Origin of the sequence: Pseudomonas sp. TE3-3-F2023 (assembly GCF_036784815.1) — a bacterium.
GTDB lineage: Bacteria > Pseudomonadota > Gammaproteobacteria > Pseudomonadales > Pseudomonadaceae > Aquipseudomonas > Aquipseudomonas pudica.
Window position 1 is genome coordinate 3,019,514 of the sequence record NZ_CP145113.1, and the last position, 115,343, is coordinate 3,134,856.

89 protein-coding genes and 1 pseudogene (1 of these 90 cut by a window edge) are annotated in these 115,343 nt (G+C 64.5%); 48 read left to right on the forward strand and 42 right to left on the reverse strand.

The window, feature by feature from the left end:
* Positions 1 to 13: 13 nt before the first annotated feature.
* Positions 14 to 289, forward strand: coding sequence for a hypothetical protein (locus V3314_RS13750; protein ID WP_135002437.1), 276 nt, complete (start codon positions 14 to 16; stop codon positions 287 to 289).
* Positions 289 to 1,698 (forward strand): amino acid permease, encoded by a 1,410-nt coding sequence (locus V3314_RS13755; RefSeq protein ID WP_046614012.1) that lies wholly within the window; start codon positions 289 to 291, stop codon positions 1,696 to 1,698. The genes V3314_RS13750 and V3314_RS13755 overlap by 1 nt, the downstream gene beginning before the upstream one ends.
* A 3-nt stretch (positions 1,699 to 1,701) precedes the next feature.
* Here V3314_RS13755 and V3314_RS13760 read toward each other — a convergent pair whose 3' ends face one another.
* The gene (locus V3314_RS13760; RefSeq protein ID WP_085601319.1) at positions 1,702 to 1,881 is read right to left on the reverse strand and encodes a hypothetical protein; all 180 of its coding nucleotides are present in this window, start codon (positions 1,879 to 1,881) and stop codon (positions 1,702 to 1,704) included.
* A gap of 184 nt (positions 1,882 to 2,065) precedes the next feature.
* Between V3314_RS13760 and tam the strand changes: the two genes are divergently transcribed.
* Positions 2,066 to 2,842 carry a trans-aconitate 2-methyltransferase gene (gene tam, locus V3314_RS13765; protein WP_338459110.1) on the forward strand — a complete coding sequence of 259 codons (777 nt, stop codon included), beginning with the start codon at positions 2,066 to 2,068 and terminating at the stop codon, positions 2,840 to 2,842.
* Here the strand turns inward: tam and V3314_RS13770 are convergent.
* Together V3314_RS13770 and V3314_RS13775 are read right to left on the reverse strand one after the other, a co-directional pair.
* Positions 2,832 to 3,203 carry a DUF2784 domain-containing protein gene (locus tag V3314_RS13770; protein WP_075044802.1) on the reverse strand — a complete coding sequence of 124 codons (372 nt, stop codon included), beginning with the start codon at positions 3,201 to 3,203 and terminating at the stop codon, positions 2,832 to 2,834. The genes tam and V3314_RS13770 overlap by 11 nt on opposite strands.
* 73 nt (positions 3,204 to 3,276) lie before the next feature.
* Positions 3,277 to 4,146: a LysR substrate-binding domain-containing protein gene (locus V3314_RS13775; protein ID WP_013972053.1), complete on the reverse strand. Its 870-nt coding sequence runs from the start codon at positions 4,144 to 4,146 to the stop codon at positions 3,277 to 3,279.
* A gap of 243 nt (positions 4,147 to 4,389) precedes the next feature.
* Here V3314_RS13775 and V3314_RS13780 point away from each other — a divergent pair.
* The 5 genes and pseudogenes from V3314_RS13780 to V3314_RS13800 form a co-directional block, all read left to right on the forward strand.
* Positions 4,390 to 5,637 (forward strand): annotated as a pseudogene (locus tag V3314_RS13780) (MFS transporter); the annotation flags it as partial.
* Positions 5,638 to 5,721: 84 nt separating this feature from the next.
* Positions 5,722 to 7,113: an FAD-dependent oxidoreductase gene (locus V3314_RS13785; RefSeq protein WP_338459111.1), complete on the forward strand. Its 1,392-nt coding sequence runs from the start codon at positions 5,722 to 5,724 to the stop codon at positions 7,111 to 7,113.
* A gap of 97 nt (positions 7,114 to 7,210) precedes the next feature.
* A complete protein-coding gene (locus tag V3314_RS13790; RefSeq protein ID WP_013972055.1) occupies positions 7,211 to 7,921 on the forward strand; it encodes a YebC/PmpR family DNA-binding transcriptional regulator in 711 nt (236 codons plus the stop codon).
* A gap of 148 nt (positions 7,922 to 8,069) precedes the next feature.
* Complete coding sequence (locus V3314_RS13795) at positions 8,070 to 9,014, forward strand: LysR family transcriptional regulator (RefSeq protein ID WP_046614006.1); 945 nt, start codon at positions 8,070 to 8,072, stop codon at positions 9,012 to 9,014.
* Between the two features lie 183 nt (positions 9,015 to 9,197).
* Positions 9,198 to 10,610: a DOPA decarboxylase gene (locus tag V3314_RS13800; protein WP_108481370.1), complete on the forward strand. Its 1,413-nt coding sequence runs from the start codon at positions 9,198 to 9,200 to the stop codon at positions 10,608 to 10,610.
* Between the two features lie 37 nt (positions 10,611 to 10,647).
* Here the strand turns inward: V3314_RS13800 and V3314_RS13805 are convergent, their stop codons facing one another.
* The gene (locus V3314_RS13805; RefSeq protein WP_046614004.1) at positions 10,648 to 12,021 is read right to left on the reverse strand and encodes an MFS transporter; all 1,374 of its coding nucleotides are present in this window, start codon (positions 12,019 to 12,021) and stop codon (positions 10,648 to 10,650) included.
* Between the two features lie 375 nt (positions 12,022 to 12,396).
* Here V3314_RS13805 and quiC point away from each other — a divergent pair, with 375 nt between their 5' ends.
* Entirely contained in the window at positions 12,397 to 14,304 is a 1,908-nt protein-coding gene (gene quiC / locus V3314_RS13810; protein WP_046614003.1) for a 3-dehydroshikimate dehydratase QuiC, read from the forward strand.
* Between the two features lie 126 nt (positions 14,305 to 14,430).
* Here the strand turns inward: quiC and V3314_RS13815 are convergent, their stop codons facing one another.
* The 5 genes from V3314_RS13815 to V3314_RS13835 all read right to left on the reverse strand — a co-directional run bounded on the left by V3314_RS13815 (position 14,431) and on the right by V3314_RS13835 (position 20,537).
* Positions 14,431 to 15,099: a class I SAM-dependent methyltransferase gene (locus tag V3314_RS13815; protein ID WP_046614002.1), complete on the reverse strand. Its 669-nt coding sequence runs from the start codon at positions 15,097 to 15,099 to the stop codon at positions 14,431 to 14,433.
* A gap of 45 nt (positions 15,100 to 15,144) precedes the next feature.
* Positions 15,145 to 16,008 carry a sensor domain-containing diguanylate cyclase gene (locus V3314_RS13820; RefSeq protein ID WP_046614001.1) on the reverse strand — a complete coding sequence of 288 codons (864 nt, stop codon included), beginning with the start codon at positions 16,006 to 16,008 and terminating at the stop codon, positions 15,145 to 15,147.
* A 114-nt stretch (positions 16,009 to 16,122) separates the two neighbouring features.
* The gene (locus V3314_RS13825; RefSeq protein ID WP_046614000.1) at positions 16,123 to 17,451 is read right to left on the reverse strand and encodes a TolC family outer membrane protein; all 1,329 of its coding nucleotides are present in this window, start codon (positions 17,449 to 17,451) and stop codon (positions 16,123 to 16,125) included.
* 1 nt (position 17,452) lies between these two features.
* Positions 17,453 to 18,793, reverse strand: coding sequence for an HlyD family type I secretion periplasmic adaptor subunit (locus tag V3314_RS13830; RefSeq protein ID WP_338459114.1), 1,341 nt, complete (start codon positions 18,791 to 18,793; stop codon positions 17,453 to 17,455).
* A 7-nt stretch (positions 18,794 to 18,800) separates the two neighbouring features.
* Entirely contained in the window at positions 18,801 to 20,537 is a 1,737-nt protein-coding gene (locus V3314_RS13835; RefSeq protein WP_085601330.1) for a type I secretion system permease/ATPase, read from the reverse strand.
* Between the two features lie 544 nt (positions 20,538 to 21,081).
* Between V3314_RS13835 and V3314_RS13840 the strand changes: the two genes are divergently transcribed.
* The gene (locus V3314_RS13840) at positions 21,082 to 32,715 is read left to right on the forward strand and encodes a peroxidase family protein (protein WP_338459115.1); all 11,634 of its coding nucleotides are present in this window, start codon (positions 21,082 to 21,084) and stop codon (positions 32,713 to 32,715) included.
* Between the two features lie 119 nt (positions 32,716 to 32,834).
* On the opposite strand, the gene ttdB is transcribed toward V3314_RS13840, so the two are convergent.
* Genes ttdB through V3314_RS13855 form a run of 3 tightly spaced genes read right to left on the reverse strand, consistent with a single transcriptional unit; the run spans position 32,835 to position 35,731 of the window.
* Entirely contained in the window at positions 32,835 to 33,443 is a 609-nt protein-coding gene (gene ttdB / locus V3314_RS13845) for a L(+)-tartrate dehydratase subunit beta (RefSeq protein ID WP_338459116.1), read from the reverse strand.
* On the reverse strand, positions 33,440 to 34,339 hold the full coding sequence (gene ttdA / locus V3314_RS13850) for a L(+)-tartrate dehydratase subunit alpha (RefSeq protein ID WP_080958421.1): 900 nt from the start codon (positions 34,337 to 34,339) through the stop codon (positions 33,440 to 33,442). Before ttdA ends, ttdB begins: the two co-directional genes overlap by 4 nt.
* Before the next feature lie 54 nt (positions 34,340 to 34,393).
* A complete protein-coding gene (locus V3314_RS13855) occupies positions 34,394 to 35,731 on the reverse strand; it encodes a dicarboxylate/amino acid:cation symporter (protein WP_135002155.1) in 1,338 nt (445 codons plus the stop codon).
* 195 nt (positions 35,732 to 35,926) lie between these two features.
* Here V3314_RS13855 and V3314_RS13860 point away from each other — a divergent pair, with 195 nt between their 5' ends.
* Positions 35,927 to 36,838, forward strand: coding sequence for a LysR substrate-binding domain-containing protein (locus tag V3314_RS13860; protein WP_046613996.1), 912 nt, complete (start codon positions 35,927 to 35,929; stop codon positions 36,836 to 36,838).
* Positions 36,839 to 36,899: 61 nt separating this feature from the next.
* Here the strand turns inward: V3314_RS13860 and V3314_RS13865 are convergent, their stop codons facing one another.
* The 6 genes from V3314_RS13865 to V3314_RS13890 form a co-directional block, all read right to left on the reverse strand.
* A complete protein-coding gene (locus tag V3314_RS13865) occupies positions 36,900 to 37,805 on the reverse strand; it encodes a MurR/RpiR family transcriptional regulator (RefSeq protein ID WP_046613995.1) in 906 nt (301 codons plus the stop codon).
* A gap of 79 nt (positions 37,806 to 37,884) precedes the next feature.
* The gene (locus tag V3314_RS13870) at positions 37,885 to 38,649 is read right to left on the reverse strand and encodes an ATP-binding cassette domain-containing protein (RefSeq protein ID WP_046613994.1); all 765 of its coding nucleotides are present in this window, start codon (positions 38,647 to 38,649) and stop codon (positions 37,885 to 37,887) included.
* A gap of 19 nt (positions 38,650 to 38,668) precedes the next feature.
* Complete coding sequence (locus V3314_RS13875; RefSeq protein ID WP_046613993.1) at positions 38,669 to 39,781, reverse strand: succinylglutamate desuccinylase/aspartoacylase family protein; 1,113 nt, start codon at positions 39,779 to 39,781, stop codon at positions 38,669 to 38,671.
* A 9-nt stretch (positions 39,782 to 39,790) separates the two neighbouring features.
* Complete coding sequence (locus tag V3314_RS13880) at positions 39,791 to 40,489, reverse strand: ABC transporter permease (RefSeq protein WP_046613992.1); 699 nt, start codon at positions 40,487 to 40,489, stop codon at positions 39,791 to 39,793.
* A gap of 13 nt (positions 40,490 to 40,502) precedes the next feature.
* A complete protein-coding gene (locus V3314_RS13885) occupies positions 40,503 to 41,192 on the reverse strand; it encodes an ABC transporter permease subunit (RefSeq protein ID WP_046613991.1) in 690 nt (229 codons plus the stop codon).
* 24 nt (positions 41,193 to 41,216) lie between these two features.
* Complete coding sequence (locus tag V3314_RS13890; RefSeq protein ID WP_046613990.1) at positions 41,217 to 41,993, reverse strand: ABC transporter substrate-binding protein; 777 nt, start codon at positions 41,991 to 41,993, stop codon at positions 41,217 to 41,219.
* A gap of 280 nt (positions 41,994 to 42,273) precedes the next feature.
* Between V3314_RS13890 and V3314_RS13895 the strand changes: the two genes are divergently transcribed.
* Positions 42,274 to 42,759: an isochorismatase family protein gene (locus tag V3314_RS13895; RefSeq protein ID WP_046613989.1), complete on the forward strand. Its 486-nt coding sequence runs from the start codon at positions 42,274 to 42,276 to the stop codon at positions 42,757 to 42,759.
* A 144-nt stretch (positions 42,760 to 42,903) separates the two neighbouring features.
* Here the strand turns inward: V3314_RS13895 and V3314_RS13900 are convergent, their stop codons facing one another.
* The gene (locus V3314_RS13900) at positions 42,904 to 43,602 is read right to left on the reverse strand and encodes a pirin family protein (protein ID WP_338459121.1); all 699 of its coding nucleotides are present in this window, start codon (positions 43,600 to 43,602) and stop codon (positions 42,904 to 42,906) included.
* 175 nt (positions 43,603 to 43,777) lie between these two features.
* Here V3314_RS13900 and V3314_RS13905 point away from each other — a divergent pair, with 175 nt between their 5' ends.
* Positions 43,778 to 46,294: a UvrD-helicase domain-containing protein gene (locus tag V3314_RS13905; RefSeq protein WP_046613987.1), complete on the forward strand. Its 2,517-nt coding sequence runs from the start codon at positions 43,778 to 43,780 to the stop codon at positions 46,292 to 46,294.
* Positions 46,295 to 46,301: 7 nt separating this feature from the next.
* Here V3314_RS13905 and V3314_RS13910 read toward each other — a convergent pair whose 3' ends face one another.
* Entirely contained in the window at positions 46,302 to 51,173 is a 4,872-nt protein-coding gene (locus tag V3314_RS13910) for an NEL-type E3 ubiquitin ligase domain-containing protein (RefSeq protein ID WP_338459122.1), read from the reverse strand.
* Positions 51,174 to 51,427: 254 nt separating this feature from the next.
* On the opposite strand from V3314_RS13910, the gene V3314_RS13915 reads away from it, so the two are divergent.
* The 3 genes from V3314_RS13915 to V3314_RS13925 all read left to right on the forward strand — a co-directional run bounded on the left by V3314_RS13915 (position 51,428) and on the right by V3314_RS13925 (position 54,933).
* Positions 51,428 to 52,354: an alpha/beta fold hydrolase gene (locus V3314_RS13915; protein ID WP_046613985.1), complete on the forward strand. Its 927-nt coding sequence runs from the start codon at positions 51,428 to 51,430 to the stop codon at positions 52,352 to 52,354.
* Positions 52,355 to 52,565: 211 nt separating this feature from the next.
* Complete coding sequence (locus tag V3314_RS13920; protein ID WP_046613984.1) at positions 52,566 to 52,991, forward strand: VOC family protein; 426 nt, start codon at positions 52,566 to 52,568, stop codon at positions 52,989 to 52,991.
* A gap of 265 nt (positions 52,992 to 53,256) precedes the next feature.
* Positions 53,257 to 54,933, forward strand: coding sequence for an MFS transporter (locus V3314_RS13925; RefSeq protein ID WP_046613983.1), 1,677 nt, complete (start codon positions 53,257 to 53,259; stop codon positions 54,931 to 54,933).
* 129 nt (positions 54,934 to 55,062) lie between these two features.
* On the opposite strand, the gene V3314_RS13930 is transcribed toward V3314_RS13925, so the two are convergent.
* Positions 55,063 to 55,632, reverse strand: coding sequence for a hypothetical protein (locus tag V3314_RS13930; RefSeq protein ID WP_023662794.1), 570 nt, complete (start codon positions 55,630 to 55,632; stop codon positions 55,063 to 55,065).
* Positions 55,633 to 55,743: 111 nt separating this feature from the next.
* Between V3314_RS13930 and V3314_RS13935 the strand changes: the two genes are divergently transcribed.
* The 7 genes from V3314_RS13935 to V3314_RS13965 are packed head-to-tail and all read left to right on the forward strand — an operon-like array spanning position 55,744 to position 62,027.
* Complete coding sequence (locus tag V3314_RS13935) at positions 55,744 to 56,421, forward strand: thermostable hemolysin (RefSeq protein ID WP_153670570.1); 678 nt, start codon at positions 55,744 to 55,746, stop codon at positions 56,419 to 56,421.
* Positions 56,411 to 57,871, forward strand: coding sequence for an AMP-binding protein (locus tag V3314_RS13940; RefSeq protein WP_135002164.1), 1,461 nt, complete (start codon positions 56,411 to 56,413; stop codon positions 57,869 to 57,871). The genes V3314_RS13935 and V3314_RS13940 overlap by 11 nt, the downstream gene beginning before the upstream one ends.
* 15 nt (positions 57,872 to 57,886) lie before the next feature.
* A complete protein-coding gene (locus V3314_RS13945) occupies positions 57,887 to 58,567 on the forward strand; it encodes an iron-containing redox enzyme family protein (RefSeq protein WP_135002165.1) in 681 nt (226 codons plus the stop codon).
* The gene (locus V3314_RS13950; protein WP_046613979.1) at positions 58,554 to 59,360 is read left to right on the forward strand and encodes an SDR family oxidoreductase; all 807 of its coding nucleotides are present in this window, start codon (positions 58,554 to 58,556) and stop codon (positions 59,358 to 59,360) included. The genes V3314_RS13945 and V3314_RS13950 overlap by 14 nt, the downstream gene beginning before the upstream one ends.
* The gene (locus tag V3314_RS13955) at positions 59,357 to 59,998 is read left to right on the forward strand and encodes a tetratricopeptide repeat protein (RefSeq protein ID WP_046613978.1); all 642 of its coding nucleotides are present in this window, start codon (positions 59,357 to 59,359) and stop codon (positions 59,996 to 59,998) included. Before V3314_RS13950 ends, V3314_RS13955 begins: the two co-directional genes overlap by 4 nt.
* A 2-nt stretch (positions 59,999 to 60,000) precedes the next feature.
* Positions 60,001 to 60,663, forward strand: coding sequence for a response regulator (locus V3314_RS13960; RefSeq protein ID WP_046613977.1), 663 nt, complete (start codon positions 60,001 to 60,003; stop codon positions 60,661 to 60,663).
* Positions 60,660 to 62,027 (forward strand): ATP-binding protein, encoded by a 1,368-nt coding sequence (locus tag V3314_RS13965; protein WP_046613976.1) that lies wholly within the window; start codon positions 60,660 to 60,662, stop codon positions 62,025 to 62,027. The genes V3314_RS13960 and V3314_RS13965 overlap by 4 nt, the downstream gene beginning before the upstream one ends.
* Before the next feature lie 6 nt (positions 62,028 to 62,033).
* On the opposite strand, the gene V3314_RS13970 is transcribed toward V3314_RS13965, so the two are convergent.
* Complete coding sequence (locus V3314_RS13970; protein WP_046613975.1) at positions 62,034 to 62,420, reverse strand: VOC family protein; 387 nt, start codon at positions 62,418 to 62,420, stop codon at positions 62,034 to 62,036.
* 202 nt (positions 62,421 to 62,622) lie between these two features.
* Between V3314_RS13970 and V3314_RS13975 the strand changes: the two genes are divergently transcribed.
* Together V3314_RS13975 and V3314_RS13980 are read left to right on the forward strand one after the other, a co-directional pair.
* Complete coding sequence (locus tag V3314_RS13975; RefSeq protein ID WP_046613974.1) at positions 62,623 to 62,808, forward strand: hypothetical protein; 186 nt, start codon at positions 62,623 to 62,625, stop codon at positions 62,806 to 62,808.
* Positions 62,809 to 62,957: 149 nt separating this feature from the next.
* On the forward strand, positions 62,958 to 63,863 hold the full coding sequence (locus V3314_RS13980) for a LysR family transcriptional regulator (RefSeq protein ID WP_338459124.1): 906 nt from the start codon (positions 62,958 to 62,960) through the stop codon (positions 63,861 to 63,863).
* Positions 63,864 to 63,901: 38 nt separating this feature from the next.
* Here V3314_RS13980 and V3314_RS13985 read toward each other — a convergent pair whose 3' ends face one another.
* Positions 63,902 to 64,375: a hypothetical protein gene (locus V3314_RS13985; RefSeq protein ID WP_338459125.1), complete on the reverse strand. Its 474-nt coding sequence runs from the start codon at positions 64,373 to 64,375 to the stop codon at positions 63,902 to 63,904.
* Between the two features lie 151 nt (positions 64,376 to 64,526).
* Here V3314_RS13985 and V3314_RS13990 point away from each other — a divergent pair, with 151 nt between their 5' ends.
* The 4 genes from V3314_RS13990 to V3314_RS14005 are packed head-to-tail and all read left to right on the forward strand — an operon-like array spanning position 64,527 to position 67,933.
* Positions 64,527 to 65,123 (forward strand): paraquat-inducible protein A, encoded by a 597-nt coding sequence (locus tag V3314_RS13990; protein ID WP_085601355.1) that lies wholly within the window; start codon positions 64,527 to 64,529, stop codon positions 65,121 to 65,123.
* Complete coding sequence (locus V3314_RS13995) at positions 65,120 to 65,764, forward strand: paraquat-inducible protein A (protein ID WP_046613970.1); 645 nt, start codon at positions 65,120 to 65,122, stop codon at positions 65,762 to 65,764. Before V3314_RS13990 ends, V3314_RS13995 begins: the two co-directional genes overlap by 4 nt.
* A complete protein-coding gene (locus V3314_RS14000; RefSeq protein WP_046613969.1) occupies positions 65,748 to 67,388 on the forward strand; it encodes an MlaD family protein in 1,641 nt (546 codons plus the stop codon). The genes V3314_RS13995 and V3314_RS14000 overlap by 17 nt, the downstream gene beginning before the upstream one ends.
* A gap of 11 nt (positions 67,389 to 67,399) precedes the next feature.
* Positions 67,400 to 67,933 carry a PqiC family protein gene (locus V3314_RS14005; protein ID WP_046613968.1) on the forward strand — a complete coding sequence of 178 codons (534 nt, stop codon included), beginning with the start codon at positions 67,400 to 67,402 and terminating at the stop codon, positions 67,931 to 67,933.
* Between the two features lie 8 nt (positions 67,934 to 67,941).
* Here the strand turns inward: V3314_RS14005 and V3314_RS14010 are convergent, their stop codons facing one another.
* Positions 67,942 to 69,720 carry a phosphoethanolamine transferase CptA gene (locus V3314_RS14010; protein WP_338459127.1) on the reverse strand — a complete coding sequence of 593 codons (1,779 nt, stop codon included), beginning with the start codon at positions 69,718 to 69,720 and terminating at the stop codon, positions 67,942 to 67,944.
* Positions 69,721 to 69,874: 154 nt separating this feature from the next.
* On the opposite strand from V3314_RS14010, the gene V3314_RS14015 reads away from it, so the two are divergent.
* Positions 69,875 to 70,021 carry a DUF2986 domain-containing protein gene (locus tag V3314_RS14015; RefSeq protein WP_023662626.1) on the forward strand — a complete coding sequence of 49 codons (147 nt, stop codon included), beginning with the start codon at positions 69,875 to 69,877 and terminating at the stop codon, positions 70,019 to 70,021.
* A gap of 88 nt (positions 70,022 to 70,109) precedes the next feature.
* On the opposite strand, the gene V3314_RS14020 is transcribed toward V3314_RS14015, so the two are convergent.
* Positions 70,110 to 70,478: a hypothetical protein gene (locus tag V3314_RS14020; RefSeq protein ID WP_046613966.1), complete on the reverse strand. Its 369-nt coding sequence runs from the start codon at positions 70,476 to 70,478 to the stop codon at positions 70,110 to 70,112.
* Positions 70,479 to 70,736: 258 nt separating this feature from the next.
* On the opposite strand from V3314_RS14020, the gene V3314_RS14025 reads away from it, so the two are divergent.
* Entirely contained in the window at positions 70,737 to 71,228 is a 492-nt protein-coding gene (locus V3314_RS14025) for a GNAT family N-acetyltransferase (protein ID WP_046613965.1), read from the forward strand.
* A 35-nt stretch (positions 71,229 to 71,263) separates the two neighbouring features.
* Here V3314_RS14025 and V3314_RS14030 read toward each other — a convergent pair whose 3' ends face one another.
* From V3314_RS14030 to V3314_RS14040, 3 genes are all read right to left on the reverse strand, one after another.
* Positions 71,264 to 72,637: an 8-oxoguanine deaminase gene (locus V3314_RS14030; protein WP_338459130.1), complete on the reverse strand. Its 1,374-nt coding sequence runs from the start codon at positions 72,635 to 72,637 to the stop codon at positions 71,264 to 71,266.
* 224 nt (positions 72,638 to 72,861) lie between these two features.
* Positions 72,862 to 74,442, reverse strand: a complete 1,581-nt coding sequence (locus tag V3314_RS14035) for an aldehyde dehydrogenase (NADP(+)) (protein ID WP_338459131.1) — start codon at positions 74,440 to 74,442, stop codon at positions 72,862 to 72,864.
* 262 nt (positions 74,443 to 74,704) lie between these two features.
* Positions 74,705 to 76,084, reverse strand: coding sequence for an APC family permease (locus V3314_RS14040; RefSeq protein WP_085601363.1), 1,380 nt, complete (start codon positions 76,082 to 76,084; stop codon positions 74,705 to 74,707).
* Between the two features lie 281 nt (positions 76,085 to 76,365).
* On the opposite strand from V3314_RS14040, the gene V3314_RS14045 reads away from it, so the two are divergent.
* The 4 genes from V3314_RS14045 to V3314_RS14060 all read left to right on the forward strand — a co-directional run bounded on the left by V3314_RS14045 (position 76,366) and on the right by V3314_RS14060 (position 83,456).
* Positions 76,366 to 77,208, forward strand: coding sequence for a helix-turn-helix transcriptional regulator (locus V3314_RS14045; RefSeq protein WP_108480525.1), 843 nt, complete (start codon positions 76,366 to 76,368; stop codon positions 77,206 to 77,208).
* A gap of 41 nt (positions 77,209 to 77,249) precedes the next feature.
* Entirely contained in the window at positions 77,250 to 78,632 is a 1,383-nt protein-coding gene (locus tag V3314_RS14050; RefSeq protein WP_153670578.1) for an aspartate aminotransferase family protein, read from the forward strand.
* Positions 78,633 to 78,809: 177 nt separating this feature from the next.
* Complete coding sequence (locus V3314_RS14055) at positions 78,810 to 80,303, forward strand: aldehyde dehydrogenase (RefSeq protein ID WP_338459132.1); 1,494 nt, start codon at positions 78,810 to 78,812, stop codon at positions 80,301 to 80,303.
* Positions 80,304 to 80,570: 267 nt separating this feature from the next.
* The gene (locus V3314_RS14060; protein ID WP_338459133.1) at positions 80,571 to 83,456 is read left to right on the forward strand and encodes an HD domain-containing phosphohydrolase; all 2,886 of its coding nucleotides are present in this window, start codon (positions 80,571 to 80,573) and stop codon (positions 83,454 to 83,456) included.
* A gap of 352 nt (positions 83,457 to 83,808) precedes the next feature.
* Here V3314_RS14060 and V3314_RS14065 read toward each other — a convergent pair whose 3' ends face one another.
* The gene (locus V3314_RS14065; protein WP_046613957.1) at positions 83,809 to 85,521 is read right to left on the reverse strand and encodes an FAD-dependent oxidoreductase; all 1,713 of its coding nucleotides are present in this window, start codon (positions 85,519 to 85,521) and stop codon (positions 83,809 to 83,811) included.
* A gap of 194 nt (positions 85,522 to 85,715) precedes the next feature.
* On the opposite strand from V3314_RS14065, the gene V3314_RS14070 reads away from it, so the two are divergent.
* The 3 genes from V3314_RS14070 (at position 85,716) to V3314_RS14080 (ending at position 88,517) form a co-directional block, all read left to right on the forward strand.
* A complete protein-coding gene (locus V3314_RS14070; protein WP_046613956.1) occupies positions 85,716 to 86,492 on the forward strand; it encodes an IclR family transcriptional regulator in 777 nt (258 codons plus the stop codon).
* Positions 86,493 to 86,631: 139 nt separating this feature from the next.
* Positions 86,632 to 87,684 (forward strand): Gfo/Idh/MocA family oxidoreductase, encoded by a 1,053-nt coding sequence (locus V3314_RS14075; RefSeq protein ID WP_135003012.1) that lies wholly within the window; start codon positions 86,632 to 86,634, stop codon positions 87,682 to 87,684.
* A gap of 17 nt (positions 87,685 to 87,701) precedes the next feature.
* A complete protein-coding gene (locus tag V3314_RS14080; RefSeq protein ID WP_108480518.1) occupies positions 87,702 to 88,517 on the forward strand; it encodes a sugar phosphate isomerase/epimerase in 816 nt (271 codons plus the stop codon).
* Between the two features lie 302 nt (positions 88,518 to 88,819).
* On the opposite strand, the gene V3314_RS14085 is transcribed toward V3314_RS14080, so the two are convergent.
* The 5 genes from V3314_RS14085 to V3314_RS14105 form a co-directional block, all read right to left on the reverse strand.
* A complete protein-coding gene (locus V3314_RS14085; RefSeq protein WP_338459134.1) occupies positions 88,820 to 90,145 on the reverse strand; it encodes an MFS transporter in 1,326 nt (441 codons plus the stop codon).
* 190 nt (positions 90,146 to 90,335) lie between these two features.
* Positions 90,336 to 92,015, reverse strand: coding sequence for an FAD-dependent oxidoreductase (locus V3314_RS14090; RefSeq protein ID WP_338459135.1), 1,680 nt, complete (start codon positions 92,013 to 92,015; stop codon positions 90,336 to 90,338).
* Positions 92,016 to 92,049: 34 nt separating this feature from the next.
* Complete coding sequence (locus V3314_RS14095; protein ID WP_046613952.1) at positions 92,050 to 92,370, reverse strand: NIPSNAP family protein; 321 nt, start codon at positions 92,368 to 92,370, stop codon at positions 92,050 to 92,052.
* Complete coding sequence (locus tag V3314_RS14100; protein ID WP_153670583.1) at positions 92,355 to 94,088, reverse strand: FAD-dependent oxidoreductase; 1,734 nt, start codon at positions 94,086 to 94,088, stop codon at positions 92,355 to 92,357. Before V3314_RS14100 ends, V3314_RS14095 begins: the two co-directional genes overlap by 16 nt.
* Before the next feature lie 4 nt (positions 94,089 to 94,092).
* Positions 94,093 to 94,902, reverse strand: a complete 810-nt coding sequence (locus V3314_RS14105) for a shikimate dehydrogenase (protein WP_046613950.1) — start codon at positions 94,900 to 94,902, stop codon at positions 94,093 to 94,095.
* 155 nt (positions 94,903 to 95,057) lie between these two features.
* On the opposite strand from V3314_RS14105, the gene V3314_RS14110 reads away from it, so the two are divergent.
* A complete protein-coding gene (locus tag V3314_RS14110; protein ID WP_085601375.1) occupies positions 95,058 to 95,828 on the forward strand; it encodes an IclR family transcriptional regulator in 771 nt (256 codons plus the stop codon).
* A 211-nt stretch (positions 95,829 to 96,039) separates the two neighbouring features.
* On the opposite strand, the gene V3314_RS14115 is transcribed toward V3314_RS14110, so the two are convergent.
* Genes V3314_RS14115 through V3314_RS14145 form a run of 7 tightly spaced genes read right to left on the reverse strand, consistent with a single transcriptional unit; the run spans position 96,040 to position 102,554 of the window.
* Positions 96,040 to 97,083 carry an ABC transporter substrate-binding protein gene (locus tag V3314_RS14115; protein WP_015269996.1) on the reverse strand — a complete coding sequence of 348 codons (1,044 nt, stop codon included), beginning with the start codon at positions 97,081 to 97,083 and terminating at the stop codon, positions 96,040 to 96,042.
* Positions 97,080 to 98,213, reverse strand: coding sequence for an FAD-dependent oxidoreductase (locus V3314_RS14120; protein ID WP_085601376.1), 1,134 nt, complete (start codon positions 98,211 to 98,213; stop codon positions 97,080 to 97,082). The genes V3314_RS14115 and V3314_RS14120 overlap by 4 nt, the downstream gene beginning before the upstream one ends.
* Complete coding sequence (locus tag V3314_RS14125; protein ID WP_153670585.1) at positions 98,210 to 99,568, reverse strand: FAD/NAD(P)-binding oxidoreductase; 1,359 nt, start codon at positions 99,566 to 99,568, stop codon at positions 98,210 to 98,212. Before V3314_RS14125 ends, V3314_RS14120 begins: the two co-directional genes overlap by 4 nt.
* Positions 99,565 to 99,855, reverse strand: coding sequence for a (2Fe-2S)-binding protein (locus V3314_RS14130; RefSeq protein ID WP_024086802.1), 291 nt, complete (start codon positions 99,853 to 99,855; stop codon positions 99,565 to 99,567). The genes V3314_RS14125 and V3314_RS14130 overlap by 4 nt, the downstream gene beginning before the upstream one ends.
* Before the next feature lie 14 nt (positions 99,856 to 99,869).
* A complete protein-coding gene (locus tag V3314_RS14135; protein WP_025339622.1) occupies positions 99,870 to 100,664 on the reverse strand; it encodes an ABC transporter permease in 795 nt (264 codons plus the stop codon).
* 4 nt (positions 100,665 to 100,668) lie between these two features.
* Positions 100,669 to 101,538, reverse strand: coding sequence for an ABC transporter permease (locus V3314_RS14140; RefSeq protein WP_338459138.1), 870 nt, complete (start codon positions 101,536 to 101,538; stop codon positions 100,669 to 100,671).
* On the reverse strand, positions 101,535 to 102,554 hold the full coding sequence (locus tag V3314_RS14145; RefSeq protein WP_085601379.1) for an ABC transporter ATP-binding protein: 1,020 nt from the start codon (positions 102,552 to 102,554) through the stop codon (positions 101,535 to 101,537). Before V3314_RS14145 ends, V3314_RS14140 begins: the two co-directional genes overlap by 4 nt.
* 249 nt (positions 102,555 to 102,803) lie before the next feature.
* Here V3314_RS14145 and V3314_RS14150 point away from each other — a divergent pair, with 249 nt between their 5' ends.
* Positions 102,804 to 103,631 carry an IclR family transcriptional regulator gene (locus V3314_RS14150; protein WP_039613319.1) on the forward strand — a complete coding sequence of 276 codons (828 nt, stop codon included), beginning with the start codon at positions 102,804 to 102,806 and terminating at the stop codon, positions 103,629 to 103,631.
* A gap of 103 nt (positions 103,632 to 103,734) precedes the next feature.
* Here V3314_RS14150 and V3314_RS14155 read toward each other — a convergent pair whose 3' ends face one another.
* Positions 103,735 to 105,588 (reverse strand): ABC transporter ATP-binding protein, encoded by a 1,854-nt coding sequence (locus V3314_RS14155; protein WP_046613943.1) that lies wholly within the window; start codon positions 105,586 to 105,588, stop codon positions 103,735 to 103,737.
* A gap of 354 nt (positions 105,589 to 105,942) precedes the next feature.
* On the opposite strand from V3314_RS14155, the gene V3314_RS14160 reads away from it, so the two are divergent.
* The 8 genes in view from V3314_RS14160 to bcsZ are tightly spaced (each overlapping or abutting the next) and all read left to right on the forward strand, a layout consistent with a single transcriptional unit that may run on beyond the window.
* Positions 105,943 to 107,424 carry a BcsE family c-di-GMP-binding protein gene (locus V3314_RS14160; RefSeq protein WP_338459141.1) on the forward strand — a complete coding sequence of 494 codons (1,482 nt, stop codon included), beginning with the start codon at positions 105,943 to 105,945 and terminating at the stop codon, positions 107,422 to 107,424.
* Positions 107,421 to 107,606 carry a cellulose biosynthesis protein BcsF gene (gene bcsF, locus V3314_RS14165; protein ID WP_085601381.1) on the forward strand — a complete coding sequence of 62 codons (186 nt, stop codon included), beginning with the start codon at positions 107,421 to 107,423 and terminating at the stop codon, positions 107,604 to 107,606. The genes V3314_RS14160 and bcsF overlap by 4 nt, the downstream gene beginning before the upstream one ends.
* Entirely contained in the window at positions 107,599 to 109,218 is a 1,620-nt protein-coding gene (gene bcsG, locus V3314_RS14170; protein ID WP_153670587.1) for a cellulose biosynthesis protein BcsG, read from the forward strand. The genes bcsF and bcsG overlap by 8 nt, the downstream gene beginning before the upstream one ends.
* The gene (gene bcsR, locus V3314_RS14175; protein ID WP_338459142.1) at positions 109,215 to 109,433 is read left to right on the forward strand and encodes a cellulose biosynthesis protein BcsR; all 219 of its coding nucleotides are present in this window, start codon (positions 109,215 to 109,217) and stop codon (positions 109,431 to 109,433) included. Before bcsG ends, bcsR begins: the two co-directional genes overlap by 4 nt.
* Positions 109,430 to 110,137 carry a cellulose biosynthesis protein BcsQ gene (gene bcsQ, locus V3314_RS14180; protein WP_085601383.1) on the forward strand — a complete coding sequence of 236 codons (708 nt, stop codon included), beginning with the start codon at positions 109,430 to 109,432 and terminating at the stop codon, positions 110,135 to 110,137. Before bcsR ends, bcsQ begins: the two co-directional genes overlap by 4 nt.
* The gene (bcsA, locus tag V3314_RS14185; protein WP_338459143.1) at positions 110,134 to 112,743 is read left to right on the forward strand and encodes a UDP-forming cellulose synthase catalytic subunit; all 2,610 of its coding nucleotides are present in this window, start codon (positions 110,134 to 110,136) and stop codon (positions 112,741 to 112,743) included. Before bcsQ ends, bcsA begins: the two co-directional genes overlap by 4 nt.
* On the forward strand, positions 112,740 to 115,022 hold the full coding sequence (gene bcsB, locus V3314_RS14190; RefSeq protein ID WP_338459144.1) for a cellulose biosynthesis cyclic di-GMP-binding regulatory protein BcsB: 2,283 nt from the start codon (positions 112,740 to 112,742) through the stop codon (positions 115,020 to 115,022). The genes bcsA and bcsB overlap by 4 nt, the downstream gene beginning before the upstream one ends.
* Positions 115,022 to 115,343, forward strand: partial view of a cellulose synthase complex periplasmic endoglucanase BcsZ gene (gene bcsZ / locus V3314_RS14195; RefSeq protein ID WP_338459145.1) — the 5' end (the start) only. The gene runs 794 nt beyond the window's last position; 322 of the gene's 1,116 nt are visible here — the first part of the coding sequence; its start codon is at positions 115,022 to 115,024; the stop codon falls past the right edge of the window. The genes bcsB and bcsZ overlap by 1 nt, the downstream gene beginning before the upstream one ends.

Sequence of the window (115,343 nt, forward strand, 5' to 3'; positions counted from 1 at the left end):
CAAGGTGTATTGCATGGGCGACCTGTACAGTGCAGTGCGAGTTTCATGCCACTGTGCATGGCTCTCTGCGCCGGACATTTTTACATTAGGTGTCAGATATCGCCACCTAAAGCATGTTCAGTTCGCCCCAGGCGCCTGCCCTGGGGCGCGTCAGCAGGCCGCCATGGAAGGCCTGCGTGTGTTCGCTCACACCATCCTGCGCGCATTAGCACTGATGTACGTGAAGCCGCCAGCCATCGGGGTTTCGCAGTTTTCCTTGGATAAAAAGAAGCACGGGGTACACAACTGATGGACGCAACATCCACAACCACCACCGCGAAAAGCGGGCACGAGAGCAAGCTCAGTGCCTCGCTCAAGTCGCGCCACCTGACGATGATGTCGATCGCCGGGGTTATCGGCGGCGCCTTGTTCGTCGGTTCCGGCAGCGTGATTCACAGCGCCGGCCCAGCCGCCGTGCTGGCCTACCTGGCAGGCGGCATCCTGGTGGTACTGATCATGCGCATGCTGGGTGAAATGGCGACTTCCTCGCCAGACACCGGTTCGTTCTCTACCTACGCCGATCGCGCCATCGGCCGTTGGGCCGGTTTCACCATCGGCTGGCTGTACTGGTGGTACTGGGTCATCCTGATGGCCTGGGAAGCTTATGTGGCGGGCAAGATCCTGCATGGTTTCTTCCCCGACGTCAGCGTCAACGTGTTCGTGCTGGCCACGACCCTGTTGCTGATCACCGTCAACTTCTTCAACGTCAAGCACTACGGTGAGTTCGAGTTCTGGTTCGCCTTGATCAAGGTGATCGCGATCGTCTGCTTCCTGATCGTGTGTACCGCTGCCGTGCTGAACATCTGGCAGTTCGGTGAAGTGCGTGGCATCAGCCACCTTACCGCCGAAGGGTTCATGCCCAACGGCATCACCACCGTGATCGGTGCCTTGCTCGGGGTGATGTTCGCCTTCCTCGGCGCGGAAATCGTCACCATCGCTGCTTCCGAAGCCAAGGACCCTGCTGCGCAGATCGTCAAGGCAACCAACTCGGTGGTGTGGCGTGTGTGCCTGTTCTACGTAGGTTCGATCTTCCTGATCGTCTGCCTGGTACCGTGGAACGACCCGCACCTGGGCGTTTCCGGCTATGGCGCATACCGCCGCACCCTGGAGCTGCTGGGCGTGCCGTATGCCGAGCTGCTGATGAACTTCGTGGTACTGACCTCGGTGAGCAGCTGCCTGATCTCGGGCCACTACACCGCTTCGCGCATGCTGTTCTCCCTGGCACAGCGTGGCGACGCGCCGTCGTTCTTCAAGATCACCCGCGCCGGCACCGGTGTACCGGTTTACGCGATCATGGGCTCGTGCGCCGTGGCCGTGGTGTGCGCGCTGATCAACTTCAGCGAGACCCTGCGCCCGAAAGACGTGCTGGAAACCCTGATGAACACCACCGGCATGATTGCCCTGCTGGTGTATCTGGTGATTGCCTTCTCGCAGCTGCGCATGCGCCGCAAGCTGATTGCCGAAGGCAAGGAAGTACGCCTGAAGATGTGGCTGTTCCCATGGCTGACTTACCTGGTGATCGCGTTCATCGTGGCCGCCCTGGTGACCATGGCCTTCATGCCTGACTACCAGATCCTGGTGATCTCCACCGGTATCGCCGCGGCAATCGTGGTGGCAATGGGTGTGGTGCATCAGATCCGCACTGCCAAGCAGCACTAAGCGTCATTCGCTCATCGAAACGGCCGGCTCCCTCGGGGACCCGGCCGTTTCGCGTTGTTGGGCATGGTTTTTTTCCGCTGGCATGTGAAAGCGCTGGTTCATCCAGGGCGAGCCGAGCAGGGCGGCGGTGGCGATCAGGGCCAGGATGGCGAGGGCGATGAAAGTTTTCATGGAGGGGCGCATACATGGACGACACCAAGCATAGGTGGTCAGTTCCGGCCCTATCGCCGGCAAGCCAGCTCCCACAGGTATTGCACATGGCTTGAGATCGGTGCGGTCCCTGTGGGAGCTGTCTTGCCGGCGATAGGGCCCTCAAAGCCGACAGATGGCATATGCTGAACACATTGCCCGCCCAGAGGAGCTTCACATGGCCTGGTCCGCCACCCAGTATTCGCTGTTCGAAGACGAGCGTACCCGCGCCGTGCGCGACCTGCTCGCCGCTGTGCCACCACGCCCGGTACGCCACGCCACCGACCTGGGCTGTGGCCCTGGCAACTCCACCGAGGTGCTGCTGCAACGTTACCCGGATGCCCAGGTGACGGCCCTGGACAGCGACCCCGACATGATCGACAAGGCCCGCGAGCGCAAACGGCTGTGCATACCCCGGGTGCGCATGGTCATCGGTGACATTGCCGGCTGGTCAGCCCCCGAGCCGCAGGACCTGATCCTGGCCAATGCCTCGCTGCAATGGGTGCCTGACCACGCCTCGCTGTACCCGCACCTGATGCGCCAGTTGAGCGAAGGTGCCAGCCTGGCCGTGCAGACCCCGGACAACCTCGACGAGCCGGCCCACCGGCAGCTGCGCGAAATCGCCAGCCAGGGCCCCTGGGCGGCGAAGTTCGCTGATTTCCAGCTGCCGCCACGGCACAGCGCGGCGTTCTACTACGACCTGCTCAGCCCGCTGTGTGCACGGGTGGATGTGTGGCGCACCACCTACCACCACCCGTTGGCCGGCGGCGCCGAAGCCGTGGTGGAATGGTTCAAGGGTTCGGCCTTGCGACCGTATCTGGGGCGGTTGGATGCCCGGGAGCAGGTGGATTTCCTGCAGATGTACCTGCAGGCGATGCAGCGCGACTACCCGCCGGCCACCGATGGCAAGGTGCTGTTGCCGTTCCCGCGGCTGTTCCTGATCGCTACCCGCTAGGGCGGCGCCAGCGCCAGGCCACGTAGCTGTAGATGCCGAGGTTGAGCAGCAGCACCAAAGTGCCCAACAGCAGCTGGATGTGCGGTGTCAGCCCTGCGGGGTAGATCAACGGCCAGATGTAGTGCTCGACGAAGCCGCCCTGGTAGCCTGCGTCACCGGCCGCGCTGCGCATGCGGTTTTCCCAGGTGGTCAGCGGGCAGCCCAGGTGCAGGCATTCCACCGCCAGGCCCCAGGCCAGCGCCGGCAGGTGCAGCAGCAGGGCAGGGCGCCAGCGCAGTACCAGCAGGCCGCCGAACAGCACCAGCAGGATGAACAGCAGGTGCAGCAGGACCAGGGTGTCGGCGGCAAGGCGGTAGAGCATGGGTTGTGTGCCGAGGGTTGAGGTTATCCCAGCATAGTCGGGTTGCCTGTGCCGGCCTCTTCGCAGCACAGGCTTACAACCCTTCCTCCACCATCTGCAGGAAGGTCGCCACCACCCGCCGCGTGCGCTGCTCGCTCAGGCACACCAGTGTCTCGGTCAGGTGCCGCTGGCAATCGACGATCGGCAATGCGCACACCCGCGCATCCGCACCAAACTCCGCCGCCGACACCACCCCCACACCAATCCCCACCACCACCGCTTCCCGCGCCGCTTCCCGGCCTTCTACCTGGATCGCCGGGCGGATCCGCAGCCCGGCTCGTTGCATTTCTTCTTCCAGGGTCTGCCGCGTCACCGACCCGGGCTCGCGCAGCACCAGCGGCGTATCGTCCAGATCCGCCAGGCTGATCGCGCCGCGGCTGGCCCAGGGGTGCTGGTGGGAGACAAACGCCACCATCGGGTCGCGGCGCAGCGGCAGGCAGTGCAGGCGCTCATCGTCCACGTCCCGCCCCAGCAGGGCCAGGTCGGCCTGGTAGCTGAACAGCCGGGCCAGCGATTCGTCGGTGTTGCCAGTCTCGATCTTTACCTGGATGCCCGGGTAGCGCTGGCAGAAGCGGGCGATCTGCGGCAGCACGTGCACTGGCGCATCCACCGCCAGCACCAGGCTGCCGGTGTGCAGCGCACGCGAATCCTGCAGTAGTTCATGGGCCTCGGCCTCGCAGGCGAACAGGCGCTGGCTGATGCCCAGCAGGCGCTCGCCAAGGTCGGTGAGCTGCACCGAACGCTTGTTGCGGTGGAACAGCAAGACGCCGAAGCGCTCCTCCAGTTTGCGCACCTGGTCCGACACCGCTGGCTGGGTCAGAAACAATTTTTCGGCAGCGCGGGTAAAGCTGCCGTGAACGGCCACGGCATGGAAGGCCTTGAGTTGTGCGTGGGAAACCGACATGACGACCTCAGTAACAAGCTGGGCTTATGTGTGAAATACGATAAATCGATTTTATTTATCTTAGCGCAACTGTTTCCATGCATGTCAGCCCGACGCTGGCACCACAAGTGCCGCCAGGGCCATGGTTCCTACACGGCGCCATCTGACCCGATGACAGCCTCGTCATCGCTGTGCGTAACACAAGAACAAGACAGGCGTTTCTTCACATTCTGCCGGCACACTTGAGCAAGAGGTCAGACTTACATGAACCAATCCCTAGCCGCGTTCAAACGCTGGCGCATCCAGATTTTCGCCATTACCTGGCTGGCCTACGCCGCCTTCTACTTCACCCGCAAGGCCTTTTCGGTGGCCAAGCTCGGCATCGGTGAAGACCCCAACTTCATGCTCGACAAGGCCGCCATGGCCAACCTCGACGCCATCTACCTGGCCGCCTACGCCGTGGGCCAGTTCACCTGGGGCATGCTCGCCGACCGCTTTGGCCCACGTGTAGTGGTGCTCGGCGGCCTGCTGATTTCTGCTGCTGCGGCGGTGGTGATGGGCAGTTACGCCACCTTCCCGATCTTCGCCACCTGCATGCTGGTGCAGGGGCTGGCGCAATCCACGGGCTGGGCCGGGTTGTGCAAGAACATCGGCAGCTTCTTCCCGGCGTCGCAGCGTGGGCGGGTGCTGGGCCTGTGGAGTTCCTGCTATGCCTTCGGCGGCCTGGTGGCCTCGCCGTTCGCCGGCTGGTGGGCCTATACCTTGGTCGGTACCTGGCACGCGGCGTTCTTCTCCAGTGCCGCGGTGGTGGCGCTGGTGGCCGTGCTGTTCTTCTTCCTGCAGCGCAACAAGCCTGAAGACGTCGGCCTGCCCGCGGTGGAGCCCGAGCCGCAGAGCATGGCCCCGGCCGGCAACCTGTGCAGCGTTTGGGCACCGCTGAAGGAGATCCTGCGCAACCGCACGGTGCTGACCCTGGGGCTGGCGTACTTCCTGTTGAAGCCGGCGCGCTACGCCATCCTGCTGTGGGGGCCGGTGATCGTCTTCGAGCAGATGCCCTCGGTGGGCAAGGTGGGGGCAGCGATCATACCGACAGCCTTCGAACTGGCCGGGCTGCTCGGCCCGATCATCATCGGCCTGGCCTCCGACAAGCTGTTCGGCGCCCGGCGCATGCCGGCCTGTGTCATCAGCCTGGTACTGCTGACCGTGGCGTTGGCGGCGTTCATGGCGGCCATGCACACCGGCAGCGTGATGCTGGTGGTGGCCCTGCTGTTCGTCATGGGCCTGACCCTGTACGGGCCGGACTCGATGATCAGCGGCGCTGCGGCCATCGACTTCGGCACCGCCAAGGCTGGCGCTACCGCAGCTGGCTTCGTCAACGGCTGCGGTTCGGTGGGGGCGGTGCTTGGCGGGCTGCTGCCGGGGTACTTCGATGGTGTCACGGTGTTCATCGTGTTCGCCGGCTGCGCGCTGTTCTCGGCACTGGTGCTGCTGCCGCACTGGAACAGCCGCCCGGCCAGCGCTGCGCAAAGCACCGACGTGGCTCCCAATACCAGCATGGCAATCAAGCCACTGCGTACCTGAAAGGAAAGCGAGCGAATGAGACCCTTCTGGCTGCAACAGGCCCTGGATTCGGCGCAAGAGGCGGTGTGCCCGCCGCTGCAAGGTGATGCCCGCTGCGATGTGTGCATCGTCGGTGGCGGCTATACCGGCCTGTGGACCGCGCTGATGCTGAAGGAGGCGGTGCCGGCCCTGGATATCGTGCTGATCGAGGCCGATATCTGCGGTGCCGGTGCAAGTGGCCGCAATGGTGGCTGTGCGTTGTCCTGGTCGGCCAAGTACTTCACCCTCGAGCGGCTGTTCGGGGTGGCCGAAGCGGTGCGCCTGGTGCGTGAGTCGGAGCGCAGCATCGCTGAGATCGGTGCGTTCTGCGCGGCCAATGGCATCGATTGCGACTACCGCCTGGACGGCACGCTGTACACCGCCACCAATGCCGCGCAGGTCGGCGCCACCGACGCGGTGATCGCCGCGCTGGAGCAAAAGGGGATCAATTCGTTTCGCCGCCTGCCGCTGCAGCAGGTGCAGCGCCTGGCGGGTTCGGCGCGGCACCTGGAAGGCTGGTTTTCGCCGGCCGCGGCCACGGTGCAGCCTGGCATGCTGGTGCGCGGCCTGCGCCGGGTGGCCTTGCAGCGTGGCGTGCGCATCCATGAGGGCAGCGCCATGACCGGCCTGGAGCACGGCGCCCAGGTGCAGGTGCGCACGGCCCATGGGACGGTGCGCGCCGACCGCGTGGTATTGGGCCTGAATGCCTGGATGGCGCGGGCTTTCCCGCAGTTCGAGCGCAGCGTGGCGATTGTTTCCAGCGACATGGTGATCACCGAACCTTGCCCCGAGCTGCTGCACCAGACCGGCCTGGACAGCGGCATCAGCGTGCTCGATTCGCGGATTTTCGTGCATTACTACCACAACACCTCCGATGGCCGGCTGATGCTCGGCAAGGGCGGCAATACCTTCGCCTATGGCGGGCGCATGCTGCCGGTGTTCGACCAGCCGTCGCCGTACCGGCCACTGCTGCATGAAAGCCTGGGTGGGTTTTTCCCGGCGCTGGCCGAGGTGCCACTGGCGGCCAGCTGGAACGGGCCGTCCGACCGCTCGGTGACCGGCTTGCCGTTCTTTGGCCGGCTGGACGGGCAGGGCAACGTGTTCTACGGCTTTGGTTACTCCGGCAGCGGCGTCGGGCCGTGCCACATGGGCGGGCAGATTCTGTCGTCGCTGGCACTGGGGCTGGACAACCCATGGACCCGTTCGCCGCTGGTCAAGGGGCCGTTGGGGCTGTTCCCGCCCGAGCCGATCCGCTACCTGGGCTCGCTGATGGTGCGCAATGCCATCCGCCGCAAGGAGCGGGCCGAGGACCGTGGGCTGCGGCCGCGCAGGCTGGATGTGCGGTTGGCGCGGTTTGCCGCGGCGGCTGGAAAGGCCGATAAAGGCTGATGAGATTTCTTGTCGAACACAGGCCGGAGGGCGTATAAACTGCACCCACTTTTGGCCGGTCGCTTCCTGAACCGGCCGCTGAAACAAGAGAGTCGACATGGGCGCACAGTGGAAAGCCAAACATAAAGAAGCCGCGGCCAACGCCAAAGGCAAGATCATGGGCAAGCTGTCCAAAGAGATCCAGATCGCTGCCAAGTCCGGCGCCGACCCGGACATGAACCCACGCCTGCGCCTGGCCATCGAGCAGGCCAAGAAGGCCTCGATGACCCGCGAGACGCTGGAGCGCGCAATCCGCAAGGGCGCGGGCCTGGACGGCGATGCCGTGCAGTACTCGGCGGTAAGCTACGAAGGTTTCGCCCCGCACCAGGTACCGCTGATCGTTGAGTGCCTGACCGACAACGTCAACCGCACCGTCGCGCAGATCCGTGTGCTGTTCCGCAAGGGCCAGCTGGGCGCCAGCGGTTCGGTGGCCTGGGACTTCAACCATGTCGGCCTGATCGAAGCCACCCCGAACGGCGACGCCGACCCGGAAATGGCGGCCATCGAAGCCGGTGCCCAGGACTTCGAGGAAGGCGACGAAGAGGGTTCGACCCTGTTCATCACCGACACCACCGACCTCGACGCGGTGCAGAAGGCCCTGCCGGAGCATGGCTTCACCGTGACCTCGGCGAAGATCGGCTACACCCCGAAGAACCCGGTGAGCGCGGCCAGCCTGAGTGCTGAAGCATTGGCCGAGGTGGAAGCGTTCCTCGAAGCCATCGACGAGAACGATGACGTGCAGAACGTGTATGTTGGTCTGACTGACTGACTGATCTGCTTCTCTGGGGCCGCTTTGCGGCCCAATCGCCGGCAAGCCAGCTCCCACAGGTACAGCACAAGCCTCGATGGTTGTGGTGACCCTGTGGGAGCTGGCTTGCCGGCGGTTGGGCCGGTCGAGCCTCTGAAAGGGAGCCTGTATGAACCCCGCTTTCGCCTCCCTCAGCCTCGCCCACCTGCGCACCCTCGACCACCTGCTGCAGCTGAAGAACCTCAGCCACGCCGCCGAGCGTCTGGGCGTCAGCCAGTCCGCCCTCAGCCGCCAGCTGGCCCATCTGCGCGAAGCCTTCGACGACCCCTTGCTGGTACGCCAGGGCCGCGGTTACGTGCTCAGCGAATACGCCGAAGCCCTGGTCGAACCCCTACGCCAGGTTCTCGAGGAGCTGCACGCCCTGCGCCAGCCCGCGGTGTTCGACCCGGCGCGTTGCGAGCGGCGCTTCTGCCTGGCCGCGTCAGACTATGTGGCCGAGCACATGCTGCCGCTGCTGGTGGCAGCGCTGGAGCGCGAAGCGCCGGGCGTATCGCTGGAATATCGAACCTGGCAGGCCGGCCAGTACACCTTGCTGGCCAGTGGCGAGATCGACCTGGCCACCACGTTGTTCGACGAGTCGCCACCCAACCTTCACGGCAGGTTGTTGGGCGAGGACCGCGCGGTATGCCTGATGCGCCACGACCACCCGCTGGCCGCCCGCGGCGCGCTCAGCCAGGCCGACTACCTGGCGCACAAGCATGTGCGTATTTCCGGTGGAGGCGACAAGGACAGCTTCATCGACCGCCACTTGCGCGCCCAGGGCCTGCAACGGCGGGTCAGCCTGGAAGTGCCGTTCTTCTCTGCCACCGTGCAGGTGATCGCCAATAGCCAGGCGCTGGCCACCGTGCCCGAACACATCGCCCGGCAGCTGTGCCGCCTGCACGACCTGGCTTGGCGGCCGCTGGGCTTCATCGACCACAGCCAGCGCTACTGGGTAGTGTGGCACCAGCGCCTGCAGGCCTCGGCCGAACATCGCTGGTTGCGCAACCGGGTGTTCGAGTTGTGGCGCCAGTCGCAGTTCGGTGTGCAGGGCGGGCATGCGGGTTTGCCATAGCAGGTATGCGCGAGGCGGGGTTATTCACTTCGGGATAGGTGCCTAGACTGGGGGCATTGCGCTGCCTGTAGCGGCCTCTTCGCGGGTAAACCCGCTCCCACAAGCGATGCAGTACCTGTGGGAGCGGGTTTTACCCGCGAAGAGGCCAGTACAGGCAGCGAACCACCCCCCAGGAGAACCCAGGTGACCCCCGAACAATTCCGCCAATACGGCCACCAACTGATCGACCTGATCGCCGACTACCGCCAATCCGTCGGTGAGCGCCCGGTCATGGCCCAGGTCGAACCCGGCTATCTCAAGGCCGCGTTGCCCGCTCAGGCCCCCCGCCAAGGCGAGCCTTTCGCCGCGATCCTCGACGATGTCAACCAGTTGGTCATGCCCGGCCTGTCCCATTGGCAGCATCCGGACTTCTACGGCTATTTCCCCTCCAACGGCACCCTGTCGTCGGTCCTCGGTGACTTCCTCAGCACTGGCCTGGGCGTGCTGGGCCTGTCGTGGCAGTCCAGCCCGGCCCTGAGCGAGCTGGAGGAAATCACTCTCGACTGGCTGCGTCAGTTGCTGGGCCTGTCTGGCCAATGGAGCGGGGTGATCCAGGACACCGCATCCACCAGCACACTGGTGGCGCTGATCTGCGCGCGGGAACGCGCCAGCGACTACGCACTGGTACGCGGCGGCCTGCAAGCCCAGCCCAGGCCGCTGATCGTCTATGTCAGCGCCCATGCCCACAGCTCGGTGGACAAGGCCGCATTGCTGGCCGGTTTCGGCCGCGACAACATCCGCCTGATCCCGACCGACGAACGCCATGCCCTGCGCCCGGAAGCACTGCAGGCGGCGATCGAGCAGGACCTGGCCGCCGGCAACCAGCCCTGCGCCGTGGTCGCGACCACCGGTACTACCGCCACCACGGCCCTCGACCCGCTGCGGCCGATCGGCGAGATCGCCCAGGCCCATGGCCTGTGGCTGCACGTGGACTCGGCCATGGCCGGCTCGGCGATGATCCTGCCGGAATGCCGCTGGATGTGGGACGGCATCGAGCTGGCCGATTCGCTGGTGGTCAACGCGCACAAATGGCTGGGCGTGGCCTTCGATTGCTCGATCTACTACGTGCGCGACCCGCAGCACCTGATCCGGGTCATGAGCACCAACCCCAGCTACCTGCAGTCGGCGGTGGATGGCGAGGTCAAGAACCTGCGTGACTGGGGTATCCCGCTGGGCCGCCGGTTCCGCGCGTTGAAGCTGTGGTTCATGCTGCGCAGCGAGGGGGTAGAGGCGTTGCAGGCACGGCTGCGGCGTGACCTGGACAATGCCCAGTGGCTGGCCGGGCAAATCGGCGCGGCGGCGGAGTGGGAGCTGCTGGCGCCGGTGCAGTTGCAGACGTTGTGCATTCGCCATCGGCCGGCGGGGCTGGAAGGGGAGGCGCTGGATGCGCATACCAAGGGGTGGGCCGAGCGGCTGAACGCGTCCGGGGATGCCTATGTGACGCCGGCGACGCTGGATGGGCGGTGGATGGTGCGGGTGTCGATTGGCGCATTGCCGACCGAGCGTGAGCATGTCGAACAGCTTTGGGCGCGCCTGCAGGAAGTGGTCAGGGGCTGAAATTGCCGGGGGCTGCAAAGCAGCCCCCGGCAATCGATCAGTGGCTCACTGCCTGAAAGCTCCCTTTACGGCTAGCCTCATACTCGGTCTTTTCCATCGGCTTGGCATCGGGGTTGCCAAGGTCATCCATCGCCAGGCGATGGGTTTCCGGGGCAATGTACGCTGCCAGGGCACACACGCAGGTGATGAAGAACGCCAGGCCACCGACCACCAGTGGGATGTTGTCCGAACCAGGCGGGGCAACCAGGGCGAACAGCGCCGGCAGCATGGCGGTCAGCATGGTGCCGATGTTCTGCGCGATGGCCATGGCCGAAACACGGTAGCGGGTGTGGAACAGCTCTGGGTAGAAGCTTGGGAACACCGCGTTGTAGCCCTGGTACACCATGCCCCACATGACGATCGACGAGGCGAACGCCAGCGGTACGTTCTGGATGCTGATCGCATACAGGTAGAGGAACGCCAGCAGGCCCGAGCCCAGGCAACCGGCGATCATGGTCGGGCGGCGGCCGATCTTGTCGGACAGGTTGCCGACAAACGGAATCACCAGCACCGCAACGATGTTGCCGACTACCGGAATCCACAGGTACACGCTCTTGTCGAAGCCGATGCCATAGGCCGGCTGTACCGCGTAGGCCGCACCGAAGATGGTGGCCACCACCGGGATCACGTTCATCAGTGCCATGAACATCACCAGCACCATGTGCTTCCAGCTGTGGCGGAAGGCCTCGCTGATCGGCGACTTGGCGACTTTGTCCTGCTTCTCTTCCTTCACGAACGCCGGGGTTTCGTGCACTTCCTTACGGATGATGAAGCCGGCAATCAGCACGATGGCGCTCATCAGGAATGGAATGCGCCAGCCCCAGTCGTTGAAGGCTTCGCTGGGCATGAAGTAGGCCAGAGGCAGGAACACCGCCGCCGCCAGCACCTGGCCAGCCTGTACGCCTTGCAGGGTGAAGCTGGCGTAGTAGCCCCTTCGACCGAATGGCGCATGTTCCATGATCATCGAACTGGCACCGGAAATTTCACCGGCCACGGCAAAGCCCTGGACCAGGCGCAGCACCACCAGCAAGGCCGGGGCGAGCAGGCCGATGTCGTGGTAGGTGGGCAGCAGGCCAACGGCCATGGTCGACAGGCCCATCAGGAACATGCACAGCAGCAGTACGTTCTTGCGGCCGCGGGTGTCACCCCAGTGGCCCAGCACGAAGGCGCCGAACGGGCGCGCCAGGTAACCCACGCCGTAGGTGGCCAGCGAGGCAATGATGGCCATTTTCGGGTCGGTGTTAGGGAAGAAGATCTGCGGGAAAATCAGCGCAGCGGCCTGGGCGTAGATGAAGAAGTCGTAGTACTCGAGTGCCGAGCCTATCCATCCACTGGCGGTCGCTTTCTTGGCTTGAGAGCTGGAGTGAGCCATCGTTGTCTCCGTTGTTATTGTTGTTAGCGCAGGTTCCGCCGGAGGTTAGCCAAGGCAGGAGGCAGTGGTCGGTGTGCCTGCGTCTGTGGTTCATGTTGACCACGGGCCAGCGGACTGGCAATTCGCTAAAACGGGTATTGTGCGATAATCGAACGCAAAACTAACCATTCCGTACAAAGAGATTGAAGCGACGACTTTACCTGCGAATAATCGATCGTGCCAGGAACTGTGGTTCTGATTTTCCAGGTCTGGCCCAATCGCCGGCAAGCCAGCTCCCACAAGGTATGCGCCAATCCTGTGGGAGCTGGCTTGCCGGCGATTGGGCCGGTACAGGCAGCCCTGGCCTCAACCCTCTAACAACAAGGAACTCCCGCCATGCAGCGTTCGATCGCTACCGTGTCCTTGAGCGGCACCCTGCCGGAAAAGCTCGAAGCCATCGCCGCCGCCGGTTTTGACGGCGTCGAGATCTTCGAAAACGACCTGCTCTATTACGCCGGCAGCCCGCGCCAGGTACGGCAGATGTGTGCCGACCTGGGTATTGCCATCACCCTGTTCCAGCCGTTCCGCGATTTCGAGGGCTGCCGCCGCGACCGCCTGCAGAAGAACCTCGACCGCGCCGAGCGCAAGTTCGACCTGATGCAGGAACTGGGCACCGACCTGGTGCTGGTGTGCAGCAACGTCCAGGCCGATGCCCTTGGCGAAGAACAACTGCTGGTCGACGACCTGCGCCTGCTGGCCGAGCACGCTGGCAAACGCGGCCTGCGCATTGGCTACGAAGCCCTGGCGTGGGGCCGCCACGTCAACACCTACCAGCAAGTCTGGAACCTGGTGCGCCAGGCCGACCACCCTGCCCTCGGGGTGATCCTCGACAGCTTCCACACCTTGTCGCTCAAGGGCGACCCGAGCGCGATCCGCGACATCCCCGGCGACAAGATCTTCTTCGTGCAAATGGCCGACGCGCCGATCCTGGCCATGGATGTGCTGGAGTGGAGCCGCCACTTCCGCTGCTTCCCGGGGCAGGGCGAGATGGACATGGCCGGTTTCCTGGCGCCAATCCTTGCCACCGGCTACCGCGGGCCGCTGTCGCTGGAAATCTTCAACGACGGCTTCCGCGCCGCGCCGCCCCGGCAGAACGCCGCCGATGGCCTGCGTTCGCTGCTGTACCTCGAAGAGCACACCCGCCTGCGCCTGGAGCAGGAAGGCACCTCGATCGAGCCTGGTGTGCTGTTCACCCCGCCGGCGGCCAGTGCCTATGACGGCGTGGAGTTCCTCGAATTCGCGGTCGACGAAGCCGTCGGCGCGCGCCTGGGCAGCTGGCTGAAGCGCCTGGGCTTTGCCGAAGCCGGCAAGCACCGCAGCAAAGAAGTGCAGCTGCTGCGCCAGGGCGATATCAACATTGTGCTGAACGCCGAACCCTATTCCTTCGGCCACAACTTCTTCGAGGCCCACGGGCCGTCGCTGTGCGCCACCGCGCTGCGGGTCAAGGACCAGCAAGCCGCCCTGAAGCGCGCCACCGCCTTCCGTGGCCAGCCGTTCCGTGGCCTGGTCGGGCCCAACGAGTGCGAAGTGCCGGCGGTACGTGCACCGGATGGCAGCCTGCTGTACCTGGTGGAGCAGGGCACTGCCGGCCAGACCCTGTACGACACCGACTTCAGCCTGGACAAGAACGCCACGGCCACCGGCGGCCTGCGCCGCATCGACCACATGGCCCTGGCCCTGCCGGCCGAGTCGCTGGACAGCTGGGTGCTGTTCTACAAGAGCCTGTTCGATTTCGCCGCCGACGACGAAGTGGTGCTGCCGGACCCTTACGGCCTGGTCAAGAGCCGCGCCCTGCGTAGCCAGTGCGGCACCCTGCGCCTGCCGCTGAACATCTCGGAAAACCGCAACACCGCCATCGCCCATGCGTTGTCCAGTTATCGCGGTTCGGGGGTGCATCACATCGCCTTCGATTGCGACGACATCTTCCGCGAAGTGGCGCGGGCCAAACTGGCTGGGGTACCGCTGCTGGAAATCCCGCTGAACTACTACGACGACCTGGCGGCGCGTTTCGATTTCGATGACGAGTTCCTCAGTGAACTGGCCTACTACAACGTGCTGTACGACCGCGATGCCCAGGGCGGCGAGCTGTTCCACGTGTACACCGAGCCGTTCGAAGAGCGTTTCTTCTTCGAGATCATCCAGCGCAAGGGGGGGTATGCCGGTTACGGTGCGGCCAACGTCGCGGTGCGCCTGGCGGCGATGGCCAAGGCCCGCAGCGGGGCGGCGCGCAAGCCGGTCCTGTAGTTGCTTGCCTGTATCGGCCTCATCGCCGGCAAGCCAGCTACCACAGGATCACCGCGGCCCGATGGGCTTTTGCAGCCCCTGTGGGAGCTGGCTTGCCGGCGATGAGGCCGGTAAAGCCACTGCCGATCAGCGCCCCTCGGCCACCAACAGCAGCGACTGTGGCAGCGCACTCTGCGGGTGCTGTGGCTCCTGCAGGCTGGCCAGCCGCAACCCCGCCATGTCCAGCGCGCTCAGCCAGCTGGCCAGGGTACGGAAGTACCACGGCATCACCTGCCAATCCCCGGCGAACCCGGCAAACGATTCCTCCCGCCAGCCATCCTGGTAATCCCCATCCGCCACGCCCCACGGGTGCAGGGTCTGGATCACCAGCGCACCGCCGGGCGCCAGCAATGCATTCATCGCGGCCAGCAGCGGGATGATGTCCTGCTGCAACAGGGCGAAGTTGGCACAGATCAGGTCATAGTCCTTGCCAACATAGGCCTGCCCGGCGGCCAGCTGTGCATAGCTGGCCAGGTGTACCTCGGCGGAACCGGCAGCACGCGCGGCATCCACCAGCGCCCGGTCTCCATCCACACCTACCGCCTCGACACCCCGGTCAGCCAGCGCGCGCAGCAGCCAGCCTTCACCACAGCCCAGGTCGAGCACCCGTTCGGGCTGGCGACCAAGAATGGCCAGCAGGATGGCCTGGTCGGTGACCTGGCGACGGCTCTCGATACTGCCGCTGCGCACGGCATCGATCCAGGCCTGAGCGTTGTACTGCCAGCTGTCGAGCAAGGCGTCTTCAGGATTGCGCATGGTCATCTCCGTTGTGCTCGATTTCGCCAGCGGCCGCCAGAGCACTCAGCCGGCCGCAGCGCGCTGTCGCTTGATCCGGTACATATCGCCATCAGCATGGCGCAGCAGCATGTCGGCATCGTTGCCGTCATCGGGGAAACGGGCTACGCCAATGCTGCAGGATGGCGCATCGATGCCGGCAAACTCGGCGCCAAGTGGCTCGGCCATGGCGGCCAGGATGCGTGCCAGCTGCTCGGCGATGGCCTCTGGCGACACGTAGTCGGTCAACAGCACGGTGAACTCGTCACCGCCCATCCGCGCCACTGTATCGGTCGCGCCTACGCAGCCTTCCAGGCGCCGGGCCAGGGTGCACAACACGCGGTCACCCACGCTGTGGCCATGGTTGTCGTTGATGTCCTTGAAGTCATTGATATCGATGAACAGCAACGCCAGCGGCTGGTTGTGATGCCGGGCCGCGGCAAGGGCGGTGTCCAGCCGCTCGTTGAACATGGCCCGGTTGGCCAGGCGGGTGAGGGGGTCATGGTGGGCCAGGAAGCGCAGTTCCTCCTCGGCCTGGTGTTGGGCGGTGACATCCCGCGCCACACCGATGCGGGCATCGGCCTCATCGGACCAGCAGGCTGCCCACAGGATGTGCACGATACCGCCATCCTTGCGGATGTAGCGGTTGCGGAAGTCGTAATGGGATTGGCCGTTCATCACCCGGAGAATCGATGCACGGGTGATCGCCAGGTCGTCAGGGTGCATGTAGTCGGTGATCGGGGTGCCGATCAATTCGCAGGCCCGGTAGCCCAGCAGCGCCTCGCAGGCATCGCTGACGAAAACGATCTGGTTGTCCCTGTCGACCACGAACACCGTGTCCAGCATCAGGTGGATCAGCCTGGGGTATAACGCTTGCAAGTCTACGGGCATGGGGCAGGGCGTCCGCGGCAGGGTGACCGATCATAGCCTGAAATGGAAGAAAATGCGGCAGGTGCCGCATACCCTGCAGAGCGGGTATGCCCGCTGCCGCTGGGCTGCCGATAGTCAGTTGCTTACCACCAGTTCCGGCCCGAGGTAATCGTTGATCTGCTGGATATCGTCATCCCCCAGGCTGCCCACCGACGATGCCAGGCGCAGCCGCGACATCAGGTAGTTCAGCTTCGCCTCGAACAGGTCATGCCGGGCGTCAAACAGCAATTCCTCGGCATTGAGCACATCCGAGTTGGTACTGGTGCCGCCTTCCCTGAACCCCTTGCGGGCCGAAAGCAGCGAGCGTTCGTTGGATGCCACGGCCTTTTCCAGCGCCTGAATGCGCAAGGCGCCACTCTGCACGCCGCGGTACTCGCGGGTGGTGCCAGAGATCACTTCCTCGCGTGTGGCGTCCAGTTCATCCAGGGCCTTGGAACTGTTGGCGCTGGCCTGGCGGGTGAGGGCGCTGGTGCTGCCGCCGCTGTACAGCGGAATGTTCAGCTCCAGCCCGATCGAGCTGTAGTGGTTGCGCTGGTTCAGTTCGGAAATCGACTGGCTGCTGCCGGCGGTATAGCCCGCCACGAAATCCAGGGTCGGCCAGTGCCCGGCGCGGGCGCGTTTCACTTCTTCTTCGGCCAGCTCGTAATTGTGCCGGCGCGCATGAATCAACGGGCTGTCGGCCTGGGCCTTGACCAGCCAGTCCTGCAGGTTGCCCGGCATCAGCGGCGGGGTGCTGAAGCCCGGCTGCAAGGTGGTCAGCGACTCCGGCGTTTCACCGATGTACTCTTCCAGCTTTCGGCGGGCGTTGACCAGGTTGTCCTGGGCCTCGATCAGGTCTGCCTCGGCCAGGTCGCGACGGGCTACCGACTCGTCGATGTCGGTGATGGTGCCGGCACCCAGCTCCATGCGCCGCTTGGCCGACGCCAACTGCTCTTCGAAGGCATTCAGCTTGGCCTTGGCCAGGGTGATGGTTTCACTGGCCAGCAGCACGTCGAAGTAGGCGTCTGCCAGACGCACCGCAGCGTCCTGGCTCTTGGCATCGAACACCGCCACGCTGTAGTCGGCACGTTGCTGGCCCTGACGGTATTCGGCCATCTTCTGCTTGTTGAACAGCGGTTGGCGCAAACGCACGTTGGCGCCCTTGGAGTCATAGTCCAGGTCGCTGTCCCGGCCATTCTGACGCTGGCTGCCATTGACCTTGTTAAAGTAGCCCGCTGCGTTGATCTGCGGTAGCAGGCCGGCCTGGCCGATGGCGCGGTTCTCGCTGCCGGCTTCTTTCTCGTGCACCGCGGCGCGGTAGATCGGGCCTTGGTACTGCAGCAAGTCCCAGGCTTGCTTCAGGTCCATGGCACTGGCCTGTACGGACAACCCCAACAGGCACAACATCAGGCACGGGCGATTCATGTCATTGCTCCTTGAACGAGGCGTCCACGCGTTCGAGCATCGGCTTGAGCAGGTAGCTGAGCAGGTTGCGCTCGCCGGTCTTGATGGTGACGGTGGCCGGCATGCCGGGGCGGATGTGGTTGCTGCCCAGCAAGCCCATGCCGTCCTGCGTCACTTCCACCTGGGCCAGGTAGTACGGCTGCTTGCTTTCTTCGTCCATCAGGCGGTCGGCTGAGATCGTCTTGACCCGCCCCGGGATGTTTGGCGTCTGCGCATGGTTGAAGGCGGGGAAGGCCAGGTCCACGTCCAGGCCCGGCACCATCTTGTCGATGGCCTGCACCGGGATCATCGCGTCCACCTGCAACGGCTGGTCGAGCGGCACCACCTCCATGATCTTTGCCCCAGGCTGGATGATGCCGCCGACCGTGGCGATGCTCAGGGCCTGGACCATGCCGTCGATCGGCGAGCGGATCACCGTGTGGGTCACTTCATAGTCCAGCGCGCGCAGGCGATCGGCCAGGGTGGTGTTCTCCTTGGCGGTATCGGTCAGTTGCGATTCCACTTCTTTGAGGTAGTCGTGCTGGCGTTGCAGGATGCGCAGCTTGATCTCGGTGGCCTGGCTGCGCGTCCGCGCAATGTTGTTGAGGTTTTCGGCCTGGCCGGCGGACAGGTCGGCATTGTTGCGCTCAAGCTCCAGCAGGCGGTTGCGTGGCACATAGCCTTCGGCGGCCAGCACGCGTGTGCCTTGCAGTTCCTGGTTGAGGAAGCCGATCTGCGAGGCGCGGGCGCCATACACCTGCTGCAGCCCTTTGAGCTGCACCGCCGTGGCAGCAAGGTTTTCCTCGAGGATGCTCAGTTCACCGGCCAGGCCAGCGCGGCGTGTATCCAGCAGGCGCTGTTGCAGGTCCATGGCGGCCAGCAGGCGCGGGTCGCCTTCGTATTGCTTGAGCAGTGCAGGGTCGAAGGTGACTGTGTCGCGGCCATCGCGTTCGGCTTCCAGGCGGTTTTGCACGGTCTTGCTGACGATGTACTGGGCACTGACCGCGCCCTGTTCGGCCACCGCGCGCAGGGCGTCCAGGCGTACCACTTCCTGGCCTTTCCTCACCACATCGCCTTCGCGCACCAGGATCGCCTCGACCGTGCCGCCGGTCAGGTGCTGCACCGCCTTGCGGTTGCTGGTGACCTTGACCGTGCCAGTGGCGACCACGCCGGCGTCCAGCGGCGCCAGGCACGACCACAGCAGGAAGCCGCCAAAGCCGGCGATGACCAGCCATACCCCCCAGCGTGCCGGCCGCCCTGCGTCCAGGTCGATCAGGTTGCGGGCCTCGGCAGGAATCAATTCGGCGTGTTGGGTCATCTGCATGATTCGGTCACTCCCGTACTTTTACCGAGGCCAGCGGCGCTGCGGTCGCCGCCGGGATCACGCTGGCCTTGCGCAGCGCCGCGAACACCTCGTCGCGGCTGCCGAGCATGTGCACGGCGCCGTCACGCAACATCAGCACCTTGTCGACCGCACATAGCACATTGGGCCGGTGGGAAATGAGGATTACCGTGGCCCCGCGCGCCTTGAGTTCGGCCAACGCATCGACCAGGGCCTTTTCGCCGACGTCATCCAGGTTGGCATTGGGCTCGTCCAGCACTACCAGGTTCGGCTCACCATACAGCGCACGGGCCAGGGCGATGCGTTGCTTCTGGCCACCGGACAGCGGGCTGCCGTCGGCTGCCAGGCGGGTGTCGTAGCCCTGCGGGAAGCGCAGGATCATGTCGTGCACGCCGCTGCTACGGGCCGCACGGATCACCGCTTCGCTGTCCACTTCGGCGAAGCGTGCGATGTTCTCGGCGATGGTGCCCTCGAACAACTCCACGTCCTGGGGCAGGTAGCCCAGCCACGGGCCGAGTTCGGCCTTGTTCCAGGTGAAGATGTCGGCGCCGTCCAGGCGCACCTTGCCGGCCTGGGTCGGCCACACGCCTACCAGCAGGCGGGCGAGGGTGGACTTGCCCGAGGCCGAAGGGCCGATGATGCCCAGGCTTTCACCCGGGACCAGGCTGAAGCTGACCCCGCGCACGATGTTGTTGCTGGTGCCGGGGGCGCCGGCGATCACGTTTTCCACGGCCAGCATGCCCATAGGCCGCTGCAGCGACATGCTCGGTGGCCGCTGCGGGTAGTCGTGCAGCAGGTCGTTTAGCCGGCCCCAGGCAGAACGGCAGCCCAGCAGCTGCTTCCATGCGGCGATCACCTGTTCCACCGGGGCCAGGGCGCGGCCGGTGAGGATCGAGCAGGCGATCATCATGCCGGGGGTGATCTTGCCTTCGATGGCCAGCAGTGCGCCGGCACCGAGGATTACCGATTGCAAGGTGATGCGCACGAAGCGCCCGGTGCTGCTGATCACCGCGGCGCGGTCGGAGGCCAGTGTCTGCATCTGCAGGATGCGCAAGTGCCCCTGGTACCAGCGCTTGCCAATCGCCGGCAGCATGCCCATGGCTTCGATCACTTCGGCGTTGCGCAGGTTGTTGTTGGCATAGCTGGCCGAGGCCAGGGCCGCCTGGTTGGCTTCGGCCAAGGGTTTTTGCGTGGCCTTCTCGGTGAGGTAGGCCAGGCCTACCAGGATCAGCGAGCCGATCAGCGTTACCAGCCCCAGCAGCGGGTGGATCAGGTAGCAGACCAGCAGGTAGATCGGTGTCCAGGGGGCATCGAAAAAGGCAAACAGACCGTTGCCGGTCAGAAACTGGCGCACCTGCGCAAGGTCCTGCAGGGCCTGGGCCGGGTTGCCGCCGGCGCGGCTCAGGTTGCGTTCGAAGGCAGCGCTGAAGATGCGTCGGTTCAGGTCCATGTCGAGGAAGTTGCCGACCCGGATCAGAACGCGGGTGCGGACCATCTCCAGGGCCGACATCAGCATGAACAAGCCGATCACCAGCAGGGTGAGCATGGTCAGGGTGGTGACGTTGCGGCTGACCAGGGCGCGGTCATACACCTGCAACATATAAATTGCTGGCGTCAACATCATGACGTTTATCACGCCGCTGAAGGCGGCCAGGGTAAAAAAGCTGCGGCGCAGGCGGAACAGCACATCGGCCAGCTCTGAGCGAGTGCGTGGTGGCTTGTGCATCGGGGCCTCCCTTTTATCGCAAATCGGGAAGCCCTTGCGGCGCCCCGTACAGCGGTAGTTGTGGCTTCTGGTCGGCTCGCAGGCGGGTCGCTCTAAGGGCGAATGGTCCAAAACGCTGCGCTGCTCCCACATGCTGGAGCGTAGGTTGCAGCTGAGTGGCCGGTAATATCGTTTCGCTCTATAAAATCTCTGAACTTTTCATAAGTGCCAAAAAAACAGCTAGTTGCATCGCATTATCATCGAGCGATGATTTTTTTGACGGGATATTGACAATGTTTTGCCCTACGACTTTAGTCTGAAGTATTCGGGCCCTGTGCGAGCTGGGGTCGATGCATGTGCGTTACAGCTGTATCGCATGCTTAACAAGGCCCCCCTGACAGCGGTGCCGGCTTGCGAATGATTAGGCCAGTGGGAGCCAGCACAAGAGTGTTGTGCCCACTGCACCTGTAATACCGAACCAGTATCTGCGCACGTCAACACTGACTGGGCGCGGGAAGGACCCTGTTGCCCTGTGTCATCTCCGGACAGATCGAGGGCAATTGAAATGGCAGATTTCAGCAAGTCGGACCTGGAGTTCATCCTTCAGCAGATTTTCATCGCCGAAGCCCACGCCGATGGCGCGAGCCTGATCGACCTGCTGCCCAACAGCCAGGTACCGTTCGGCCTGCGCACCGTGGACGGCAGCTACAACAACCTGGTGACCGGGCAGAGTGAGTTCGGCGCCGCCGACAATTCGTTCCTGCGCCTGCTCAGTCCGTCCTTCACCGGCGCCTATGCCGGCACCGGTACGGTCACCGACTCGCAACCACGTACCATCAGCAACCTGATCGTCGACCAGACGGCGAACAACCCGGCCGCAGTCGAAGCCAATGGCGGCGCCGCCCCGGTGATCAGCCCCGGCATCGACGGGGTATTCGGTACCGCTGACGACAAAGAAGTGTTTTTCATTCCCAACGTGTCGCCCGACGTCGGCCTGACCGCCGGCTTCAACGCCTGGATGACCTTCTTCGGGCAGTTCTTCGACCACGGTCTGGACCTGGTGACCAAGAGCAGCACCGACTTCGTGTTCATTCCGCTGCAACCGGACGACCCGCTGTTCGTTGAGGGCAGCCCGACCAACTTCATGGTGCTGTCGCGGGCCGTGCGTACCGCAGGCGCCGATGGTGTGGTGGGTACCGCCGACGATGGCCAGACCAACACCACCTCGCCGTTCGTCGACCAGAGCCAGACCTACAGCTCGCACCCCTCGCACCAGGTATTCCTGCGTGAGTACACGCTCAACGCCGCAGGCGACCCGGTAGCCACCGGGCGGCTTATCACCAACCGTGACCTGGGCGCCGATGGCCGCTTCGGCACTGCCGACGATGGCAATGGTGAAAGCGGTGGAATGGCCACCTGGGCAGTGGTCAAGGCCCAGGCCCGCGACCTGCTCGGCATCAACCTGACCGACGCGGACGTGCACAGCGTGCCGCTGCTGGCCACCGACCCCTACGGCAACTTCCTGCGCGGGCCCAACGGCATGCCGCAGGTAGTGATGCGCGTGAACAATGGCGCCGACGGCATCGCCGGTACCGCCGACGACGTCACCACGCTGGTCGAAGGCAACCGCGACGCGCCGATCAGCCTGGCCAATGCCGTGAGCACCGGGCATGGCTTCCTTGACGACATCGCCCATAACGCCGCGCCGGTGATCGTGAACGGTGTGCTGCAGGCCGACGCCGATACTGCCGTGGGCAACGCACAGCCGGTGGGGCCGGGTGGCAACAACCTGACCTACGACAACGAACTGCTCGACGCCCACTACATCGCTGGCGACGGCCGGGTGAACGAGAACATCGGCCTCACTGCCGTGCACCATGTGTTCCACTCCGAGCACAACCGCCTGGTGCAGCAGACCAAGGACACCCTGTTGGCTTCCGGCGATGTGGCGTTCCTCAACCAGTGGCTGATCGATGATGTCGCTGCCATCCCCACCACGCCCGCCGAAATCGCCGCGCTGGTATGGGACGGCGAGCGGCTGTTCCAGGCTGCCAAGTTCGGCACCGAAATGCAGTATCAGCACTTGGTGTTCGAAGAGTTCGCCCGCACCATCCAGCCGCAGATCGACGAATTCCTCGCCCCCAACGGCTACGACACCTCGATCGACCCGGCCATCCTCGCCGAGTTCGCCCATGTGGTGTATCGCTTCGGTCACTCGATGCTGACCGAGACCGTCGACCGCTTCGACCCGGCATTCGCCCCGGTGAACGGCGACCCGCAGCTCGGCCTGATCGCTGCCTTCCTCAACCCGCTGGCCTTCGCTGGCAGTGGCGCTACCGCCGATGAAGCGGCCGGCGCGATCATCCGTGGCGTCACCCGTCAGCTGGGCAACGAAATCGACGAGTTCGTCACCGAGGCGCTGCGCAACAACCTGCTTGGCCTGCCGCTGGATCTGCCCGCGCTGAACATTGCCCGTGGCCGTGACACCGGCATCCCCACCCTCAACGAGGCGCGGCGCGATTTCTACGCCATGACCGGCGACAGTCAGCTCAAGCCGTACATCAGCTGGGCCGACTTTGCCGACCATCTCAAGCACCCGGCGTCGCTGATCAACTTCATCGCTGCCTACGGCACCCACGCCACCATCACCGGGGCGGACACCGAAGCGGCCAAGCGCGCCGCCGCCGTGGCGCTGGTGCTTGGTGGTGACGGCGCGCCAGCGGACCGCCTGGACTTCCTCAACGGCACCGGCGCCTATGCCAACGTGACACTGGCCGGCGCGGACGGCATCCCCGGCACCGCCGATGACATCAGCGGGGTGACCGTTACCGGCGTCGATGACATCGACTTCTGGGTCGGTGGCCTGGCAGAGCAGAAGATGCCATTCGGCGGCATGCTCGGCTCCAGCTTCAACTTCGTCTTCGAGACCCAGCTGGAAGCCTTGCAGAACGGCGACCGGTTCTACTACCTGGCGCGCACCGCGGGCATGAACTTCGGCACCGAACTGGAGAACAACTCCTTTGCCAAGCTGATCATGCGCAACTCCGATGTCACGCACCTGTCCAACACCGTGTTCCTCACACCGACCTTCACCCTTGAGGTGGACCAGGCTAACCAGTTCACCGGGCTGGGCGCAGATGGCCGGGCCGACCCGACGGGCGGCATCATGATCAACGGCGTCGAAGTGGTGCCGCTGGTGATCCGCGACAACCCCGATACCGTGGGGCCAGACAGCAACTACCTGCACTACACCGGTGAGGACCACGTGGTTCTGGGTGGTACCGCGGCCGACGACATCATTGTTGCTGGCGAAGGCGACGACACGGTGTATGGCGACGGCGGCAATGACACCTTGGAAGGCGGCGCCGGCAACGATGCGGTACTGGGCGGTGCCGGTGACGATATCATCACCGACTCCTTCGGCGACAACCGTCTGGAAGGTAACGACGGCAACGACGTTATCGTCGCCGGCAGCATGTTGGCCGGCGGCAACCTCATTCTGGGTGGCAACGGCCAGGACTTCATCATCACCACCGAAGACATCAGCACCACCTTCGGCGGCCAAGGGGATGACTTCATCCTCGGAGCCAAGACCAACCTGCCGCCTACCGGCAACGAGGGTGACGACTGGATCGAGAAAGGCACGCAGGACGGTGCACCCGGCGACAACTTCGCGCCGCTGTTGGGCGATGAAGTGATCGGCAACGACATTTTCGTCGGTGGTGCTGGCTTCGACGAAATGATCGGCGAGGGCGGCGACGACATCTTCGTCGGCAGTGACGCCCAGGACAAGATGGATGGCATGTCCGGTTTCGACTGGATCATCAACAAGAATGACCAGGTTGGCGTCACCGTCGACCTGACCCTGGCCGCGCTGGCCCAACCCCATGGCAACGCACCGCCCCAGAACACTGGTGTGTTCGAACCGGTAGGCGCTTCGCCAGCCTCAATCCTCGACCGCTTCGCCGAGGTCGAGGGCGTGTCCGGTTCGAACTTCGCCGACGTGCTCAAGGGCGACAACGTCGATGCCGTGACCATCCTCAACCATGGCGGAGCCACCGGCAGTGCCTTGACCAACGTCGCGCTGATCCGGGGTCTGCAACAGTTCCTCGCAGACGCCGGGTTGCCAACCACCGGCTTTGCCACTGGCAACATCATGCTCGGTGGCAACGGCAGCGACCTGATCGAAGGCCGTGGCGGTGATGACCTGATCGACGGCGACAAGTGGCTCAATGTGCGCATCGCCGTGTACGCGCCGGAAGACGTCAACCACACCGGCCCTGAAATCGCCAGCTTCGACAGCATGGTCGACATGATCCCGTTCATGCTCGACCGTACCTACAGCCCCGGCCAGTTGAAGGCCGTGCGGGAAATCCTGCCCGGCACCTCGACCGGTGGCTCGGCCTTCGACACGGCCGTTTTCTCCGGCTTGCAGAACGAGTACGTGGTCACCCAGAACACCCGTGGCACCGCTGATACCAGCGACGATGTGTGGACCGTGACCGATACCGTGGACGGTCGCGATGGTGTCGATACGCTGTTGCACATCGAACGTCTGCAGTTCTCCGACGGCCAGCGCGTACTGGTGGAAGGGCTGAATGCGCAGCCTACCGGCAGCCCGGCAATTACCGACGGCAACGGCGGTGCGATCACCGTGGGCGATGTCCTTACGGTAAACGTGGCTGGCGTGCTGGATGCCGACAACATCAGCGCCGGTAACCCACTGGGCACGCTCGCCGGCCGTTCGGTGTCGTACTACTGGCAGTTCGAGGCCGACCCGGGCAGTGGTGTGTTCGAGGACATCATCCTGCTGCCGGCAGGCGACCTGGCGTTCCAGAGCGCCGACGGCACCACGTTCAAGGTGTCGCCAGACCTGGCCGGGCTGGCCCTGCGGGTCAAGGCGATCTACCAGGATGCCCACGGCACCACCGAAGTGCTGTTCTCCCAGCCCACCGCCGTGGTGCAGCCGGGCGCGCCTGTGGTGCCGACGCCGGCCACGCCGGTGGTGGATGCCACTGCAGGTGGTGCCGGCCTGAACATGGTGCGCTCCGACCTCAACTTCATCCTCGACCAGATCAAGATCGCCGAGGCCGATGCCAGTGGGGTGGACATCCTCTCGCTGCTGCCCAACATCCGGGCGCCGCTGGGCCTGCGGGCGGTGGATGGCTCGAACAACAACCTGATGAACATCAACGGCATCAACAACACCCAGTATGGTGCTGCCGACAACGTCTTCCCGCGCCTGACCGACCCGGTATTCAACCCGGCCGAAGGTGCACCGGCCGGCTTCTTCGGTCCTGGTTCCCCGGCCATTCCGGGCTCGTCGTACCAGCAGACCAGCGGCCCGGTGTTCGATTCGCAGCCGCGCATCATCAGCAACCTGCTGTCCGACCAGACCTCGAATAACCCGGCGGCCTATGCCACGGCGTATGACCCCGGTGCAGACGGCGTGCTCAACTTCGGCACGCCAGGCAATGACGACGTGCTCAAGGACGGCGTGCGCATCGTCGCCAGCCCAGGCATGGACGGCCAGTTCGGCACCGCCGACGACCACGACGTGTACCTGTTCGAGAACACAGCCGCCGATGCCGGTTTGTCAGCACCGTTCAACGCCTGGATGACCTTCTTCGGGCAGTTCTTCGACCATGGCCTGGACCTGGTCAGCAAGGGCGGCTCGGGTACCATCTACATCCCCTTGCAACCGGATGACCCGCTGTATGTGGAGGGCGGTTTCACCAACTTCATGGTGGTCACCCGCGCCACCAACCAGCCCGGCGCCGATGGCGTGCTTGGCACCGCGGACGACGTTCGCGAGCACACCAACACCACTACGCCTTTCGTAGACCAGAACCAGACCTACAGCTCGCACCCCTCGCACCAGGTGTTCCTGCGCGGCTATGTGCTGACTGCCGAAGGCCCGGTTGCCACAGGTCAGTTGATCACCAACCGCGATCTGGGTGCCGATGGCAGGTACGGAACTGCCGACGACACCGAGATCGGTGGCATGGCGACCTGGAAGGTGGTCAAGGCCCAGGCCCGCGATGTGCTCGGCATCAACCTGACAGATGCCGACGTCGACAACGTGCCGCTGCTGGCAACCGATGCCTACGGCAACTTCATCAAAGGGCCCAATGGCTACCCGATGGTGATCATGAAAGGCCCCGATGGCATTGCCGGCACGGTCGACGACCAACAGGTCGAAGGCAACCCGGCGGCGCCGTTAGACCTGACCAACGCCGTCCGTACCGGTCACCAGTTCCTCGCCGACATTGCCCACAATGCCGTACCGGTGTTCAGCGGTGGGGTACTGGTACCGGATGCCGATACCGATGCCGGCAACGCTGTGCCGGTGAACCCGCAGACCGGCGCCAAGCTGGCGTACGACAATGAACTGCTCGATGCGCATTACATCGCCGGTGACGGCCGGGTCAACGAGAATATCGGCCTGACCGCCGTGCATGCGATCTTCCACTCCGAGCACAACCGGCTGGTGGCACAGACCAAGGACACCGTGCTCGATTCGGGCGACCTGGCCTTCATCAACGAGTGGCTGCTCAATCCGCTGTCCGCGCTGCCGGCCAACCAGGCCGAGATCGACGCACTGGTGTGGAATGGCGAGCGCTTGTTCCAGGCGGCCAAGTTCGGTACCGAAATGCAGTACCAGCACCTGGTGTTCGAGGAGTTCGCCCGCACCGTGCAACCGCGTGTCGACCTGTTCTTCGCCCCGACCCAGGTGTATGACGTCGACCTCGATGCGTCGATCGTTGCCGAGTTCGCACACACCGTGTACCGCTTCGGCCACTCGATGCTGACCGAGACCGTCGACCGCTTCGACGTCGACTTCAACGTCATCAGCGACCCGGCCAGCGCCAATCCCGACCAGCAACTGGGCCTGATCGCGGCGTTCCTCAACCCGCTGGCGTATGCCGCCAGCGGTGTCACCCCCGAGGATGCCACCAGCGCCATCGTGCGCGGGGTCACCCGCCAGGCCGGTAACGAGATCGACGAGTTCGTCACCGAGGCGCTGCGCAACAACCTGCTCGGCCTGCCGCTGGACCTGCCGGCGATCAACATCGCCCGTGGCCGCGATGTCGGCATCCCGTCGCTGAACGCCGTGCGCCGCGACATCTATGCACAAACCGGCGACACCCAGCTCAAGCCATACACCAGCTGGGTCGACCTGGTGCAGCACCTGACGCATCCGGAATCGCTGATCAACTTCATCGCCGCCTATGGCACCCATAGCACCATCACCGGCGCCATCACGTTGCTGGAAAAACGCGCGGCGGCCATGGCCCTGGTATTCGGCGGCGAAGGCGCGCCAGCAGACCGCCTGGACTTCCTCAACAGTACCGGCGCCTACGCCAACGTCACCTTGCCTGGCAAGGACGGCCTGCTGGGCACTGCCGACGACCTGCGGGCAGTTACCGTGACCGGGGTCGATGCCATCGACCTTTGGATCGGCGGCCTAGCCGAAGCGAAAACGCCGTTCGGCGGTATGCTCGGCAGCACCTTCAACTTCGTGTTCGAGAACCAGATGGAGAAACTGCAGGACGGCGACCGCTTCTACTACCTGGAGCGTACCGCCGGCCTGTCGATGAATGCCGAGCTGGAAAGCAACTCGTTCGCCAAGCTGATCATGGCCAATTCCTCGGCCACCCACCTGCCGGGCCTGGTCTTCACCGACCCTGGTTACTACCTGGAACTTGACCAGAGCAAGCAGTTCAACGAAGGCCTGGGCAATGCCGACCCACTGGGCGAAAACGGCGAGCAGGTGGTGTTCCGCGACAGCCCGCTGACAGCAGGCCCGGACACCAACTACATCCGCTATGCCGGTGACCAGCACATCGTGCTGGGTGGCACCGACGGTGACGACATCCTGGTCTCCAGCGAGGGTGACGACACGGTCTGGGGCGATGGTGGCAACGACCGCATCGAAGGTGGCGATGGCAACGACCAGCTGCGTGGTGGTGCCGGCGACGACATCATCAGCGACATGGGTGGTGACGACAACATCCAGGGCGGCGATGGCAACGATGTGCTGCACGGTGGTAATGGCGTCAACCTGATCATCGGCGGTTTCGGCAACGACTTCATCGTCACCGGTGAGGACGCCTCCGAAGCCATCGGCGGCCAGGGCAACGACTTCATCCTGGGCAGCAAGGCCAACGAGCAGGACATGGGCAACGAAGGTGACGACTGGATCGAGAAGGGCACCTCGGACGGTGCGCCTGGCGACAACTTCGACCCGCTCGGCAACGACCCGATCATCGGCAACGACGTGTTCATCGGAGGCAACGAGAACGACAAGTTCAACGGTGAAGGCGGCGACGACATCATGGTTGGCAGCCTGGGCTTCGGTGACCGCTACATCGGTGGTTCCGGCTACGACTGGGCGACCTTCAAGGGGCTGGCCCAGGGCGTGACTGTCGACTTCAGCGACCGCTTCTTCGATGTACCGCCGGTACCGGGTTCGGGCGCGTCTACGCTGGTGCGCTTCGACATCATGGAAGGCCTGTCGGGTTCGGCCCATGGCGACTTCCTGCGCGGTGACAGCGAAACTTCTGCCACCTTGCCTACCAATGGCGCCAACGGCAGCGTGCTGACCAACATCAGCCTGATTGACGGCCTGGCCGGCCTGCTGGCTGCCGGGGCAACGTTCTACGACGGTGGCAACATCATCCTCGGCGGTAGTGGTAGCGACCTGATCGAAGGCCGTGGTGGCGACGACATCCTCGACGGTGACAAGTGGCTGAACGTGCGCATCAGCGTGCGCGCCAACAGCGACGGCACCGGCCCGGAAATCGCCAGCTACGACAGCATGGAGCCGATGGTGCCGCTGATGCTCAATGGCACCTACAACCCGGGCCAGCTGGTGATCGTCCGTGAAATCCTGAGCGGCACCGACAGCTACGACACGGCGGTGTTCTCGGGGGTGGCCAGCGACTATAGCGTGGTGGTCGATGGCAACTCGGTGATCGTCACTGACCTGGTGGACGGGCGTGATGGTGTCGACCGCCTGACCGGTATCGAACGCCTGCAGTTCTCCGACAGCGCCCAGGCCTCCGGTGTGGGTACTGCGGTCAACGCCGGCCCAACGGGCCACCTGGCGATCCTCGACGCTGTCACCGGCCTGCGTAACGACACATCGGTCAGCGGTCAGTTGCTGCGGGTTAGCAACCTGGCGGTACACGATGCCGACAATGTCAGCGCCACCAATGCGAGCGGCGCCATCAACGGGCCTGTGGCGTACTATTGGCAAGTCGAGACCCTGCCAGGTTCGGGTGTCTATGAAGACATCACCTTCGTCGCTGCCGGCGAAGTTTCCCGGGCCACCGGCGCCACCTACCGGGTCACGGACGATGTGGCGGGGCTGAACATCCGCGTTCGGGCGGTGTATCAGGACGCCAAGGGCACGCTGGAAATCGTCGATTCGGCGGCGAACAGCGCGCCGACCGCCGGGCCGACCGTGACCGGGCTGCTGGTGCAGAACCAGACGCTCACCGCCAACACGGCGACCATCGTCGATGCCGACGGCCTGAGCAACCCGCAGTTCACCTTCCAGTGGCAGTCCAACCGAGGGCTCGGCTGGGTCAATATTGCCGGCGCCATCAGCAGCACCTTTGTCCTTACCCAGGAACAGGTAGGGCAGAACATGCGGGTGGTGGTCAGCTATGTGGACGACTTCGGCGTGCAGGAAAGCATCGCCTCCGACATCCTCGACCCGGTGGCCAACGTAAACGATGCGCCTACCGGTGCCGTGCTGATCAGCGACACCACGCCAGCCCAGGGGCAGACGTTGACGGCGCTTACCGGCAGTATTGCCGACCTGGACGGGCTGGGGGCGTTCAGCTTCCAGTGGCAGCAAGGTAATGGTACGTCGTTCAGCAACATTGCTGGTGCGACTGCTGCTACCTTCACCCCTGGTCCTTCGCAGGGCCACTTCCAACTGCGCGTGCTGGTGCGCTACACCGATGGGTTCGGCGCTCAGGAAACGTTGACCTCTGCAGCTACGGCGGAGGTGCCGGCGGTCCCAGGCGTGACGCTGGTGGGCACAACCGCTGCAGATACGCTGACCGGTTCGGTGGGTGACGACATCCTGATTGGTCTGGCTGGTAACGACACGCTCATCGGCCTGACCGGGTTCGATCAGTTGTTCGGTGGCGATGGCAACGACACGCTCGATGGCGGTGATGGCAACGATACCCTCGACGGCGGCGCCGGTAACGACGTGCTCAATGGTGGGCTTGGTGCAGATGCGATGACGGGCGGCGCTGGCAACGACACCTTCGTCGTCGACAACGCTGGTGACACTATCAGCGAGGCGGCTGGCGGAGGCTCGGACCTTGTGCAGACCAGCCTGGCAAGCTACACCTTGGGTGCCAACCTGGAGAACCTGAGCTTTACTGGCACCGGCAACTTCATTGGTGTGGGTAATGCCTTGGCCAATACCATCGTGGGTGGTGCCGGCAACGACTTCCTCAACGGTGGCGCGGGTATCGACCAGCTGGTGGGCGGTGCCGGTAACGACAGCTATGTGGTCGACAATGCAGCCGATGTGCTCGTGGAGCAGGCAGGCGGTGGTACCGATCTGGTGCGCACGACGCTGGCCAGCTGGACGCTGGGCAACAACCTGGAGAACCTGACCTACTTCGGCGCTGCCAACTTCGTCGGTACTGGTAACGGCCTGGATAACGTCATCACTGGCGGTTCAGGTAACGACATCCTCACTGGCAACGCCGGCAACGACACACTCAACGGTGGGCTCGGTGCGGACACAATGATCGGCGGAGTTGGTGACGACACCTTTGTCGTCGACAACACCGCAGACATCGTCGTCGAGGTGTTGGGCGGTGGCTCCGATCTGGTGCGCACCAGCCTGGCGAGCTTCACCCTGGCGGCAACCTTGGAAAACCTGAGCTTTACTGGCACCGGCAATTTTGTAGGTGTAGGTAATGGTCTGGCCAACACCATCGTCGGAGGGGCCGGCAACGACTTCCTCAACGGCGGCGCGGGAATCGACCTGTTGATAGGCGGTACCGGCAACGACAGCTATGTGGTCGATAATGCCGGGGACGTGCTCGTGGAACAGGCAGGGGCAGGTACCGACTTGGTGCGTACGACGCTGACCAGCTGGACACTGGCCAATAATCTGGAGAACCTCTCCTACTTCGGTGCCGGCAACTTCGTCGGAACCGGTAACGGCCTGAACAACGTCATTACCAGCGGCTCGGGCAATGATGTCCTGAACGGTGGGGCAGGCGCAGATACCATGACAGGGGGGGCCGGCAACGACACCTATGTTGTCGATAACGTGGGTGACACTGTCATCGAGGCTGCTGGCGGTGGCACGGACCAGGTGCAGACCAGCCTGGCAACCTACACCTTGGCCGCGACCCTCGAGAACCTGACCTTTACCGGCACCGGCAACTTCACTGGTGTGGGTAATGCCGTGGCCAATACCATCGTCGGCGGAGCCGGCAACGACTTCCTCAACGGTGGTGCGGGTATCGACCAACTGGTGGGCGGTGCCGGCAATGACAGCTACGTGGTCGAGAATGCCGGGGATGTGATCGTGGAACAGGCCGGCGGTGGTACCGACCTGGTGCGCACGACGCTGACCAGCTGGACGCTGGGCAACAACCTGGAGAATCTGAGGTACTTCGGCGCCGGCAACTTCACCGGTACCGGTAATGCCCTGAACAACGTCATCACCGGTGGTTCAGGTAACGACACCCTCAACGGTGGCGACGGCAACGACAGCCTGGATGGTGGCCTCGGTGTCGACATCCTGGACGGCGGGGCAGGCAACGACACGCTGTTCGGCGATGATGGCAACGACATCCTGTCGGGTGGTAGCGGAAGTGACTTCCTCAACGGCGCAGCTGGCGATGATACGGTCAACGGCGGTGCGGGCGATGACACGATGATGGCCACTGATGGCAATGATGTCTTCCAGTTCGCCGCAGGCTTCGGCAATGACCTGATCATCAACTTCGATAGCGATGCGACGGGTGGGCAGGACCTGCTGGATATCACTGCCTTCAACATCACCGCGGCTACCTTTGCCGCCAACGTTACCATCGCCGATGACGGCGCGGACACGCTGGTCAGCATCGGTGCTACCGACTCCATCCGCCTGGTGGGAGTGGCGGATGCAACCACAGTGACTGCAGCGGACTTCAACCTGTCGGTTTGAGGAACTGAAGGGGTAAGCTGTTGGCTTGAAATGCGCGCACTGCCGCTCCTGCAGGATACCCCCTGTAGGAGCGGCCTTGTGTCGCGATGGGCCGCAAAGCGGCCCCATGTCGCACGCAGTTACTTGATGAACCGCACCTGGCTGTTGATCTTCTCGATCACCGCCCCCTTGCGTTCGTTGAACCGGGCCTTGTTCTGCTCGAACAGGTTGTTGCCCTTGGTGTCGATGGAGACGATCAGCGGGCCGAACTCGCGCACGCGGTTCACCCACAGCGTCTCCGGCATGCCCAGGTCCTGCCATTCCGCCCGCTCGATCTCTTCCACCTGGGTCGCTGCCAGCACCGCGCAACCGCCCGGGAACACTGCATGCACTGCCATGTTCTCCAGGCAACCGGTCGTGGTTTCCGGGCCCATGCCGCCCTTGCCGACGATCAGCTTGACGCCGGTCTGCTCGATGAACTGCTTCTCGAACTTTTCCATGCGCATGCTGGTGGTCGGGCCGATGGAGACCATCTCGAAGCTGCCATCGTCCTTCTTCCTGACGATGGGGCCCGCGTGGAAAATCGCGCCGCCACGCAAGTCGACCGGCAGCTCGCGGCCCAGCTCGATGAGCCGGCGGTGGGCAACGTCACGGCAGGTCACCAGTTGGCCGGTGAGGTAGACCACATCGCCCACGTTGAGGTTGGCCAGGTCTTCGTCGCTGATAGGTGTGCTCAGGATCTTTTTCACAGTACTACCCCTTCGTGCGAGAGGATGTCGTAGGACAGGTCGGCGTTGATGCGGATCTTGCCGCGGCGGTGCGCCCAGCAGCCGGTGGACACCGCCACACCGATGGTGGACGGGTGGCGGGCCGAAGACTCGATGTTCACGCCCATCACGCTGCTGTTGCCGGTAAGGCCCTGCGGGCCGATGCCGATTTCGTTGAGGCCTTCCTCCAGCAACTTTTCCATCATCGCCGCGCTTTCGTTGGGGTGGCTGGAGTCCACTTCGCGCAGGATGGCCTTCTTCGACAGGCGTGCCGCTGTCTCCACCGAGGTCGATACCCCTACACCCACCAGCAGTGGCGGGCAGGCATTGACACCGCGCGAGGTGATGACATCGAAGACGAACTCGGTCACCCCTTCATAGCCTTGCCCCGGCATCAGTACCTTGGCCGAGCCCGGCAGGGTGCAGCCACCGCCGGCCATGTACACGTCGATGATGGCGTAGTCGGCATCGGGGATGATTTCCCAGTCCAGCCACGGGATTTTCGAGCCAGTGTTGGTGCCGGTGTTCTTCTCGATGAAGGTTTCCACCGCATTGTGACGCAGCGGCCCCTGGATGGTGGCTTCCCTGGTGGCGTTCTCGAGGATGCCTTCCATCTCGCCCAGCAGCGGGAAGCGCGCGCCTGCCGAGACGAAGTACTGGATGACGCCGGTGTCCTGGCAACTGGGCCGGTTGAGCTTGTCGGCGTATTCCTGGTTGTCGGCCATCGAGTCGTACACGGCGATGGCCAGCGGGTTGGTTTCGGCGGCGCGCAACTTGGCGGTCTTTTCCTTGACGTCGCGGGGCAGGCGCTTGCCGATATAAGCGGTGAACTTGGCCATCACGTCGGTAAGCGATGACACGGCTGTTTCTTTGTCCATGATTATTTCCTCACTGCATCACAAGGCGGGTTCTTTTTGCTGATTTTCGAAAGGTCAGGGTGCGGGTGTGCCGGCCTCCATGCGTGCGAGGGCAGGGTGCGGCGCAGCGGCTTCGCGTTCGGGGTCGGCCGGCAGCTGGCCGTCCAGGGCCTGGGCCATGCGCTGCTTGTCCAGCGCACCCACCCAGCTGGCGATGGCCACGGTGCCGACCGCGTTGCCGATGGTGTTGGTGATGGCCCGGGCTTCGGACATGAAGCGGTCCACGCCCAGCAGCAGGACCATGCCGGCGACCGGGATGTTGTCCATGGTCGCCAGGGTCGCGGCCAGGGTGATGAAGCCCGAGCCGGTTACGCCTGCAGAGCCTTTGGAGGTGAGCAGCAGCACACCCAGCACGATCAATTGGTCCATCAGGGTCAACGGTGTGTTGGTGGCCTGGGCGATGAAGATGGCGGCCATGGTGTAGTAGATGCACTGGCCGTCCGGGTTGAAGGTAAGGCCCGAAGGGATCACCAGGCCGACCACAGGCTTGGACACGCCAGCCTTTTCCAGCTTGTTCATCAGTTGCGGCACCACCGACTCGGATGAGCTGGTACCCAGTACCGTGAACAGTTCTTCCTTGAGGTACTTGAGGAACTTCCACAGGTTGAAGCCGCACAGCCGGGCAATGGCGCCCAGCACCACCACCACGAACAGGAAGCAGGTCAGGTACATGGTCGCCATCAGCTTGCCCAGCGAAACGATCGAGCCCAGCCCGTACTTGCCCACGGTGAAGGCCATGGCCCCGCAGGCGGCCAGCGGTGCCACGCGCATGATCATGCCGACGATGAAGAACATGCCGTGGGAGAACGCTTCAAGCACATCCACCATTGGCTTGCCGCGCGGGCCCAGGTGGGAGAGGGCGATGCCGAACAGGGTGCTGAACAGCAGGATCGGCAGGATCTCGTTCTTGGCGAAGGCATCGGTCACGCTGCCGGGTATCACGTGCAGCAGGAAGTCGATGAAGCCGCCGCTGTTGCCGGCTGCCGCGGCGGTGTAAGTGGAGATGCTCTTGGCATCCAGGGTGGCAGGGTCGACGTTCATGCCCTGGCCGGGCTGCACGATGTTGACCACCACCAGGCCCAGTACCAGGGCAAAGGTGGACAGCACTTCGAAGTAGATCAGCGCGCGCACGCCGACACGGCCGAGTTCCTTCATGTTTTCCATCTTGGCGATGCCCAGCACCACCGTGGCGAAGATGATCGGGGCGAAGACCATCTTGATCAGTTTGATGAAGGCATCACCAATGGGCTTCAGGTCAGCGCCAACCTGTGGCCAGAACACCCCGATCAGCACCCCGAGGGTTACGCCGATCAATACCTGTACGTAGAGCTTGCCGAACAATCGCTTGGCCATTGCCGTCTCCGAATTATTGTTGTGAGTCGGATTTATCTGGCGGCCGGGCTGCTCGTGAGGGTGCAGGTCACACCTGGCCTTGGCGGCCGAAGAGCCCAGCTTTGTTGTGGTTAATCACGCAGGGCAAAAGGTAATGGTTTTTCAAAAATGCTGTAATACAATGAAATTCAACTCATTATTTCCCCCAGGTTAATTATGAATCCGGTATCGGAGCTGGCGTTCTTCACCCAACTGATCAGGGTGGGAAGCCTGGCGGGCACTGCTCGCGAACTGAACCTGACCCCGCCAGCTGTCTCCAAGCGCCTGGCGCAGCTGGAACAGCGCCTGGGCGTGCGCCTGCTAAACCGCACCACACGCAGCATCAGCCTTACCGCCGAGGGCGAGACTTACCTGGTGAATGCCAAGCGCATACTGGGCGAGATCGAGGAAATGGAGCGGCAGGTGTCCAGCAGCCGCGCCGAGCCCAAGGGCTTGCTGCGGGTCAATGCGCCGCTGGGCTTTGGCCGAACTCACGTGGGGCCGGCGGTGTCATCGTTTGCCAAGCGCTACCCCGAGGTGGAGGTGCAGTTGCACCTGACCGACCGCCCCATTGCCCTGCCGAACGACGCCATAGACGTGGGCATCCGCTTTGGCGAGCTGCCCGACTCGCGGCTGATCGCCCGCAAGATTGCGGCCAACCGCCGGCGATTGTGCGCGTCGCCCGGTTACCTGGAGGCCCACGGTACCCCTGAGGCGCCGAAGGACCTGGCCAGCCACAACTGCATCGTGTTGCGCCAGAACGACGCCGCGTTCGGTATCTGGCGGCTCAGCCGCGGCAAGCAGAGCGAGTCGGTGAAGGTGCATGGCAGCCTCAGCACCAACGATGGCGAGGTCGCCCTGAACTGGGCGCTGGACGGGCAGGGTATCCTGCTACGGGCCGAGTGGAACCTGGCCGACCACCTGCGCAGCGGGCGCCTGGTGGAAGTGTTGGGCGATTACCAGACGCCGCCTGCGGACATTTATGCGGTGTACCTGGAGCGCCTCAACCTGTCGGCCAAGGTGTCGTGCTTCGTCGAGCACCTGAGGGCGTTCTTCCGCCAAGGCGACAGCCGGGCGGCGTGGCAGTAAGGCCGTGCCAGGAAGTTGGCAAGCACTGCAATTGCCCAGCCGGCCCCCGATCATGCAGTGACTACTTTCTTGAAGCCTTGCCGCTGGGCACATGCAGATAGGACATCACGCTTTCTGTCAATTCTGTCGCCAGCTTCACCGCTTCCTTGTTGCGCGCCATGGCGCCGGCTACCAGCCCTTCTATTAGTGCCAGCACGGCAATGTTGGAGCTGGTAAGCACCGGATGATCGGCGGGCGCGAACAACACATGGTGAGCGATGGCTGTAAGGGGGGAAGCGGGCGAATCGGTAATCGCCAGCACCGTGGCATTGCGCTCGCGGGCAAAGCGCGACAGCTGGAGGGTGTCCTGGGAGTAGCGGGGCAGGGTAATCGCCAGCAGCACGTCCTGCTCGGTGATGGCAGCCAGACGGTAGGCGGCATTCTCGTTGCCACCCTCCATGCTGATGGCACATGTGTCCTTACAGAACGGTACAAGCGTCGAGGCCGCGAGGCCGGCCATGTAGACACTGTTGCCGAAACCCAGCACGTAGACTTTGCGTGCCGCGATCAGGTTGCTGACGAAGGCTTCGAACGCATCGGCCTGGTTGTTGCTGGCGGCAGTGGCCAGGTTGCTGCTGGCGCTCTGGATCTGCTCATGCAACCCAAAATCGCCACCGGGCCGCTGGGCCAGCTCATTGCGCAGTTTGTCCACGGGCGAGACCATTTGCTGCAAGGTCGTCACCAGCTCGGCTTTCATGCCGCTGTAGCCGCCCAGTTGCAGGGCCTTGGCCAGGCGATTGACGGCCGCTGGCGAAGTGCCCGTGGCTTGGGCCATGTCTTCGATCGTCAGTGTCGCTGCCTTCAGCGGGTGACGCAGGATGTAATCGGCGACCTTGCGCAGCGAAGGCGGCAGGTCGGTCAGGCTCTCCGACAACTTGCGCATGACTGGCGAGGCGTACACGGTGGTGTTTTTCGAATTGCTCGGCATGCGGCTCAACACTCCCTGAATGAGTGCCGTAGTGTATCCCAAGGCTTCCCCGGCAGCAGCCGGGGGCGCTTGTCGAGGCTTACTTGAGGCTGCCGGCAAGGAATTGCTGCAAGCGTTCGGACTGCGGACGAACGAGTACCTCGCGCGGATCGCCACGCTCCAGGGCCAGCCCCTGATGCAGGAACATGACCTGGTTGGAGACCTCGCGAGCGAAGCCCATTTCATGGGTGACCACCACCATGGTCCGGCCCTCCTGGGCCAGCTCCTGCATGACCTTCAGCACCTCGCCGACCAGTTCCGGGTCGAGCGCCGAGGTTGGTTCATCGAACAGCATCACCTCCGGCTCCATGGCCAGGGCCCGGGCGATCGCCACGCGCTGCTGTTCGCCACCGGACATGTGTGCCGGGTAGGTGTCACTGCGATGGCTGACGCCAACCTTGTGCAGGTAGTACTCGGCTTTGTCACGGGCGTCCTTGCGGCTCATGCCCAGCACATGCACCGGGGCTTCCATGACGTTGTCCAGGGCGCTCATGTGTGACCAGAGATTGAAATGCTGAAAGACCATGCTCAGCCGCGAGCGCAGGCGCTGCAGTTGGCTCGGGTCAGCGGCCCGCAGCCCGGCGCGTGGGCAGGTGCGCAACTTCAGGCGTTCGCCATTGACCATGATCTGCCCGGCATTGGGTTGCTCTAGCAGATTGATACAGCGCAGGAAGGTGCTTTTGCCCGAGCCGCTGGAGCCGATGATGCTGATCACGTCGCCTGCCTTGGCCTGCAGCGAAACGCCCTTGAGTACCTGGTGGTTGCCGTAGCTTTTGTGCAGGTCCTGAATTTCCAGTTTGTTCATCGATGGGTACTCGTTGGTATCAGTCGCTGAGCAAGCGACCGTGGCGAATGGGCAGGCTGCCAGCGACTTTCGCCAGCCAGAGGCCCGGTTGGGCGAAGCGAAGGCGTTCGCGGGCATAGAGAATGCCGTCGGTTGTGGCCCTGACTACGCTGTGGCGGTCACTGAGCGGGTCGATGACTTCGAACAGTGGGTCCCCGGTTCTAACCTGGGCACCCAGAGGTTGCAGATAGCTGACTACGCCGGGGTGTTCGGCATAGGCGTACTGGGCGCCGGCAAACGGCGTGGCCTGGCAGCAATGGGTCGGTGCCTCCGGCCATGGGCCGCTGACCAAGCCCTGGTCGGCCAGGTAGGCAAGAATGTGCTCTGCGTCGGCTTGGCAACGTTCTCGCTCGGTATCGGCCATGCCGCGCAGCTCGATGGTGGTGGCGATACAGGCCAACGGGATGTTTGCCTGCGTAAAATGCTCGGCCAGCTTCACCCATGGCAGCGCACAGGCTTCGTCGAACGCATTGCCGCCAGCATCCTCGGCCAGCAATGCAGCTTCAGCAGCCAGGCGTGCCGCCAGCGAGCGCAAGCGGGGCCAGTTTTGCGGCAGTGCATACAGCAGCATCACCGATTCGAAATCACAGTGCAGGTCCAGCACCACATCGGCGTCGCACGCATGCTGCAGAAGCAGGCGACGAAGGCCTTCGAGCTCCGATGGCGCAGCAGGCAGGTCGTGGAGGATGTCGAGCATGGTGCGGCGAATGATGGCCACGTTGGCCTCGCCATCCTTGCCTAGGCGGCCCTCCAGGCGCCTGATAAGCGCTTCGGTCAGTGCCGGAAAATCGCGGTTGAAGTTCTTGCCGCTGCTGAACTCGAAACGGCCTTGATGGGTGGCCTGTAACATCTGGCCGATACCGATCGGGTTGGCCAGTGGCACCAGTTCTATCACGCCCGTGAGTCGGCCCTGGGCTTCCAGCTCGGTCAGACGGGCCTTCAATGCCACCGCCACGCGCATGCCGGGCAGTTCGTCAGCGTGCAGAGAGGCCTGAATATATGCTTTGCGCGGGCCGTTGCCGAAGCGGAAGAGGCGCAGAGTGCGCTGGGTACCGCAGGCACTCCAGGGCAGGATATGGTCGATTTGCTGCATGGATGCTCCTCAGTGCTTGCGTGGGGCCAGGTACGTCAGCCAGCGGCGCTCGGCCAGCTTGAAGAGGCGAACCAGCAGGAACGTCAGGCCCAGGTAGATCAGCCCCGCAGTAATGAATGCCTCGAACGGAAGGTAGTAACGAGCGTTGAAGGTTTTTGCCGCGCCCGTGATATCGACCAGGGTGACGATCGAAGCCAGGCTGGTTGTCTGTAGCATCATCAGCACTTCGTTGCTGTACTGCGGCAGCGATCGACGCAGAGCCGACGGCAGCAGGATGCGCCGGTACAAGGCCAGGCGCGACATGCCCATGGCACGTGCGGCTTCAACTTCGCCGGGCGGCGTGGCCCGCAGGCTGCCGGCCAGCAACTCGGCGCTGTAGGCGCTGGTGTTGAGGGCGAACGCCAGGCAGGTGCAGAAGGTTGCGCTGGACAGGTACGGCCAGAGCGGGCTCTGACGCACAAGTTCGAACTGAGCCAGGCCGTAATACACCAGAAACAACTGCACCAGCATCGGTGTGCCACGAATGACGTAGGTGTAGAGCCAGGCCGGGTAGCGCAGCAGGCAGGAGTGCGAAACGCGCATCAGTGCCAGTGGGATAGCCAGTGCCAGGCCGCAGGCCAGGGAAATCAGCAGCACCTTCAGGGTCAGCGCAATGCCGTTCAGGTACAGCGGCAGGTTCTGCCAGATAAGTGGGTAGTCGAGCATCATGCAAACCTTCCCTTCATAGGTCGGCGGCTTTGAAGCCGAACGAATAACGCTTTTCCACGCTGCGCAGCAGGACCAGCGACAGGCTGGTCAGCAGCAGGTAGAGCCCAGCCACGGTGAGGAAGAACGTGAACGGTTCATGGGTGGCATCGGCTGCGTTCTTGGCCTTGAACATCATGTCCTGCAGGCCGATCACGGAAATCAGCGCAGTCGACTTGATCAATACCAGCCAGTTGTTGGTGAAACCCGGCAGCGCCAGGCGCACCAGCTGCGGCACGCTGATCCGCCAGAACACCTGGAGGCTGCCCATGCCAAAAGCGGCCCCCGCTTCGGCCTGGCCCTTGGGAATGGCGAGAAACGCCCCGCGAAAGGTCTCCGAAAGATAGGCACCGAAAATGAAACCCATGGTGCAGACTCCGGCGATGAACGGGTTGATGTCGATGTACTGCTCGTAGCCCAGTGCCAGCGCAAGACGGTTGATCAGGTCCTGTCCGCCATAGAACACCAGCAGAATCAGGACCAGGTCAGGAATACCGCGCACTGCCGTGGTGTAGATCTCGCCCAGGGCTGCCAACCATCGCAGTGGTGACAGCCGGCAGGCGGCGCCGACCAGGCCGAGGGCGATGGCCAGGGCCATCGCCATCAGGGCCAGGCTGATGCTTAAACGCGCGCCATCGAGAATGCTCGATCCGTAGCCGTGAAGCATGATGAAAATCCTCGTCAGCCGGGGTCATTGGCCGTAGATATCGAACGGGAAGTACTTGCTCTGCACTTGCTGGTAGGTCCCGTTGGCGCGAATGGCCGCAATGGCGGCGTTAAAGCGCGCCAGGTTGGCGCTGTCCCCCTTGCGCACGGCAATTCCCGCACCCCGACCGAAGTAGCGGGGGTCGTTTATATCCGGACCGACAAGCGCAAAACCTTGGCCGGCGGGCGTCTTGATGAAGCTCTCTTCGGTATTGACGATGTCGGCGAGGGTGGCATCCAGCCGCCCCGCGGCCAGGTCGAGGAAAGCTTCGTTCTGCGAGGCGTAGCGCACGACCTCGACACCTGCACTCTCCAGCTGCTCGGTAGCGAAGCGGTCATAGGTGGAGGCGCGCTGCACGCCGAGTTTCTTGCCCTTGAGGTCCTGCATCGGGTCGCTGATCTGGCTGCCGGACTTCATCGCGAACTTGCCCGGGGTGTGGTAGTACTTGTCGGTAAAGTCGACGGACTTGAGCCGGTCTTCAGTAATCGACATTGACGACAGCACGGCATCAATCTTGCGCACCTTCAACGACGGGATCATCCCGTCGAACTCCTGGATCACCCACTGACATTTGACTTGCATCTGCGCGCACAGGGCGTTGCCGATGTCGTAGTCAAAGCCGGCGAGTTCGCCTTCGGGAGTGCGGTAGGAGAAGGGCGGATACGCCACTTCGATCCCGATGCGCAGGCTGCCTTCGTCAGCCTGGGAAAGTGCGCTGCAGGCACAGAGTGCCAATGCGCCTAGAAGTCCGGTCTTGTTCATATTCTTGACTCCGGTGGATAGGGCGGTACCAGCCTGGGCCCATTGTGGGGCTCGGTTCGGCAGGAAGAAAAATGACACGTTTAATTTCACAAATCAATATTAATGAAAATATATGTATCAGTTCGGCGGCTGCCGGTCATCCGGCGTGCGCGGAGGTGGGGAAGATGGCTGCTGCGTGAGGCGTGGGTTGGCCAGGCGTATCGTGTCCGGGCCCGCTGGGCGACCACGGCACTTGCATCACGCTATACTCCGCGCCTTTTGCCAGCACCGGAATCCGCCCATGCGCCAGGTTTTGCTCATCGTCGATGTCCAGTCCACCTTCAGCCCGCCCGAGTGGCTGGTCGATGGCCTGCGCCGTTTGTCGGCGAACATCCCCACCATCGCCTCGGTCGAGTTGCACGACGAACAGGTCACGCCGTTCGAGCGCCAGCTTGGCTGGCACCCGGCGGCGGAGGACGAGAGCCTGGTCGAAGCCGACCAGGTGTTCGTCAAGCATGGCTACGGGCAGAGTGCAGAGGCCATCGAGTACATTCGGCAACTGGGCGTGGAGAGAGTGCTGGTATGTGGGCTGCAGACCGAAACCTGCGTGCTGGCCGCGGGTTTTGCCCTGTTCGACGCGGGGCTGATGCCCACCCTGGTCACGGACATGACAGTAGGATCTTCGCTGGACAGGTCGGGCAAGCTGGGCATCGACCTTTGGAAGCATCACTTCCGCCAGGTCACCACCTCGGCCGAGGTGTTCGCTGAACTGGCCGCACGAGGCTAGTGCATGTCGTCATCATGGTGTCGCGAAAGGGCTGCAAAGCAGCCCCGGCAACATGTGCAGCGCAGCTGAAATCAAGGGGCTGCTGCGCAGCCCCATCGCGACACAAGGCCGCTTCTACTCAGAACGTGTCGCAAGGCGAAAACCTCAGGCCACATCCACCAGCACGATCTCGCTGTCCTCGATGGCGGTAACCCGCAGCACCTCCTCCTGCTCGATCGCCACGCCATCGCGCGCCTTGGCACGCAGCCCGTTGACCTCCACCAGCCCCTTGGCTGGCACCAGGTAACCCCGGCGAGCGGTATCGAAGCGGTACTCGGCAGTTTCACCGGACCGCAGGGTGGCAGCCACCAACCGCGCATCGGTGCGGATCTGCAGGCTGTCCTCATCGCCCGCACGGCCGCTGGCCAGGGTTACGAAGCCTTCGCCACGCTCACCTTTGGGGAACGGCCGGGTACCCCATTGCGGTGCTTCGCCGGTGCGCTCCGGCACGATCCAGATCTGGAAAATACGCGTGTCGACGTCTTCCAGGTTGTACTCGCTATGCACGATGCCAGTGCCGGCGCTCATCACCTGCACGTCACCGGCTTCGGTACGGCCTTTGTTTCCCAGGCTGTCCTGGTGGCTGATCGCGCCTTCACGCACATAGGTGATGATTTCCATGTCGCGGTGCGGGTGCGGCGGGAAGCCGCTGCCGGCAGCGATCAGGTCGTCGTTCCACACCCGAAGGTTGCCCCAGTGCATGCGCGCCGGGTCGTAGTACTCGGCAAACGAGAAATGATGGTGGGCATCGAGCCAGCCGTGGTTGGCGTGGCCGAGGCTTTCGAACGGTCGCAGTTGCAGCATGGTCGTGCTCCTTGAATCAGTGGAATGAGGCCATGATGCGTCAAAGAAGCATCGAAAATAAGCGTAAATATCGGCTTAAAATAATCAGTAAAATAGATTTGTTTCGATGGAGTGTTTTATCCGTTTCATCGCCTAATCCACTGATCTGCAAGCATTCGCTGGCGATTTTTTGTCGATGCGGCGAACATGCCCGCTGTTTTTGTTTTTCAACGGAGTGACCGTGGCCCACGAGCAACCCCAGGCCCCCGCCGACCTTGCCCCTCCTGCCCAGCTGCCCTGGTTTCGCCGCCTGGCGGCCCGCCTGCTGGGGCGTGGCCTGACCCGCTTGCAGGCCCAGCACCGCGACTCCTGGTTCCTCGGCCATGTCAGCGGCCAGCGCAGTGGCCATGCCGATGGCGTGCGTGAAGGATACGAACGCGGGCGGGTGGAAGGTTACGAGGCCGGGCGCCAGGTTTTGGTGATCCGCGATACCCGGCCCGACACCGCCGCGGTGCCGGGCCGGGATGACAACCTGTTCGATGACTGGCGCCTGCCCCTGACTGCCGAGCTGAAAAAGCGCTTCAAGGCCGATGTCGCCCAGCGCCTGCCCGCCGAGGCGCAACCCAGTGCGGCGCAATGGAAGCTGATTTTCAGCGACACGCCATCTACCTGCGTGGTGGCAGGGGCCGGGGCGGGCAAGTCCACCTCGCTGGTGCTGCGCATCCTGCTGTTGCGCTACTACCTGGGCTATGAGCTGGATGCGATGACCGTGGTCACCTTCACCCGCGAGTCGCGCAAGGACTTCATCAAGCGCCTGCTGCAAGTGTTCGCTCTGTGGCAGATCAACCTGCAACCGCTGCAGGCCCGCGAGCTGGTGCGCACGTTCCATTCGCGCATCCTGCCGCTGGTGCGCAGCCTGCCGGGCTTTGGCCAGGTGCGCGCCTTCGAAACGCTGGGCAACGAGATGCCGGCCGGGCGTGAGGCCGAGGCCGAGAGCAACCCGTTCGACCTACGCCTGAATGATGCCCAGCGCCAGCAACTGAACCAGTGCTACAGCACCCTGCTGGGCGAGAGCCCGCGTTTTGCCGAGCTGGTCGGCCTGTTGCGCAGCGAAGCCCTGCAGCTGAAGCCGCTGGACCCGAACAATCCCGAAGTGCAGAAGCGCGCTCAGGTAACACAACTGGCTGCCCAGCGCGACGAAGAACTGTGTGACGTGATCGAAGATCTGTGGTTCGCCGCCGGCGCCTGGCCGATCAAGGGCATCGAACCCTGCCGCGAGACCATCCAGATCCGTGGCAGCCGCTTCCATGTGCATGGCCGCCTGGCCGGCCAGGGGCCTTTGCTCGTGCTCGGCTTCGACCCGGCGGAAAGCGCTCAGTATCAGCGCCCCGGTGCCAAACTGACAGTGCGCGCCGAGTGGGCGGTCAAGCGCACCCTGTTGCAGGCCTTCTGCGACCAGCCGCTGATCTGGCTCGACAACTACGCCATGGCCCGGCGCCTGGCGGCTTCGCTGGCCGGTGATGCCGTGGCCGGCCCCGGTTTCGAATACAAGGTCAAGGGCGAGCTGGCCCCGGCGCCGCTGCTCGATGCCTTTGTCGGTGCGGCGAATTTCATCGAGAACCTTGGCCTGGAAGTGAATACTGCCGTGGCGGCGATGAGTTTCCCGTCCGGCGACAGCGATGCACTGTTCTTCGAGGCCCTGGCTCTGTACTGGAAGGCCCTCGAGGCGCACCTGCTGGACCAGTCGCCGCCAGTGATGAGCTACAACCGCATGTTCGCCTTGTTCGGCGAGAACAACCCGGAAAACCTGCAACTGCTGCCCGACCCGTTGCTGCGGCCGCTGGCGCACCTGATGATCGACGAGTTCCAGGATGTGTCACCGCAGATTGTCAGCTGGCTGCGTGCCAGCCTCGCCGAGATCCGTCGTCGCGGGCCGGCGATGCACACCGGGCGCCATGCCCAGCACTCGTCACTGCTGTGCGTGGGCGATGACTGGCAGTCAATCTACGGCTGGCGTGGCAGTTCGCCCAAATACTTCATGGAGTTCACCAAGGCCTTCCCGTCGCCGGCCAACACCCGTGTGATGCTGGTCGACAACTACCGTTGCCAGCAGCAGGTGATCGACGCGGCCGAACACTTGGTCAAGGGCACCCCGGCGATTGCCGGAAAGAAAGCTCGGGCCAGCGGCCCGGCGGCCGAGCTGCCAGGTTCGCCGGTCAAGGTGTTCGACCGAGACGAAGCTGCCTTGGGTGAAACGCTGCTCGAGCACTACCAGCGTGGCGAGACGGTGATGATGCTTTACCGCAAGGGCAGCGACAGGGCGCTGATGAACGAGCACCTGCAAGGCGTGCTGCACGCCGAGGCGGCGTTGCCGACCGAGCAGCGCCGGCTGCGCCAGTTGACCTACCACAGTGCCAAGGGCTTGCAGGCCGATGCAGTGTTCATGCTGGGCGACTGCCAGTACTTGACCAGTTCGCCCTACAAGAACCAGGTGTATCGCCAGGCCGGGCTGGGCAAGGCCGGTGATGCCCAGCCGTTCGATACCGCACAGAAAGAAGAGGTGCAGCGCCTGGCCTATGTGGCGGTAACCCGCGCGGTCAGGCACTGCTATTGGCATGTGGAGGCGGCCAACGCAGAGGCGGCGGCAGCGCCGCGTGCGTCGAGCCAGGTGGATGGGCGGCAGGCCTTCTTCGAAGACCTGCGTGGTCATTGATCAGCGTTCAGACATCGAGGATGTCCGCTTGCCGGGTAAGGCTCAGCAGTAGCCCGGCTTCCACGTTCCGCTGTGCCAGGTTCAAGGCGTTCGTAGCCTTGACGTATTCATCTTCGTTGAGAGGAACCCGACGCAGCGTGCCGTTTTCGTCGAGCACAGGGGTAGGCACTTGCGCAGCCAGCACATCTATTATCGAGTTGTCCAGGTGCGTGATCGGCTCCTGGCTTTCATCCAGGCAATATAAAAGATAATCCAGGCCCGGGCGCCAGAAATCGGCAATGGCGTCGAACTGGCCGGTATACTGGCGCTTGAAGTAATCAACCCAGACCGGCTGCTGGCTGATCCACTCCTGTCGGGCGGTGGCATCGGCATCGAGTTTGCGCACGGCATCGCGCACGTTGTCGATGATTTGCTGGTTGATCCTTGCAATATCCCGATAGAGCATGCCGCTGCTGGGTTCAGGGAAATCGAGCTCTGCGCTCAAGGACTGGCGCAGCGCCAGGCGGACTTCGATATCGTCGACCAGGCCCGTTTTAAGGTCCGTATCGGGGAACGCTTCCTCGACATCCAGCACATCACGGGGCGGTAACTGCGCAGCGTTTTCCTTCAGCTTCTGTTGGCGCAAGTTGCGATGCAGGCTGATGCGATCGGCCAACTCGTCGACTTTATGGCGACGATACAGCTTGCGATAGAGTTCGAGCAGCGGTTTGAGCGTGCCCTGTGCCCCCTCTGCTGCCTGCTTGGCCAGTAACTCTGTTTCCAAGGCGCTGAATCCATCGGCGGCGGCATCACCGCAGGTGGCGGGGGAGGCTTGCGCCACTTCGTTCAACCGCTCGCGCAACGCCGTATCCTCGTGGGCCTGCTGCAACAGTGCCCATACTCGCGCACGCAGGCCTTGCGGATCTCGTCGTGCTTCCACCGACTCGGTCAGGCGCTCCAACACCGCTTGCAGGTAACCATTGTCGCCCTGATCGAACAGTTCGGCCCACAGCTCTATCTGCTGGGCTGTCGCGGCATCGCGCCATACCCCTTGCCAATCTGGTCTGTCGGGCGCGTGCTCGAAGATATTGACGCCGCTGGCCCGCAGGCGCCTGGCTGACTCGGCTTCCAGATTGTTGTAGTTGAAGAGCCAGCGGCGCCCCGGCAAGCGCGCGGCGACGTCCCGCACATAGGGGCTGCGCAGGATGCTTGCCAGGTCCGGAACATGGTGAATGCGGTTGGACGAGAGGTCCAGGTCGCGCAACTGGTACTGTGGCTGGTTCATCAGCGTAATCAAGCCAGCAGGAAATGCCTGCAACTCAGCATTGGACAGGTTCATGCGCTGCAGCCGCGCCATGTAGCGCACATCAGGCGCGTGCTGCAGCGGGTTGAAGTCCAGGTCCAGTTGTTGCGGATGGATCATGTCCTGAAAGCGCGTGGCGAGGTTTTCATCGAGCGTGATGCGATTGTGCCCCAGCCTCAGGACATCCAATGGCCGGCCGCAGAGGAAAGTCAGTGTCGCTTCATCCAGTGTCAGCTGGTTGCGGCGCAAATTCAGTTGGCGCAGGTCTGGCATTGCCGCCAGCACACGTTGTGCGGTGGGTGAGAGGGTAGCAAGGGTGTTGTTGGTCAGATCCAGTGCGCGAAGCCTGGGCACCGATTCAAGTGCCTCGAACAGAGCTTGCGCGTCGATTGCCCGGTTGTTGGTCACTTCCAGCACTTGCAGGTTGGGGAAGCGTGACAGGAACGCCTTGTCCAGTCGTTGCAGTTGCAGCTCGTTCAGCTTGAGTTCACGGATGTGGGGCAGGCTGGCTGTGATCGCTGGCAACTCGCCCAACTGCATTCGCTCCAGCACGAGCGTGCCCAGCTTGCCGGGGCCCTCCCGCCGCCAGGCGGATTTGAGGCGGTCGGCGCATTGTTGTCGCTCGAAGCGCTGGCTGATGTTGCGTGCGGTCAGGTACCACGTTTCCAGATAGCGTTTCAGATCTTGCCACTCTGCTTGCAGTTGCCGCACTGCCGCGCCCAGGTCACCGGTCTGGCTCAGTTCGGCTCTCAAGGCACTGATCTCGTTGCTGTTCAGTGAGGGGAAAAGTGACTTGAGCCGGCGTGTCGCGGCGCTTTCGCCGAAAGAGCCAGCTCCTCGGCCACTGAGCGGGTAACCGATTCGCCCATGTGCCAGGCGCATGGGTGAGCGAAAGCCAGGCCTGATTGGCTGCTGGCCGAGCAGCACGGCGCAGCCGGAGCGGTCGGCGAGGGCGCTGGCGAACAGCTCGGCTTCACTCGCCTGCGGCTGTTCGGCTATCAAGGCATCACGCAGCAGTTGACTGTCGGCATTGGCCAGGTCTGCTCGGTACAGGCCGGTCAAGGCACGATCGAGGCGGGCGCGGGCCTGCACGTAGCGGGCTTCTTCAGCCACGCGCAAGGGCACGCGCCCGTTCTTCAGGCGTTCGCGTTCGGTGCTGTCGGCATGCGCGACGAGTTCTTCCAGGGCATTGTCAGGCAAACCGGGGAACTGGCGGCCCAAGGTCTGCGCTTCGTCGCCAAGCGGTGCGCGATGGCTTTCCAGCATGCTCGCGAAGACTTCGCGCCGACGTGCTGTCAGGTGGTTGGCCAGTAGCTCGTTCAGGGCACCCGGGCGCTGCTCTGCTGGTGTATCGGGTAGCAGTTTCTGTATGACATCTTCATCCATCTCCGCCAGGACAACCTTGCTCAGTTCGCCTTCGTCAAGCTCCCCGCGGCCGATCTCGATCTGCAGCGTATCGGCTTTTGGCTGCGCACCGAAGTAGACTGCGTCCCCCCATTTTTCGGCACCGGTGAAGACCTTCAGCCTGTAGTTCGCGGGCCAGCCAGGCAGCTGTACCAGTTCCGGCAGTGCGAAGTTCATATGTGCAGCCAAAGGCTGACCATGACGTACCCGGGTGATGATGCCCTCCACGTCGTCAGCCAGTCGCAGGCGCAGCAAGGTGTCGGCCAGCAGAGCCGGCGGCCGCGAGCCGTTGACCTGGCTGCGACGCAAGGTGTCAGCGTCAACTTCGGTAATGCGCAAGGCGGCAAGTTGCTCCGATGCATCCAGCCCCTGGCTAAACCGGCCAAGCCCCTCGAGCAGCTGCGCATCATCCCATTCGAGAGGGTTGTCATGGGCCAACTGCCATCGCTGGTCGCCGAGGTAGCGCAAGGCCGGAGTGTGGGCATCGGGGGCGTCCGGGTGGCGCACATGCCACTGCCCATCGGTTTCGAACACCTCATACAGTTTGCCTTGAAGCCAAACGTGGGTTTTGCCATCGATGATGTAGAGCCCTTGGGCATTTTTCTGCACGCCCACCGGCAACGAGCTTGAAGTGCTGTAAGGGCCCATGTCAGGGTGCCAAAGCCGTTCTCGGCCACCTTTCCAGACGCTTTCCAGCGCATCGACGAACCCTGATGCCTTGACCGCGCTGCTACCGACGGCAAAACCGGCGATCACGGCGGCATTGATGGCCAGTGACTCGAGTTGTTGCAGCGCTTCCTGGGTATCGCCTTCTTCCCAGGCTTCGAACCCGGTGAACACCGAGTCCATGAGGTCGTAGGCAAATACCCCAAGCATCGCGGCATCCAGCCCAGGCACGAAGAAGGCGGCCACATTCAGTACGTTCATGCCTGCGTCCAGCCAGTGCTGCAGCCGTTCCTTGCGTACCTTGGCGTCGGCATCCGCGGTCGGTACCGCGATCGCTCTTGCATTCGCCTTGATGCGGCGCTTGTGGTCGTTGTAAAGCACTTGCCAGATGGGAAGGGCCAGGCGGGTTCGCTTGAAGTGCAGCTCAGGCTTGTCCTTGGGTTTGCGCATGGAGGTGCCATGCACGAACAGGGCATTTTCGAGCTTGCGGCTGAGTTCGACCTGGTTGTCCTGGTCAGCGAAGCTGATCAAGTGCCGGCGAAACGTGGTTTGCAGCAGGCGTTGACGCATGAGTGAGCCGGCCTTTTGCAAAGATGCAAACTCTCTCACCGGGTGTTCGGAATCGTGGGGAATGTAGAGCACGCAGGGGTTGGTCTGGTCGGCTTCATCGGGGCCTATCAGCAGTACGCCATGAATCGGGATGCCGAACAGGCTGAAGCGCCAGCAGCGAAGCTTGTGTTCGCCGTAACGCGGTGTGCTTTCGTTGTCGCATAGCTGTACCAGAGCATTGTGGCCTTTGAGCGTCAACAGGCCCTTGAGGTAGGCGATCATTGCTTCGGTTTTAAGTGCCTGCTGGCTTGCATCGATCCACTGCTGTTCGATCGCGGCCTTTCTGGAGCCTTCATAAATGCCCTGCAGGTGGTCTTGATACTGCTGGCCGAGGTCCAGGCTTCGGCAAAGGTTCACGAACGCTTCGGGCTCGAGCCCTGGAAGTGAGGCGACGTTGTCCGGGCCAAGGGTCAGGGTGTCGAACGGGCCCACTTCGTCGGGCCCTTCGAAATTGTGCAGTGCGGCCTCCAGCAGCGAGCGCTTCTGTGGCGGCCCTTCGGGGCGCTTGATGAACGTATCCTCACCGCCGATTGAAATATCGAGGCCTGGGACATTTTCCAGCGTGATGTACACCTTGAACGGCTGGCGCAGGTACTGGGCTTTGTCCACTTCGACATCCGGGCCCAACCGGCCTTCCAGCAAAGGCTTGCAGAATTCGCTGATCTGCCTGAAGTCATCGAGCAAGGCTTGCAGCGCTTTGAACCCGGCGTTGCGGGCGCTGATCAGCTGTCGTAAACGCGCCTGGTCTTCATCGCTGGCTGCGGCGTACCAGGCGTAAGGCGAGCCGTTTTCGTCGAGGTAGTCCTTGCGCACGCTCTGGACGACGCGGCGGGTATGGTCGGGGTGCATCGTTCGGCACCAGGTAGGCAGGTTACGGACAATCTGGGCCTGATGGAAAGGCACGGGTGTGCTGGTCATGCTGAATACTCCGTGGTCAATGGAGGCGCCAGTCGACAGGTTTCGCCTCGGCATGCGGTGGTATTTAGTTGGATGCACAGGTCGGTCTTGTGCACGAGAGCGTCGGTAGCGGAGCAGCGCGGGCAGGGTCGTTGGGAGATGGTGGAGCAAGGCATGGGGTAGGCATGTCGTGTGGATGATGCCGGCGTATGGGGTATGGGCCGATGTCATGTGATGCCTGGCCATGGGCCGGCGTTCTATCAGGGAGAACTACGATGCATTCGCTGTGCAGTCCCAAGGATCACCTGCTGGACCTCGACGGTATTGAAATAGCGGTACGGACCTGGGGGGCGGAGGATGGCATCCCGGTGCTGGCCCTGCATGGCTGGCTGGACAACGCCGCCTCGTTCGAGCGCCTGGCACCGATGCTGGACGGCTGCTTCGTGGTGGCCCCCGACCTGGTCGGCCACGGCCGCTCGGACCACCGCCGCCACGACAGTGGCTACTACCTGTGGGAACATGCCCAGGACATGCTGGCGGTGACCGACAGCCTGGGCCTGGCGCAATTCCATGTACTGGCCCATGGCATGGGCACCGGGGTGGCGTCGCTGCTGGCAGCGATGACCAGCGGTATTGCCAGCATGACCTTCCTCGACGGCATGGGTGCACCGTTCACGGTGGCCGAGGATGACCGCGTGCAGCACCTGGCCCGGGCCTACCGGCTCAAGCGCATGGTACAGCGCAGCCAGCTGCAGGGTTTTGCCGAGCCGGACGTCGACCGTTTCGAGGACCTGGACACGGCGTTGGAACAACGCCGCGAGCGCCTGGACACCGAGCTGTCGGAAGAGGCGGCACGGCTGTTGGCAATGCGTGACCTGCTGCAGCTGGGCGAGGGCTATTGCTGGCGCCACGACCCACGGCTGGTGCTGCCCGAACCCATGCCGCTGACCGAGCGCGAAGCCTGCGATTTGCTCAGGCAGATCCGTTGCCCGTTGTACCTGCTGTTCGGCCGCCAGGGGGCATTCACCGGTGAAGCCTTTACCCGCCGCCAGGCGGCGTTGCCCATCCAGGCGAAGATCTCCTGGCATCCGGGCGGGCACCACTTCCACCTGGATGCGCCGGACCGGGCGCTGGTCGACCAACTGCTGCGCATCCTGGCTCGCCATGAAGGGGGCGTGCTGCAACGGTTGGTAAACGAGTAACTGCATATGGCCATGCCATGCGCGCGTGGGCTATGGTGGTGAGCCTCCGGCTCTCTGGGCTGCGCTGTCGCGCAGATAGCAGATATCGCTCGCTTGGTGCGTCCTTTGTAGGAGCAGCACAAGGCTGCTCCTACAGGCCCCGGGCAAACCAATGAGCCAAAGCGGGTACGCCCGCTTCCACAGGAATCCACCGGCCACAAGGAGCCTTGGCATGCGACCATTCGCCATCAAGCATATCGACCATCTCGTCCTGCGGGTCAGCGACCTGGAGCGCAGCGTCGCCTTCTACACCGAACTGCTAGGCTGCACGGTCAGCCGCGTGCGCGAAGACCTGGGCATGGTCCACCTGGCCACGGGCACGGCGATGATCGACCTGGTAACCCTAGACGGCCCCCTGGGGCAGCCTGGTGGGGCGGCGCCTGGGGCCGAGGGGCGCAATCTGCACCATTTCTGCCTGCGCATCGAGCCGTTCGACGAGGCGGCACTTACGGCCTACCTGCAAGCCGCGGGGGTTGAAGTAGAACCTGCCGAAAAGCGCTATGGCGCCGAAGGTGAGGGGCTGTCGCTGTACTGCTACGATCCCGATGGCAACCAGGTCGAGCTGAAAGGGCCGGTACCGGCAACCAAGGCCCCATGAGTAACCTGCATACCCCCGAGCACTGGGTCGATACCGCACAAGGCAAGCTGTGGCTCTCTCCAGGCTGGCGCGGTCCTGCAGGGGCCGTGTAAGCCAAGTGGATATCCCGCCAAAGCCTATTATGCTTCAGATACCTTGCTGCGATCCGAGGCGGCCTGCCTCGTCGTGCTTCGCATATCCAAAGCAAGCCCCCAGGGCCTGGGTGCGATGGTGTAAATGACATGAGGTGCTCCCGGCCTGAATGACGACAAGACGGAGGCACCCCATGGCGGTTCTCGACAGCACATCCACGGGCAGCGCGCCCCAACGCGGTATCACCCGGGAGGAGCGCAAGGTCATTTTCGCCTCGTCCCTGGGCACGGTATTCGAATGGTACGACTTCTACCTGTACGGCTCCCTGGCGGCGATCATCGCCAAGCACTTCTTTGCCGGGGTCAATGAAACCACCTCGTTCATCTTCGCTTTGCTGGCCTTTGCCGCCGGCTTTGCCGTACGGCCATTCGGCGCCATCGTGTTCGGCCGCCTGGGTGACATGATCGGGCGCAAGTACACCTTCCTCATCACCATCGTCATCATGGGCCTGTCCACCGCTGTGGTGGGCCTGCTACCCAGCTATGCCACGATCGGCGTGGCCGCGCCGATCATCCTCATCAGCCTGCGCCTGCTGCAGGGCCTGGCATTGGGTGGCGAATACGGCGGCGCGGCCACCTATGTGGCCGAACATGCACCCAAAGGCCGGCGCGGCTTCTTCACTGCCTGGATCCAGACCACGGCCACCCTGGGGCTGTTCCTCTCGCTGCTGGTGATCATGGCCTGCCGCACGGCGATGGGTAACGAGGTGTTCGAGGCCTGGGGCTGGCGGGTGCCGTTCCTGCTGTCGATATTGCTGCTGGCGATTTCGGTATACATCCGCATGCAGCTCAACGAGTCGCCGGTGTTCATGAAGATGAAGGCCGAGGGCAAGGCGTCCAAGGCGCCACTGACCGAATCGTTCGCCCGCTGGGACAACCTCAAGGTGGTGATCATGTCGCTGCTGGGCGGCACCGCCGGCCAGGCCGTGGTGTGGTACACCGGGCAGTTCTATGCGCTGTTCTTCCTGTTGCAGATGCTCAAGATCGAGCCGCAGACCGCCAACCTGCTGATCGCCGGTTCGCTGCTGATCGGCACGCCGTTCTTCATCTTCTTCGGCAGCCTGTCCGACCGCATCGGCCGCAAGAAAATCATCATGGCCGGTTGCATCATCGCCGCGCTGACCTACTTCCCGATCTTCAAGGCGCTGACCCAGTACGGTAATCCGGATGTGTTCGTCGCCCAGGAGCAGAATCCGGTGGTGGTGATGGCAGACCCTGCCCAGTGCGCGTTCCAGTTCGACCCGGTGGGCAAGGCCAAATTCACAAGCTCGTGCGACATCGCCAAGAGCTTGCTGGCCAAGCGGGCCATCCCCTATACCAACGAAGCGGCCGAACCCGGCAGCGTGGCGCAGATCCGCATTGGTGAACGGGTACTGCCAAGTTTTGATGGCAGCAGCCTGGCGGCAGCGGACTTCAAGGCACAGAGCGACGCCTTTACCGCGACCTTGAGCGGGGCGTTGAAAGAGGCTGGCTACCCGGAAAAGGCCGACCCGGCGAAGATCCACTACCCGATGGTGCTGTTGCTGCTGACCATTCTGGTGATCTACGTGACCATGGTATACGGGCCGATCGCGGCCTGGCTGGTGGAGCTGTTCCCGGCGCGTATCCGCTACACCTCGATGTCGCTGCCTTACCATATCGGCAACGGCTGGTTCGGCGGCTTCCTGCCGACCGTGGCGTTTGCCATGGTGGCGGCGACCGGGGATATCTATTACGGCTTGTGGTACCCGATCGTGATTGCGGTGATGACGGCGGTGCTGGGGATCTTCTTCCTGCCGGAGACCAAGGACCGTGATATCAACCACACTTGAAGTTTGAGGCTGCCTGTAACGGCCTCTTCGCGGGCATGCCCGCTCCCACAGGGATACCACTGTGCCTGAGGGCAGTGAGGTACCTGTGGGAGCGGGTTCACCCGCGAAGAGGCCGGCACAGTCAACCCATCAGTCGAAATAGCCACGCAAGCCAAAGGCATACCCGGTATCCACTCCGGCAGCCTCACCCCGGCTCCAGCGCTTCTTCAACACGAACTCGAACGCCGGCTCGTACAGCCCGTCCCGCACCAGCGCACCCGCCAGCACCTCCACGTCATACCAGCCATTGTCCAGCTCGATGATCGGCCGTCCGGGTACCTGGTAGCGCGCCATCAGGTCACCCAGCGTCTTGGGTGTGAAGTGCTGCAGGATGCGCCAGGTGTACAGCATCAGCGCACCGTGCTCGACCTGCAGCACATAGCCATTACGGCGGTGCTTGAGGCGGCTGCCGGGTTCGCGCAGGGCCGGGGTATGGTTGTCCAGGGTGAACAGGATGCGGTAGGGCAGGTTATCGACCCCGGCCAGTGGCAGCACAATCCCTTCGCGCACCGCCTGGTCGCCGCTGTCGCCGTGGGTGAACGCATGGGCCAGGTCGTCGGGCAGTTCATGTTGTTGCTTGAAGCGCTCGAGCAACTGGATATCGCCGAGCAGAAAGTAGTCGACCAGGTCGTTGAGCACTTCGCTGAATTCGTGGCGCATCTGTTTTCCTTGTTGGTGCGCATGAGGGCAATGGCAAATGTAGCACTTCAGATTGGCTTCAGATTGCCCCCTGATACTGCCCCCTGGACCTGACTTGAAAGGGGGACAGCCATGACCCAGGCAGACAGCGCCAGCCTGTTTCCACTGGCTATCGGCAGCCACGGCGATCGCCTTGCCCACATGACGCTGAAACACCCGGGGGCACCGGGGCGTGACGAGCTGGAACAGTTCATTCACGCCCGCTTTGCCTGCGCGCACCACGCCGATGTGCAGCACTACCTGCCTGAACTGCTCGGCCTGCATGACAGCCACGGGCGCCTGATGGCCGCTGCCGGCATACGCCTGGCCAGCAGTGGCCCGACCTTCATCGAGCGTTACCTGGATGAACCGCTGGAAGCGGCTGTGACCCGGCTGTCGGCCAGCCCGGTGAGCCGTGCGCAGTTGGTCGAAGTGGGCAACCTGGCCGCGCTCAGCGCCGGCAGCGCGCGGATCATGATCATTGCCGTGACCTGGTTGCTGGCCGCCCGCGGCTTGCAGTGGGTGGCCTTCACCGGTGCCGCGACGCTGGTCAACAGCTTTCATCGCCTGGGCCTGGTGCCCACGGCGTTGGCCGTGGCCGACCCTGGCCGGCTGAACGGCGATGCCGACAGTTGGGGCAGCTACTACGCGCAGCACCCGCAAGTGTTCGTCGGCAACATCGACTACGGCCATGCAGCCCTGGCCCGCGGCGGCGTGTTCGAGCGGCTGGGCTTGCCCGCGAGCGTGCAGGAGGCCGGCCATGCCGCGTGAATGCCAGCTGTTCAGCGATGTGTTGCAACTGCATGCCCGCCAACGAGGGGCGCAACCGGCGTTGCTGGGCCTTGGTGGGCCGTTCACGTATCAACAGTTGCTGGACGAGGTCGAGCAGCGCCAGGCCTGGTTGAGCGTGCAGCCACCGGGCACCTTCGCCCTGGCCCTGGAGAACGGCCCCGAGGCGCTGTTCTGGGACCTGGCGGCGCTGTTCGCGGCGCGCCCCATCGTCATCCTGCCGGCGTTCTTCAGCAGCGCCCAGCGCCGCCACTGCCTGGCACAGAGCGGGGCGGTACTGGCGCTGGCCGACGACGCCTTCGCTGACGACTTGCATGCCAGCGGCTTCACTAGCGGTGAGCGCTTCTGGAGCCGGCAGCTGCCAGCGGCCGCACCCTTGCCCCCGGGCACCGCGAAGGTTACCTACACCTCCGGTAGCACCGGTGCACCCAAGGGCGTATGCCTGAGCGCTGATGCCATGCTGCGGGTAGCGCTTGAACTGGAGGCCGCCAGCCGGCCCACGGCACCAGGCAAGTACCTGGCGGTATTGCCCCTGGCGGTGCTGTTGGAAAACCTGGGCCTGTACGCAGCCCTGCTGGCCGGGGCGAGCATTGCCCTGTACCCGCAGGCGCAACTGGGTTTTCGCGGTGCCAGCCAGGTCGACTTCAAGCAATTGCTGGGCGCCATCGCCTTGAGTGGTGCCGAAAGCCTGATCCTGGTGCCGCAATTGCTGCTTGGGTTGGTCACCGCCATCGAGCGCGGCCTGATGCGGGTCGGCCCGTTGCGCTTCGTGGCGGTAGGTGGCGCGCGGGTGGCGCCGAGCCTGCTGGCCCGGGCCGAGGCCGTCGGGCTGCCGGTGTTCGAGGGCTATGGCTTGTCCGAATGTGCCTCGGTGGTCTGCCTCAATCGCCCTGGGGCGCACCGCGCGGGCAGTGTCGGGCGGCCGCTGCCGCATGTGCAGGTGCGCGTTGCCGAGGACGGCGAAGTGCAGGTGGCCGGTTCGGCGTTGCTCGGCTACCTGGGCGAGCCACCCTTCGAAGAGCAGTGGTTGCCGACTGGTGACTTGGGCCACTTCGACAGCGACGGCTTCCTGTACCTGGCCGGGCGCAAGAAGCACCAGTACAGCACCAGCTTCGGGCGCAACGTCAACCCCGAGTGGGTCGAGGCCGAACTGACCCAGGGCGGGGTGATCGCCCAGGCATTTGTCCACGGCGAAGGCCTGGCACACAACCTGGCGCTGATCTGGCCGCTGGACCCGCAGGCTGACGACCACACCCTCGAGCAGGCCATCCGTCAGGCCAATGCCGGCCTGCCGGACTATGCCCGGGTGCATGCCTGGCGGCGCCTGCCCGAACCCTTGAGTGCCGCCGGGCAAACCCTTACCGCCAACGGCCGGCCACGCCGCGAACAGATCCTGCGGTGTTACCAGTCCTTGTTATCCGACCTTCAATGACCCACGAGGTTTGCCATGCTTTTCTTCGATACGCTGCAGCAGGAAACCGCCGACGAGCGTACGGCATTGTTCAGTGTTCCGGTCATCCGCGACGCGCTGGCCGGCAAGGCCAGCCTCGAGGCCTATGTGGCCTTTCTGACCCAGGCTTACCACCACGTGCGCCACACCGTACCCTTGATGATGGCCTGCGGGGCCCGTTTGCCGGCTCGGCTGGAGTGGCTGCGCGGCGCGGTGTGCGAGTACATCGAGGAGGAGTACGGCCATGAGCGCTGGATTCTCGATGACATCGCCGCCTGTGGTGGCGACCCACACAAGGTGGCGGGCGGCCGCCCGGCATTGCCTATCGAGCTGATGGTGGCCTTTCTCTACGACCAGATTGCCCGTGGCAACCCGGTCGGGCTGTTCGGCATGGTCAACGTGCTCGAAGGCACCAGCATTGCCCTGGCCACCCAGGCTGCCGGTACCCTGCAGGGCAGCCTGGGCCTGCCGGACCAGGCGTTCAGCTACCTGAGTTCCCATGGCGCCCTGGACCAGGACCACATGGCCACCTACCGTGGCCTGATGAACCGCCTGGACCAGCCCGAGGACCAGCAGGCGGTAATCCACGCTGCCAAAGTGGTGTACCGCCTGTACACCGCCATGTTCGAAGGGCTGCCGCGTGCCGCGCAGCAGGAGGTACAGCATGCGCTTGCCTGATTGCGTGGCGGTGCTCACCGGCGCCAGCGGTGGCATCGGCCTGGAGCTGGCGGACCAGCTTTGCAGTGCCGGGGCCCGCGTACTGGCGGTCAGCCGGCAGCAGGGCAAGCTGGCCGAACTGATGGCGCGCTACCCCGGGCAATTGCGCTGGCAGCAGGCCGACCTGCGCTGCGCCGAAGGCCGCCGTGAAGTGCTGGAGGCAGCGCGGGACATGGGCAGTTGCAACCTGTTGATCAACGCTGCCGGGGTCAACCGCTTCGCCCTGCTCGAACAGATGGACGAGGCCGCCCTGGACGAGTTGTTCGACCTCAACATCAAGGCCGCCGTGCAGCTCACCCGCCTGTGCCTGCCGTTGCTGCGCGCGCAGCCCAGTGCACTGGTGGTGAACGTGGGGTCGATCTACGGCTCCATCGGCTACCCCGGTTATGCCACCTACTGCGCCAGCAAGTTTGCCTTGCGCGGGTTCTCCGAGGCATTGCGCCGCGAGCTTGCCGACACCTCGGTGAACGTGCTGTATGCCGCACCGCGCACCACCCGCACGACGATGAACAGTAGCGCCGCGCAGGCCCTGAACCAGGCGTTGAAGGTGGGCGTCGATGACCCTCAGGATGTCGCCCGGGCGGTGCTCGACGCAGTACAGGCCGAGCGTAGCGAACTGTACCTGGGCTGGCCGGAAAAACTCTTCGTGCGCCTTAACGGCATGCTGCCGGGCGTGGTTGATCGCGCCTTGCGCAAGCAACTGCCGCTGATCCGTCGCTACAGTGCCTGGCACAGCAAGGAGTCGAGCAAATGAAACGTCTGATTCTGGCCAGTCTGCTGGCCATCGCCCCGTTCACCTGGGCCCTCGACCAGAACGGTACCCAGCAACTCAATGCCATCCAGCAGCGCTGGGCGGTGATTCGCTACAACCTGCCCGAAGCCGAACGTGCCGGGGCGTTCGAGGCCCTGGCGGTACAGTCGGCGGCGTTGGTGCGCCAGCAGCCGGGCTCGGCCGAGCCGCTGATCTGGGACGGCATCGTCAACAGCAGCTGGGCCGGTGCCACCGGCGGGTTGGGGGCGCTGGGCAAGGTCAAGGCTGCCCGCGCCAGCCTGGAAAAGGCCCTGGCCGTTGACCCCAAGGCCCTGCAAGGTTCGGCCTACACCAGCCTGGGCGCGCTGTACGACCAGGTGCCCGGCTGGCCGCTGAGCTTCGGTGACCAGGCCAAGGCCGAGGCCATGCTGCGCCAGGCGCTGGTGATCAACCCCGACGGTATCGACAGCAATTACTTCTGGGCTGACCACCTGTACCGGCAGAACCGCTACGACGAAGCCCGCGCCGCCCTGCAAAAGGCGTTGCAGGCACCGCCCCGGCCCGGGCGGGAGCTGGCCGACCAAGGCCGGCGCGGTGAAATCGATGCTTTACTCAAAGCGATCAAGGACAAACAGGATTAAGCATGCGCCTGCTGCTGGTAGAAGACGACGCCGCGTTGGGGGAGGGGATCTGTGACGGCCTGCGCCGCGAGGGCTATACCCTCGACTGGTTGCAGGATGGTGCCAGCGCCCTGCATGCCCTGTGCCACGAGGAGTTCGACCTGGCCATTCTCGACCTGGGCTTGCCGCGCCTGGATGGCATCGAGTTGTTGCGGCGCCTGCGTGCAGCCGGGAAGAGCCTGCCGGTGCTGGTGCTGACCGCCCGCGACGCCACCGAGGACCGCATCGCCGGGCTGGACGCCGGCGCCGACGACTACCTGGTCAAACCCTTCGACCTCAACGAACTCAAGGCCCGCTTGCGGGCCTTGCTGCGGCGCAGCAGCGGCCGCGCCCGGGTGCTGATAGAGCATGCCGGTGTGTGCCTGGACCCGGTCAGCCAGCAGGTGCACTACCAAGGCCAGCCGGTGGTGCTAACGCCCAAGGAATACCTGCTTTTGCACGAACTGCTGGCCCAGCCGGGCAAGGTGTTCACCCGCGAACGCTTGACCCAGTTGCTGTATGGCTGGGATGAAGAGCCGGAAAGCAACACCCTGGAAGTGAATATCTATCACCTGCGCAAGAAGCTGTTCAACAGCCTGATCCGCACCGTGCGCGGAATCGGCTACCTGGTGGAACGCAAGGCATGAGCTCGCTGCGCCAACGTACCTTGTGGCGGGTGATGCTGCTGTTGCTGGTCGGCAGCGGGTTGCTGGCGCTGTACAACTACCACGACAGCCGCCACGAAATAAACGAGGTGTACGACGCCCACCTGGCGCAGAACGCTCGGCTGTTGCAGGGCATCATGAGCCTGCCGGTGCAGGAACAGAGCCGTGACGAGCTGTACCGCGCCTTCGACGAGGCCTTGAGCAAGGCCGGGCACCACAAGGTGGGGCACCGCTACGAGAGCAAGCTGGCCTTTCAGGTGTGGGCCGACGACAACGGGCTGCTGGTGCATACACCCAGCGCCCCCCAGCTGGAGCAGGCACCGCGGGTGCCAGGTTTTGCCGATGTGGTGGTGGAAGGGCGCCGTTGGCGCAGTTTCGTCCTGCCGGTGCCGGAAAAACACTGGGTGATCTGGGTGGGCGAGCGCAACGACGTACGTGACGACCTGATCGAACGCATCGTGCGGCACACGCTGTTGCCCTTCCTGTTCGGCAGCCTGGCCCTGGCCTTGCTGGTGTGGGCGGCCATTGGCTGGGGGCTGAAGCCGCTGCAGAACATGGCCAGGGTGATCCGCGCTCGCCACGCCGAGTCGCTGGAGCCGCTGCAGTTGGTGCCGCTGCCGAAGGAGCTTGAACCGATGCAGGCGGCGATCAACCGCCTGCTCGGGCAGATCGATGACTTGCTGCGCCGCGAACACCGTTTCATCGCCGACGCTGCCCACGAGATGCGCACGCCCTTGGCCATCCTGCGCCTGCATGCGCAGAACGCGCTCAATGCAGACAGCGCTGCCGAGCGGGACAAGGCCCTGCAGTTCCTGATGGGCGGTGTCGACCGCCTTGCCCGGGTGGTCAACCAGCTGTTGACCCTGGCTCGCCTGGAGCCGCGTCCAGGCCGCCGTGACTGGCCGCGGGTGGACCTGGAGGGCGTGGTGGCCGAAACCCTGGCCGAGCTGACCCCATGGATTCTGGAGCGCGGGCTTGAGCCTTCGCTGGACATCGCTGCAGGCGACTACCACTTGCACACTGACGCGGGCTTGCTGGGTATCGCCTTGCAGAACCTGGTGGCCAATGCCGTGGACCATTCGCCGGCAGGCGGTCGGGTTACGGTGACACTGCAGCGCGAAGGGCAGGCCTTGCTGGTCAGTGTCGACGACGAAGGGCCGGGCATTGCCGAGGTGGACCAGCAGCGGGTGTTCGAGCGTTTCTACAGCAAGGGCTCGACCAATGGCGCCGGGTTGGGTTTGTCGATCGTCAGCACCATCATGACCCGCCTGGGTGGCAGCGTGCAGTTGCGCAACCAGGCGCCCCACGGGTTGCGCGCGACCTTGCGCCTGCCCGTGGGGCCCTGAACGTTGCTAGTGTTTCTGTAGGATCTGGATCAGGTTGCCGCAGGTGTCATCGAACACCGCTACGGTGACGGGCCCCATGGCGGTAGGCGGCTGGGTGAACTGCACGCCCGCCGCGCACAGCCGGGTGTATTCGGCCTGGATGTCGCGCACGCCGAACGAGGTGGCGGGGATACCGTCCTGCTTGAGTGCGGCCTTGTAGTCCTTGGCGGCCGGGTGCGCGTCGGGTTCGAGCAGCAGCTCGACGCCGTTGGGGTCGTTGGGGGAGGTCAGCGTCAGCCAGCGGTGTCGGCCCATGGGCATATCGTGCTTGGGCTCGAAACCGAGTACATGGTGGTAGAAAGCCAGGGCTTTGGCCTGGTCATCGACGAGAATGCTGGTGACCACGATCTTCATGAATGCACGCCCTATGCCTGGAACCGTTGAGTATCAGTAAAGACAATCGGGGGCGTTTGGCCAGGTCTCTCTCGGGCGCCTGCGAATATCACGATGCGGTCCGACAGCATTTCTCTTTCCGGTCGAAGTTCCAGATGGGTTGGTGGCAATGGCGGCTGTAGCTTCGATCGGGCAATACCACACAACCCAAGGAGTGAACCCCATGCAAGAAAAACCCATGAACGAGCCAGACGACACTCTCGACCAGGAACAGCTGGAAAATGCAGAACCGCAGGCAACACTGTCCCGGCGCAAGCGCGGTATAGGGCCCGTAGTCGGCATGCCCTGCGCGCCAGGGTACAAATTGATTGGTGATGACTGTGTAATCGCTAATATCGATTTCGAGTGAAGCAATGGGGGGCGCCCGGCGCCCCCTTCGTAAAAACCTGCTCAAGCCATAGGTAAATCCTTCATTACCCGCCCCCCAACCAGTCGCTGCCAAGGGTAAAGTGACAGGCATGATCCCAGCGCGCCCAGACCGGCGTCAGAGAGGTGCCCGTGGCGGCCTACACATTGCGACAACTCAAGTACTTCGTCACCACCGTGGAAGCCGGCAGCGTGGCCGAGGCTTCACGCCAGCTTTACATCGCCCAGCCTTCCATCTCCACGGCCATCAAGGGCCTGGAGGAAAGCTTCGGTGTGCAGCTGTTCATCCGCCACCACGCTCAGGGTGTGTCACTGACGCCCAGCGGCAAGCGCTTCTATGCCAAGACCAAGTCGCTGCTGCAGATGGCCCACGAATTCGAGCAGAACGCCCTGGCCGACAACGACACCGTGGCCGGGCAAATCGATATTGGCTGCTTCGAAACCGTGGCCCCGCTGTACCTGCCGCGCCTGATCGCCGGCTTTCGCCAGCGTTACCCGGGGGTGGATATCCGCCTGCGCGACGGCGAACAGCAGGACCTGATCCAAGGCCTGACCGCAGGTACCTTCGACCTGGCGTTCCTCTACGACCATGACCTGGACGGCACCATCGAGGCCGAGCCGCTGATGCCGCCGCAGAAACCCTATGTGCTGCTGCCCGAGAACCACCGCTTCGCCGGCCAGGCCCAGGTGTCGCTGCGCGACTTGTGCCCGGAGCCGATGATCCTGCTGGACGTTGCCCCCAGCCGTACCTACTTCGTCAGCCTGTTCAACGAAATGGGCCTTACGCCCAACATTATCTTCAGCTCACCGTCGATCGAGATGGTGCGCGGCATGGTCGGGCAGGGCTTCGGTTTTTCGCTGCTGGTAACGCGGCCTCACTCGGAGTACACCTACGACGGGCAACGCCTGGCCATGCTGGATATTGCCGAGCCAGTAGCGCTGTCAGGGCTGGCGGCAGCCTGGTTGAAGCGAGTGCAACTGACCAAGCCGGCGCAGCTGTTCGTGGAGTTCTGCCGGGAGCAGCTGGCGAAGTTCTGAAACGGGCACGCCATGCAGGAGCGTGGCGTGCCCGGCGGTCAAGGGCTGACCTGATAACCGCGCCCTTGCAGGCACCCGGCATAGGCACTGGCATGAGCCTGGGCTTTCGCTTCGTCCTGGCCGCGCCGGTCCTGACGGCGGTCCTGACGCTGGCGCATGCCACCGACCGCAGCACCGGCGGCAGCCACTTCGCCCGCGCGGTTCTGCCGGTATTGCTGCTTGGCATCGTCACCAACCCGGTCATACAGCTCGTCGTGCTGGTTGCCGCGCACCTGCGCGCCTGCCGCACCGGCAACCGCGCCGGCGGCGGCACCGCGTACCCGGCCACCGACATGGGGGGCGCTGGAGGTCGCGGCACTGTTCGCGGCATTGGTCGCGACGGTATTGCAGTCATTGATATCCAGTTGCATCTGCTGGCTGCTCTGGCCCTTGAGCGGCACCACCGACTGCGCCTGGGCTGCCGACGCTGCGCACAGCAGCACCAGCAGGCAACTCCACGTGAACGTACGCATGGCAAACCTTCAGCAAGTGGGGATCCCGTTTCAGAGGATAGTCCGGCTTTGCTGCCCCTGATGGCAGTTTCGCCGGGATGGTCTAAACCGGATATCAGATGTTGTTCGCCTGCATATGACGGCCTGAACCCAGGCTGCCTGTGGAACCGCCATGAACCAGACTCAGCACCTGATCATCTGTGAATACTGCGACACGGTGTACCACCGTGCGCCGTTGCTCAAACACCAGCGCGCCGTATGCCCGCGCTGTGGCGGCGTGCTGTACCGGCACACCTCGCTGACCGTGCAGCAGCGGCTGGCCCTGAGCGTGACGGGTGGCATCCTGCTGGTGTTCGCCAACTTCTACCCGGTGATGACCATCGGCATGCAAGGGCTGACCCACTCGGCGACGTTATGGGACTCGGTACAGATTCTCAGCCAAGGCAGTATCACCTTCATCGCCCTGGTCATGGCTTTGGCGATCATCTTCGCGCCGGTACTGCAGATTACCCTGTTGTGCTGGCTGCTGAGTTTCGCCCTGGCCGGCCAGCGCGCCCCCGGCTTTGCCGTGTGCATGCGCAGCCTGGAGAGCTTGCGGCCATGGAGCATGCTGGAGGTGTGCCTGCTCGGGGCGATGGTGGCCGTGATCAAGCTGGCGGGGCTGCTCGATGTGATCCCCGGCATCGGCCTGCTGGCCCTGGCCGCGCTGAGCATGCTGATCATCCATGTCGCCGGCAAGGACATCCGCGACTTGTGGGAGCAGGTATGAATACCCCGGCCAGCGCCGATGATCTGGGACTGTGCCTGTGCCATGGCTGCGGTCAGGCCTGCGAACTGGGCAGCGGCATGCACACCTGCGAGCGCTGTGGCGCCGCGATTCATCGGCGCAAGGCCAATGCCATCAGCCGCGGCTGGGCATTTCTGCTGGCGGCCCTGGTTTTCTACATTCCAGCCAATCTGCTGCCGGTGATGCGCACCGAAATGCTCGGCAGCGGCAGCGAAAGCACCATTGGCGGCGGCGTGCTGGAGTTCTGGGAGGCCGGTGCCTGGGATATCGCGCTGATCATCTTCATCGCCAGCGTGGGTGTACCGGCCATCAAGTTCTTCTCGCTCGGCCTGCTGCTTTTTACCGCCCAGCGCGGTTCCACCTGGGCTTGCCGACAGCGCTCGCAGCTGTACCGTTTCGTCGAGCTGATCGGCTACTGGTCGATGCTCGATGTGATGGTGGTGGCGCTGGTGGCGGCGCTGGTCCAACTGCGTGGGCTGGGCACCATCGAGCCGCGGGTGGGCATCCTGTTTTTCGGCATGGTGGTGGTACTGACCATGTTTTCTGCGATGAGCTTCGATCCACGCCTGATCTGGGATAGCCGTGCCAACGAGGGAGGTCGCATTGATGGTGCAACAGACTGACAAGCGCGAGGGCGCGGGGCAGGTTGAGGTGCACACCCGGCGCTGGAGTGTGTCGCTGGTATGGATCGTGCCGATACTGGCGATCCTGATCGGCGCTTCGCTGGTGGTGCGCAACTGGATGCAGCAGGGGCCGGTCATCGCCATTTCCTTCCACACCGGGGAAGGGCTGGTGGCGCACAAGACCCAGGTCAAGTACCGCAGCGTGGTGATCGGCGAAGTCACCACGGTGGACCTGGCCGACGACAAGAAGAGCGTGGTCGCCAAGGTCCAGCTGTCCAACGACGCCCGTGCCTTCGCCACCCAGGGGGCGCGCTTCTGGGTAGTGCGGCCACGCATTGGCGTGGGTGGTGTGTCCGGTGTGGATACGCTGCTGTCGGGCAGTTTCATCGGGGCGGATTCCGGCGAGTCGAAAGTGCCGGAGAAGTCCTTTGTCGGCCTGGAGCTGCCACCGCCGATCACCTACGATGAAAAGGGCAAGCGCTTTGTCCTGACCGCCAGCGACCTGGGGTCGCTGGATATTGGTTCGTCGATCTACTACCGCAAGATACCGGTGGGCGAGGTGGTGTCCTTTGCCCTGCAGGGCGATGGCAAGGGCGTGGAGATCGGCGTTTTCGTGCAGGCCCCCTACGACAGCTTCGTCACCGCCGATACCCGCTTCTGGAACGCCAGTGGCGTCGACATGCAGATTGGTGCGAACGGCCTGAAGATCGATACCGAATCGCTGTCGTCCATCCTGGTGGGCGGGCTGGCCTTTGGCTCGCCCGATTTCGCCCCGCAGGCCGAACCCGCTGCCGACCAGGCGCGCTTTCAGCTGTTTGCCGACCGCGACACCGCCCTGGCACCGCCCAGTGGGCAGGCGCAGTACCTGCAGTTGCGCTTCGACCAGGCCATGCGCGGCCTGTCGGTGGGCGCGCCGGTGGAGTTCAAGGGTGTGGAATTTGGCCGGGTCACTTCGGTCAAGCTCGACTACGATGCCACCCGGCAGAGCTTCCCCGTGGTGGTCGATGCAGTGATCTACCCGCAGCGGCTGGGGCCGGTGCACCACAAGATGCTGGCCGTGTTCAAGCACGCCGAAGGCGACATGGATGGCGCGCGGAGGCTGATCGGCACTTTCGTCGAGCACGGCCTACGGGCCCAGGCGCGCAGCGGCAACCTGATCACCGGGCAGATGTTCATTTCCCTGGACTTCTACCCCGATGCCCCCAAGGTGGCCTTCGACAAGACCGCAGACCCTATCACCATACCCACATTGCCCGGCAGCCTGGAGCAGTTGCAGGAGCAGTTGCAGCGTGTGGTGGAGCGCATCAGCAAACTGCCGCTGGAGAGCATCGCCAACAACCTGGATGGCAGCCTGCGAGAGTTGCGCGCCAGCCTCAAGCAGTTCAATGGCCAGACGCTGCCGGACGTGAAGGTGGCGCTGGACGAGGTGCACAAGACCCTGCGCACCGCCAATTCGGCCATTTCCGAGGACTCGCCGCAGCGCGAGCGGATGGGCGAAACCCTGGACGAACTGGAGCGCATGTCACGTTCGCTGCGTGACCTTGCCGATTACCTGGGCCGGCACCCCGAGTCGCTGATACGCGGCCGGCCGAAAGCGGCCGCTGCCGCCGACCTTGAACCCTGAGGAGACAGCCGATGCATCGACTGCGCAATGTGTGTGGCGCCGGCCTGCTGGCCGTGCTGTGGGGCTGCAGCAGTACCCCGAACAACTATCACACGCTGGTACCGAGCGAACCGGTGCGCGACGGTGGCCAGCGCATTCAGGTGGCGAGGGTGGCCGTGCCGCCGCAGGTGGACCGCCCGCAGTTGGTGGTGCGACAGGGGCAGAGCGGCCTGGCCATCCTCGAGACGGAGTGGTGGGGGGCCAACCTGGTGGATGAGTTCCGCAGCGCCTTGCAGGACCAGTTGGGCGGGCCGGTGGGTGGCGGCAAGGCGTTGCTGCGGGTGGACGTGCAGCGCTTCGATAGCGTGCCGGGGCGCTATGCCTCGCTGGAGGCGGTATGGCGCCTGACGCGCTCGGGCGAAGCCGAACTGACCTGCCGTACCTCGCTGCAGACGCCCGCGGACAACAGCATCGCCAGCCTGGTCAATGCCCACCAGGCCAACCTGCGCAAACTGGCCGAGGCGGTGCGGGGGAGTGCCCGGCATCGCAGCTGTTCTGCATCCTGAGCAAGCAATCAGTTCAGGCGTCCAGCATTCTGTGTCTTGCCACTACTGACCGTCTCCCGCAACCGCTCGGCCTTGTCCAGCGGCAGGTGGTCGAACTCGCGCAGGCCATCCTTGCGGTACGGGTCGCCAATCCAGCGTGGTGCCACCACGAATTGCGGGCTCACCAGGCTCTTGGCCGGTTCGTAACGGTCATAACTCAGCCCGGCCAGGTCGGACAGGGTATGGATCAGGTGCGAGCTGCTGTAGGGGCGGTCGGCCATCGCTTGCAAGTCGCGGGGGTGCCCGGCCTGCCAGCTGGGCGAAGTCCACAGCAGGAAGGGAATGGTGTACATCGGCCGGGTCGGCGCGCCTTCGTTGCGCCCCAGGCGGTCGTGGTTGCCAGAGCTGTACACCTCTTCGCCATGGTCGGACAGGTACAGCAGGAAACCATTGGGGTTGCCGGCCGAGTAACGCTTGATCAGGCTCGACACCACGTAGTCGTTGTAGCGCACCGCGTTGTCGTAGAAATTGTAGGTTTCCACCTGGTCATCGGTCAGCTTGCCGGGCACCCCCTGGCGGTCGTTGAAGTGCGCGTAGTCGTTCGGGTAGCGGTAGCGATAATCCATGTGCGTACCCAGCAGGTGCACGATGATGAACTTGTTTGGCGCCGGGTCCTGCAGGGCCTCCTCGAACGGTGGCAGCACCACGTCGTCGTACTGCCTGGCATTCTGGTTGCGCTGGTTGTTCAGGTACACCGGCGCGTCCGTCTGTTGCGAGAAGGTGGTCAGCATGGTGTTGCGCTTGGTCATGGTCTGCTGGTTGGTGATCCAGAAGGTCTTGTAGCCGGCCTGCTTCATCAGGTTGATCAGCGACGGGGCGGTGAGGAAGCGGTCCGGGTTCTGCTCGTCGCCGAAGGTGAGGATCTGCTGCATCACTTCGATGGTGTACGGGCGTGGCGACACCACGTTGCGGAACACCGTCAGGCCCTTGTCGCTGGCGGCCAGCGCGTCGAGGTTGGGCGTGGTGTCGCGGTTGTAGCCGTAAAGGTGCATGTGCTCGCGCGTGGTGGATTCACCCAGCACCAGCACCAGCGTGCGTGGCGCTGCACCGCTGCTGTCACGCAGGTTCTGCAGGGGCGGCAGCGCGGCATTCTGGGCCAGCAGCTCCTGCATGTTGTCCAGCTGCTGGCGGTACTGGCGGTAGCCGACCAGCAGTTGCCAAGGCACGGCGGGTTCCATGCGCTGCTGCACCTTTTCTGCCGCATCGGCGAAGCTGCGCTGCTGGGTTACCATCTGCTTGTAGAACGGGTACACCAGGTTGGCCAGCAACAGCAGGGCGACCACCGGCAGGCGACTGCGCAGCGGCAGGCTGACCGGGCGTACGCGCTTCCACAGCAGCACTGCCACCAGCGTGTATAACAGCAATGCCAGGCCCAGCCAGGCGCTGAAGTACTGGCTGAAGTACTCACCGGCCTCGGCGGTGTTGGACTCGAACATCACGAAGATGACGCTTTGCGAGAACTCCTGGCGATAGATACCGAAGTAGCTCAAGCCCACCAGCGAAGCAGCCCACAGCACCAGGCCGATGACCGCTGCCGTGGCGCGAGTGAAGCGCGGTAGCAGCAGTACCGGGGCCAGCCACAGGCTGCTGAGGAAGAATGCATCGCGAAAACCGGCGAACCCGGTGGTACCACTGAACAGCAGCAACGCCTGGGTCACGCCCGAGAAGTACCAGAAGAACAGCAAAAGCCAGCCCAGGCCGGCCCAGTCCACGCGTTTGAGCGAGGAGGGGGATGCAGTGTGTGACACGTATGCCTCGTCGTAGCTTGGCGGCCAACGGATGTGCCCGTGGCCGGAAAGGGCGTGACGCTAATCTGCCGAGCGTGAAAATAACGTCAACGAGACGCTGGCCCAGGCAAGGTATGATGTGTTCCGCCAAACCGGACTGACAGGTCGAGTGAAAATGAACCGTCGCAAGAAGATCAAGCAGCTACTGCAGGCGCATGCCAAGAAGGCCAGCGCCAAGCTGGCGCCGCGCAAGCCCAAGTACATTTGCAAGGCCGACCGTTTGAAGATGGAAGCCGAGGCGGCGGGGGATACCCCCACCTGACAGACTGGCGCGGACCTTGTAGCAGCGGTCTTGTGTCGCGATCGGGCCGCAAGGCCACTCCTACAGGGGGCGCGTTGGCGGCTTGCGATCAACGGCGATAGTAGCGGTGGTCATCATGGTAGCGGTGGTGCATGGCCCGCTCATGGCGGTGCTCCCAGTCGCGGCGCCGCTCCCAGTCGCGTCGGCGTTCCCAGTCTCGCCGGCGCTCCCAGTCACGGCGGGCCTGCTCGCGGCGCCACTGTTCGCGGCGCCAGTCGCTGCGGTGGTCATGCCAGCGGTCGTCATCGTGGGCCAGCAGCGTGGCTGGCTGTTCGTCGGCAATACTGGCCACCCTGGACCAAGGGTTGCCAGCAGGCTGCAACGGTGATTCAACCGCCGGGGCGGCTACTTCGGGCGCCTTCATTTGTGTTGCCGATGCCGTGCCCATTGCCGCGAACGAGAACAGGCCGAGCAGCATCAACCTAGCGACATGTATTTTCATGAGCGAAGCCAACCTCTGATAACAATTGAGCCATTTGGCCAGCAGGTGGTCGGCGAACCTTCTCTCGCGTTCCGCTACCTTTCTGTGCCTCCCACATAGACCGGTAAACGGGAAAAAGTTCGCAGCGGCAACAAGTTGTAGGATTTTTTTCTACCGGGTGTATGGCGTGGTGAAGTCCGGCGAGCGCTCATTTACCATGGCGGCTGTTTTCAGCCATTACCAAGGAAACCCGCCATGAGCGCCCCTCAGTTTCGCACCCCCACGGCCGCCGACGCCGAACGTTGCTACGCCATCGAAATCGGTGCCTATGAAGGCGATGAGGCGGCCACGCTGGAGAAGATCCGCACCCGCATCGCGCAGTATCCGCAGGGCTTCCTGCTGCTGGAAAGCGCGGGTGAGATCGTCGGTTTCATCAACAGCGGCTGCGCCCACGAAGTGGTGATGTCCGACGAGGCATTCAAGGAACTGGTCGGGCATGACCCGGCGGCGCCAAACGTGGTGATCATGTCGGTGGTGGTGGACCCGGCACACCAGGGCCAAGGCTACGCTAAGCGGTTGATGGATGAATTCATCGCACGCATGAAAGCTGCGGGCAAGCTGACCATTCACCTGATGTGCAAGGAGCAGCACGTGGCGCTGTACCAGAAGCTGGGGTATCAGTACATCAAACCATCGCCATCGGACCACGGCGGCATGGCCTGGCATGAAATGGTCATGGTCCTCTGATAGGCAATGGGCCGCAGGGCGGCCCAAATGGCAGCTTATTCGCCGCTGACCAGCTGGCGTGCCAACTGGTTGTGGCGCTCCAGCACCCGTGGCAGGTCGACCGTGGCCAGCTGGCCATCCTTCACCACCACACGGCCATTGATGACACTGGTGTGCACCTGGGTCGGGGTGCAGAACACCAGCGCCGCCAACGGGTCGTGGTGGCCGCCGGCATAGGCCACGTGGCCTAGGTCGAAGGCGACGAAGTCGGCCACCATGCCTGGGGCGAGGGCGCCGATGTCATCGCGATTGAGCACCTTGGCACCACCGAGCGTTGCAATTTCCAGCGCCTCGCGTGCAGTCATCGCGTCGGGGCCGAAGCCCACCCGTTGCAGCAGCAAGGCCTGGCGCACTTCACCGATCATGCTGGCGCCATCGTTGGATGCCGAACCGTCGACCCCAAGGCCTACCGGCACACCGTGGTCGCGCATCTTGCGCACCGGGGCGATGCCCGAGGCCAGGCGCATGTTCGAGCATGGGCAGTGGGCGACACCCGTGCCGGTGCGGGCGAACAGCTCGATCCCATGCTGGTCGAGTTGCACGCAGTGGGCGTGCCACACGTCGTGGCCGACCCAGCCGAGATCCTCGGCATACTCGGCGGGGGTCATGCCGAACTTCTCCCGGCTGTAGGCAATGTCGTTGACGTTCTCGGCCAGGTGGGTGTGCAACGACACCCCGTACTGGCGCGCCAGCACGGCGGCTTCGCGCATCAGGTCGCGGCTGACCGAGAACGGCGAGCAGGGCGCCACCACGATGCGGCGCATCGAGCCGTGGCTGGCGTCGTGATAGTCCTCGATCAGGCGCTGGGACTCCTTGAGGATGTCGGCTTCCTTCTCCACCACCGAATCAGGCGGCAGGCCGCCCTGGCTGCGGCCCACGCTCATGCTGCCGCGCGCGGCGTGGAAGCGCATGCCGATCTCGTCGGCGGCATGGATGCTGTCGTCGAGCTTGCAGCCGTTGGGGTAGATGTACAGGTGGTCGCTGGAGGTGGTGCAGCCGGAAAGGATCAGTTCGGCCATGGCGGTCTGGGTCGACACCGCGATCATCTCGGGGGTCAGGCGTGCCCAGATCGGGTACAGGTTGGTCAACCAGTTGAACAGCTCGCCGTCCTGGGCTGCCGGCACCACGCGGGTGAGGCTCTGGTACATGTGATGGTGGGTGTTGACCAGGCCAGGGATGACCACCTTGCCGGCCATGTCCAGCACCACGTCGGCGTGCTGTGGCAGGGTATCGTTGGGGCCGACCTGGCGGATCAGGTTGCCTTCGATGAACATTCCGCCGTTCTTGATCTCGCGGCGTTCGCCGTCCATGGTGACCAGGAGTTGGGCGTTCTTGACCAGTAGCGTTCTTGGAGCATTTGTAGATGACATGGCTTGAGCCTGCCGCAATACGCATCGGCGATTACCGATGTCATAGGCGCATGGCATTGTAAGCAAGGTTTTTGCGGATTGTATACAGGGCCGGTGATCCTGTGCCGGCCTCTTCGCGGGCTCGCCCGCTCCCACAGGTACGGCACAGTTCTGGAATTCTGTGCAGTACCTGTGGGAGCGGGTTTACCCGTGAAGAGGCCAGTACAGGCTACCTCAATTTCAGATCAAACCGCGCCACGGCTGGCGACCCCATCCACCAACCGCGCAATCCCCAGCGGGTTGGCACTTTTCAGCGCATCCGGCAGCAGCGCATCCGGGTAGTTCTGGAAGCACACCGGTCGCAGGAAGCGGTCGATGGCCAAGGTGCCGACCGAAGTGCCTCGGGCATCGGAGGTGGCCGGGTATGGCCCGCCATGCACCATCGCGTCCGATACCTCTACGCCGGTCGGGTAGCCGTTCAGCAGCAGGCGCCCGGCCTTGCGCTCCAGCAGCGGCACCAGCGCAGCAAAGGCACGCAGGTCGTCGGGTTCGGCAATCAGGGTGGCGGTCAGCTGGCCTTGCAGGTGGCGCAGCGCTTCGGCCAGTTGCTGGGCGTCGTTCACTTCCACCACCACGGTGGTTGGGCCGAACACTTCTTCCTGCAGCAGCGGGTCGCTGTTAAGCAGCAGGCTCACGTCTGCCTGGAACAGCTGCGGCTGGGCCTGGTTGCCGGCTTGTGGCTGCCCGGCCAGGTGCTGGATGTCAGGGTGCGCCAGCAGGTGCTGCACACCGTTCTGGTAGCTGCGCAGGGTGCCGGTGTTGAGCATGGTCTGCGGCGCCTGGTCGGCCATGCGTGCCACCAGCGTGTGCACGAAGCGTTCGAACTGCGGCGACTTGATGCCCACCACCAAGCCCGGGTTGGTGCAGAACTGCCCGCAACCCAGCACTACCGAGGCGGCCAGTTCGCCGGCTACCTGCTCGCCACGGGCCTGCAGGGCCTGGGGCAGGACTATTACCGGGTTGATGCTGCTCATTTCGGCGAACACCGGGATCGGCTGCGCACGCGCAGCCGCCATGTCGCACAGGGCGCGGCCACCACGCAGCGAACCGGTGAAGCCGACCGCCTGGATGGCCGGGTGCTTGACCAGTGCTTCGCCCACGCCGGCACCATAGATCATGTTGAACACGCCTGCTGGCATGCCGCTGCCGGCCACCGCGCGGTCAATGGCCGCGGCCACGTGGGCAGCGGTGAGCATGTGCCCGCTGTGGGCCTTGAACACCACCGGGCAGCCAGCCGCCAGCGCCGAGGCGGTGTCACCGCCAGCGGTGGAGAAGGCCAGCGGGAAGTTGCTGGCACCGAATACAGCCACCGGGCCGACGCCGATGCGGTACTGGCGCAGGTCCGGGCGTGGCAGCGGGGTGCGCTCGGGCAGCGCGCGGTCGATGCGCGCACCGAGGAAGTCGCCACGACGCACCACATCGGCGAACAGGCGCAGCTGGTTGCTGGTGCGGGCACGCTCACCGCGGATGCGTGCCTCGGGCAGTGCGGTTTCGCGCGTCACATGCAGGATGAAGTCATCGCCCAGTGCGTCCAGTTCATTGGCAATGGCATCCAGGAAAGCGGCACGCTGGGCCGGGCTGGTGCTGCGATAGGCCGGGTAGGCAGCCTCGGCGGCCTGCACGGCGGCTTCGACTTCGTCGCTGGTCGCCTGGTGGAAGGCGTATGGCAGTGGCTCGCCGGTGTGGGCGTCGACGCTGTTCAGCAGCACGTCACCGTTGCCGCTGAGCTGGCCGGCGATGTGGTTCAGGCGGTGTTCGATGGACATTTCGTTTCCCGTTGGCAATGACAGTCGATGGGCTGGGACTGTAGGGGGCGAAATGCGTGCTGAATAATGATTAATGCGGATCAGATGATAACGGATCGTTATCGCAAAGGCCTTCTCCAAAAGTTTTCATCGTATGCACGGCCCCCTGTGGGAGCGGGTTCACCCGCGAACACCGGCGAAGCCGGTGCCATCCACCGAGTCGCCTGCTTCGCGGGTAAACCCGCTCCCACAGGGACCGCGCAAATGCTCGACAGCGCGCGTGTCACTCGGCCATCTGCAACTCCGGCAGCTTCACCCGGAACGCTCGGGTAAGCCCCAGCAACACCACCAGGCCCATGCCCATCCAGCACAAGCCGATGGTGAACGACAGGCTGGTCAGGCTGCTCCAGAGCCACAGCGTGCTGAGGAAGCCCAGGCCGGGAATGGCGCCATACAGCAGGTAGTTGCGAGCACCACGCAGCTTGTGGTCGATCAGGTAGTGCTTGACCACGGCCAGGTTCACCGCCGAAAAGGCGAACAGCGCGCCGAAGCTGATCATGTTGGCCACCGTGTCGAGGCTGATCACCAGGGCAATCAGCGACAGCAGGCTGACCAGCAGGATAGCCGTGGCCGGTACGCGCTTTTTCGTCACCAGCTGGCCGAAGGCACGGGGCAACGCACCGTCGCGGCCCATGGCGAACAGCACCCGCGACACGCTGGCCTGGGACACCATGGCCGAGGCGAAGCAGCCGGCCACGTAGGTGGCGGTGAAGGCGGTCACCAGCAGCTCGCCGCCAACCCGGCGCATCACGTCCACCGACGCCGAGTCCGGGTCGGCGAAGCTGCCCCAGTCGGGGAACACCATCTGTGCGCAGTACGACACCACCAGAAACAACATGCCGCCGATCAGCGACACGGCCAGGATCGCCACGGGAATGCGGTAGGTGGGGTTGCTGGTTTCCTCGGCCATGGTCGAGACCGCATCGAAGCCCAGGAACGACAGACACAGCACGGCGGCGCCGGTCATGATCAACGGCACGCTGAAACCTTCGTGGTGGAACGGCGCCAGCAGCGACACCGGCTGTGCCTGCCCACTGAGGTTCTGGATGGACAGGGCGACGAACACGATGATGAACACCAGTTGCACCACCACCAGGATCCAGTTCACCCGGGTGATCGACTCGATGCCGATCAGGTTGAGGAAGGTGACCAGGGCAATGGAACCCGCTACCCACACCCAGGCGTGGATGGCCGGGAAGTATTCCGACATGTAGATGCCGATCAGCAGGTAGCTGAGCAGCGGCAGGAAGATGTAGTCGAGCAGCAGGGTCCAGCCGGCGATGAAGCCGATGTGGCTGCCGAAGGCCTTGCGGGTGTAGGTGTAGACCGAGCCGGAGTAGGGGTGGGCCTGGACCATGCGGCCGTAGCTGTAGGCGGTCAGCAGCATGGCGGCGAGGGTCAGCAGGTAGGCGGTGGGCAAGTGCCCCTTGGTCATCTGGGTGACCAGCCCGTAGGTGGTGAAAACTGCAAGGGGGACCATGTAGGCCAGGCCGAACAGCACCAGGGCGGGCAGCCCCATGGACTTGCGGAAACGGCCGTTGCTGGCGGTGGGTTGCGACGGGCTATGTGCAGGGCTATGGGCTGTACTTGTTGTTGTATGCATTGCTAACTCCTGGAAAGGGATGCAGGACGCCGCGGTATGCGAGCGGGCTCGATACCGGTGGGTGTTGTGCAAGGAGGTCGAGCGGGTGGCTCGCAGCGCTGGGGCGGGTTGATGCTCCCACACCCCGCCGGTACCCGGAATCACCCTTTGGGGTGAGCCTGCAGAGGGCTTTGCCTGCTCACCCCAAAGGGTGATTTCGGTGTTTGCAGCGCCATGGGAGTATCTGGCCAACGACGCACCGCACTGGCGGCGGTGCCTTTACTTGAGACGGCAGGCCCACAGTGACTGATCAATTGCTTTCGCAACAGTGGTTCGAGCACCTGGCCAAGGTCACCGAGGCGATCGGCCGGCCGGGCTTTGCCGCCAATCTCTTTGCTGCTCTTGGCGTGATCCGGCCTATCCAGGCGACCACGGTATACCTGTACCCCCACGACGGCATGCCCTGCGCGCTGTTCGAGCAGGACGACAAGGCGCCCTGGCAGCCCGAGGGCAATGTCAGCCGCTACCTGTCCGGCTTCTATCTGCTCGACCCGTTCTACGGGGCCTGTGTGGAGCAGGTCGAGTCCGGTTGCTATGGCCTGTTCGAAGTGGCGCCCGACCACTTCGAGGTCAGCGAGTACTACCAGTCGTTCTACCGGCACTCGCACCTGGAGGACGAGCTCAACTACATCCTGCAGGTCGCACCCGGGCAGAGCCTTGCGGTATCGCTGGCGTTCACCGAAAAGCTCGATGGGCAAACCCGTGCGCTGTTCGGGCGTATCACGCCCTGGGTGCTGGCGGTGCTCGGCAAGCACTTCGCCGGGCTGGACAGCCGCACCGGGCGCTTCGAGAACATCCTCGAGCAGCGCATCCACGCGGCGCTGAACAACTTCGGCAGCTCGCTGCTGACCGAGCGTGAATGCCGTATCGCCCAGTTGATCCTGCGGGGCCACTCGACCAAGTCGCTGGCCGAGCGCCTGGGGGTGTCGGAGGACACCATCAAGTCACACCGCAAGAACGTCTACGCCAAGCTCGATATCGGTACCCAGTCCGAGCTGTTCTCCCTGTTCATCGACGCGCTGGCCAATGCCCAGGGCGTGCTGGGCAAGGACCCGCTGGAAAGCTACATGGGCAAGCTGCGCTGAGCGTCAGCCGCCCTGCAACCCACCGCAAAGGAAAACCAACAATGAATGCGCCTTTCGCCCCGCAACGCCAGACCCGCGACTACCAGGCCTCCGATGCCGCACACCACATCCATGCCTTTCTCGACCAGAAGGCGCTGAACGCCGAAGGGCCGCGCGTGATCGTCGGTGGCGAACGCCTGCACCTGTGGGACAGCGAGGGCAAGCGCTACCTGGACGGCATGTCCGGCCTGTGGTGCACCCAGCTCGGCTACGGCCGTCGCGACCTGACCGCCGCCGCTGCCACGCAGATGGACCAGCTGGCCTACTACAACATGTTCTTCCACACCACCCACCCGGCGGTGATCGAACTGTCCGAGCTGCTGTTCAGCCTGTTGCCGGGGCACTACAGCCACGCGATCTACACCAACTCCGGCTCGGAGGCCAACGAAGTGCTGATCCGTACCGTGCGCCGCTACTGGCAGGTGGTCGGCCAGCCGAACAAGAAGATCATGATCGGCCGCTGGAACGGTTACCACGGCTCGACCCTGGCCGCCACGGCGCTGGGCGGCATGAAGTTCATGCACGAAATGGGCGGTCTGATCCCGGATGTGGCGCACATCGACGAACCTTACTGGTACGCCGAGGGCGGTGAGTTGACCCCGGCCGAGTTCGGCCGCCGCTGCGCCCTGCAACTGGAGGAGAAGATCCTCGAACTGGGTGCCGAGAACGTCGCCGGCTTCATCGCCGAACCGTTCCAGGGCGCGGGTGGCATGATCTTCCCGCCGGAAAGCTACTGGCCCGAGATCCAGCGCATCTGCCGCCAGTACGACGTGCTGCTGTGTGCTGATGAAGTGATCGGCGGCTTTGGCCGCACTGGCGAATGGTTCGCCCACGAATACTTCGGCTTCGAGCCCGACACCCTGTCCATCGCCAAGGGCCTGACCAGCGGCTACGTGCCCATGGGCGGCCTGGTACTGAGCAAGCGCATTGCCGAGGCGCTGGTGGAGCGGGGCGGGGTGTTCGCCCACGGCCTGACCTATTCCGGGCACCCGGTGGCGGCGGCGGTGGCCATCGCCAACCTGAAGGCGCTGCGTGACGAAGGCATCGTACGCCAGGTAAAGGACGACACCGGGCCGTACCTGCAGCGCATCCTGCGCGAAGTGTTTGCCGACCACCCGTTGATCGGCCAGGTGCAGGGTGCCGGGTTGGTGGCGGCGCTGCAGTTCGCCGAGCACAAGCCGACGCGCAAGCGCTTCGCCAACGAGAACGATCTGGCATGGCAGTGCCGTACCTTCGGTTTCGAGGAAGGGGTGATCATTCGCTCCACCCTGGGCCGGATGATCATGGCGCCGGCGCTGATCGCCAACCACGGCGAGCTGGATGAGCTGGTGGAGAAGACCCGCATTGCCGTGGACCGCACGGCGCGCCTGGTCGGCAAGCTCTAGACCGCTGATCCCTGTGGGAGCGGGCAAGCCCGCGAACACCGGCGAAGCCGGTGCCATCCACCGTGTCGCCTGTTTCGCGGGCATGCCCGCTCCCACAGAGGGAGTGCGGCGTGCTTGCGGACTGTGTGGTATCTGTTAATTGCAAGAAGACCGCCACGACGGTCGCCTGGAGTACAAATGTACACCCTCGAATTCTGGCAACAACGTGCCTCGGACCTCTACCTTCCGGCCAATGCACTGATCGACGGCAAGCCCGTCAACGCGCAGGGCGGTGCCACCTTCGCCGCCATCAACCCCGCCACCAACAACGTACTGGCCCAGGTCACCGCCTGCGGCCAGGCCGAGGTCGACCTGGCCGTCGCCAGCGCCCGCAGGGCTTTCGAGCAAGGCCCGTGGCCGCGCATGGCACCGGGGGAGCGCAAGAAAGTGTTGCTGCGCCTGGCCGAGCTGATCATGGCCCATCGCGAAGAACTGGCCCTGCTGGACTCGCTGAACATGGGCAAGCCGGTCATGGACGCCTACAACATCGATGTGCCGGGCTCGGCGCAGGTGTTCGCCTGGTACGGCGAGGCGCTGGACAAGCTGTACGACCAGGTGGCGCCCACCGCGCCCAACGCGCTGGCCACCATCACCCGCGAAGCCCTCGGCGTGGTCGCCGCCGTGGTGCCGTGGAACTTCCCGCTCGACATGGCCGCCTGGAAGCTCGCCCCGGCGCTGGCCGTCGGCAACAGCGTGGTGCTCAAGCCCGCCGAGCAATCACCGTTCTCGGCCCTGCGCCTGGCCCAGCTGGCGCTGCAGGCCGGTGTACCGGAGGGCGTGCTGAACGTGGTGCCGGGCCTGGGCGAGCAGGCCGGGCAGGCGCTGGGCCTGCACCCGGACGTGGATTGCCTGGTGTTCACCGGCTCCACCCAGGTGGGCAAGTACTTCATGCAGTACTCGGCACGGTCCAACCTCAAGCAGGTATGGCTGGAGTGCGGCGGCAAGAGCCCCAACCTGGTGTTCGAAAACTGCCAGGACCTGGACCTGGCTGCGGAAAAGGCGGCATTCGGCATCTTCTTCAACCAGGGCGAGGTGTGCTCGGCCAACTCGCGGCTGTACGTGCAGCGCTCCATCCATGACGAGTTCATCGAGCGCCTGCAGGCCAAGGCCCGCCAGTGGCTGCCAGGCAACCCGCTGGACCCGGCGAGCCGTGCCGGTGCGATTGTCGATGCCGGGCAGACTGGTCGGATCGAAGCCGCCATCGCCCGTGCCGGGCAGGACGGGGCGCGGTTGGTGTGCGGTGGCCGGCGCCTGACTATCGATGGTTCGGACAATTACATCGAGCCGACCATCTTTGCCGGGGTCGATGGCCGTATGAGCCTGGCCCAGGAGGAGGTATTCGGGCCGGTGCTGGCGGTCAGTGCCTTCGACAGTGAAGAGCAGGCCGTGCGCCTGGCCAACGACAGCATCTATGGGCTGGCGGCGTCGGTGTGGAGCGATGACTTCAACCAGGTGCACCGCGTGGCGCGGGCGTTGAAGGCCGGTACCGTGTCGGTGAACACGGTCGATGCGCTGGACGTGACGGTGCCATTCGGCGGCGGCAGGCAGTCCGGGTTTGGCCGCGACCTGTCGCTGCACTCGTTCGACAAGTATTCGCAGCTCAAGACCACCTGGTACCAGTTGCGTGCCTGAACCCTGAAGGCATACCCAGGACCTGTAGGAGCGGCCTTGTGTCGCGACGGGCTGCAAAGCAGCCCCAGGGTTTCAGCACAGATGCACAAATTGCCGGGGCTGCTTTGCAGCCCTGTCGCGACACAAGGCCGCTCCTACAAGGGCCAGTGCTGGCTAGAGGAGCCATGCAAGACTAAATTTCTTCTCTAGCCCGGCAAAAAGCCCGTCCGCCCTCTACACTCCTGCGGGTATCAGCCAAGGCAATGTGCCATACATGGAGTACCTGAGATGGGCTGCGTGTCGAATGGTCGTGCTGCTGGCAACGCCGGACGTGGCATTTCACTACAGTGGCTGGTGGCACTCGCCATCGTGCTGGGCATGTTGCTGCTCGGCGCCGCCCTGGCCTGGCAGGGTTATCACGGCATTCGTCAGACCTTGGTGGCCGCAGCGGGTGATTCGGCCCAGCAAATTGGCAAGACCATCGACGAACGCGCCCGGCGCCTGATCGACCCGGTGCAAAGCAGTATCCGCCTGCTCGCCCACAACCCGGCCGCGCAAACCCCGGCGCAGCGCCTGGAACGCTTGCCGCAACTGGTCGAGACGCTGGACGCCAACCGCATGCTCAGTGCCGCCTACATGGGTTACCCCAGTGGTGATTTCCTGCTGGTGCGCCGCTTGCGTGACCCGCAGGTGCTGCAGCGTTTCGCCGCACCGCCGGGGTCGGCATTTCTGGTGCAGAGCGTCAGCCGTGAGGGTGGGGCGGTGCAGGGTGAGTGGCGCTTCTACGACCACGCCCTGGACCTGCTGCAGGCCCGGGCCAAGCCCGAATACCGCTACGATCCGCGTACGCGCCCGTGGTTTGTCGAAGCCAGCGCCCAACCCACCACCGTGCTGACCCACCCCTATGTGTTCTTCACCACCCGCGAGATCGGCCTGACCATGGCCCAGCGCAGCGTCGACGGCGGTGCGGTGATTGGCATGGACGTTTCGGTCGACGACTTGGTCAGCGAGACGCAGGGCCTGCGCATGACCCCCGGCACCGAGATCGTCGTGGTCGACGACCAGGGCAGCGTGGTGGCCTACCCGGACCTGCAGCGGGTCATCGTGCACGAAGGGCAGACCGTGCGCTTGTCGCGCATCGGCGAACTGGGCATTCCCAGCCTGGAGCACCTTTATGCAAACCTGTCGCAAGGCACCCGGCCGCACCCTTATCAGGTGGATGGCCAGACCTGGTATGGCATGCGTGTGCAACTGACCAACCTGGCCGGCCAGGACCTGCAGGTGCTGATCGCCGTGCCAGGCCATGAGTTGCTGGCCGGTGCGCGCAAGGTACTGCTCGAACAACTGCTCTGGACCGCCGTCCTGATTAGCGTGCTGCTGGTGCTCGGTGGTGTGATTGGTCGGCGCATCGGTCGCCCGTTGCGGCTGCTGGCTGAACAGGTGCAAGGCCTGGCCGGCTTTGATTTCAGCCGCGAAGTCGGGGTGCGCTCGCGGGTGTCCGAGGTGCGTGAGCTGAGCCGCGTGCTTGGCCGCATGTCGGGCACCATCCGCAGCTTCCAGGCGATTACCCTCACGCTCAGCCGCGAGCGCGACCTGGAGCGCATGCTCGACGGTGTGCTGACCCATCTGGTGGAAGCCGCCGGGGCCAACGCTGGCGTGGTTTACCTGTTCGATGCCGAACACGCCTTGCTGCGCCTGGCCGCGGCCTGCCGTGGCGAGCAGTACCCTGGCGAGCTGGCCGTGGATGAGACTGCCCAGCAACACCTCGCCACGGCGGTGACCCAGGCCCTCGGCCTGCCCGAGCACAGCCTGGCCTTGGTGCTGAATGACCGTAGCCAGGCGCTGCTGGGCATCCTGGTCCTGCAACTGGGCGATGGACCTGCACACGAGCAGGCCGGCCAGCCGTTTCGCAGCTTTGTTGCGGAGCTGTCCGGGGTGGCAGCGGTGGCCATCGAGACGCGCCAGCTGGTCGAAGCCCAGCAACGCCTGCTGGATGCCATGATCAAGCTGCTGGCCGATGCCATCGATGCCAAGAGCCCCTATACCGGCGGCCATTGCGAGCGGGTGCCACAACTGGCGCAAATGCTGCTGGACCAGGCGGTGGCGGCCGAAACCGGCCCGTATGCCAGCTTCAGCATGAGCGCGGCTGAACGCTACGAGTTCCATGTGGCGGCCTGGCTGCACGACTGCGGCAAGGTCACCAGCCCTGAGTATGTGGTGGACAAGGCGACCAAGCTGGAAACCTTGTACAACCGTATCCACGAGGTACGCATGCGTTTCGAGGTGCTCTGGCGGGATGCCGAGCTGGTCTATTGGCAAGGCCTGGCCAGCGGTGGCGACCAGCAGGCGCTGCAAGCCACCCTGGCGCGCAGCCAGGTCCAGCTGCAGGACGACTTCGCTTTCGTCGCCCAGGCCAACATCGGCGGCGAGTTCATGCAGGACGCCGACATCGAACGCCTGCAGCAGATTGGCCGGCGCTGCTGGCAGCGCCATTTCGACAACCGCCTGGGCATCTCCCGTGATGAAGCGGAACGCTTTGCCGACATGCCTCCGCCCGCGCTACCGGTTGACGAACCACTGCTGGCCGACCGCCCCGAGCATTTCGTGCCCTGGGGCCCCCGCAAGCCACCGGTGGCCAAGGACGACCCGCGCAATCGCTGGGGCTTCGACATGCGCTTGCCGGCCTACGCCAGCAATCATGGCGAGCTGTACAACCTGGCGATCCGCCGCGGCACGCTGAATGATGAGGAACGCTTCAAGATCAACGAACACATCGTGCAGACCATCATCATGCTCAGCTCCTTGCCGTTCCCGCGCCAGCTCAAGCGGGTGCCGGACATCGCTGGCAACCATCACGAGAAAATGGACGGCAGTGGCTACCCGCGCCGGCTGGGCGAGCAGGACCTGGGCGTTGCCGAGCGGGTGATGGCGATTGCCGACATCTTCGAGGCGCTGACCGCGGCCGACCGGCCTTACAAGGCACCGAAGACCTTGTCCGAGTCGGTGAAGATCCTGGTGGGCATGGCCCGTGGCGGGCACATCGACGGCCAACTGCTGGAGCTGTTCCTCAGCAGCGGGGTATACCGCCAGTATGCCGAGCGGTTCCTGCTTGCCGAGCAGATCGACGAGGTGGACGTGGCGTACTGGTTGGAGCAGATGCGTTGCCCGGCTTGAGCGAAAAATCGGATTCAGCCCCTTCCTTCCCCATTCCTTCGAAGACACCTTGATCCAGGTGCAGATGCCCAATGGGCGAAGCACTTTGCACCAGGGCAGAAGTAATGTGTTGCCTGCTCTGGCCTCTTCGCGGGCACGCCCGCTCCCACAGGATCTTCACCATACTCAAGAGTTGCACAGTACCTGTGGGAGCGGGCGTGCCCGCGAAAGGGGTGCGAAGCGCCCCCAACGATCTGTGCATCACTGCAAAATCGCTGGGGCCGCTTTGCGGCCCTTTCGCGACACAACGCCGCTCCTACAGGAATCGCGTCGTCCATGAGAAACAGGGCACGGCCATCAGTGATCGCTCACCTCATTCATACCCCTGCGCCCCGGCAATATGCCGCCCGGCCACATAGCCAAAGGTCAACGCCGGGCCCAGGTTGATGCCACCCGACGGATACCAGCCGCCAAACACGCTGGCCATGTCGGTACCCGCCGCATACAGGCCAGCAATCGGCTGCCCGGCTTCATCCAGCACCCGGGCATTGCCGTCGGTGCGCAGCCCGGCAAAGGTGCCAAAGCAGCCGGGCTGCACCTTCACCGCATAGAACGGCCCCTGCTCGATGGGCGCCACGCAAGGGTTTGGCCCCTTGTGCTGCGGGTCGCCCTGCTTGCGGTTGAACGGTGTGGAACCACGGCCGAACGCCGGGTCCTGGCCGTTGCGGGCATGGTTGTTGAAGTCGTTGACCGTAGCGCACAACCCTGCCGGGTCGATGCCGCAGGCCTGAGCCAACTGCTCGAGGGTGGCCCCCTGCTTGAGATACCCGCTGCGCACGTGCGGCCACACCGGCAGCGGCGCCGGGCGGGCATGGCCCAGGCCGTAGCGGCGCAGGAAGCGATGGTCGCAGACCAGCCACGAACACACCTCTTCGCCTTGCGGCACCGCTGCGACCATCGCTGACACATAGTCGTAATAGCCATGCGCTTCGTTGACGAAACGCTTGCCATTGGCCAATACACCGATGATGCCCGGTTTGCCGCGTTCGATGATGTGCGGGAAGTGGCCGACGCTGCCGTCACGGTGCGGCACCCGCGAAACCGGTGCCCAGGCCACCGGCGACTTCAGGTCGGTGGCGACCACACCGCCGGCCGACTCGCCCAGGCGCAGGCCGTCGCCCGAGCAACCCTTGGGGGGCAGGGCCAGGTTGTCGTGGCCGCTGGCATCGCGCGGGAACAGTTGCCGGCGGCGGGCGTTGTCGTTGGGGAACCCACCCGCCGCCAGTACCACGGCCTTGGCACGGACCAACTGCTCGCCCTGCGGTGTCGCCACCAGCGCCCCCCGCACCTGGCCATCCTCGACCAGCAGGCGTTTGGCCGGTGCCGACTCTTGCAGGCGCACGCCCAAATCCTGCGCCGACCTGGCCAGGCGGGCCACCAGCGCCACGCCGTTGACCAGGTGCATCGCCCGGCCATACCGGACGAGGTGGTACAGGTGGCGGCCGAAGCGTTTGCACACGTGCAGCAAGGCCTTTGGCGAGCGGGTCATGTTGAGGAACGCGGCAAGGTCGGCACCTGCCATTATCGGCATGCCCATGAACGAGGTTTCGCGCATGGTCTTGCGCAGGCGTGGCAGCAGCGCACCGACCTCGCGCGCGTCATAGGGCGCGGCAATCACCTGGTGCCCTCCCTGGGCCGCTCCCGGTGTGTCGCCATGCATGTCGGGGATGCCGTTGCCGTCGGCAAACTGCAGCGCCGTGTGCTTTTCGAAAAACGCCACCATGTGCGGGCAGGCTTCGAGGAAGGCGTCGACGCGTTCTGCGTTGTAGTACGCCCCCAGTTCGTTGCGCAGATAGGTACGCGGCTGCTCGATGTCTTCCTCGATGCCGGCCCGGCGTGCCAGCGGGTTGCGCGGTACCCAGGCCCAGCCGCCGGACCAGGCGGTGGCACCGCCGAACACTGGCTCCTTCTCCACCACGATCACCTTCTGCCCGTGCCAGGCAGCCGTCACGGCCGCAGCCAGCCCGGCGGCACCAGAACCTATGACCAGTACATCGCATTCGGTTTCGTAGGGAGCGGAAGGCATTGCGGGATTCCTGTATTGTTATTGGAACAAGGTTCCACATTCTTATTGGCAGGGAGTCGGCCTGCAAGGGCGTGGCGGCATTGGTGGGCAAGTAATGGGCGATAACCGGACAGTTCGTGTTGCCCGGGCTGCGGCCGCTATCGGCGGTGTGGAATCATCTTCTAGAATTCGCAAAAATTTCAGGGACCTGTGTCATGGCTGGTAGTCAGATCGAACGCGCCTTCAGTCTTGTAGAAAGCCTTACCGGCGAGCCGCAGGGGCTGCCGCTGCAAACCCTGGCCGAGCGCCTGGACATCCCCAAGAGCGCCACCCATCGCATGCTCACCGAGCTGGTGCGGCTGGGCTATGTGCGGCAGAACCGTGACAACAGCCGCTACCAGCTGTCGGCCAAGCTGGTGGCGCTGGGCTTCCGTTACCTGGCCAGCAGTGGTGCCGACATCATCCAGCCGATTCTTGACCGCCTGGCCCAGGACAGCGGCGAACTGGTGCGCCTTGGCGTGATCGATGGTGCCCGCCAGACCTGGATCGCCAAGTCCCAGGGCGCCCGCTCCGGTCTGCGCTACGACCCGGACATGGGCCGTGACGCACCGCTGTTCTATACCGCGTCCGGGCATGCCTGGCTGGCCAGCCTGGACGATGAGCGGGCGCTGCAGATGGTGTTGCGCCAGGGCATTGCCGACCCGGCGCAGTTCGGCCCGAATGCGCCGCGCTCCACCGACGAATTGCTCACCTACCTGCGCCGCGCTCGCGAGCGCGGTTACGCCTGGGTCGAGGAAACCTCGGCCATTGGCACCTCGGCCCTGGCTGCGGTGGTGCGCCGCCCGCAAAGCGACGAGGTGATCGGTGTGCTGAGCATCGCCGGGCCCAGTGCGCGCCTGGCACAAAGCCGCCTGGCAGACCTGGCGCCGCTGTTGCTGGCGGCGGCGGAGGAGCTGTCGGCGGCCAGCCGGGCCAGTGAATTGTTCGCCTGAAGTGCATTTCCGGTCGATTACCGCACACTGTGTTCTGCGGCTTCTTCTGAAAAGCTGAACCTGGTTCTAAATTGTTCAATGCGGAATGTGGAATTGAGTTCCGGAAACTGCATTACAACAATGACAAGAGGACAGGCTGTTGAACGCACCCCTACGTATTGCCTTGATCGGCGCCGGCATCATGGGCCGCCAGCATTACCAGCATCTGCTAAATGTGCCGCAGGCCCAGCTGTGCGCTGTGGCCGACCCGGGCCCCCAGGCCGAGGCCTTTGCCGCCGAATGCGGCGTGCCCTGTTTTGCCGACCACCGCCAGATGCTGGAGCACGCGCGCCCCGAGGCAGTGATCATTGCCAACCCGAACAACCTGCATGTCGCCACTGCCCTCGACTGCGTCGAGGCCGGTGTACCGGTGCTGGTCGAGAAACCGGTGGGTGTGCACCTGGATGAAGTCCGCGCGCTGGTGGAAGCCTCGCGCCGCCACAATGTGCCGGTGCTGGTGGGCCATCACCGCCGGCACAACCCACTGATCGCCAAGGCTCACCAGGTGATCGCCGACGGCAAGCTGGGCCGGCTGATCAACGTCACCGCACTGTGGCAGTTGCAAAAGCCCGACAGCTATTTCGAAACCCCCTGGCGACGCGAGCCGGGTGCTGGCTTCTTGCTGACCAACCTGATCCATGACCTGGACCTGCTGCGCCACCTGTGCGGCGAGGTGGTGCAGGTGCAGGCATTCACCCGCAACGATGTGCGCGGTTTTGCCAACGAAGACAGCGCCGCGGTGCTACTGCAGTTTGCCAATGGTGCATTGGGCAGCCTGACTGGCTCCGACGCGGTGGCCGCGCCATGGAGTTGGGAGCTGGACTCCGGCGAAAGCCCGGTCTATCCGCGTCAGGATGGCCAACCGTGCTACCTGCTGGCCGGCACCCAAGGGGCCCTGAGCATTCCGCAACTCAAGCGCTGGCACTACGCCGAGGTCGGGTCGGGCTGGCACACTCCGTTGTTGCAGAGCGAGGAAAGCATCCCCGCCGGCGAGGCATTGACCTTGCAGTTGCAACACTTCGTGCGGGTTGCCCGGGGTGAACAGGCGCCGCTGATCGATGCCGCCGACGGTGGTCGTACCCTGGCGCTGATCGAGGCGATCCGCCAGGCAGCGGAAACTGGCCGGGCCTGTGCGCCCGAGCACATTGCCTGACTTGCCTGGTGACGATAATGACTGATCGAATTTTCTCCCTGGCGGCCCTGACGGTACTCGAGCTGCCACCCCCGGACATGGTCGAGGCAGCAGCCCGCGCCGGGTACAGCCACGTAGGCCTGCGCCTGGTGCCCGCCACCGAGCAGGAACAGCATTTTCCGCTGGTGGACGATGCCGGCCTGCGCCGGCAGACCCAGGCGCGCCTGCGCGACACGGGCATCAGGGTGCTCGACCTCGAAATATTGCGGCTGAAGCCGGAAACCTGTGTCGCCGATTTCGAACCGATCCTGGCAGTGGGTGCCGAGCTGGGCGGCACGGAGCTGCTGGTGGCTGGCAACGACCCGGATGAAGCGCGGCTGACCGAGCGCTTTGCTGCGTTGTGTGACCTGGCGGCGGGGTATGGCATTCATCCGCATCTGGAGTTCATGCCCTGGACTGATGTGCGTGACCTGCGCCAGGCCATGCGGGTGGTGGCCAACGCTGACCGTGCCAATGGTTGTGTGCTGGTGGATGCCTTCCACTTCAACCGCTCCGGCTCTTCGCTGGGCGATCTGGCGCAGCTGGCGCCGCAGCGCATGCGCTATGCCCAGCTGTGCGACGTTGCCGGCCCGGTGCCGGCCGACATGGACGAGATCCTGCGCCAGGCACGCAACGAGCGGCGCTTCCCGGGCGAGGGCGATGCCGACCTGGTCGGCCTGCTGCGCGGCTTGCCGCCCAGTGTGCCGTTGAGCCTGGAGATCCCCACGCGGCAGTTGCTGGAACAGGGCGTAAGCGGCGAACAGCGTGCGCGCATGGCGCTGGAGAAGGCCATGGCAGTGTTGGCCAGAGTCTGATTTATCGAATGCGGCGCATGGCACGGGCTACCGCCCGTGTTCGCGGGCATGCCCGCTCCCACAGAGCTGCACATGATTCACTGACCTGGCAGGTGCCTTGTGGGAGCTGCAGATTTGCGGTGAGGCTGATGGCCCTATCGCCGGCAAGCCAGCTCCCACAGGTACAGCGACAACCTCGAGAGCAACGCTGTACCTGTGGGAGCTGGCTTGCCGGCGATGAGGCCGGGCAGGCAAATTACTGATTGCTGACTGGCCAAAAAAAGGGCCCGCAAGGGCCCCGTAGAGGTAAGAGGCTAGCGCGTTCAGGCGCTCTCGATCTTGCGCGGCGCCATGAAGTACATCCACACCAGCGCCAGGAAGTACATCGCCGGGATCATGGTGAACAACACGGCATAGTTGTTGTTGGTAGCGGTCAGCACGCTACCGACAATCTGCGTCATGAACATCCCGCCAATCGCAGCGCACATGCTGCCGAAACCGAACACCGTGCTCACCAGGTGCTTGGGCGTGTAGTCCATCACCAGGCTCCAGATATTCGCCGTCCATGCCTGGTGTGCGCCCACCGCCAGCGAGATGGCCGCCACCGCGACCCACAGGCCACTGGCGTTGGCGGCAAAGATGACGCTGACCATGGTGCAGGCGAAGATCAGCATCGACACCAGCCGCGCCGTGGTAGCGCGCACGCCACGGCCGATGAGCCAGGAAGACAGGATGCCGCCGCCAATGCTGCCGAAGTCTGCCGTCAGCCAGATGATGATCAGCGGGATACCCATCTGGGTCACGTTGATGCCCAGGCTGTACTGCTGGTTGAGGAACGGTGGCAGCCAGTACAAATAGAACCAGAACACCGGTGCGGTAATCGCGTAAGCCACCGCGAACGCCCAGGTGCCACGCAGGCGCAGGATGCGGCTGAACGGCACGCGGGTCGGCTCGGGCTCGTCATCCTGCTGGATGTACTCCACCTCGCTCTGGCGCACGCGCGGGTGATCTTCAGGGTTGTAGTACTTCAGCACCCACAGCACCACCCACACCAGGCCCAGGCTGCCCATGGCGATGAACGCGGCCTGCCAGCCCCACACAGTCAGAATCAGCGGCAGCAGGGCGGGGGTGACCATGGCACCGACGTTGGTGCCGGCGTTGAACAGGCCGGTAGCGATGGCACGTTCGCCAGCCGGGAACCACAGGCGCACTGTCTTCACGCAGGCCGGGTAGTTGGCGGCCTCGGTCAGGCCGAGGATGAAGCGGCAGACCATGAAGCCAGCCGCCGAGGTGGCCAGGCCGTGAGCGCCGGTGGCCAGGCTCCACAGCAGCACGGCGAAGAAGAACGCGCGTTTTACCCCGACCTTGTCGATCAGTCGGCCTTGCAGCAGGAAGCCGACCGCGTAGCCGACCTGGAACCAGAAGTTGATGTTGGCGTAGTCCATGGCCGTCCAGCCCATTTCCTTGGCCAGGACGGGCTGCATGATGCCGAGCGCGGCACGGTCGATGTAGTTCAGGGTGGTGGCGAAGAACACCAGGGCGAGCATGCCCCAACGGGTCTTGCCGACGCCGAAGGCGCCGCGAAGCTTGTCGCCGATCGAACCCTGGTGCATCCGGGGGGCGGCGGGGGTGATCTTGGAGTGGTTCATAGACTGCTCGTTTCTTGAAATTGTATTAGCTGCGGTGCTACAGGTGCGTGACCAAGTCCCAGGCAGGGGGCACGCAAGGCCGGTGCATGGTGAGCAGTGGAGGCGGCAGCGTCAATTCGAGGTAGGGGCTAGTGTTCGGTTACCGAACGTTTGCGTTGGGCCTGCGGGCGAAGCAAGGGGCAACGTAAACTCAGGTGGTCAAGGTACTCAACGCTCTTGCGGCCAGATAACCGAATGTCATCCCCGGCCCCAAGGTAATACCGCCACTCGGGTAATGCCCGCCCATCACACTGTCCATGTCGTTGCCCACCGCATGCAACCCGGGGATCGGCCGCGCATGGCGGTCCAGTACCCGGGCCGAGGCATCCGTGCCCAGGCCGGCGAAGGTACCCAGGCTGCCCGGCAACAGTTTCACTGCGTGGAACGGACCGTGCAGCAGTGGCCGCAGCGATGGATTGGGGGCTTGCAGCGGCTCGCCCTGGGCACGGTTGTAGGCCGATACACCACGCCGGAAAACCGGATCTTCACCCTGGGCTGCATGGCGGTTGAAACCGTTCACCGTGCGCTGCAACTGCGCGGCGTCGATCCCGCAGCGCTGCGCCAGTTCCTCCAGCGTGCGACCGCTGTGCAGGTAACCGCAGCGTTGATAGTGGCGGGTGGGGAAAGGGAAGGGCTTGGCCCAGCCGATACCATAGCGACGTTGCGCGGCATGGTCGCAGATCAGCCATGCTTCCGGCGCTTCCCCCTGCGGGGTGGCGGCGAACAGCGCGTTCATGAAGTCGTGGTAGCAATCTGCCTCGTTGACGAAGCGCCGGCCATCGCAGCGCACGGCGATGAAACCGGGCTTGGCACGATCGATCAAGTGCGGGAAATGGCCGAAACTGCCATCGCTGCGCGGCACCCGCGACACAGGTGCCCAGGCACCCGCATGGGGCGCAGTCACCTGGACCAGGCCACCGGCCTGTTCGCCCAGGCGCAGGCCGTCACCGCTGTTTTCCCTGGGGGCTGCGGAGTAATGCTGGGTACCTTCCGGCGCATGCGGCATCAGTTGCGCGATGCGCTGGCGATCATGCGCAAAGCCACCGCAGGCCAAAACCACACCGCGGCGGGCGTTGATCATCTGGCCATCGGCAAACTGTGCGCCGCTGACCCGGCCATCGCCCAGCAGGCGACTGGCCGGCTTGTCGGTCAGGAGCGTCACGCCAAGGTCCAGGGCGCTGCGCAGCAGCCGTGCCACCAGGGCATTGCCATTGACCAGGTGCAGGCCGCGCCGGTGCAGCAGCAGGTCGCGACCATGGCGCAGCAGGCGTTTGCCCACATGCAGCGCGGCCGCGGGCGAGCGCGTGGCGTTGAAGAAGGCGGCCATGTCGGCGCCGCCGGCAATGCCCATGCCGGCCAGGCTGACGATGTCCAGCGGTGGGCGCAGCTTGTGCAGCCAGGGCCCGAGCAGGCGCCCGTCGTATGGCAGCGCGCACAGCGAACGGCCACCGCGCGCGCTGCCGTCGCCTTCGCGCATGTCGGGCATGCGGCTGCCGCACTGGAACTGTACGGCGGTGTGTTGCTGGAAGAACGCCACCATCTCCGGGCCATGGTGCAGGAAGGCGCGCTGGCGCGGGTCCAGTTCGCTGACGTGGGTTTGCTCACGCAGGTAGCGCTCCGGGGCATCGTCGGTCTCGACGATGCCTTCGGCAATGGCCAGCGGGTTGCGCGGTATCCACAGCCAGCCCCCCGACCAGGCGCTGGTGCCGCCCAACTGGCTGGCTTTTTCCGCGACGATCACCTGCAGGCCGTGATGGGCGGCAGTAACGGCGGCAGCCAGGCCAGAGGCGCCGGAGCCGATGACGAGTACGTCACATTCGAGGGGTTGCATGTTGGGGTCCGCTCAGGCGTAGGAGGAAGAGGTTTTACTGCAGCGGCGAAAAACCGGTGGGCCGCAGCAGGCGTGACTGCAAGTGCAACACCGCGCCCAACTCGCGGTTGCGCCTTGAAAACTCTGCCCAACGCGGGTCCGCTGCCATGGCTGCGCGGCGTGCCATGCGTTCGTCGAGGCTGGCATAGCCCCAGACATGCACCACCTGGTTGACTTCGCCGAACTCGCTGGTGAAAAAGCCGACCAGGTTACCCAGGTGCTCGCGTTGCACCTCCAGCGCGTGGCTTTGGTACAGGCTCAGCCAGTCGGCCATTTTCAGTGGATCGAGGGTGTAGGTTCTCAGTTCGTAGTACATGCTGGAGTCTCCATGTGGGTGGTTGGCGCCTGCAGGCGCGCGGCGATGTGGTTGGCAGCGAGCCAGCCGAAGGTGAGGGCAGGGCCCAGGGTGATACCGGGGCCAGGGTAGGTGCCTTTCATCAGTGAGTTCATGTCGTTGCCGACTGCATACAGCCCGGCAATCGGCTGGCCATCGCGGTTCAGCACGTTGGCCTGAGCGTTGGTCACCAGCCCGCAGGCCGAACCGAGGTCTCCGGTGTGGATGCGGATGGCGTAGAACGGGCCGCTGGTCAGCGGCGCGAGGCATGGGTTGGGCATGTGTTGTGGGTCGCCCATGTAGCGGTTGTAGCTGTTGCCGCCTTTGCCGAACGCGCGGTCGATGCCGTTGCGTGCGTCGGCGTTGAACTGCTCCAGGGTCTGCATGAACACCTGTGGGTCGACGCCAATGGCCTTGGCCAGGGCCTGCGCTGTTGCGGCGCGGTACAGGTAGCCGGCGTCGATCAATGCCTGGTTGTCCACCGGCTTTGGCCGCGCCAGGCCCAGGCCGTAGCGGTTCATCGCCTCGGCGTCGCAGACCAGCCAGCAGCTGGCGATGCCTTTGGCGAACATGGTCTGCACGAAGTGGTGGTAGGAATCGGATTCGTTGACGAAGCGTCGCCCGTCCGGGCTCACCGCGATCACGCCTGGTTTGGCGCGGTCGGTGACCAGGTGCGGGAAGCGTTCATGCTCGCCACTGGCATGCCGCAATTCGGAAACCGGTGCCCAGAAGAAGTTGGCCACCAGGCCTTCGCCCTGGGCTGCTGCCACGGCTTGGCCAAGGCGCAGGGCAGCGCCGTCATTGGTGGGCGGTGACATGGTCAGGTGCGGCGCTTGCCGGGCCGGCCGGTAGCTGTCGGCGAGCGCGCCTGCAGCGAACCCGCCCATGGCGCACACCACTCCGCCCCGCGCCAGCACCCGCTCACGGCGCCCTTCGCGTTGCACCACCACGCCGGTGACCACGCCGCGTTCGACGATCAGTTCCAGGGCTTCGCTGCGTAACCACAGCTGCGTGCCATGGGCGAAGGCGCTGCTGGCCAGGCGGGCGATCAAGGCGTTGCCGGTGGTAAGCCGCGTGCCGCGCGGGTGGCTCAGGCGGTCCCGCGCATAACGCGCCATCAGCTTCAGACAATGCCACAGCGACCGGGGCGAGCGGCGGATACTGAGAAAATGCTGGATATCCACGCGGTTGACCATCATGCCGCCAAACAGCAGCATGCCGGGCGGCGGCATCTTCAGGTTCTTGAAGTGCTGCCCGAGCTGCTTGCCGTCGTACTCGACCATTTCCAGCGCCCGGCCAAACTGGGTGGCACCCGGGGCGTCCGGATAATAGTCCGGCGAGTGCGGGCGCAGGGCATAGCGCAGTTCGGTGTTCTGCTCCAGCCAGCGCAGCGCCTGGTGGCCATGCTCGATGAAGGCGTCGGCCAGGGCGGGATCGTAGCCGTCGCCGATGACCTGCCTGAGGTAGGTGCGGATGGCCTCGGGGGAGTCCACCGCACCGGCGGCGCGGGCTTGATCGGTACCGTAGAGCCACACCGCCCCGCCGGAAATTGCCGAGGTGCCGCCAAAGTGTTCGGCCTTTTCCACCACCAGCACTTTCAGCCCATGGCGCGCGGCCGTGGCGGCAGCGGTAAAGCCACCGGCGCCACTGCCCAGCACGACCAGGTCAAAGTTGTGTTGCGCATGTTCATGCGTCGGCATGGCTTCAGATCTCCAGCGGCGTGACGCCCATGAAGGCGCCCAGGTGCCCGAGTTGGGCGAAGGCCATTTCCGGGCCGGTCTGGACTGTGCAGCCAACCTGGCGTGCCCGGTTGAGCAGTGGGGTGATCTCGGGCGAGGTGACCACGTCGGCGACCAGGGTTTCGGGCTGCAAGGTGGCGAGCAGGGCGGCAGGCAGCGGCAGCTCCGCGCTACCGCCCATGCCGACAGGGGAGGCGTTGACCAGCAGGTCGAAGCCTTCCAGCCCGTCGACCCGGGTGGCGAGTTCGACCTTGGGGAAGGCATTGCCGAGCAGCTCGCAAACAGCGCCCACGCGTGCGGTGCTGGGGTCGCTGAGGGTGACGCTGGCGATGCCGGCCTCGCCCAGTGCATAGGCAATGGCACTGCCGACCCCGCCACAACCGATCACCAGTGCCCGCTTGCCTGCCGGCTCGAAACCATGTTTGCGCGCAGCACCGAGGAAGCCGGCGCCGTCCACGTTGTCGCCCAGCAGGCGACCGTCACGCTCACGGCGAATCACATTGACCGAGCCCAGCGCGGCTGCACGTTCGCTCAGGCCATCAAGGCGGCTGGCCAGGGCCTGCTTGTATGGCACGGTGACCACGCACCCACGCAGGTTCTGCCAGCCGCGCAGGGTACCGGCGAAGGTATCCAGTGCAGCCTCATGCAGGTCGATGGGCAGCATGGCCAGGTTGCAGTTGTTGTTGGCGAACCAGGTGTTGAAGTTGTCCGGGGACTTCACCTGGGCAATGGGCGAACCGACGATGGCGACCAGTTCAGTGGAACCACGAATCATGCTGACCTCCTTATTGGCGTTGTTATGGAGGCCAAGGGTGAGGCAAGGGGGGCGTTGGCAGCAATGCGCTGATCGGGCGTTTAATGCGATAATCGCATCCTTGATCCGGTTATCGCGGTAATCGGCTGTTTTTGCCCTGCTTGCGAGTCGAATAGATGAACACCCCCGCTATCCATCCTCGTGACTTGATCGCCGGCTTGCAGAAAGGCCTGGCGCTCATGCAGCTGTTCAGCGCCGAGCAGCCGCGCCTGAGCGTGCCGCAGGCGGCCAGGCTATCCGGCCTTACCCCCAGTGCCGCGCGGCGGTTTCTGTTGACCTTGGTGCACGAAGGGTTTGCCGAAACCGACAGCCGTGAGTACTGGCTTACGCCCAAGGCGCTGCGCCTCGGCCAGGCGTATGTGGACTCGGCGCAATTACCGCGCATGCTGCGGCCGATCGTCGAGCAGGTGGCGAGGCAGACGCAGGAGCATGTGTCGGTGGGTACCCGTGATGGTGACGAGATCATCCACCTGGTACGCAGCCGCTACAGCCATGTGGCCTCGTTGTCGATCCGGCCGGGTTCGCGGGTGCCGATGTATTGCACCGCCGGCGGGCGTGTCTGGCTGGCCTGGCTGGATGAGGGAGAACGGGATGCCTACTTTGCGCGTAACCCGCTGCGGGGGTTGACGCCTTATACGCAGACGGACCGGTTGCAACTGGAGGCGGAGTTGCTGCGGGTGAGGGAGCAAGGGTTCTGTATCGTGGACCAGGAGTATGAAGTCGGCATGCGGGTGCTGGGTGTGCCACTGCTGGACCGGGCCGGCCGGCTGAAAGCGACATTGACCATCACCACCCATGCTTCGCGGTTGAGTGTGGATGAAATACGCTTGCGGTATCTGCCGACCCTGTACGAGGCGCAGGCGTTGTTGCGGCCGGTGCTGGATTGAGGTGTTAGGGTTTGGAGGCGTGTTGCCTTCTTCCCGGGAAACTGGATCTCATAGAACTGAACATGATTCATTGAGCTAGCCGGGACCCTGTGGGAGCGGCTTCAGCCGCGAACACCGGCGCAGCCGGTGCCATGCACCGCGCTGGATTCTTCGCGGCTAAAGCCGCTCCCACAGGGTACGCAAAGGGGTGGGAGCGGCCCAGGCCCTCGGCTTATCTTTCGATCTGGCGGTTCCAGCGCGCGTTCCACTCGGGGCGCTGGGTGTTGACCTGGTCCCAGTCGATGGTCACGGCGGTCTGCAGGTAGGTCTGCATGGCTTCGACCTGGCCACGGGTCTTGTCGCTGGTGGGCGTGTTGGGGTTGGACGGGATCTGGTCACCCAGCTCCAGTGCCGGCGACTGCGCCTCGGGGCTGAGCAGGAACTCGGCGAGCTTCTGCGCAAGCTCCGGCTGGTCGTTGTTGGCCGTGACGCATTCGGCCTGGTTGAGCACCACGGCACCTTCCTTGGGCGCGGCGTACTCCACCGGGATGCCTTTGAGCTTCAGCGCCGTCACCTGGGTGGGGGTGAGCGGGAACAGCGCGGCTTCGTCGGTTTGCACCATTTCCGAGAGCTTGGCCGAGTTGGGGATGTACTCCAGCACGTTCGGGCCCACGTTCTTCTGCCAGGCGGCGAAGCCCGGGTTGACGTCGGTATCGCTGCCGCCGTGCAGGCGGTTGTACATCAGGAAACCATGCAGGCCGAAGGTGGACGATGCCATCGACTGGAACACCACCTTGTCCTTGAAGCGCGGGTCGGCCAGGTCGTTCCATGAGGTAGGCGCTGCCCAGCCATTGGCCTTGAACAAGCGGCTGTTGTAGGCAAGCCCGGTCACGCCCAGGCTGACTGCGGCGGCCTTGTCCTTGATCAAAGCCTTTTCCGGCAACTGGGCCAAGGTCGGGTTGGGTTTGAGCGTGCTGCACAGGCCCATGCCGATGGCGCGGTACATGATGCCGTCATCCAGCACCATCACATGGATCGACGGCTTGTTCGGCGTGGCCTGGACCTTGGCCAGGATGTCGGCCGAGGTGCCGGGAACGATCACCACCTTCACCCCGTTGGCCTGCTCGAACCTTGGCAGGATATTGTCGCTGAACAGCCGCTCCATGGTGCCGCCGTTCATGCCCAGGTACAGCGTGGGTTGGGCCATGGCGGGCAGGCAGGCGAACAGGCCGGGCACGGTGCAGAACAGGGCGAGCAAACGTTGCTTGTGCGTCATGACAGGTTTTCCTTGTAGTGGTTGGGCTGAAAGCGGTTGATGGAAAAAGCCGCCAGGCTGAGTGCCGGCGCGCCGTGCAGGATGCATTGCGCCAACGCTTCACCGGCAGCCGGGCCTATCTGGAAGCCGGCACCGGCAAAGCCGAAACCATGCAGCAGGCCAGGCTGGCGCAGGCTGGGGCCGAGCACCGGTTCGTCATCGGGCAGGTAACCCTCGGTGCCGCTCCAGGTGCGTATGGCCTGGGCGCCCGCCAGTGCCGGGTACAGCTCGGTGGCGTTGCGCAGGATGTCGAGTACTGCGGCCTGGCCCGGGCGTGCGGTGGTCGGGGTCAGGGCAAAACCGCGCCCGCCGCCCAGCACGCAGTTGCCACGCGCGACCTGGCGGGCGTAGATGCCGCCGCCTTCGACCCCGGTGCTGGCGGTCATGAACAGCGGCAGCGGCTCGGTAACCAGCATGGCCGGGTGGGCCGCGGTCAGCGGCACCGGCTCGCCGAACCGCTCGGCCAGTTGCGCCGACCAGGCGCCGGCGCAATTCAACAACCAGGGCGCCTTGAAGCCTTGGCCGCTGCTGGTGTGTACGCTGAAGCGGTAGCCGTCGTGACCCACCTCCAGCACCTTGCACTGCTCATGCACCTGGGCGCCGCTGCGCCTGGCCGCCTGGGCGAAGGCCGGTGACACCAGCCGTGGGTTGGCATGGCCGTCTTCGGGGCAGTACGAGGCGCCGACGGCGATATCGCCCACCCAGGGGAAGCGCTGGCGCAGTTCGCGTCGTTCAAGCAGTTGCAGGCGCAGGTCAAAAGCCTGGGTACGCTGGGCATAGGCCTTCAAGGCATCGAAGTCGGTTTCGCTGCGTGCCAGCTTAAGGTGGCCGCTGCGGGCGTATTCGCCATCGATGCCGATCCACTCGCGCAGATTCCCCCAGATGGCATGGGCGCGCATCGACAATGGCAGCTGCGCCAACGAGCGGCCCTGACGGCGCACACCGCCGTAGTTGACCCCGCTGGAATGCGAGCCGCAGAAGTCGCGTTCCAGCAATGCCACTTGCCGACCAGCGCGGGCCAGGGTCAAGGCAGCGCTGCTGCCGACGATGCCGCCGCCGACGATGATGGCATCCACTTCGATCAGCTTCATGGTTTTATCTCCAGGCCAAAGGGCAGGGGCTTGACCGGAGCCTGGCCACGCAGGCGCCCGACCTGGTCAATGGCCCGACCGCTTTCGCAGGCGATCAACTCGGCGGCAGCAGCACCGCACACGCGGCCCTGGCAGCGGCCCATACCGACTCGGCACATGGCTTTGACCCGGTTGATTTCCCAGTGCCCGGCACGCACGGTGGCGCGGATTTCCCCGGCGCTGATCTGCTCGCAGCGGCACACGGTGAGCTGGTCCGGGGCTTGCCGTGCCCACTGCTCGGGAAACGGAAAGGCCTGTTCCAGCCCCTGGCGGAAGCGCTGCAGGGTGGCCAAGCGCCTTTCCAGTTGCTGCTGGCGCTGCGGGTTGCCGGGCTTGCCGAGGTCGGCCAGCAGTGTCAGGGCGGCCAGTTCACCGCTCATCTCGGCACCGTCGGCACCGAGGATGCCGGCACCGTCGCCTGCCAGGTATACGCCGGGGCTGCTGGCCCGGCCCTGGGCATCACGTACCGGTAGCCAGGCGCGGTTGAGCGCGCTCCAGGCGAACTGGCAACCCAGCAGGTCGGCCAGTTGGGTTTCACTGCGCAGGGCGTGGGCGAATGCCATGGCGTCGCACGGCAGGTCGTGTTGCTGGCCATTGCTCAACCAGCGCACACCGCTGGCCCGTTGCTCGCCGTCGATACCCAGCAGGGTCACGCCCTGGTGCACGGGCACACCCTTGCGGGCCAGCCAGGCTCGGTAGTACAGGCCCTTGGCAAAGGTGCCCGGTTGCAGAAGCAGGCGTGGCAGGGCACGCACCTGGGCGCTGAACGGTGAGGTGTCGAGCACCGCGCTGACCCTGGCACCGGCCTTGGCATACTGGTAGGCCACCAGGTACAGCAGCGGCCCGCTGCCGGCCAGCACCACCCGTTCACCGATCGCGCAGCCCTGGAACTTCAGGGCGATTTGCGCAGCGCCCAAGGTATAGACCCCAGGCAGGGTCCAACCGGGTATCGGCAACACCCGGTCGGTGGCACCGGTGGCGACGATCACCCGGTCGAACGCCAGGCGGTCGGCCAGGTGGCCCTGTTGCAAGGTGTCCAGCACTTGGTTCTCGGCGTTCCAAACGAGGGTGTCCGGGCGGTAGTCGACCTGCCCGCGCAGTTGCTCGAGGGTGTTGTGCAGGGCTTGGGCCTTGCCGGCCTCGAAGCCGTACAAGGCTTTGGCCGAGCGGCGAAAATTGGCCGGCTGCTGGCGGTAGATCTGCCCGCCGCCGCGGCTGGCCTCGTCCAGCAGCACCGGGCGCAGGCCGTGGGCTACGAGGGTTTGCGCGGCGCGGATGCCGGCCGGGCCGGCGCCGATGATCACGATCGCACTCATGGCTGGCGCCCCGGGTCGCGGGTCACGCACTGGCCCGGTTCCAGAAAGGTCGAGCAGGCGCGTACCCGGCGGCCATCCTGCAGGCGTACCCAGCAGTCCTGGCAGGCGCCCATCAGGCAGAAGCCGGCGCGTGGTTCGGCGTTGAAGTCGCTGCCGCGCAGGTGCCCGGCATTGGTCAGGATGGCAGTCAGCAGGGTATCGCCGCTCATGCCTTTGGCCGGTTGGCCGTCGAGCAGGAAAGGCACAGGCTCGCGGTCGTGTTCGGCCACGCGCTTGAACAGGGGCATGGGAGCGTTCCTTGTCATTGCTTGCCCACCAGCACGCGGTCCAGGCCATATACGCGGTCCAGGGCGACCATGGTCAGGGCGGTGACGGCGATCACCAGCGCCGAGACGGCGGCCATCATCGGGTCGATGGATTCGGTGGCGTATACGTACATGCGCACTGGCAGGGTCTGGGTGGCAGGCGAGGTGACGAAGATCGACAGGGTCACTTCGTCGAAGCTGTTGATGAAGGCCAGCAGCCAGCCGCCGGCTACACCGGGCAGGATCATCGGCAGGGTGACCTTGCAGAACAGCGTGACCCGGCCAGCGCCCAGGCTTTGCGCAGCCTGCTCGGCACTGCGATCGATTCCGATGGCTGCAGCCAGTACCAGGCGTAGCACGTAGGGGGTAATCACCACGACATGGGCGAACACCAGCCAGGCGAAGCTGCCATTGACCCCCAGCAGGGCGAACAGCCGCAGCAAGGCCACACCCAGCACCAGGTGGGGGATGATGATCGGCGATAGCAGCAGGCCGTTGAGAAAGCCTTGGCCGGGGAAGCTGTAGCGGGTGATCGCCAGGCCCGCCGGCACGGCGATCAGAGTGGCCAGCGAGGCAGCCAGGGCCGCGAGTTTCAGGCTGTTGTAGAACGCATCGAGGAAATCGGCACGCTCGAACACGGCGCTGAACCAGCGCAGCGAGAAGCCGGCAGTGGGCAGGCTCAGGGTGTTTTCCGGGGTGAATGCCACCAGGCACACCACCACCAGCGGGGCGAGCATGAACAGCATCACCAGGGCGTGAAAGGACAGGGCCAGCGGGCCGTTACGGGTCATCGGTTCAGACTCCAAGTGCGCGTTTGTAGCGGCGTTCGACCAATCGGTTCCAGCTGAGCATCACCAGCAGGTTGATCAGCAGCAGGGCCACGGCGATGGTTGCACCCATCGGCCAGTTCAGTTCGGCCAGGTACTGGTCGTAGATCATGGTGGCGACCATCTTCAGGCGGCGACCGCCCAGCAGGCCTGGGATGGCGAACGAGCTGGCGGCCAGGCCGAACACGATCAGCGTCCCCGACAGCACGCCGGGCATGATCTGTGGCAGCACGATGCGGCGGAACACCGTCCACTGGCTGGCACCCAGCGAGAGCGCAGCCTGCTCGGCAGCCGGGTCGAGTTTTTGCAGCGAGGTCCACACCGGGATGATCATGAACGGCAGCATCACGTGGACCAGGCCGATGATCACTGCAAACGGCGTATACAGCAGCTTCACCGGCTGCCCGCCGAGAGCAGTGATGCCCTGGTTGACCAGGCCGTCGGCGCCTAGCAGCAGGCTCCAGCCGAAAGCTCGCACCACCACCGAAATCAGCAGCGGGGTCAGCACCAGGATCAGGAAGATCGAGCGCCACGGCGCGCCCATGCGGCTGAGCACCAAGGCCTCGGGGATGCCGATCAGTACGCAAAGCAGGGTGACCAGGGCACTGATCCAGAAGGTGCGGAAGAAGATCTCGTAGTAGTAGGTGTCGGTCAGCAGGCTCAGGTAATGGCCGAAGGTGTACTGGCCGGCCTGGATGCCGCTGCTGTAGTCGAACGCGTTGAACGACAGCAGCACGGTCAGCCCCAATGGCACCACCAGCAAGGCCAGGAACAACAGCAGCGCCGGGCTGCTCAAGCCATAGCCCCAGGCGCTGCTGCGCAGCTTTGCCGTGCTCATGCCGCCACCTCGCCAGCGTTCAGCACCCGCAGCAGGGCATCGTTCCAGTCCAGGCCGACCTGTGTGCCTTCATCCAGCGGTGTGTTGCCGTCGTTGGCACGCACCACGGCCAGGTTGCCCAGGGCGGTGTCGACCCTGTACAGCCATTGGCTGCCGAGGAAGTAGCGGCAGCTGATGCGGCCTGCGAGCTTGCCGCTGCCGGCCGGGCCGAGGCTGATCTTTTCCGGGCGCAGGCTGAGGGTCAGCGGGCCCTGGGCATCCGCCTGCGGTTGCCCGCCGGGGCCGGTTACGCCGCGCAGGCGGTTGGCCTTGCCGACAAAGTCGGAAATGAAAGGCGTGCCCGGGTGTTCATACAGGCGGTAGGGGTCATCGACCTGGGTAATGCGCCCGGCTTCCATCACCACCACCCGGTCGCTGATCGACAGCGCCTCGGCCTGGTCGTGGGTGACCATCAAAGTGGTGATGCCGACCTCGTTCTGGATACGGCAGATCTCGAACTGCATTTCTTCACGCAGGTGGGCGTCCAGGTTGGACAGCGGTTCGTCCAGCAGCAGCACCGGCGGTTCGATCACCAGTGCACGGGCCAGGGCCACCCGTTGACGCTGGCCACCGGAGAGTTCGCGTGGGTAGCGCTCGGCATGTTTGTCCAGGCGCACCAGCGCCAGGGCCTGGTCGACCCGGCGGGCTATGTCGGCGTTGGCCACCTTGCGCATGCGCAGGCCGAAGGCGACGTTGTCGCGCACGGTCATGTGCGGGAACAGCGCGTAGCTCTGGAACACCACGCCCAGGCCTCGGCTGGCCGGCTTGGCGTGGGTGATGTCGCGGCCGTCGAGGACAATGCGGCCGCTGGTGACCTCGACGAAGCCGGCAATCATTTGCAGGGTGGTGGTCTTGCCGCAGCCCGAAGGGCCAAGCAGGGAGACGAACTCGCCTTTCTCGATGGCCAGTGACGAGCTGGCCACTGCCTCCGTGGCGCCATAGCGCTTGCAAAGCTTGTCGATCAACAGAAAGGTCATGGCTGTGCTCCATCGCAAACGGAACCGGGGTCAACCGGCAGTTTCAGGGTGGGCAGAGCGCCAGCGGCGAAAAGCAATGCTTTTACGGACGTTGGCGCTCGCTGCTGTGGCGGCGGCCGATGTTGTGATATCGCCCTATGGACCGGAGAGTAGGGCAATGATTAGGATGGCGACAAAGGGTAATTTCACTGGGTGACAGCTATTTTGAAATTATTCCGCTGACTGGAATTTTCTAAGGTTTGACGAAAAATGGATTCCGATAAACGAAATGAGCAGGCCAAGGAAGTAGGTGTCAGTGCAGTGTCGCGTTTGTTCGCCGTGTTGCGTGCGCTGGGAGATTGCGGTGGCGAGGGCGAGAAGGTCAGCCAACTGGCGCAGCGGGTTGGCCTGGCGCAACCCACGACCCACCGCCTGCTGCGCAGCCTGATTGAAGAAGGCATGGTCGACCAGTGCGCGACCAGCAAGCGCTACCGGCTGAGCCTGGATTTTTTTGCCTTGGCGGCCAAGGCCGGGCAAGCCGGCAATCTGCGCGATGTGGTGCGCCCCAGCCTGCTGCGGCTGTCGGCCTCGCTGGGCGATTCGCTGTTCCTGCTGGCGCGCTCAGGGTTCGATGCGGTGTGCCTGGACCGCAGCGAAGGGCCATACCCGATCCGTACCTTCACCGGTGATATCGGCGGCCGTGTGGCCTTGGGGGTGGGGCAGGGCAGCCTGGCAATCCTGGCCTTCCTGCCGGAGGAGGAGCGCGACGAGGTGATCCGCTACAACCTGCCGCGGCTGAAGGATTTCCACCATTACGACGAAGTCATGCTGCGCGCCGAAATCGACAATGTGCGCAGCCTCGGTTATGCCGGGCGCAATACCGGAGTGCTCGATGGCATGGCCGGCCTGGCGGTGCCGATCCTCGATCGTAACGGCCATGCGGTGGCGGCCCTGAGCGTGGCGACCATCAGCGACCGCCTGGGGCCCAACCGCATGCCGACCGTGGTAGCGCTGCTCAAGCGCGAGGCCGCGGCGATTGGCGAGCGGGTCAACCCGTTCGACCCGGTGCTGCGCCGGCCTTCGCATGTGTTTGGTTGAGGGCCAGGATTGAGCTCAGTCCATCGTCGTGATGGAAAACTGATGGAGGTCGACGCATGGCACCGGCTTTGCCGGTGTTCGCCGGGCCCGCTCCCATACAGGCCTACTCCATCGCCTCGGCCACGCCCTGGTCCTCACCCAGGAACCCGCCGCTCTGGTGCTGCCACAACCGCGCATAAGTCCCATTCTTCGCCAGCAGTTGCGCATGGGTGCCTTGTTCGATGATGCGCCCTTCATCCATCACGATCAGCCGGTCCATGGCGGCAATCGTCGACAACCGGTGGGCGATGGCGATGACGGTCTTGCCTTGCATCATTTCATCCAGGCTCTCCTGAATGGCCACTTCCACTTCCGAGTCCAGCGCACTGGTGGCTTCGTCCAGCAGCAGGATCGGCGCGTTCTTCAGCATCACCCGGGCAATGGCGATGCGCTGGCGCTGACCACCTGACAGCTTGATGCCGCGCTCTCCCACCAAAGTGTCGTAACCGGTGTTGCCCTGGCGGTCGCTGAGCTGGCTGATGAAACCATCGGCCTGGGCATTGGCCGCAGCGGCGCGGATCTGCGCTTCGGTGGCATCGGGGCGGCCATAGGCGATGTTGTCGCGAATCGAGCGGTGCAGCAGCGAGGTGTCCTGAGTGACCATGCCGATGGCGCTGCGCAGGCTGTCCTGGGTGACCTTGGCCACGTTCTGCCCGTCGATGCGGATTTCCCCACGGTCCACGTCGTAGAAGCGCAGCAGCAGGTTGATCAAGGTGGACTTGCCGGCCCCGGAGCGGCCGACCAGGCCGACTTTTTCGCCCGGGCGGATGTGCAGGCTCAGGTCGTCGAGCACCTGGCGCTCGCCGTTGTAGTTGAAGCCGACCTTGTCGAAACTCACCGCGCCGCCCTTGGTTACCAGTTCGGTAGCGCCGGGCGCATCCTTCACCTTGGGGCCGCGGGTGAGGGTGGCCATGCCGTCCTGCACGGTGCCGATGTTCTCGAACAGCGAGGTTATCTCCCACATGATCCAGTGCGACATGCCGTTGATACGCAAGGCCATGGCGGTGATCGCCGCCACCGCCCCGGTGCCGACCTGGCCCTGGTGCCACAACCACAGGGCATAGCCACCGGCAGCCATGATCAGGCCCACCACCAGTGCCTGGTTGACGATTTCGAACTGGCTGACCAGACGCATCTGGCGAAAACCGGTCTGCTTGAAATCCTCCATGGCTGCGCGTGCGAAATGCGCTTCGCGGTTGGCGTGCGAGAACAGTTTTACCGTGGTGATGTTGGTATAGGCGTCAGAAACCCGCCCGGTCATCGATGATCGGGCGTTGGCCTGCTCCTGGCCGACCTTGCCCAGACGCGGCACGAAATACAGCATGGCCAGGCCGAACAGCACGACCCAGGCAATGAATGGCAGCATCAGCTTCAGGGCAAAGCCACCGGCCAGGGCGATGATCGCGATGAAGTACACGCCGATCCCGGGCAGGATCTCGATGAGGGTGAACAACACATCGCGAACCGCCAGCGCCGTCTGCATCACCTTGGTGGTGACCCGGCCGGAAAACTCGTCAGAAAAGAACGACAGGCTCTGGCGCAGCATCAGCCGGTGAAAGTCCCAACGCAGGCGCAGCGGCAAGTTGATCGCCAGTACCTGGTGCTGAAGCATGGTGCGCAGCGCCACCAACCCGATGCTGACCAGCAGGACGATGCCGATACCCCAGAGCACCCGGGTTTCTTCGGGGCCGATGTTACCGCCGGCCTGCCAGGCCGAAAGCAGGTCCACGACCTGGCCGAGGAAGGCGAACAGCCAGGCTTCGTAGATCGATACCCCGGCACTGAGCAGTGCAAGTGCCAGGATGTAGCCGCGCGCCCCTCGGGTGCAGGCCCACATGAAGCGCAGCAGGCCAACGGGTGGCGGAGGTATCTCGTCGGGTGGGAAAGGGTCGAGCCAGCGCTCAAAGATACGAAACATGCTTGTCTCCGGAAGATCAATTCTTGCCTGGCCGGTGGCCATGACCCAGCGATGCATTCGCTGTCGACAAGCCGGGCGTGGGCTGCAGGGCAGCCCCGGCAAGCCGACAGACCTTAACTGACTGACACTGGCCCAACGCTTGTTGTTAACAAAAGTTTGCAAATTATTACATTTCCGCTTGATTTCATTTTGCCTTACTGCTGTAGAATTGACGGCTTTTAAAGATGGAGATCTTGTTTGCCGTTTTTTTGACGTGCGTCATGTGCGCTCAGCGACAGGCAAGTCAAAGTTACCCTTCAACCCGCCTCAATTTACTTTTGCAGAGCCAGTGTTTTGACGAACGGAACGCCGTGGTTGGCTATCTCCGGCTTAGACGCCGAAAGCAACCAGCTTCATGTACAAGGACTGTATTGGTTGGCCTGTGATAACGCAGAAGACGCCACCTTGCTATGCCGCCAAGTGGTCGAGGGGCTGCCGGAGCACGCGCGCGCAGCCCTGATCGCCGATGCGCAAGCGATCGGTGATGTGCTGGGTGCGCTCGATGCCGCGCAGGGCCCCGGCGAACTGGCGCTGTACGAAGCCAACCCGCAAGCCGCCCGGCACCTGGTCGATGACCTGCCGCGTATCGACGCCGCCGGGCGGGTGCTGGTGCTGCTGGCGCCTGCCGAGGTCTGGGGTGCTGGCAACGTCGAAGGCTGGTGCAACGCGCTGCGCCCGGTCCTGTTGGCCGAGGCATCGCTATTGCTGGTCATCAGCAGCGGCCAGAGTGCCGGGCTGGTAGAACGCCTGCGTGCGTTCAACCAGGGCGTCGATGGCCTGGCCCAGGTGTATCGCGGCAAAGGCGGGGTGCGCTACCTGCAGCATTTCTGGAGCAACCCGCTCGGCAAAACCGGTACGCGCGACGTGGAACTGGCGCGGCTTGAAACAGGCTTCGCCGCCGCCGGGGCGCCGCAGGCCCCCAGCGACACCGGTGGCGACGAGCTGTTGTACCTGGCACAGCGTCCGGTACTGGAAGGTGCGCCAGCCTTCTCCGAGCACTGGCAGGTCTGCGAGAGCCTCGAGGAACTGGGGGCCAAAGCTGGCAGGGCGGTTTCCGCCACGGTCATCTTCGCCATGGACGGCGGGCAGCGCCTGGATAGCCTGGCGCGCCAGTTGCACCACTTGCGCCAATTGCGTGGCAATGCCCTGAAGCTGGTGGTGCGCGAGATGGCACCGACCCTGCGCTACCAGGATGAACAACTGCTGCTGGCCTGCGGGGCCAGCCAGATCGTGCCGTTCGGTGCCAGCCTGTCGCGCTTCCTGACCATGGTCGAGAGCATCCAGGGTTACCTCTGGCGCCGGCGCCTGCCAAGCGATTTCGATGCCTTGCTCGCACGCCTGCGGCCGCTGGCCATTTGTGGTCTGGTGGCGCCGCGCGCGTTCGCCGAAGCCGTGCAGACCATGTGGCACGGGGTGCGCAACGGCGAAATCGCCCACCAGTTGCTGGTATTGCGCCCGGCCCCTGGCCTGACCCCGCTGCAAGCCTGCTCGCGCACGGTGTTCCGCCGTGACGGCGACATCGCCTGCGTGGTGGGCGATGTGCTGTTCCTGTTCCTTTTCGCCTGCCGCTCCGAAGGCGTCGAGCAAGCCCTTGACCACATCTTCCAGTTGTCGTGGAAAGAGTTGTTCATCAGCCAGGAGGTGCTTGCCGGTGTCGACAGCCTGGCCACCCCGGCCTTCCTCGACGACCGCGTGCCACAGCCAACCCGGCTTGACGCGGCGGCACAGTTGACCGCCCAGGCCAGGCCGGCCCTGGCGCCGCGCCGGGTGGCCCTGGGCAAGCGGGGTACAGCATGAACTTCGCGCAACTGCTGCAAGTGGTCGGCATTACGGCGCTGGTCACCTTGGCGCTGGCCCTGCTGCTGTTACGCCTGCGCGCCACGCTGCGCGGCTGGTTGCGCCGCCGCCTTCCACCCCGTTACCTGAAACCGCTGGGCGTACGCCACCGCGCTGCACGCCAGGAACCCCGTAATGACTAATTTATCCGCCACCCTCCCGGTACCGGCCCGCTGGCCTGGACTGGGCGGGTGGAACCTCTATTTTCTGGCCAAGTTCCTGTTGGTCGCCCTTGGCATGCTCGACTTTCAGGCGCTGCCGAACCTGTTGTTCGCCGCGTTTCTGCTGGTGCCGCTGCCAGGCAGGTGGCTGCGAATCGCGCGGCAACTGGTGGCCGTACCGGTTGGCATCGCATTGTTCTACCAGGACACCTGGCTGCCACCCTTCAGCCGCCTGCTGGCGCAGCCGGGGGTGTTCGATTTCTCGTGGGACTACTTGCTCGAACTGCTCGGCCGCTTCATCAACTGGAACCTGCTGGGCGCGCTGGCACTGTTGCTGGTGGGTTACCTGTACCTGCGCCATTGGCTGCGGCTGAGTACCCTGAGCCTGCTGGGGCTGGCGTGGCTGGCGATCGGCGGCCTGCCAGCGCTGGGGTTCCACCCGGGCCAGGCGCCTGGCACCGCGGCTGCCAGCCCCACCGAGCAGGCGCAGGCCACCGTGGTTGCCGACAATGCCACGCTCGACAGCTGGCTCGAGCGGTTCTTTGCCAGTGAGCGTGAACGGGTGACAGCATTCCCGGCCGTGAAGGCCGATGAGCAGCCGTTCGATCTGCTGGTGATCAACATCTGCTCGCTGGCCTGGGATGACCTGTCTGCCGTGGGGTTGCGTGACAACCCGTTGTTTTCGCGCCTGGACGTGATCTTCGACCAGTTCAACTCGGCCACGTCCTACAGCGGGCCGGCGGCCATCCGCGTGCTGCGTGCCAGCTGCGGGCAGTCGTCCCACTCCGGCCTGTACCAGCCTGCCCCGGAGCAGTGCCTGTTGTTCCAGAACCTGGCCAGGCTCGGCTTCCAGAGCAACACCTTGCTCAACCACAGCGGCCGCTTCGACAATTTCATCGGCGACATCACCCAGCAGCACATGCCTCAACCCGGCCTGCGCAACACCGATTTCCCGCGGGCACTGGTCGGCTTCGACGGTTCGCCGATCGCCAGCGACCTGGAGGTGCTGCGCCGCTGGTGGGGCCAGCGCAAAGGCGCGCCGGCCGAGCATGTGTCGCTGTTCTACAACAGCATCAGCTTGCATGACGGCAACCGGATCGTCACCGCCGACGGCGGTACCCGCGTGGCTGATTACGCAACGCGCGCCACCCGGCTGTTCGGTGAGCTTGGCAGTTTCCTCGATGAACTGGAGCGCAGCGGCCGCCGCGTGGTCGTGGCCATTGTCCCGGAACATGGCGCCGCGCTGCATGGCGACCGCATGCAGCTGTCGGGCATGCGTGAAATCCCCACCCCATCGATTACCCATGTGCCGGTCGGCCTGAAGTTCATCGGCATGGGCCAGCCTGCCCGCAACGAGCCGCTGCACGTCTCGGCACCCACCAGCTACCTGGCGCTGTCCGAACTGATCTCGCGCGTGTATGCGGGCCTGGGCCAGCAGCAGGTGCTGGATGTGCCCAGCCTGCTGAGCGACCTGCCGACCACCGAACAGGTCGCGGAAACCGCAGGTGCGCAGGTAATGAACTACCAGGGGCGTGCCTACATGCGCCTGCAAGGCCAGCCCGACTGGCAACCTGTTCCGAAGGAGCGCCAATGATCACTGGCAAGGCAGACCCTGCCGACCGCAGCGACGATATCGCCCAGTTGCGCCAGCATCTGGACATGCCGGACCTGAACTACCAGGACATTTCGTTGCTGGTGGGTGTCCAGCAGGCCTTGCAGCGCTGGCCGCTGCTGGGTGAAAGCTGCCGGAGCAGCGTCCAGAGCACCTTGTACACGACGGCGCCGCGGCGCCAGGTACTGTCGCCATGACCAGCCTTGCGTTGCACGGCGTTCGCGGTGGCCTGGGGCGCAGTGCCTTGCTGGCCGCGCTGGGGCATGCGTTGCAGGGCGTAGGTGAGCGGGTGCTGCTGGTCGACCTGTGCCCAAGCAACCTGCTCGGCCTGCACTTCAACCTGCCCCTCGACACGCGCGAGGGCTGGGCGCTTGCCGAGCGGGAAGGGCGGCCATACATCGATGCCATGTATGAAGTGCTCGATGGCCTGTGCCTGATGCCGTTCGGCAGTCTGCCTGCCGGCACGCGGCCGCCTTTGCCCGACGCTGAGGCCTGGCGCGCGCGCCAGGCCGAGCTGGCCGAACACTTCGACTGGTTGCTGTTCGACCTGCCGCAACTGCCGACCGATGCCGCTGGCCAAAGTGTCGAGACTGACGTGCGTGTGTTGGTGGCCGAGGCCGAAATGGCCAGCCACCTGCTGCTCGGGCGCCGGCAGGTCGAGCACTACGACCTGTTGCTGGTCAACCGCTACGACCCCGCCAGCCGCTTGCAGAGCGACCTGCTGATGGTGTGGCGCGACCTGTTCCGTGATCGCCTGCCGATCCAGGTGGTGCACCGCGACGAGGCGTTTCTCGAAGCCCTGGCGCACAAGGCACCGCTTGGCCATTACGCGCCGCAGAGCCTGGCTTGCCGGGACGTGCAGAGCCTGGCGGTGCGCTGCCTGACGAGGCGCCAGTCGTGACCCTGAACCCCCTGTCGGCCTACGCCTGGTTCCGCACACGTGGTGCGCGGCAGCCGGTCGCGTGGCTGTTTACCCTTGGCGTGTGGCTGGCCTTCCTGCTCCTGCGCCTGGAGTCGCCTGCCTGGCAAGCCCTGCTGGCCGAGCGGCAGCGGCTGTACCCGCAACTGGCGGGCAAGCGCCCCAGCCTGGGCGACCCGCTGCGCCTGCTGATTCAGAGCCTGTGGCTGCTGCTCCGGCGCCAACCGCTGCCTCGCCAACCAGGGTTTTCCCGCCGTGCCTGGGGGGCAGTGCAGGCGCAGCTGCGCGGTATGCGCCAGGTGCTGCGCCGCTACCATGGCCTGCTGATCGACCGCCTGCAGCAGCTGCCTGCGCGCTACCGCGCCAGCGCTTTCAGGCAGCGAGCCTCGGCACGCCTGCGCGGCTTGAGCGTGTTCGCCCGGTGGGTTTTCTACGGTGTGCTGACCTTGGGCGCCATCGGCCTGGCCGTGTTGTGCGTGACCGAACCGTTCGGCTACCTGGCGCAGCTGGTGTTCATCTGCCTGTTGCTGGGCATCGCCCTGCTGGTGCGGCACATGCCGGGTCGTTTCCCGACCTTGATGCTGATCGTGCTGTCGACCCTCATCTCCTGCCGCTACCTGTGGTGGCGCTATACGTCGACCTTGAACTGGAACGACACCACGGGCCTTGTGTGCGGGGTGATCCTGCTGGCGGCAGAAACCTATTCGTGGTTCGTGCTGATCCTGGGCTACATCCAGACCAGCTGGCCGTTGCAGCGCAAGCCGGCGAACCTGCCGGCTAATCCGGCGCACTGGCCGACCGTCGACCTGATGATCCCCACCTACAACGAAGACTTGTCGGTGGTACGCACCACGGTGCTCGCTGCCCTGGGCCTGGACTGGCCGCGCGAGTGCCTGCGCATCTATATCCTCGACGACGGCCGGCGTGAGGCGTTTCGTGCGTTCGCCGACGAAGTGGGGGTGGGCTACATCGTGCGGCCGGACAACAACCACGCCAAGGCCGGCAACCTCAACCATGCGCTGGGCGTGACCGACAGCGAGCTGATCGCCATTTTCGACTGCGACCACGTGCCGGTGCGTTCCTTCCTGCAAATGACAGTGGGCTGGTTCCTCAAGGACCCGAAGCTGGCGCTGGTGCAGACGCCGCACCATTTCTTCTCGCCCGACCCGTTCGAGCGCAACCTGGGCTCGTTTCGCCGGCGCCCCAATGAAGGCGAGCTGTTCTACGGCCTGATCCAGGATGGCAATGACATGTGGAACGCGGCGTTCTTCTGCGGCTCGTGTGCCGTGCTGCGCCGTACCGCGCTGGAGAGCATCGGCGGCTTCGCCGTCGAAACCGTGACCGAAGATGCCCATACCGCCTTGCGCATGCACCGCCAGGGTTGGTCATCGGCCTACCTGAGCATTCCGCAGGCGGCCGGCCTGGCCACCGAGAGCCTGTCGGCGCACATCGGCCAGCGCATTCGCTGGGCCCGGGGCATGGTGCAGATCTTCCGTACCGACAACCCGCTGTTCGGCCGTGGGCTGAGCCTGTTCCAGCGGGTGTGCTATGCCAACGCGATGCTGCACTTCCTGGCCGGCCTGCCAAGGCTGGTGTTCCTGACCGCGCCGCTGGCGTTCCTGTTGCTGCATGCCTACATCATCTACGCACCGGCGCTGATGATCCTGCTGTACGTGCTGCCGCACATGATCCACGCCAGCCTGACCAACTCGCGCATGCAGGGCAAGTACCGGCAGACCTTCTGGGGCGAGGTCTACGAGACCGTGCTGGCCTGGTACATCGCCCGCCCGACCACGGTCGCGCTGTTCGCGCCGAAGAAGGGCAAGTTCAACGTCACCGCCAAGGGCGGCCTGATGGAGCAGGAGCAGTTCGACTGGCGCATCGCCCAACCCTACCTGTGGCTGGCGGCGCTCAACGTGGCGGGCCTGGGTTTCGCCGTGTGGCGCCTGTTCACCGGCCCGGCGGCGGAGATCGGCACGGTGATCGTCAGCTCGCTATGGGTGATCTACAACCTGCTGATCATCGGCGCCGCCGTCGCCGTGGCTGCCGAAGTGCGCCAGGTGCGCCGCGCCCACCGGGTGCAGATGCGCTTGCCGGCCGGGCTGGTGCTGGCCAGCGGTCACGCCTACCCCTGTACCTTGGTCGACTACTCCGACGGTGGTGTCGGCCTGCAGCTGCACCGGGGCCTTGAGTTGCAAGCGGGGGAGCGGGTACGCCTGCTGCTCAACCGCGGCCAGCGCGAGTTCGCCTTCCAGGCCTGTGTCACCCGTACCGTCGGGCAACACGTTGGCCTGGTGTTTCACGACCTCGGCCAGCAACAGCGTATCGACCTGGTCCACTGCACCTTCGCCCGCGCCGATGCCTGGCTGGGCTGGAGCGAGCAGCACGAAGTCGACCGCCCGCTGCGCAGCCTGGTCGACGTGCTGAAGCTGGGCGGTGTCGGTTACCTGCGGCTGGTCGAGCACTTGCCGCCATGGGTGCGGGCATGGCTGCGCCCACTGCACGCGCTGACGAACTGGCTGGCCAGCTACAGGCCGCGCACACCGCGGCCTGTCCCTTCCTTGAACCCTGTTGATCGAGACGCATGATGACTGGTTATCCCGCGCGTACCTGGGGCCTGGCGATGGCGCTGCTTGCTGCCTTGTCGCAGAGCGCCGCTGCCGCCTCTGTAGCCCCGCTTGCCGAGCCAGCCGTACCCACGGTACCGAACTGGCCGGTTGCGAAAACCTTCGAGCAGCTCGGGCATGCGTCCGACAGCCTGTTGCTGGGGGTGCGCAACAGCGAGCATATCGAATTCGGCCTGCGGCGCGACCGCCTGGCCACCGACGCCAGCCTGCAGCTGGACTACACGCCATCGCCCGCGCTGTTGCCGAACCTGTCGCACCTGCGCGTGTACCTCAACGACGAACTGATGGGCGTGGTGCCGGTGGAAAAGGACCAGCTTGGCCAGCGCGTGCGCCGGCAACTGCCACTGGACCCGAAGCTGCTCAGCGATTTCAACCGGGTACGCCTGGAGTTCGTCGGGCATTACACCGACATCTGCGAAGACCCTGCGCACAGCGGCCTCTGGCTGAACCTGAACCGCAAGAGCCAGGTACAGCTGCACGAACAGGCCCTGGCCCTGGACAACGACCTGGCGTACTTCCCGCTGCCGTTCTTCGATGTGCGCGACACTGGCAAGGTAACCCTGCCGGTGGTGTTCAGCGGCGTGCCGAGCCTGGGCGAGCAGCGTGCGGCGGCGATCCTGGCGTCCTACTTCGGCAGCCAGGCCGGGTGGCGCAAGGCGACCTTCCCGGTGCTGTACGACAGCCTGCCGGCCCGTGGCGACAGACCCACGCCGAGCATCGTGTTTGCCAGCAACGACCGTCGCCCGGCCTTCCTCGCCGACTTGCAGCAGTTCCCGCCGGTGGACGGCCCGGTACTGCAGATGATCGACCACCCGGACGATCGCTTCAGCAAGGTGCTGCTGGTGCTGGGCCGCAACGACGATGACCTGGTCAAGGCCGCTTCGGCGCTGGCGGTTGGCAACAACCTGTTCCGCGGTGCCCGGGTGAAGGTCGAGCAGATGACGGCACTGCAGCCGCGCCAGCCCTATGATGCACCGAACTGGACACGCACCGACCGCCCGGTACGCTTCGCCGAGCTGCTCGATTACCCCGAGCAGTTGCAGGTCAGCGGCCTGCAACCGCGGCCGGTGACGCTGGAGCTGAACCTGCCGCCGGACCTGTTCGTGTGGCGCAACCAGGGCATTCCGCTGCGTACGCTGTACCGCTACACGGCCCCGGCAGTGAGCGACGAATCGCGCCTGAGCATCAGTGTCAATGACCAGTACATCACCAGCATGCCGCTGGTGGGCAATGACCGGCGCGGCGGTACGCTCGAGGAAATGCGCCTGGCGGTGCTACCGGGTGACAACAGCGCATTGACCGAAAAGTCGCTGGTACCGGCGTTGAAGATCGGCGACCGCAACCGCCTGCGCTTCGATTTCAGCTTTGCCAGCACCCTGGGCAGCGCCCAGCGCGACCGCTGCCAGACCTCGTTGCCAGTGGATGTGCGCGCGGCGATCGACGACAACTCGACCATCGACCTGTCCGGTTACCACCACTACATCGCCATGCCCGACCTGCGCGCATTCGCCCGCAGCGGTTTCCCGTTCAGCCGCATGGCCGACCTTTCCGAAACGCTGGTCGTCATGCCGGCCAAGCCCACGGCGATGCAGGTGGGCACCTTGCTCGATGCGGTCGGCGGGCTGGCCGGGCAGATCGGCTACCCGGCGCTTGGCCTGCGGCTGGTCGATGACTGGGCGCAGGCCGCAGCGGCCGATGCCGACTTGCTGCTGCTCGGCAGCCTGCCCGAGGCCCTGGGGGATGCGCCAAATCTTGGTCTGCTGCTCAGCGCCCAGCGGGACTGGCTGCTCCAGGGCCGCAGTACCGGGCTGCCGGGCAGCCAGCGCTTCGATACCGCAGCGGTCGCAGCGAGCAGCCGTGTGGCCGTCAGCGCGCAGGCGCCGATTGCCGCCATCACCGGGCTGAAGTCACCATTCCACGAGCAGCGCAGTGTGGTCGCCCTGCTGGCCAACAGCGATAGCGACCAAGCGTTGCTGCGCGACGTGCTCGGAGATGTGGGCAAGCTCGATGCGGTGGCCGGTTCGGTGACGCTGGTGCGCAGCAGTGGCGTCACCAGCCAGTTCGTCGGCGAGCACTACTTCGTAGGCGCGCTGCCGTGGTGGCTGCTGCTGTGGTTCCACCTGTCCGAGCACCCGGTGCTGCTGGCGGCGATCGCGGCCATTTGCGTGGTGCTGTTCGCCTTCCTGTTGTGGCGGGCACTGCGCTGGGCAGGCAAGCGCCGCCTGGGTGAGGCGGAGTGATGATGCGTCAGTTGCTGGTAGGGCTGGTCGCCTTGGGCCTGCCCGTTGTCACGAGTGCCGCACCGGCTTGCCCATGGCCGGCCTGGGACCGCTTCAAGGCCGAGCTGGTGAGTGTCGACGGTCGGGTCATCGACCCGAGCGACGAGCGCCTGATCACCACCTCGGAAGGGCAGAGCTATGCGCTGTTCTTTGCCCTGGTGGGCAATGACCGGCAAGCCTTCGCGCAGTTGCTGCGCTGGACCGGCAACAACCTGGCGGAGGGCGACCTGGCCCGGCATCTGCCCGCCTGGCTGTGGGGCCGCAACGGCCAGCAGCAGTGGC

What these genes read in the sequence shown, in the direction of transcription:
- V3314_RS13750 (WP_135002437.1), top strand. Translation starts at nt 14, where the DNA reads ATGGGCGACCTGTACAGTGCAGTGCGAGTTTCATGCCACTGTGCATGG.
- V3314_RS13755 (WP_046614012.1), top strand. Translation starts at nt 289, where the DNA reads ATGGACGCAACATCCACAACCACCACCGCGAAAAGCGGGCACGAGAGC.
- V3314_RS13760 (WP_085601319.1), bottom strand. Translation starts at nt 1,881, where the DNA reads ATGCGCCCCTCCATGAAAACTTTCATCGCCCTCGCCATCCTGGCCCTG.
- tam (WP_338459110.1), top strand. Translation starts at nt 2,066, where the DNA reads ATGGCCTGGTCCGCCACCCAGTATTCGCTGTTCGAAGACGAGCGTACC.
- V3314_RS13770 (WP_075044802.1), bottom strand. Translation starts at nt 3,203, where the DNA reads ATGCTCTACCGCCTTGCCGCCGACACCCTGGTCCTGCTGCACCTGCTG.
- V3314_RS13775 (WP_013972053.1), bottom strand. Translation starts at nt 4,146, where the DNA reads ATGTCGGTTTCCCACGCACAACTCAAGGCCTTCCATGCCGTGGCCGTT.
- V3314_RS13785 (WP_338459111.1), top strand. Translation starts at nt 5,722, where the DNA reads ATGAGACCCTTCTGGCTGCAACAGGCCCTGGATTCGGCGCAAGAGGCG.
- V3314_RS13790 (WP_013972055.1), top strand. Translation starts at nt 7,211, where the DNA reads ATGGGCGCACAGTGGAAAGCCAAACATAAAGAAGCCGCGGCCAACGCC.
- V3314_RS13795 (WP_046614006.1), top strand. Translation starts at nt 8,070, where the DNA reads ATGAACCCCGCTTTCGCCTCCCTCAGCCTCGCCCACCTGCGCACCCTC.
- V3314_RS13805 (WP_046614004.1), bottom strand. Translation starts at nt 12,021, where the DNA reads ATGGCTCACTCCAGCTCTCAAGCCAAGAAAGCGACCGCCAGTGGATGG.
- quiC (WP_046614003.1), top strand. Translation starts at nt 12,397, where the DNA reads ATGCAGCGTTCGATCGCTACCGTGTCCTTGAGCGGCACCCTGCCGGAA.
- V3314_RS13815 (WP_046614002.1), bottom strand. Translation starts at nt 15,099, where the DNA reads ATGCGCAATCCTGAAGACGCCTTGCTCGACAGCTGGCAGTACAACGCT.
- V3314_RS13820 (WP_046614001.1), bottom strand. Translation starts at nt 16,008, where the DNA reads ATGCCCGTAGACTTGCAAGCGTTATACCCCAGGCTGATCCACCTGATG.
- V3314_RS13825 (WP_046614000.1), bottom strand. Translation starts at nt 17,451, where the DNA reads ATGAATCGCCCGTGCCTGATGTTGTGCCTGTTGGGGTTGTCCGTACAG.
- V3314_RS13830 (WP_338459114.1), bottom strand. Translation starts at nt 18,793, where the DNA reads ATGCAGATGACCCAACACGCCGAATTGATTCCTGCCGAGGCCCGCAAC.
- V3314_RS13835 (WP_085601330.1), bottom strand. Translation starts at nt 20,537, where the DNA reads ATGCACAAGCCACCACGCACTCGCTCAGAGCTGGCCGATGTGCTGTTC.
- V3314_RS13840 (WP_338459115.1), top strand. Translation starts at nt 21,082, where the DNA reads ATGGCAGATTTCAGCAAGTCGGACCTGGAGTTCATCCTTCAGCAGATT.
- ttdA (WP_080958421.1), bottom strand. Translation starts at nt 34,339, where the DNA reads ATGGACAAAGAAACAGCCGTGTCATCGCTTACCGACGTGATGGCCAAG.
- V3314_RS13855 (WP_135002155.1), bottom strand. Translation starts at nt 35,731, where the DNA reads ATGGCCAAGCGATTGTTCGGCAAGCTCTACGTACAGGTATTGATCGGC.
- V3314_RS13860 (WP_046613996.1), top strand. Translation starts at nt 35,927, where the DNA reads ATGAATCCGGTATCGGAGCTGGCGTTCTTCACCCAACTGATCAGGGTG.
- V3314_RS13865 (WP_046613995.1), bottom strand. Translation starts at nt 37,805, where the DNA reads ATGCCGAGCAATTCGAAAAACACCACCGTGTACGCCTCGCCAGTCATG.
- V3314_RS13870 (WP_046613994.1), bottom strand. Translation starts at nt 38,649, where the DNA reads ATGAACAAACTGGAAATTCAGGACCTGCACAAAAGCTACGGCAACCAC.
- V3314_RS13875 (WP_046613993.1), bottom strand. Translation starts at nt 39,781, where the DNA reads ATGCAGCAAATCGACCATATCCTGCCCTGGAGTGCCTGCGGTACCCAG.
- V3314_RS13880 (WP_046613992.1), bottom strand. Translation starts at nt 40,489, where the DNA reads ATGATGCTCGACTACCCACTTATCTGGCAGAACCTGCCGCTGTACCTG.
- V3314_RS13885 (WP_046613991.1), bottom strand. Translation starts at nt 41,192, where the DNA reads ATGCTTCACGGCTACGGATCGAGCATTCTCGATGGCGCGCGTTTAAGC.
- V3314_RS13890 (WP_046613990.1), bottom strand. Translation starts at nt 41,993, where the DNA reads ATGAACAAGACCGGACTTCTAGGCGCATTGGCACTCTGTGCCTGCAGC.
- V3314_RS13895 (WP_046613989.1), top strand. Translation starts at nt 42,274, where the DNA reads ATGCGCCAGGTTTTGCTCATCGTCGATGTCCAGTCCACCTTCAGCCCG.
- V3314_RS13900 (WP_338459121.1), bottom strand. Translation starts at nt 43,602, where the DNA reads ATGCTGCAACTGCGACCGTTCGAAAGCCTCGGCCACGCCAACCACGGC.
- V3314_RS13905 (WP_046613987.1), top strand. Translation starts at nt 43,778, where the DNA reads ATGCGGCGAACATGCCCGCTGTTTTTGTTTTTCAACGGAGTGACCGTG.
- V3314_RS13910 (WP_338459122.1), bottom strand. Translation starts at nt 51,173, where the DNA reads ATGACCAGCACACCCGTGCCTTTCCATCAGGCCCAGATTGTCCGTAAC.
- V3314_RS13915 (WP_046613985.1), top strand. Translation starts at nt 51,428, where the DNA reads ATGCATTCGCTGTGCAGTCCCAAGGATCACCTGCTGGACCTCGACGGT.
- V3314_RS13920 (WP_046613984.1), top strand. Translation starts at nt 52,566, where the DNA reads ATGCGACCATTCGCCATCAAGCATATCGACCATCTCGTCCTGCGGGTC.
- V3314_RS13925 (WP_046613983.1), top strand. Translation starts at nt 53,257, where the DNA reads ATGGCGGTTCTCGACAGCACATCCACGGGCAGCGCGCCCCAACGCGGT.
- V3314_RS13930 (WP_023662794.1), bottom strand. Translation starts at nt 55,632, where the DNA reads ATGCGCCACGAATTCAGCGAAGTGCTCAACGACCTGGTCGACTACTTT.
- V3314_RS13935 (WP_153670570.1), top strand. Translation starts at nt 55,744, where the DNA reads ATGACCCAGGCAGACAGCGCCAGCCTGTTTCCACTGGCTATCGGCAGC.
- V3314_RS13940 (WP_135002164.1), top strand. Translation starts at nt 56,411, where the DNA reads ATGCCGCGTGAATGCCAGCTGTTCAGCGATGTGTTGCAACTGCATGCC.
- V3314_RS13945 (WP_135002165.1), top strand. Translation starts at nt 57,887, where the DNA reads ATGCTTTTCTTCGATACGCTGCAGCAGGAAACCGCCGACGAGCGTACG.
- V3314_RS13950 (WP_046613979.1), top strand. Translation starts at nt 58,554, where the DNA reads ATGCGCTTGCCTGATTGCGTGGCGGTGCTCACCGGCGCCAGCGGTGGC.
- V3314_RS13955 (WP_046613978.1), top strand. Translation starts at nt 59,357, where the DNA reads ATGAAACGTCTGATTCTGGCCAGTCTGCTGGCCATCGCCCCGTTCACC.
- V3314_RS13960 (WP_046613977.1), top strand. Translation starts at nt 60,001, where the DNA reads ATGCGCCTGCTGCTGGTAGAAGACGACGCCGCGTTGGGGGAGGGGATC.
- V3314_RS13965 (WP_046613976.1), top strand. Translation starts at nt 60,660, where the DNA reads ATGAGCTCGCTGCGCCAACGTACCTTGTGGCGGGTGATGCTGCTGTTG.
- V3314_RS13970 (WP_046613975.1), bottom strand. Translation starts at nt 62,420, where the DNA reads ATGAAGATCGTGGTCACCAGCATTCTCGTCGATGACCAGGCCAAAGCC.
- V3314_RS13975 (WP_046613974.1), top strand. Translation starts at nt 62,623, where the DNA reads ATGCAAGAAAAACCCATGAACGAGCCAGACGACACTCTCGACCAGGAA.
- V3314_RS13985 (WP_338459125.1), bottom strand. Translation starts at nt 64,375, where the DNA reads ATGCGTACGTTCACGTGGAGTTGCCTGCTGGTGCTGCTGTGCGCAGCG.
- V3314_RS13990 (WP_085601355.1), top strand. Translation starts at nt 64,527, where the DNA reads ATGAACCAGACTCAGCACCTGATCATCTGTGAATACTGCGACACGGTG.
- V3314_RS13995 (WP_046613970.1), top strand. Translation starts at nt 65,120, where the DNA reads ATGAATACCCCGGCCAGCGCCGATGATCTGGGACTGTGCCTGTGCCAT.
- V3314_RS14000 (WP_046613969.1), top strand. Translation starts at nt 65,748, where the DNA reads ATGGTGCAACAGACTGACAAGCGCGAGGGCGCGGGGCAGGTTGAGGTG.
- V3314_RS14005 (WP_046613968.1), top strand. Translation starts at nt 67,400, where the DNA reads ATGCATCGACTGCGCAATGTGTGTGGCGCCGGCCTGCTGGCCGTGCTG.
- V3314_RS14015 (WP_023662626.1), top strand. Translation starts at nt 69,875, where the DNA reads ATGAACCGTCGCAAGAAGATCAAGCAGCTACTGCAGGCGCATGCCAAG.
- V3314_RS14020 (WP_046613966.1), bottom strand. Translation starts at nt 70,478, where the DNA reads ATGCTGCTCGGCCTGTTCTCGTTCGCGGCAATGGGCACGGCATCGGCA.
- V3314_RS14025 (WP_046613965.1), top strand. Translation starts at nt 70,737, where the DNA reads ATGAGCGCCCCTCAGTTTCGCACCCCCACGGCCGCCGACGCCGAACGT.
- V3314_RS14030 (WP_338459130.1), bottom strand. Translation starts at nt 72,637, where the DNA reads ATGTCATCTACAAATGCTCCAAGAACGCTACTGGTCAAGAACGCCCAA.
- V3314_RS14035 (WP_338459131.1), bottom strand. Translation starts at nt 74,442, where the DNA reads ATGTCCATCGAACACCGCCTGAACCACATCGCCGGCCAGCTCAGCGGC.
- V3314_RS14040 (WP_085601363.1), bottom strand. Translation starts at nt 76,084, where the DNA reads ATGCATACAACAACAAGTACAGCCCATAGCCCTGCACATAGCCCGTCG.
- V3314_RS14050 (WP_153670578.1), top strand. Translation starts at nt 77,250, where the DNA reads ATGAATGCGCCTTTCGCCCCGCAACGCCAGACCCGCGACTACCAGGCC.
- V3314_RS14055 (WP_338459132.1), top strand. Translation starts at nt 78,810, where the DNA reads ATGTACACCCTCGAATTCTGGCAACAACGTGCCTCGGACCTCTACCTT.
- V3314_RS14060 (WP_338459133.1), top strand. Translation starts at nt 80,571, where the DNA reads ATGGGCTGCGTGTCGAATGGTCGTGCTGCTGGCAACGCCGGACGTGGC.
- V3314_RS14065 (WP_046613957.1), bottom strand. Translation starts at nt 85,521, where the DNA reads ATGCCTTCCGCTCCCTACGAAACCGAATGCGATGTACTGGTCATAGGT.
- V3314_RS14070 (WP_046613956.1), top strand. Translation starts at nt 85,716, where the DNA reads ATGGCTGGTAGTCAGATCGAACGCGCCTTCAGTCTTGTAGAAAGCCTT.
- V3314_RS14080 (WP_108480518.1), top strand. Translation starts at nt 87,702, where the DNA reads ATGACTGATCGAATTTTCTCCCTGGCGGCCCTGACGGTACTCGAGCTG.
- V3314_RS14085 (WP_338459134.1), bottom strand. Translation starts at nt 90,145, where the DNA reads ATGAACCACTCCAAGATCACCCCCGCCGCCCCCCGGATGCACCAGGGT.
- V3314_RS14090 (WP_338459135.1), bottom strand. Translation starts at nt 92,015, where the DNA reads ATGCAACCCCTCGAATGTGACGTACTCGTCATCGGCTCCGGCGCCTCT.
- V3314_RS14095 (WP_046613952.1), bottom strand. Translation starts at nt 92,370, where the DNA reads ATGTACTACGAACTGAGAACCTACACCCTCGATCCACTGAAAATGGCC.
- V3314_RS14100 (WP_153670583.1), bottom strand. Translation starts at nt 94,088, where the DNA reads ATGCCGACGCATGAACATGCGCAACACAACTTTGACCTGGTCGTGCTG.
- V3314_RS14105 (WP_046613950.1), bottom strand. Translation starts at nt 94,902, where the DNA reads ATGATTCGTGGTTCCACTGAACTGGTCGCCATCGTCGGTTCGCCCATT.
- V3314_RS14110 (WP_085601375.1), top strand. Translation starts at nt 95,058, where the DNA reads ATGAACACCCCCGCTATCCATCCTCGTGACTTGATCGCCGGCTTGCAG.
- V3314_RS14115 (WP_015269996.1), bottom strand. Translation starts at nt 97,083, where the DNA reads ATGACGCACAAGCAACGTTTGCTCGCCCTGTTCTGCACCGTGCCCGGC.
- V3314_RS14120 (WP_085601376.1), bottom strand. Translation starts at nt 98,213, where the DNA reads ATGAAGCTGATCGAAGTGGATGCCATCATCGTCGGCGGCGGCATCGTC.
- V3314_RS14125 (WP_153670585.1), bottom strand. Translation starts at nt 99,568, where the DNA reads ATGAGTGCGATCGTGATCATCGGCGCCGGCCCGGCCGGCATCCGCGCC.
- V3314_RS14130 (WP_024086802.1), bottom strand. Translation starts at nt 99,855, where the DNA reads ATGCCCCTGTTCAAGCGCGTGGCCGAACACGACCGCGAGCCTGTGCCT.
- V3314_RS14135 (WP_025339622.1), bottom strand. Translation starts at nt 100,664, where the DNA reads ATGACCCGTAACGGCCCGCTGGCCCTGTCCTTTCACGCCCTGGTGATG.
- V3314_RS14140 (WP_338459138.1), bottom strand. Translation starts at nt 101,538, where the DNA reads ATGAGCACGGCAAAGCTGCGCAGCAGCGCCTGGGGCTATGGCTTGAGC.
- V3314_RS14145 (WP_085601379.1), bottom strand. Translation starts at nt 102,554, where the DNA reads ATGACCTTTCTGTTGATCGACAAGCTTTGCAAGCGCTATGGCGCCACG.
- V3314_RS14150 (WP_039613319.1), top strand. Translation starts at nt 102,804, where the DNA reads ATGGATTCCGATAAACGAAATGAGCAGGCCAAGGAAGTAGGTGTCAGT.
- V3314_RS14155 (WP_046613943.1), bottom strand. Translation starts at nt 105,588, where the DNA reads ATGTTTCGTATCTTTGAGCGCTGGCTCGACCCTTTCCCACCCGACGAG.
- bcsF (WP_085601381.1), top strand. Translation starts at nt 107,421, where the DNA reads ATGAACTTCGCGCAACTGCTGCAAGTGGTCGGCATTACGGCGCTGGTC.
- bcsG (WP_153670587.1), top strand. Translation starts at nt 107,599, where the DNA reads ATGACTAATTTATCCGCCACCCTCCCGGTACCGGCCCGCTGGCCTGGA.
- bcsR (WP_338459142.1), top strand. Translation starts at nt 109,215, where the DNA reads ATGATCACTGGCAAGGCAGACCCTGCCGACCGCAGCGACGATATCGCC.
- bcsQ (WP_085601383.1), top strand. Translation starts at nt 109,430, where the DNA reads ATGACCAGCCTTGCGTTGCACGGCGTTCGCGGTGGCCTGGGGCGCAGT.
- bcsB (WP_338459144.1), top strand. Translation starts at nt 112,740, where the DNA reads ATGATGACTGGTTATCCCGCGCGTACCTGGGGCCTGGCGATGGCGCTG.